Annotated in this window: 108 protein-coding genes, 3 pseudogenes and 1 riboswitch (2 of these 112 cut by a window edge); of the genes and pseudogenes, 41 read left to right on the top strand and 70 right to left on the bottom strand. The window is 70.6% G+C overall.

Annotated features, from left to right (window positions below; genetic code table 11):
* Positions 1–157, bottom strand: partial view of a gamma carbonic anhydrase family protein gene (locus tag OO67_RS17110; RefSeq protein WP_033301137.1) — the 5' end (the start) only. Its footprint begins 377 nt before the window's first position; 157 of the gene's 534 nt are visible here — the first part of the coding sequence; the start codon lies at positions 155–157; its stop codon lies off the left edge, out of view.
* 146 nt (positions 158–303) lie between these two features.
* On the opposite strand from OO67_RS17110, the gene OO67_RS17105 reads away from it, so the two are divergent.
* Positions 304–1056, top strand: a complete 753-nt coding sequence (locus OO67_RS17105) for an acyltransferase (protein ID WP_033301136.1) — start codon at positions 304–306, stop codon at positions 1054–1056.
* An 80-nt stretch (positions 1057–1136) separates the two neighbouring features.
* On the opposite strand, the gene OO67_RS17100 is transcribed toward OO67_RS17105, so the two are convergent.
* Positions 1137–2003 carry an EamA family transporter gene (locus OO67_RS17100; RefSeq protein ID WP_033301135.1) on the bottom strand — a complete coding sequence of 289 codons (867 nt, stop codon included), beginning with the start codon at positions 2001–2003 and terminating at the stop codon, positions 1137–1139.
* Between the two features lie 92 nt (positions 2004–2095).
* On the opposite strand from OO67_RS17100, the gene OO67_RS17095 reads away from it, so the two are divergent.
* Positions 2096–2683 (top strand): helix-turn-helix domain-containing protein, encoded by a 588-nt coding sequence (locus OO67_RS17095; protein WP_033301133.1) that lies wholly within the window; start codon positions 2096–2098, stop codon positions 2681–2683.
* 673 nt (positions 2684–3356) lie between these two features.
* On the opposite strand, the gene OO67_RS17090 is transcribed toward OO67_RS17095, so the two are convergent.
* A complete protein-coding gene (locus OO67_RS17090; protein WP_033301132.1) occupies positions 3357–4169 on the bottom strand; it encodes an AAC(3) family N-acetyltransferase in 813 nt (270 codons plus the stop codon).
* 116 nt (positions 4170–4285) lie between these two features.
* Entirely contained in the window at positions 4286–4702 is a 417-nt protein-coding gene (locus OO67_RS17085; RefSeq protein WP_033301130.1) for a CoA-binding protein, read from the bottom strand.
* A gap of 82 nt (positions 4703–4784) precedes the next feature.
* On the opposite strand from OO67_RS17085, the gene OO67_RS17080 reads away from it, so the two are divergent.
* The 3 genes from OO67_RS17080 (at position 4785) to OO67_RS17070 (ending at position 9767) form a co-directional block, all read left to right on the top strand.
* Positions 4785–5420 (top strand): YigZ family protein, encoded by a 636-nt coding sequence (locus tag OO67_RS17080; RefSeq protein ID WP_033301128.1) that lies wholly within the window; start codon positions 4785–4787, stop codon positions 5418–5420.
* A 133-nt stretch (positions 5421–5553) separates the two neighbouring features.
* The gene (locus tag OO67_RS17075) at positions 5554–6720 is read left to right on the top strand and encodes an exonuclease SbcCD subunit D (RefSeq protein WP_033301126.1); all 1167 of its coding nucleotides are present in this window, start codon (positions 5554–5556) and stop codon (positions 6718–6720) included.
* On the top strand, positions 6717–9767 hold the full coding sequence (locus OO67_RS17070) for an AAA family ATPase (protein WP_033301124.1): 3051 nt from the start codon (positions 6717–6719) through the stop codon (positions 9765–9767). Before OO67_RS17075 ends, OO67_RS17070 begins: the two co-directional genes overlap by 4 nt.
* On the opposite strand, the gene OO67_RS17065 is transcribed toward OO67_RS17070, so the two are convergent.
* A complete protein-coding gene (locus tag OO67_RS17065) occupies positions 9757–10203 on the bottom strand; it encodes an Lrp/AsnC family transcriptional regulator (RefSeq protein ID WP_033301122.1) in 447 nt (148 codons plus the stop codon). The genes OO67_RS17070 and OO67_RS17065 overlap by 11 nt on opposite strands.
* Positions 10204–10297: 94 nt before the next feature.
* Here OO67_RS17065 and OO67_RS17060 point away from each other — a divergent pair, with 94 nt between their 5' ends.
* The gene (locus OO67_RS17060; protein ID WP_033301119.1) at positions 10298–10783 is read left to right on the top strand and encodes a rhodanese-like domain-containing protein; all 486 of its coding nucleotides are present in this window, start codon (positions 10298–10300) and stop codon (positions 10781–10783) included.
* 54 nt (positions 10784–10837) lie between these two features.
* On the opposite strand, the gene OO67_RS17055 is transcribed toward OO67_RS17060, so the two are convergent.
* From OO67_RS17055 to OO67_RS17045, 3 genes are all read right to left on the bottom strand, one after another.
* Positions 10838–11707 carry an ATP-grasp domain-containing protein gene (locus OO67_RS17055; RefSeq protein ID WP_033301116.1) on the bottom strand — a complete coding sequence of 290 codons (870 nt, stop codon included), beginning with the start codon at positions 11705–11707 and terminating at the stop codon, positions 10838–10840.
* 104 nt (positions 11708–11811) lie between these two features.
* Entirely contained in the window at positions 11812–13497 is a 1686-nt protein-coding gene (locus OO67_RS17050) for a DUF885 domain-containing protein (RefSeq protein WP_033301115.1), read from the bottom strand.
* 68 nt (positions 13498–13565) lie between these two features.
* Entirely contained in the window at positions 13566–14093 is a 528-nt protein-coding gene (locus tag OO67_RS17045; RefSeq protein ID WP_033301114.1) for an Lrp/AsnC family transcriptional regulator, read from the bottom strand.
* A gap of 59 nt (positions 14094–14152) precedes the next feature.
* On the opposite strand from OO67_RS17045, the gene OO67_RS17040 reads away from it, so the two are divergent.
* Positions 14153–15433 (top strand): trans-sulfuration enzyme family protein, encoded by a 1281-nt coding sequence (locus OO67_RS17040; protein WP_051709491.1) that lies wholly within the window; start codon positions 14153–14155, stop codon positions 15431–15433.
* Here OO67_RS17040 and OO67_RS17035 read toward each other — a convergent pair.
* The 3 genes and pseudogenes from OO67_RS17035 to OO67_RS17025 all read right to left on the bottom strand — a co-directional run.
* Positions 15345–16754: pseudogene (locus OO67_RS17035) on the bottom strand (GNAT family N-acetyltransferase); the annotation flags it as partial. The gene OO67_RS17040 and the pseudogene OO67_RS17035 overlap by 89 nt on opposite strands.
* Before the next feature lie 169 nt (positions 16755–16923).
* Positions 16924–18504, bottom strand: coding sequence for an alkaline phosphatase D family protein (locus OO67_RS17030; RefSeq protein WP_033301113.1), 1581 nt, complete (start codon positions 18502–18504; stop codon positions 16924–16926).
* Positions 18505–18911: 407 nt separating this feature from the next.
* Positions 18912–19742 carry an alpha/beta fold hydrolase gene (locus tag OO67_RS17025; protein ID WP_033301108.1) on the bottom strand — a complete coding sequence of 277 codons (831 nt, stop codon included), beginning with the start codon at positions 19740–19742 and terminating at the stop codon, positions 18912–18914.
* Between the two features lie 135 nt (positions 19743–19877).
* Here OO67_RS17025 and OO67_RS17020 point away from each other — a divergent pair, with 135 nt between their 5' ends.
* Positions 19878–20762, top strand: a complete 885-nt coding sequence (locus tag OO67_RS17020; RefSeq protein WP_033301106.1) for an RNA polymerase sigma-70 factor — start codon at positions 19878–19880, stop codon at positions 20760–20762.
* Positions 20763–21068: 306 nt separating this feature from the next.
* On the top strand, positions 21069–21836 hold the full coding sequence (locus OO67_RS17015; protein ID WP_033301104.1) for a GntR family transcriptional regulator: 768 nt from the start codon (positions 21069–21071) through the stop codon (positions 21834–21836).
* A 121-nt stretch (positions 21837–21957) separates the two neighbouring features.
* Here the strand turns inward: OO67_RS17015 and OO67_RS17010 are convergent, their stop codons facing one another.
* The 3 genes from OO67_RS17010 to OO67_RS17000 form a co-directional block, all read right to left on the bottom strand.
* Positions 21958–23115: an ROK family protein gene (locus OO67_RS17010; RefSeq protein WP_033301102.1), complete on the bottom strand. Its 1158-nt coding sequence runs from the start codon at positions 23113–23115 to the stop codon at positions 21958–21960.
* A gap of 142 nt (positions 23116–23257) precedes the next feature.
* On the bottom strand, positions 23258–23908 hold the full coding sequence (locus OO67_RS17005) for a response regulator (protein ID WP_033301101.1): 651 nt from the start codon (positions 23906–23908) through the stop codon (positions 23258–23260).
* A 4-nt stretch (positions 23909–23912) separates the two neighbouring features.
* A complete protein-coding gene (locus OO67_RS17000; protein ID WP_033301099.1) occupies positions 23913–25085 on the bottom strand; it encodes a sensor histidine kinase in 1173 nt (390 codons plus the stop codon).
* Between the two features lie 107 nt (positions 25086–25192).
* Between OO67_RS17000 and OO67_RS16995 the strand changes: the two genes are divergently transcribed.
* From OO67_RS16995 to OO67_RS16975, 5 genes are all read left to right on the top strand, one after another.
* Entirely contained in the window at positions 25193–26128 is a 936-nt protein-coding gene (locus tag OO67_RS16995) for an ATP-binding cassette domain-containing protein (RefSeq protein ID WP_033301097.1), read from the top strand.
* A 5-nt stretch (positions 26129–26133) separates the two neighbouring features.
* Positions 26134–26877, top strand: coding sequence for an ABC transporter permease (locus OO67_RS16990; RefSeq protein WP_033301095.1), 744 nt, complete (start codon positions 26134–26136; stop codon positions 26875–26877).
* A gap of 125 nt (positions 26878–27002) precedes the next feature.
* A complete protein-coding gene (locus OO67_RS16985) occupies positions 27003–27440 on the top strand; it encodes a hypothetical protein (protein WP_033301092.1) in 438 nt (145 codons plus the stop codon).
* 253 nt (positions 27441–27693) lie between these two features.
* Positions 27694–28143, top strand: coding sequence for a universal stress protein (locus tag OO67_RS16980; RefSeq protein WP_033301089.1), 450 nt, complete (start codon positions 27694–27696; stop codon positions 28141–28143).
* Positions 28140–29276, top strand: coding sequence for an adenylate/guanylate cyclase domain-containing protein (locus OO67_RS16975; protein ID WP_033301085.1), 1137 nt, complete (start codon positions 28140–28142; stop codon positions 29274–29276). The genes OO67_RS16980 and OO67_RS16975 overlap by 4 nt, the downstream gene beginning before the upstream one ends.
* A gap of 31 nt (positions 29277–29307) precedes the next feature.
* Here the strand turns inward: OO67_RS16975 and mug are convergent, their stop codons facing one another.
* The 7 genes from mug to OO67_RS16935 all read right to left on the bottom strand — a co-directional run bounded on the left by mug (position 29308) and on the right by OO67_RS16935 (position 36509).
* Positions 29308–29850 carry a G/U mismatch-specific DNA glycosylase gene (gene mug / locus OO67_RS16970; RefSeq protein WP_033301083.1) on the bottom strand — a complete coding sequence of 181 codons (543 nt, stop codon included), beginning with the start codon at positions 29848–29850 and terminating at the stop codon, positions 29308–29310.
* A 25-nt stretch (positions 29851–29875) separates the two neighbouring features.
* Positions 29876–31318: an adenylosuccinate lyase gene (purB, locus tag OO67_RS16965; RefSeq protein WP_033301082.1), complete on the bottom strand. Its 1443-nt coding sequence runs from the start codon at positions 31316–31318 to the stop codon at positions 29876–29878.
* Positions 31319–31556: 238 nt separating this feature from the next.
* Complete coding sequence (locus OO67_RS16955) at positions 31557–32357, bottom strand: SAM-dependent methyltransferase (RefSeq protein WP_033301079.1); 801 nt, start codon at positions 32355–32357, stop codon at positions 31557–31559.
* 129 nt (positions 32358–32486) lie between these two features.
* On the bottom strand, positions 32487–33323 hold the full coding sequence (locus OO67_RS16950) for an SGNH/GDSL hydrolase family protein (protein ID WP_033301078.1): 837 nt from the start codon (positions 33321–33323) through the stop codon (positions 32487–32489).
* A gap of 205 nt (positions 33324–33528) precedes the next feature.
* Entirely contained in the window at positions 33529–34548 is a 1020-nt protein-coding gene (locus tag OO67_RS16945) for a hemolysin family protein (protein WP_033301077.1), read from the bottom strand.
* Positions 34545–35882, bottom strand: a complete 1338-nt coding sequence (locus tag OO67_RS16940) for a hemolysin family protein (RefSeq protein ID WP_033301076.1) — start codon at positions 35880–35882, stop codon at positions 34545–34547. Before OO67_RS16940 ends, OO67_RS16945 begins: the two co-directional genes overlap by 4 nt.
* A gap of 201 nt (positions 35883–36083) precedes the next feature.
* Positions 36084–36509, bottom strand: coding sequence for a GNAT family N-acetyltransferase (locus OO67_RS16935; protein WP_033301074.1), 426 nt, complete (start codon positions 36507–36509; stop codon positions 36084–36086).
* A gap of 304 nt (positions 36510–36813) precedes the next feature.
* Here OO67_RS16935 and OO67_RS16930 point away from each other — a divergent pair, with 304 nt between their 5' ends.
* Both OO67_RS16930 and OO67_RS16925 read left to right on the top strand, forming a co-directional pair.
* Positions 36814–37041: a hypothetical protein gene (locus OO67_RS16930; protein ID WP_030921856.1), complete on the top strand. Its 228-nt coding sequence runs from the start codon at positions 36814–36816 to the stop codon at positions 37039–37041.
* Complete coding sequence (locus tag OO67_RS16925) at positions 37038–37409, top strand: hypothetical protein (protein ID WP_031094113.1); 372 nt, start codon at positions 37038–37040, stop codon at positions 37407–37409. The genes OO67_RS16930 and OO67_RS16925 overlap by 4 nt, the downstream gene beginning before the upstream one ends.
* Positions 37410–37419: 10 nt before the next feature.
* Here the strand turns inward: OO67_RS16925 and OO67_RS16920 are convergent, their stop codons facing one another.
* From OO67_RS16920 to bioB, 4 genes are all read right to left on the bottom strand, one after another.
* Entirely contained in the window at positions 37420–38115 is a 696-nt protein-coding gene (locus OO67_RS16920) for a class I SAM-dependent methyltransferase (RefSeq protein WP_033301071.1), read from the bottom strand.
* A gap of 73 nt (positions 38116–38188) precedes the next feature.
* Positions 38189–38878, bottom strand: a complete 690-nt coding sequence (gene bioD, locus OO67_RS16915) for a dethiobiotin synthase (protein ID WP_033301069.1) — start codon at positions 38876–38878, stop codon at positions 38189–38191.
* Between the two features lie 2 nt (positions 38879–38880).
* Positions 38881–40185, bottom strand: a complete 1305-nt coding sequence (locus OO67_RS16910) for an adenosylmethionine--8-amino-7-oxononanoate transaminase (protein WP_033301062.1) — start codon at positions 40183–40185, stop codon at positions 38881–38883.
* Positions 40178–41335, bottom strand: a complete 1158-nt coding sequence (gene bioB / locus OO67_RS16905) for a biotin synthase BioB (protein ID WP_033301314.1) — start codon at positions 41333–41335, stop codon at positions 40178–40180. Before bioB ends, OO67_RS16910 begins: the two co-directional genes overlap by 8 nt.
* Before the next feature lie 142 nt (positions 41336–41477).
* Between bioB and OO67_RS16900 the strand changes: the two genes are divergently transcribed.
* A complete protein-coding gene (locus OO67_RS16900; protein ID WP_033301059.1) occupies positions 41478–42626 on the top strand; it encodes an 8-amino-7-oxononanoate synthase in 1149 nt (382 codons plus the stop codon).
* Here the strand turns inward: OO67_RS16900 and OO67_RS36810 are convergent.
* Both OO67_RS36810 and OO67_RS16895 read right to left on the bottom strand, forming a co-directional pair.
* Positions 42619–42843 (bottom strand): DUF397 domain-containing protein, encoded by a 225-nt coding sequence (locus OO67_RS36810; protein ID WP_078598025.1) that lies wholly within the window; start codon positions 42841–42843, stop codon positions 42619–42621. The two genes, OO67_RS16900 and OO67_RS36810, sit on opposite strands and share 8 nt — an antisense overlap.
* Complete coding sequence (locus tag OO67_RS16895; protein ID WP_078598023.1) at positions 42762–43733, bottom strand: helix-turn-helix domain-containing protein; 972 nt, start codon at positions 43731–43733, stop codon at positions 42762–42764. Before OO67_RS16895 ends, OO67_RS36810 begins: the two co-directional genes overlap by 82 nt.
* 229 nt (positions 43734–43962) lie before the next feature.
* Here OO67_RS16895 and OO67_RS16890 point away from each other — a divergent pair, with 229 nt between their 5' ends.
* On the top strand, positions 43963–44394 hold the full coding sequence (locus OO67_RS16890; protein WP_033301057.1) for an ATP-binding protein: 432 nt from the start codon (positions 43963–43965) through the stop codon (positions 44392–44394).
* 90 nt (positions 44395–44484) lie between these two features.
* On the opposite strand, the gene OO67_RS16885 is transcribed toward OO67_RS16890, so the two are convergent.
* On the bottom strand, positions 44485–45399 hold the full coding sequence (locus OO67_RS16885; protein WP_033301055.1) for a LysR family transcriptional regulator: 915 nt from the start codon (positions 45397–45399) through the stop codon (positions 44485–44487).
* 72 nt (positions 45400–45471) lie between these two features.
* Between OO67_RS16885 and OO67_RS16880 the strand changes: the two genes are divergently transcribed.
* Entirely contained in the window at positions 45472–46134 is a 663-nt protein-coding gene (locus OO67_RS16880; RefSeq protein WP_033301053.1) for a LysE family translocator, read from the top strand.
* An 18-nt stretch (positions 46135–46152) separates the two neighbouring features.
* Here the strand turns inward: OO67_RS16880 and OO67_RS16875 are convergent, their stop codons facing one another.
* The 3 genes from OO67_RS16875 to OO67_RS16865 form a co-directional block, all read right to left on the bottom strand.
* Positions 46153–46623 carry a C40 family peptidase gene (locus tag OO67_RS16875; RefSeq protein WP_033301050.1) on the bottom strand — a complete coding sequence of 157 codons (471 nt, stop codon included), beginning with the start codon at positions 46621–46623 and terminating at the stop codon, positions 46153–46155.
* Between the two features lie 3 nt (positions 46624–46626).
* Positions 46627–46799, bottom strand: a riboswitch (cyclic di-AMP (ydaO/yuaA leader).
* 365 nt (positions 46800–47164) lie between these two features.
* Positions 47165–47473, bottom strand: coding sequence for a hypothetical protein (locus OO67_RS16870; protein WP_033301048.1), 309 nt, complete (start codon positions 47471–47473; stop codon positions 47165–47167).
* A 7-nt stretch (positions 47474–47480) separates the two neighbouring features.
* Entirely contained in the window at positions 47481–48116 is a 636-nt protein-coding gene (locus OO67_RS16865) for an ATP-dependent Clp protease proteolytic subunit (RefSeq protein WP_033301042.1), read from the bottom strand.
* Positions 48117–48195: 79 nt separating this feature from the next.
* Between OO67_RS16865 and OO67_RS16860 the strand changes: the two genes are divergently transcribed.
* Positions 48196–48495, top strand: a complete 300-nt coding sequence (locus tag OO67_RS16860; RefSeq protein ID WP_033301041.1) for a type II toxin-antitoxin system Phd/YefM family antitoxin — start codon at positions 48196–48198, stop codon at positions 48493–48495.
* Between the two features lie 573 nt (positions 48496–49068).
* Here OO67_RS16860 and OO67_RS16855 read toward each other — a convergent pair.
* Positions 49069–50058 carry a membrane protein gene (locus tag OO67_RS16855; protein WP_033301038.1) on the bottom strand — a complete coding sequence of 330 codons (990 nt, stop codon included), beginning with the start codon at positions 50056–50058 and terminating at the stop codon, positions 49069–49071.
* Between the two features lie 107 nt (positions 50059–50165).
* Here OO67_RS16855 and OO67_RS16850 point away from each other — a divergent pair, with 107 nt between their 5' ends.
* The 8 genes from OO67_RS16850 to OO67_RS16815 all read left to right on the top strand — a co-directional run bounded on the left by OO67_RS16850 (position 50166) and on the right by OO67_RS16815 (position 57185).
* Complete coding sequence (locus tag OO67_RS16850) at positions 50166–50786, top strand: TetR/AcrR family transcriptional regulator (RefSeq protein WP_033301030.1); 621 nt, start codon at positions 50166–50168, stop codon at positions 50784–50786.
* Positions 50787–50925: 139 nt separating this feature from the next.
* Positions 50926–51228 carry an urease subunit gamma gene (locus OO67_RS16845; protein WP_033301027.1) on the top strand — a complete coding sequence of 101 codons (303 nt, stop codon included), beginning with the start codon at positions 50926–50928 and terminating at the stop codon, positions 51226–51228.
* Between the two features lie 14 nt (positions 51229–51242).
* A complete protein-coding gene (locus tag OO67_RS16840; protein ID WP_033301020.1) occupies positions 51243–51554 on the top strand; it encodes an urease subunit beta in 312 nt (103 codons plus the stop codon).
* The gene (locus OO67_RS16835) at positions 51547–53268 is read left to right on the top strand and encodes an urease subunit alpha (protein WP_033301017.1); all 1722 of its coding nucleotides are present in this window, start codon (positions 51547–51549) and stop codon (positions 53266–53268) included. The genes OO67_RS16840 and OO67_RS16835 overlap by 8 nt, the downstream gene beginning before the upstream one ends.
* Positions 53269–53284: 16 nt before the next feature.
* Complete coding sequence (locus OO67_RS16830; RefSeq protein WP_033301014.1) at positions 53285–53950, top strand: urease accessory protein UreF; 666 nt, start codon at positions 53285–53287, stop codon at positions 53948–53950.
* Between the two features lie 44 nt (positions 53951–53994).
* Positions 53995–54672, top strand: coding sequence for an urease accessory protein UreG (ureG, locus tag OO67_RS16825; RefSeq protein ID WP_033301012.1), 678 nt, complete (start codon positions 53995–53997; stop codon positions 54670–54672).
* Positions 54669–55454: an urease accessory protein UreD gene (locus OO67_RS16820; RefSeq protein WP_033301011.1), complete on the top strand. Its 786-nt coding sequence runs from the start codon at positions 54669–54671 to the stop codon at positions 55452–55454. The genes ureG and OO67_RS16820 overlap by 4 nt, the downstream gene beginning before the upstream one ends.
* Positions 55455–55622: 168 nt before the next feature.
* Positions 55623–57185: an alpha/beta hydrolase gene (locus tag OO67_RS16815; RefSeq protein ID WP_033301010.1), complete on the top strand. Its 1563-nt coding sequence runs from the start codon at positions 55623–55625 to the stop codon at positions 57183–57185.
* Positions 57186–57234: 49 nt separating this feature from the next.
* On the opposite strand, the gene OO67_RS16810 is transcribed toward OO67_RS16815, so the two are convergent.
* From OO67_RS16810 to OO67_RS16760, 11 genes are all read right to left on the bottom strand, one after another.
* Positions 57235–58287 (bottom strand): NAD-dependent epimerase/dehydratase family protein, encoded by a 1053-nt coding sequence (locus OO67_RS16810; protein ID WP_033301009.1) that lies wholly within the window; start codon positions 58285–58287, stop codon positions 57235–57237.
* Between the two features lie 85 nt (positions 58288–58372).
* Positions 58373–59083 (bottom strand): lysophospholipid acyltransferase family protein, encoded by a 711-nt coding sequence (locus OO67_RS16805; protein WP_033301006.1) that lies wholly within the window; start codon positions 59081–59083, stop codon positions 58373–58375.
* Between the two features lie 932 nt (positions 59084–60015).
* Positions 60016–60342, bottom strand: a complete 327-nt coding sequence (locus tag OO67_RS16800; RefSeq protein WP_033301005.1) for a hypothetical protein — start codon at positions 60340–60342, stop codon at positions 60016–60018.
* A gap of 234 nt (positions 60343–60576) precedes the next feature.
* Positions 60577–60804, bottom strand: coding sequence for a DUF5133 domain-containing protein (locus OO67_RS16795; protein ID WP_033301003.1), 228 nt, complete (start codon positions 60802–60804; stop codon positions 60577–60579).
* A 181-nt stretch (positions 60805–60985) separates the two neighbouring features.
* Positions 60986–61372 carry an SRPBCC family protein gene (locus OO67_RS16790; RefSeq protein ID WP_063746155.1) on the bottom strand — a complete coding sequence of 129 codons (387 nt, stop codon included), beginning with the start codon at positions 61370–61372 and terminating at the stop codon, positions 60986–60988.
* Positions 61373–61388: 16 nt separating this feature from the next.
* A complete protein-coding gene (locus OO67_RS16785; protein WP_033301002.1) occupies positions 61389–61643 on the bottom strand; it encodes an HU family DNA-binding protein in 255 nt (84 codons plus the stop codon).
* 188 nt (positions 61644–61831) lie between these two features.
* Positions 61832–61990, bottom strand: coding sequence for a hypothetical protein (locus OO67_RS39015; protein WP_033301001.1), 159 nt, complete (start codon positions 61988–61990; stop codon positions 61832–61834).
* A 67-nt stretch (positions 61991–62057) separates the two neighbouring features.
* Complete coding sequence (locus OO67_RS16775; protein ID WP_033300999.1) at positions 62058–63008, bottom strand: cytochrome c oxidase assembly protein; 951 nt, start codon at positions 63006–63008, stop codon at positions 62058–62060.
* Between the two features lie 111 nt (positions 63009–63119).
* Positions 63120–64145, bottom strand: coding sequence for a 6-phosphofructokinase (locus OO67_RS16770; RefSeq protein ID WP_033300997.1), 1026 nt, complete (start codon positions 64143–64145; stop codon positions 63120–63122).
* Positions 64146–64330: 185 nt separating this feature from the next.
* On the bottom strand, positions 64331–65059 hold the full coding sequence (locus OO67_RS16765) for a type 1 glutamine amidotransferase (protein ID WP_033300995.1): 729 nt from the start codon (positions 65057–65059) through the stop codon (positions 64331–64333).
* 34 nt (positions 65060–65093) lie between these two features.
* Positions 65094–66332 carry a MurT ligase domain-containing protein gene (locus OO67_RS16760; RefSeq protein ID WP_033300993.1) on the bottom strand — a complete coding sequence of 413 codons (1239 nt, stop codon included), beginning with the start codon at positions 66330–66332 and terminating at the stop codon, positions 65094–65096.
* 114 nt (positions 66333–66446) lie between these two features.
* Between OO67_RS16760 and def the strand changes: the two genes are divergently transcribed.
* The gene (def, locus tag OO67_RS16755; RefSeq protein WP_078598044.1) at positions 66447–67001 is read left to right on the top strand and encodes a peptide deformylase; all 555 of its coding nucleotides are present in this window, start codon (positions 66447–66449) and stop codon (positions 66999–67001) included.
* A gap of 36 nt (positions 67002–67037) precedes the next feature.
* Here def and OO67_RS16750 read toward each other — a convergent pair whose 3' ends face one another.
* Positions 67038–67688 (bottom strand): TetR/AcrR family transcriptional regulator, encoded by a 651-nt coding sequence (locus OO67_RS16750; RefSeq protein ID WP_033300991.1) that lies wholly within the window; start codon positions 67686–67688, stop codon positions 67038–67040.
* 174 nt (positions 67689–67862) lie between these two features.
* On the opposite strand from OO67_RS16750, the gene OO67_RS16745 reads away from it, so the two are divergent.
* Entirely contained in the window at positions 67863–69089 is a 1227-nt protein-coding gene (locus OO67_RS16745; RefSeq protein ID WP_033300990.1) for an acyl-CoA dehydrogenase family protein, read from the top strand.
* A gap of 58 nt (positions 69090–69147) precedes the next feature.
* On the opposite strand, the gene OO67_RS16740 is transcribed toward OO67_RS16745, so the two are convergent.
* From OO67_RS16740 to OO67_RS16730, 3 genes are read right to left on the bottom strand one after another with little or no spacing between them, the layout of a single operon-like run.
* The gene (locus OO67_RS16740) at positions 69148–69636 is read right to left on the bottom strand and encodes a glutathione peroxidase (protein WP_033300987.1); all 489 of its coding nucleotides are present in this window, start codon (positions 69634–69636) and stop codon (positions 69148–69150) included.
* Between the two features lie 31 nt (positions 69637–69667).
* A complete protein-coding gene (locus OO67_RS16735) occupies positions 69668–70219 on the bottom strand; it encodes a GNAT family N-acetyltransferase (RefSeq protein ID WP_033300985.1) in 552 nt (183 codons plus the stop codon).
* Positions 70220–70238: 19 nt separating this feature from the next.
* Positions 70239–70814 (bottom strand): helix-turn-helix domain-containing protein, encoded by a 576-nt coding sequence (locus tag OO67_RS16730; protein ID WP_033300982.1) that lies wholly within the window; start codon positions 70812–70814, stop codon positions 70239–70241.
* A gap of 136 nt (positions 70815–70950) precedes the next feature.
* Between OO67_RS16730 and OO67_RS16725 the strand changes: the two genes are divergently transcribed.
* Positions 70951–71382 (top strand): DUF7144 family membrane protein, encoded by a 432-nt coding sequence (locus OO67_RS16725; protein ID WP_033301309.1) that lies wholly within the window; start codon positions 70951–70953, stop codon positions 71380–71382.
* Here OO67_RS16725 and OO67_RS16720 read toward each other — a convergent pair.
* The 3 genes from OO67_RS16720 to OO67_RS16710 form a co-directional block, all read right to left on the bottom strand.
* Positions 71339–72670, bottom strand: a complete 1332-nt coding sequence (locus OO67_RS16720; RefSeq protein ID WP_033301307.1) for a chloride channel protein — start codon at positions 72668–72670, stop codon at positions 71339–71341. The two genes, OO67_RS16725 and OO67_RS16720, sit on opposite strands and share 44 nt — an antisense overlap.
* Positions 72671–72800: 130 nt before the next feature.
* Entirely contained in the window at positions 72801–74231 is a 1431-nt protein-coding gene (locus tag OO67_RS16715; RefSeq protein WP_033300980.1) for a DUF2252 domain-containing protein, read from the bottom strand.
* 113 nt (positions 74232–74344) lie between these two features.
* The gene (locus OO67_RS16710) at positions 74345–75301 is read right to left on the bottom strand and encodes a DUF389 domain-containing protein (RefSeq protein ID WP_033300978.1); all 957 of its coding nucleotides are present in this window, start codon (positions 75299–75301) and stop codon (positions 74345–74347) included.
* A gap of 255 nt (positions 75302–75556) precedes the next feature.
* Here OO67_RS16710 and OO67_RS40630 point away from each other — a divergent pair.
* A pseudogene (locus tag OO67_RS40630) lies at positions 75557–75718 on the top strand (glycoside hydrolase family 15 protein); the annotation flags it as partial.
* A gap of 3 nt (positions 75719–75721) precedes the next feature.
* On the opposite strand, the gene OO67_RS16705 reads toward OO67_RS40630, so the two are convergent.
* On the bottom strand, positions 75722–76420 hold the full coding sequence (locus OO67_RS16705) for a hypothetical protein (protein WP_244300242.1): 699 nt from the start codon (positions 76418–76420) through the stop codon (positions 75722–75724).
* A 48-nt stretch (positions 76421–76468) separates the two neighbouring features.
* On the opposite strand from OO67_RS16705, the gene OO67_RS16700 reads away from it, so the two are divergent.
* A complete protein-coding gene (locus OO67_RS16700; RefSeq protein WP_033300975.1) occupies positions 76469–76699 on the top strand; it encodes a DUF6011 domain-containing protein in 231 nt (76 codons plus the stop codon).
* Between the two features lie 16 nt (positions 76700–76715).
* On the opposite strand, the gene OO67_RS16695 is transcribed toward OO67_RS16700, so the two are convergent.
* Both OO67_RS16695 and OO67_RS16690 read right to left on the bottom strand, forming a co-directional pair.
* Positions 76716–77591, bottom strand: coding sequence for an acyl-CoA thioesterase (locus OO67_RS16695; protein ID WP_033300974.1), 876 nt, complete (start codon positions 77589–77591; stop codon positions 76716–76718).
* 34 nt (positions 77592–77625) lie between these two features.
* Entirely contained in the window at positions 77626–80139 is a 2514-nt protein-coding gene (locus tag OO67_RS16690) for a DEAD/DEAH box helicase (protein ID WP_033300973.1), read from the bottom strand.
* Between the two features lie 156 nt (positions 80140–80295).
* Here OO67_RS16690 and OO67_RS16685 point away from each other — a divergent pair, with 156 nt between their 5' ends.
* Together OO67_RS16685 and OO67_RS16680 are read left to right on the top strand one after the other, a co-directional pair.
* Entirely contained in the window at positions 80296–81087 is a 792-nt protein-coding gene (locus tag OO67_RS16685; RefSeq protein ID WP_033300972.1) for a metal-dependent hydrolase, read from the top strand.
* A 53-nt stretch (positions 81088–81140) separates the two neighbouring features.
* On the top strand, positions 81141–82676 hold the full coding sequence (locus tag OO67_RS16680; RefSeq protein WP_033300970.1) for an ATP-dependent DNA ligase: 1536 nt from the start codon (positions 81141–81143) through the stop codon (positions 82674–82676).
* A 54-nt stretch (positions 82677–82730) separates the two neighbouring features.
* Here the strand turns inward: OO67_RS16680 and OO67_RS16675 are convergent, their stop codons facing one another.
* The 5 genes from OO67_RS16675 to OO67_RS16655 all read right to left on the bottom strand — a co-directional run bounded on the left by OO67_RS16675 (position 82731) and on the right by OO67_RS16655 (position 91638).
* On the bottom strand, positions 82731–84092 hold the full coding sequence (locus OO67_RS16675) for an NAD(P)/FAD-dependent oxidoreductase (RefSeq protein WP_033300968.1): 1362 nt from the start codon (positions 84090–84092) through the stop codon (positions 82731–82733).
* A gap of 269 nt (positions 84093–84361) precedes the next feature.
* On the bottom strand, positions 84362–86143 hold the full coding sequence (locus OO67_RS16670; RefSeq protein WP_033300966.1) for an ABC transporter ATP-binding protein: 1782 nt from the start codon (positions 86141–86143) through the stop codon (positions 84362–84364).
* A complete protein-coding gene (locus OO67_RS16665; protein WP_033300964.1) occupies positions 86140–87972 on the bottom strand; it encodes an ABC transporter transmembrane domain-containing protein in 1833 nt (610 codons plus the stop codon). The genes OO67_RS16670 and OO67_RS16665 overlap by 4 nt, the downstream gene beginning before the upstream one ends.
* Before the next feature lie 230 nt (positions 87973–88202).
* The gene (locus OO67_RS16660; RefSeq protein WP_033300961.1) at positions 88203–91145 is read right to left on the bottom strand and encodes an FAD-binding and (Fe-S)-binding domain-containing protein; all 2943 of its coding nucleotides are present in this window, start codon (positions 91143–91145) and stop codon (positions 88203–88205) included.
* A gap of 46 nt (positions 91146–91191) precedes the next feature.
* Complete coding sequence (locus OO67_RS16655; protein ID WP_033300959.1) at positions 91192–91638, bottom strand: MarR family winged helix-turn-helix transcriptional regulator; 447 nt, start codon at positions 91636–91638, stop codon at positions 91192–91194.
* 150 nt (positions 91639–91788) lie between these two features.
* Here OO67_RS16655 and OO67_RS16650 point away from each other — a divergent pair, with 150 nt between their 5' ends.
* Positions 91789–93594 (top strand): ABC transporter ATP-binding protein, encoded by a 1806-nt coding sequence (locus OO67_RS16650; RefSeq protein WP_033300957.1) that lies wholly within the window; start codon positions 91789–91791, stop codon positions 93592–93594.
* Between the two features lie 170 nt (positions 93595–93764).
* Here the strand turns inward: OO67_RS16650 and OO67_RS16645 are convergent, their stop codons facing one another.
* From OO67_RS16645 to OO67_RS16610, 8 genes are all read right to left on the bottom strand, one after another.
* On the bottom strand, positions 93765–95426 hold the full coding sequence (locus tag OO67_RS16645) for a fused response regulator/phosphatase (protein WP_033300956.1): 1662 nt from the start codon (positions 95424–95426) through the stop codon (positions 93765–93767).
* Positions 95423–97213: an ATP-binding response regulator gene (locus tag OO67_RS16640; RefSeq protein ID WP_033300955.1), complete on the bottom strand. Its 1791-nt coding sequence runs from the start codon at positions 97211–97213 to the stop codon at positions 95423–95425. The genes OO67_RS16645 and OO67_RS16640 overlap by 4 nt, the downstream gene beginning before the upstream one ends.
* On the bottom strand, positions 97210–98436 hold the full coding sequence (locus OO67_RS16635; RefSeq protein ID WP_033300954.1) for an ATP-binding SpoIIE family protein phosphatase: 1227 nt from the start codon (positions 98434–98436) through the stop codon (positions 97210–97212). The genes OO67_RS16640 and OO67_RS16635 overlap by 4 nt, the downstream gene beginning before the upstream one ends.
* The gene (locus tag OO67_RS16630; RefSeq protein WP_033300953.1) at positions 98424–98849 is read right to left on the bottom strand and encodes an anti-sigma regulatory factor; all 426 of its coding nucleotides are present in this window, start codon (positions 98847–98849) and stop codon (positions 98424–98426) included. Before OO67_RS16630 ends, OO67_RS16635 begins: the two co-directional genes overlap by 13 nt.
* On the bottom strand, positions 98846–99223 hold the full coding sequence (locus OO67_RS16625; protein WP_033300951.1) for an STAS domain-containing protein: 378 nt from the start codon (positions 99221–99223) through the stop codon (positions 98846–98848). The genes OO67_RS16630 and OO67_RS16625 overlap by 4 nt, the downstream gene beginning before the upstream one ends.
* Entirely contained in the window at positions 99220–100065 is an 846-nt protein-coding gene (locus tag OO67_RS16620; RefSeq protein ID WP_033300949.1) for an STAS domain-containing protein, read from the bottom strand. The genes OO67_RS16625 and OO67_RS16620 overlap by 4 nt, the downstream gene beginning before the upstream one ends.
* Before the next feature lie 173 nt (positions 100066–100238).
* A complete protein-coding gene (locus tag OO67_RS16615; RefSeq protein WP_033300948.1) occupies positions 100239–100409 on the bottom strand; it encodes a hypothetical protein in 171 nt (56 codons plus the stop codon).
* A gap of 404 nt (positions 100410–100813) precedes the next feature.
* Positions 100814–101890 carry an NAD(P)-binding domain-containing protein gene (locus OO67_RS16610; RefSeq protein ID WP_033300947.1) on the bottom strand — a complete coding sequence of 359 codons (1077 nt, stop codon included), beginning with the start codon at positions 101888–101890 and terminating at the stop codon, positions 100814–100816.
* 76 nt (positions 101891–101966) lie between these two features.
* Here OO67_RS16610 and OO67_RS16605 point away from each other — a divergent pair, with 76 nt between their 5' ends.
* On the top strand, positions 101967–102389 hold the full coding sequence (locus tag OO67_RS16605) for a secondary thiamine-phosphate synthase enzyme YjbQ (RefSeq protein ID WP_033300945.1): 423 nt from the start codon (positions 101967–101969) through the stop codon (positions 102387–102389).
* A gap of 462 nt (positions 102390–102851) precedes the next feature.
* Here the strand turns inward: OO67_RS16605 and OO67_RS39885 are convergent.
* The 3 genes and pseudogenes from OO67_RS39885 to OO67_RS40845 form a co-directional block, all read right to left on the bottom strand.
* Positions 102852–103130 (bottom strand): annotated as a pseudogene (locus tag OO67_RS39885) (FUSC family protein); the annotation flags it as partial.
* A 909-nt stretch (positions 103131–104039) separates the two neighbouring features.
* Positions 104040–105869, bottom strand: a complete 1830-nt coding sequence (locus tag OO67_RS16600) for a DUF6924 domain-containing protein (protein WP_244300241.1) — start codon at positions 105867–105869, stop codon at positions 104040–104042.
* A 99-nt stretch (positions 105870–105968) separates the two neighbouring features.
* A complete protein-coding gene (locus OO67_RS40845; protein WP_157841699.1) occupies positions 105969–106526 on the bottom strand; it encodes a DDE-type integrase/transposase/recombinase in 558 nt (185 codons plus the stop codon).
* Between the two features lie 286 nt (positions 106527–106812).
* On the opposite strand from OO67_RS40845, the gene OO67_RS36790 reads away from it, so the two are divergent.
* Complete coding sequence (locus OO67_RS36790; protein ID WP_244300240.1) at positions 106813–107175, top strand: recombinase family protein; 363 nt, start codon at positions 106813–106815, stop codon at positions 107173–107175.
* 115 nt (positions 107176–107290) lie between these two features.
* Positions 107291–107710, top strand: a complete 420-nt coding sequence (locus OO67_RS16585; RefSeq protein ID WP_157841698.1) for an SsgA family sporulation/cell division regulator — start codon at positions 107291–107293, stop codon at positions 107708–107710.
* A gap of 557 nt (positions 107711–108267) precedes the next feature.
* On the opposite strand, the gene OO67_RS16580 is transcribed toward OO67_RS16585, so the two are convergent.
* Positions 108268–109410: a PucR family transcriptional regulator gene (locus OO67_RS16580; RefSeq protein WP_033300941.1), complete on the bottom strand. Its 1143-nt coding sequence runs from the start codon at positions 109408–109410 to the stop codon at positions 108268–108270.
* Positions 109411–109542: 132 nt separating this feature from the next.
* Here OO67_RS16580 and OO67_RS16575 point away from each other — a divergent pair, with 132 nt between their 5' ends.
* Both OO67_RS16575 and OO67_RS16570 read left to right on the top strand, forming a co-directional pair.
* Positions 109543–111222, top strand: coding sequence for an alpha-keto acid decarboxylase family protein (locus tag OO67_RS16575; RefSeq protein ID WP_033301303.1), 1680 nt, complete (start codon positions 109543–109545; stop codon positions 111220–111222).
* 94 nt (positions 111223–111316) lie between these two features.
* Positions 111317–112121, top strand: the 5' portion of a protein-coding gene (locus OO67_RS16570; protein ID WP_063746154.1) for a helix-turn-helix domain-containing protein. The gene runs 326 nt beyond the window's last position; the window shows 805 of its 1131 coding nt (coding positions 1–805); it begins with the start codon at positions 111317–111319; its stop codon lies beyond the right edge, outside the window.

The raw sequence follows: 112121 nt of genomic DNA, 5'->3' as shown, positions 1-112121 counted from the left end.
GGCCGCCGTCGCCCCGCAGTACGGCGTGGTACCAGACACTGGAGCCCGCGGCCATCGACACCTCGCCGATGACGACGGAGGTCGGTGCGAGGAAGGCGTCCGGATCGACGTCCGGCTCCTTCCCGCCGACGCCGGTGACCAAAGCCCGTTCTGTCATCGCCTGCTCCTCCGGTGGGGTGTGGCGCTCGGCGCCCCTTGCTCCGCACGAACCGTAATGGACGGCCCCGGTGACCTGGGCCGGTGGGGTGAACATCACAGCTGGTCGCGCGGATCGGCTCCCGCCGGGAGGACTACCTTGGGCGGGTGCCGAAGATCCGGAACTTGTTCTCCTCCCTGGCCCTCCGGCGGCGTGCCGTCACATCCCGCGCCGTTCACCGTGTCTGGGCATGGGCGCAGGAATCGGGAGCGGTCACCGCGCAGCACCCCGGACGGCTCCGCTTCGGCCGTATCGGAACGGGTACCCGCCTCGCCTTCCCGCAGGGCACGGTTTTCGGGGAGCCGTGGATCGAGCTGGGCGACCACTGCATCATCGGTGAACAGGTGACGCTCACGGCCGGTCTGATGCCCGATCTGGATCTCGGATCCGAACCCATCCTCTCCCTGGGGGACGGCGTGGTGCTGGGCCGGGGCAGCCATGTCATCGCCGACACCTCGGTGGCGATCGGCTCGGACACGTACTGCGGTCCGTACGTCTACATCACCTCCACCAACCACAGTTACGACGATCCGCACGAGCCGGTCGGCAAGCAGTGGCCGCGCATGGAGCCCGTCGTGATCGGGCCGGGGTGCTGGATCGGCACCGGAGCGGTGATCCTGCCGGGAGCCAGGCTCGGCCGCAACGTGGTGGTCGCGGCGGGAGCCGTCGTGCGGGGAGAGGTGCCGGACCACGCGGTGGTCGCGGGGGCGCCGGCCCGGGTGGTGCGGAGCTGGGATCCGGAGAAGGGCTGGCAGCCACCGCTGCGTACCCCCGCACCGGTGCCGATCCCCGAAGGGGTCACGCCCGAGCAGCTGGCCGCTGCGGCGCTGCTGGTGGAGGACCCGGACGACAGGGCCTGAGCTTCTGGCCGACGGGTCGGGCCGGGCCGTGGAGCGGCGCCCGCCTGTGCCGGACCGGGGTCCGTCCTGTACGTGCTGCTTCAGCCGGTCGCCAGCAGGACCGTTCCGAGCAGCGCCAGGCCCGCCCCCGCCGCCTGCACACCGCGCATCCGCTCACCCAGAACGCTCCGCGCCGCCAGCGCCGTCACCACCGGATACAGGGAGGCCAGGACGGCGGCCACGGTGACCGGGCCGTGCTGAGCGGCGATGGAGTACGTGCCGTTGGCCGCGACATCGGCGAGCCCGACGAAGGCCAGGGCCGGCAGAGCCGCCCGTACGACGCCGATTCCGCCTTCCTCCGGCAGCGCGCGGCCGCCGCGGCGCACGGAGACGTACAGGGCCGTTCCGCCGACCGCGATGTTCGTCATCCGCTGGACGAACAGGGCGAGGAAGAGTCCGGTCACGGTCGTGGACGCCTCCGCGATCAGTGCCATGACCGCTCCGAATCCGAACGCGGCCAGCAGGGTCAGCAGGACCGCCTGGCGTTGCACCGGTGCGCCACGCAGCTGAGGCCCCCCGGCCAGGACGACCCCCGCGACGGCGACGACCACTCCGGCGACCTGCAGCAGTCCTGGCCGCTCCCCGACGAGCAGGCCCACTGCCACCGGGACCGCCACCCCGAGGGAGCCGAGCGGGGAGACCACGCCCATCGGGCCGAGTGCCAGGGCCTTGTAGAAGCTCAGCATCGCCACAGGGCCGACGGCCCCCGCCGCGACCGCGAACCAGAGCCGGCCCCCGGCCTCGCTCCACGCGCCGGTCGCGATCACCACCACCCCCAGGACGACGGCGGCGATGCACTGCGACACGACCACCACGGTGAGCGCCGGGGCGCGCCGGGTGAGCAGTCCGCCGCCGAAATCGGCCAACCCCCACAGCAGGCTTGTGGCCAGGGCGAACAGTGCTGTCATCGGGCGCCTCGCAGTACAGTGCCGTGGTCGGTGGGTACGCCACACCGTAGTGCACTATTTTCAACTCTGTCATACAGAATATTGGACGGAATGTGTCTGACCTCGATCAGCTCACCCAGTCGCTCGCTCGCAATCTCAAGCGCTGGCGAGGCGAGCGCGGCTTCACCCTGGACGCTCTCGCGGCCCGAGCGGGGGTCAGCCGTGGCATGATCATCCAGATCGAGCAGGCACGCACGAACCCGAGCGTCGGCACCACCGTCAAGCTCGCCGACGCGCTCGGCGTCAGCATCACCACACTGCTCGACTACGAGCAGGGATCCCAGGTGCGGCTGGTGCCGGAGAGCCAGGCGGTGCGCATGTGGTCGACGGAGGCCGGCAGCTCGACCACGCTCCTGGTGGGCACCGAGGCCCGGGGGCCGATCGAGCTCTGGTCCTGGCATCTGATGCCCGGCGACGGCAGCGCTTCCGACCCCCATCCCGAGGGGACGGTGGAGCTCCTCCACGTCACGGCAGGTGAGCTGACCCTGATCGTCGACGGTGAGGTCCACGTGGTGCCCGCCGGCACCTCCGCCACGTTCGAGGCCCATGTGCCGCACAGTTACCGCAACGACGGCTCCGAGCCGGCCGATCTGACCATGGCGGTCTCCATTCCCCCGGTCGTCCGCCGTGAGAGCAAGTGAGCGGTTGGTGCGGGCTGTTGGCGTGAGCGGCATGCGCGCATCCCTGGGGGTGAGCGGCGATACCCCCCCTGGGTGAGTGGTGAGGCCTCACCGGCCGCCCCGACCGGCTGGACGGCCTGCTCGCCCCGCCCGTCGCGAACGCGGTGGCGGCCGATCGGGTGGCCTGCCGGCTGACCGTGCCGTGCGGGGCGCCGGGCCGCCCTGCCGGACGCGGGCGTACCGGAGGGCCTCGGTGCCGGAGGGCGCCCGGTGTCCGAAGTGGCCCCTCAGGGCGTCAGACCAGGGGAGGGTTCGGGTGCGGAGGCGCCCGGACGGCCCCCTTGAGCAGGTTGATGGTGCGTTCGTGGACGTCGCCCACCCGGTCCGTGACGCGCACCCTGACCAGTATCCCGCCGGCCTCTCGTCGCCGCTTCCGTCAGCCGGCCGATGAGGAGGTTCCGGCTGGGCAGAGGCAGGCCCGGCCCCATCCGGACGAGATCGAAATCCGTGCCGTCCGTGAGCCCGCGCGAGGTGATCAGCCGCACCGTCTCCTCCCGGCTCGCCCACCTCTCGGATCCCGCAGGCCGCCTCCCGGCGTCGGGCAGGGCGAACTCGACGCGGTAGCCGATGCGGTCCACGACGGCGACGTCCTGCGCCGCGTTGAGAGGGCCCGACACGTGCAAGGGAGGAACGGTCAACTCATCCGGCTGCGACGGCCCTTGAGCCATCCCGTGGCGAAGTCCACGGCTGTGCGGAGAGGGAACAGGTGGCTCCGGGCGGTGCCCACCCGGCCGGTGCCCACCCTCCCGGCCCGAGCGTGGACGAAGTCGTCACCCAGAGCGGCGAAGTCGCTGTCGTCCAGGACGATGTCCTCGTACTCCCACCACCCTCCTCCTCCGCCCTCCGACGCCACCACGCAGCGGTAGAGGCGCCGGGGCGGGGCGGGGCGGCGGTACTCCGCGAGGTGGAAGGCGGTGCAGCTGCCGAAGCCCGTGCCCAGCAGCAGGACCTGTGCGTCGGCCTCGTACAGCCGGGCCAGGGGGGACGCCTCGCCCAGGTGGCAGTCCTGGCGGTGCCCCGCGAGCAGCTGGGCCGCCGCAGGGCCGAGCGCGGCGAACGAGGTCTGCGGGTGGGTGCTGCGCAGCGCGCCGGGAGTCAGCCGCACCACTTCGGCGAGCGCCCCCATCGTGGGTGCGGGAGAGGCCGCCGGGTCGAACGCCGGCATCGAGGCACGCACCTCGGCGCGTGCCTCGTCACTCAGGCCGCGCACACGGTCCAGGAAGGAGCGCGAGGTGTCGGAATTCTCCGGAGTGAAGGCCGGGACGACCAGCGTGCCCTGCGGCCCCAGAGCCCGGCGCAGCGCGTCGGCCATGCTCCGGGCGTCCCCGCCCACGGAACGCATCGATGCGTGCACCAGCACCACACCACCCTGCCGTACGCCGAGCTCGTACAGCTGGGCGGCGGCGCGTTCACCGCCGAGGAGGGGAGGCTGTGTCACAGGCCGCATTCTCCCGCGCCGGGACTCTTCGCGACACCACGCCTGGGGCGCCGGGCCGGTGTTCCCGACGGAGCCGCGTCATCGCGCGGGCGGGGCCGTGGGGACGCCGGGCGCCGGAGCCCGGGTCAGCGGCGAAGGCCCAGGCGGGGTATCTCGATCGCCGGGCAGCGGTCCATCACCATGGCGAGGCCCGCCTCACGCGTGCGCTCGTACGCCTCCTCGTCGATCACACCGAGCTGGAACCAGACCGCCTTCGCGCCGGCCGCCACCGCCTCGTCGGCCACGCCGCCCGCCAGCTCGCTGTTGACGAAGACATCCACCACATCGACGGGGAAGGGTATGTCCGCCAGCGAGGCGTATCCCTGTTCGCCGTGGACCGGCTCCGCCTTGGGGTGGACGGGCACCACCCTCTTGCCGAAGCGCTTGAGGACCTCCGCGACCCCGTAGGCCGCGCGGGCGCGGTTGCCGGACAGGCCGACCACCGCCCAGGTGTCGCCCGTGTCCTGGAGGATCCTGCGAACCGTCTCATCGTCTGCGTACATGCCCGGACAACGGACGGTCACGCCGGACCATTCCCCACGGGAGGGTGAGGGTGCCGGGCGGACCGGCGCATAGGGTGGACCGATGCAGGAGCAGTACCGGACAGTCGCCCGCGCGGGCGTGCACGAGACCGAGGTCAGCCGATCGCGTTTCCTCTGCGCGCTCGCCCCCGCCGCCACCGAGCAGGAGGCGCAGGAGTTCGTCGCGCGCATCCGCAAGGAGCACCCCACCGCCAACCACAACTGCTTCGCCTACGTCATCGGTGCCGACGCCGCCGTGCAGAAGGCCGGTGACGACGGGGAGCCCGGCGGAACCGCCGGCGTCCCCATGCTGCAGATGCTCCTGCGCCGGGACGTGCGGTACGCCGTCGCCGTCGTCACCCGCTACTTCGGCGGCGTCAAGCTCGGCGCGGGCGGACTGATCCGGGCGTACGGAGGAGCGGTCGGTGAAGCCCTCGACGCGCTGGGCACGACCACCCGCCGACGGTTCCGTCTCGCCACCGTCACGGTGGACCACCAGCGGGCGGGCAAGCTGGAGAACGATCTGCGGGCCACCGGCGTGGCCGTGCGTGACGTCAGCTACGCGGAGGCGGTGACCATCGGCATCGGGCTGCCGGACGCCGACGTGGACGGGTTCACCGCGTGGCTGGCCGACGCCACGGCAGGCTCCGCGACCCTCGAACTGGGTGGCGAGGCGTACGGGGACGTCCGGACCGGATGAGGGATCCGGGGCCGCGCGGCATTAGCGTGGTCGGGCCTGACACGGATCTCCCGTGGCGGGCGGGTGCCGGACCGGTGCGGTCCCGGGGGCGGAGGAAGTGGAACATGCGTGTCGTAGCCGTCGGAGTGATGTCGTGAGGATCCTGCACACCTCGGACTGGCACCTGGGCAGGTCCTTCCACCGCGTTTCCATGCTCGACGCCCAGGCCGCCTACCTGGATCATCTCGTCGAGGCGGTGCGGGAACACTCGGTGGACGTGGTCGTCGTGGCGGGCGACGTCTACGACCGTGCCGTACCGCCTCTGTCGGCCGTCCAGCTGTTCGACGACGCGCTGCACCGGCTCGCCGCCGCCGGGGTGCCGACCGTCATGATCTCCGGGAACCACGACTCCGCCCGCAGGCTCGGTGTCGGCGCGGGTCTCATGGCACGTGCCGGGATCCACCTGCGTACCGACCCCGGCGACTGCTCCACCCCGGTCGTGCTGCGCGACACGCAGGGCGACGTGGCGTTCTACGGACTGCCCTATCTGGAACCCGCCCTCGTCAAGGACGGCCTGGGCGCCTCGAAAGCGGGGCACGAAGCCGTCCTCACGGCGGCCATGGACCGGGTGAGGGCCGACCTCGCGTCCCGGCCGGACGGCACCCGGTCCGTGGTGCTCGCCCACGCGTTCGTGGCGGGCGGTGAACCCAGCGACAGTGAACGCGACATCACGGTCGGCGGCGTCGCAGCCGTCCCCGCCGGGGTCTTCGACGGCGCCGACTACGTGGCGCTCGGCCACCTGCACGGCTGCCAGACGGTCACGGAACGCGTGCGCTACTCGGGGTCGCCGCTCGCGTACTCCTTCTCCGAGCACGCGCACCGCAAGACGATGTGGCTGATCGACCTCGGCGCCGGCGGAGACCTCGTCGCCGAACGCGTCGACTGCCCGGTCCCGCGCCCGCTCGCACGGCTGCGCGGCCCCCTCGGGACGCTGCTCGAGGACCCTGGCCTCGAACGGCACCGGGGTGCCTGGGTGGAAGCCACCCTCACCGACCCGGCGCGGCCCGCCGACCCGATGGCCCGCCTGCTCGAGCGCTTCCCGTACACCCTCAGCCTGGTCTTCGACCCCGAGCGTGCCCCCGAGGACCCCCTCGCGTCGTACGCCCAGCGGCTCCAGGGACGGGACGACCAGCAGGTGGCGGAGGACTTCGTGGCCCATGTACGCGGCGGGAGCGGCCCCAGTGCTCAGGAGCGGACGGTGCTGCGCGCCGTCTTCGACGACGTACGGGTCGGCGACGGGATCGACGAGGTGTCCCGATGAGGCTCCACAAGCTCACCCTCACCGCGTTCGGTCCCTTCGGGGCCACTCAGGAAGTCGACTTCGACGCGCTGTCCTCGGCCGGGATCTTCCTGCTGCACGGCCCGACCGGCGCGGGCAAGACCTCCGTACTCGACGCGGTCTGCTACGGCCTGTACGGCGCGGTGCCCGGCGCGCGGCAGAGCCCCGGTACCTCACTGCGCAGTGACCACGCCCCGGTGGACCGGCCGACCGAGGTGTGCCTGGAGCTGACCGTCGGCGGGCGGCGGCTGGAGGTCACCAGGCGCCCGGCCCAGCCCCGCCCCAAGAAGAGGGGTGGCGGCTTCACGACCGAGAAGGCGCAGAGCTGGCTCCGCGAGTACGACCCCGAGCAGGGCTGGAAGGCGCTCAGCCGCTCCCACCAGGAGATCGGCGAGGAGATCGGCGGGCTCATGGGGATGAGCCGGGACCAGTTCTGCCAGGTGGTGCTGCTGCCGCAGGGCGACTTCGCGCGGTTCCTGCGCGCCGACGCGGAGGCACGCGGCAAGCTGCTCGGCCGGCTGTTCGACACCCGCCGTTTCGCGGCCGTCGAGGAGCGCCTGGCCGAACTGCGCCGTGCGGCCGAGGCCCGGGTGAAAGCCGGGGACGAGCAGATCCTCGCCCTCGCGCAGCGGATCGCGCAGGCGGCCGGGCCCGCGGCCGAGGAGGCGGCGCTGCCCGAGGAGCGGCCCGGGCAGCCCGGTCTCGCCGAGGGGGTCCTGCAGTGGGCCGCCGTCGCGCGCAGCGGAGCCCGTGAGCGGCTCGACATCGCCGAGTGCGTCCTGGCCGAGGCCGAGGGCCGGAGCGCCGCCGCGCGCCACGCACTCGAGGCCGAGCGCGAACGTGCCCGGTTGCAGCAGCGGTACGCGGAGACCCGGCGCCGCGCCGCAGGGCTGGAGGACCGCCGCGCGGAACGCGACCGCTGCCACGAACAGCTGGCCCGCGCGCGCAAGGCGGACCTGGTCGCCCCGGCGCTCGATCTGCGCGACGAGGCCGAGCGGGCCCACCGTACGGCCGTCCGTGCACGCGAACGGACCCGTGCGGGGCTGCCTCCCGAGCTGGCGGAGGCGAGCCTGGAGCAGCTGGCCGGCAGGGAACGCGGGATCCGTGCGGAACTGGGCGCACTCGACGCCGCACGCCGCGCAGAACGGCGCAGCGCCGAGATCGAGGCGGAACGAGCCGGCCTGGACCGGCAGTCCCGCTCCGACGACGAACTGATCCAGGAGACGGCGGAGTGGCTGAGCGGGTGGGACGCCACCCACCGGGGTCTCAGGGAACGCATCGAGACGGCTCAGGATGCCGCGACCCGCGCGGAACAGCTGGCCGGCCGGCTCGAGCCCGCGCGCAGGAGGCTGGAGGCGGCGCGCCGGAGTGACGCTCTCGGCGTGCAGGAGGGCGCTGCGGCGGCGGCCCTGACCGCAGCCCGTGAGCAGGCGGTGGACGCCCACGAGAAGTGGCTGGCACTGCGGGAGCAGCGGCTGCGCGGCATCGCGGCGGAACTGGCCGGTCAGCTCGTCGACGGCGTGCCCTGCACGGTGTGCGGCTCGGCCGAGCACCCGGAGCCGGCCCGCGCGGAGGCCGGCCACGTGGACCGTGCCACCGAGGAGGCGGCTCTCGCCGCCCACCAGCGGGCCGACCGGGCCCGGGCGGAGGCGGAGAGCGAGCTGGGGGTCCTGCGCGAACGGCTCGCGGCGGCGCGGGCGGAGGCGGCGGGCCCGGAGGCCGGAACCGGCACCCCCGGACCGGACCGGACCCCCGCTTCCGTGGCCGGCCTCAGGGCCGCCGTCGACCGCCTGACCCGGGAGCACGCGGAGGCGCACCGGCTGGCCGCAGGAGCGCACGCGGCCAGAGAAGCCCTCGCGGCCGCCGAGCGTGAGCACCTCGGCCGGCTCGACGACCGGCAGCAGGCGGAGCGGCGTGCGGCTGCCCGTACCTCGCAGCGGGAAGCGCTCGACCGTGAACAGGCTGTCCTGGAAGCCGAGTTGGTGAAGGCTCGCGGGGACTGTGCCTCCGTCGCCGAGCACGCCGGACTGCTGGAGCGCCGTGCCGGGCTGCTGGCCGAGGCGGCCGAAACGCTCCGTGCCGAGCAGAACGCCGCCGAACGGCTCAAGGAGGCCGACGGCAGGCTTGCCGACGCCGCCTTCCGGGCCGGCTTCGACACCCCGCAGGCCGCCGCCGCGAAGCTCCTCGGCGACACCGCGCAGCGGGAGCTGCAGCACCGGATCGACGCCTGGCAGACGGAGGCCGCCACGGTCGCCGACCGGCTCGCCGAGGAGGACGCCCGGGCGGCAGCCGGCCGTCCGCCCGCGACACCTGACGCGGCGCAGGCGGCGTACGACCTGTCCGCGAAGTTGCTGCGCGCCGGTGCCGCCGCCCACGCTGCCGCGCAGGAGCGCGGTGCGGAGCTCGGCCGGCTCTCCCGCCTCGCCGAGGAGGAGGTGCGCGCTCTGGGGCCGCTGCGCCAGGAGCACGAGAGGGTGGCCCGTCTCGCCGGACTGGCCGCGGGCACCTCCGCGGACAACGAGCGCAAGATGCGGCTCGAGGCGTACGTGCTGGCGGCCCGCCTCGAGCAGGTGGCCGCCGCGGCGACGGCCCGCCTCCAGCGCATGTCGGCGGGCCGCTACACGCTGGTCCACTCCGACGAGCGCAGCGGGGGCCGCAGGGCGGGGCTCGGCCTGCACGTCGTCGACTCGTGGACGGGCCGGGAGCGCGATACCGCCACTCTGTCCGGCGGAGAGACGTTCTTCGCCTCGCTCGCCCTGGCCCTCGGCCTCGCCGATGTGGTGACGGACGAGGCGGGCGGAGTGCGTCTGGACACGCTCTTCATCGACGAGGGCTTCGGCAGCCTCGACGACCAGACGCTCGACGAGGTGCTCGACGTCCTGGACTCCCTGCGCGAACGCGACCGCAGTGTCGGCATCGTCAGCCACGTGGCCGACCTGCGCCGGCGCATCCCCGCCCAGCTCGAGGTGGTGAAGGAACGGCACGGATCGGCGGTGGTCCACCGGGCGGTCGGCACGCTCAGCGGCTGACCGCCCGGCGCGGGAGAGGCGAGGAGTACACGATGCTGGTGGTCACGGAGCCGAGGGCGCCGATCCTCCCCGTGACCTGCTCCAGATGCCTCATCGACCTGGCGGTCACCTTGAGCACGAAGCAGTCGTCCCCGGTCACATGATGGGCCTCGACGATCTCGGGCGTCGTGTCCGTCAGATCGTGGAACGGCTTGTAGTTGCCGTTCGGGTAGCGCAGTCGTACGAGGGCGAGGATCGGGAGGCCCAGCCGTTCCGGGTCGACCACTGCGGCGTACCCGCTGATCACCCCCAGTTCCTCGAGCCGGCGCACCCGCTCCGTGACGGCGCTCGGGGACATCGCCACGGCGCGGGCCAGTTCCGCGAACGTCACGCGTCCGTCGCGTTGCAGTACATCGAGGATGCGCCAGTCCGTGGCGTCCGGGGAATACTCGGTCATGGCCGCCAGACAACAGGGAAATCCCTTGTCCATCAAGCGATGTGCCGGGGATCACGCCTTCCGGAGAGGGCGAGGCGGCCGTAGATTTTTGGTCATGACCTCACAGAACGTCACCATCGCCAACTCCGTCCTCCGGGTACCACCCGCCTCCCCGGCGGCCGCCGTCGCGTACTTCGGCGCATCGCTCGCCTTCCACGCGGACGTGTCCGATGTGGCCGCCGCCCTGGAGGCCGGCGGCGACCCTGGATTCGTCGTGCTGGACTCCCGGTCCACCGCGTCCTGGGACCAGGGCCACGTCCCCGGCGCGGTGCACCTGCCGACCGCTCTCATCGCCGAGCAGGCCGCCGGACTTCTCGACCCGGCCGTCCCCGTGGTCACCTACTGCTGGGGGCCGGGCTGCAACGGTGCGACCCGGGCCGCTCTTGCGCTCGCCGAACTCGGCTACCGGGTGAAGGAGATGCTCGGCGGATTCGAGTACTGGGTGCGCGAGGGGTTCGCCTTCGAGACCTGGGAGGGACCGGAGCGGCGCGCCGCCGACGCGCTCACCGCGCCCGTGGGCGCCGAGGACTGCGGCTGCTGATCCGGCACGTCCCGCGGACCGTCCCGGTGCGGGCTCGGGGAACGCGGGAAACGGTCAGGGCCGGAGGAGGGCTTCGAACAGGCTGCCGCCGTCGTCGCCGGCGGGCAGGCCGCTTACCTGGCCGTCACCGACCTCCACCACCCGCCACGTCCCGTCCTCCCGCAGCGCCATGTCGGTGGTCACCCACCGGCAGCCGAGAGCGCGCACGGCCTCGCCGACGGCGTCGAGGCCGGGCGACGGCAGTCGGTCCGGCGTGTCCGGGTGAGCCGTCACCCGCACAGCCTCGCCGTCCACCCACCACACACGTGCCTCGCCGCCCGGCACGAACGGCTCGTACGCCCGCAGCACCACTCCGCCGGCCAGGAAGTCCCCCTGCAGTTCGAGGAATCGGCCGACGACGGAGGCGAGCCGGTCCGCATCCCCCAGTTCCGGAACGAAACACGCCTCGTGCCATTCGTGCTTACGGGACTTCACGAAGTCCTTGACGATGCCGGGGCCGGGAGCGAGAGCCCCGGCGAGGCGCGACCAGACGGAGCCGTCCGGCAGGGCCTCCCCGGCGGGCAGTGCCCGCCAGACGCTGCGCGGCGTGAGCTCGCTGAACGCCTCGTACCAACCAGGGAGTTCGTGAGCTGTGCGGTACGCGGAGGCGTCGGTGAGCAGAGAACAGCCACGGGCGGACAGGGCGCGCTCCAGCTCCGGGTACCGCGCGGGCGGAATCATCCAGCCTCGGTACCAGTACGGCCCCGAGTCCCGCCTCACCCCGCCGACGGCGCTCTCCGCGTCCCCGGCGAGCAGTGCGTCGTGATCCACGAGGGCGGTCTGCGCGCCGGCGCGCCGGGCCGCAGCCGCCTCCTGGGCGAACTGGGGGTCGGGGAGCCGCGGACGCAGCGGGTCGCAGCAGAACAGGAAACCGGGCGGAGTCATGCGGGTGGACCGTTCTTCGGACTGTCGGCGGCGAGCGAGCGAGCGAGCGGGAGGGGAGGGGCCGGGGGCCGGTGGTCGCGCACCGGCCCCCCGGCGCCGCGCGATCAGAGCTTGGACAGCTCGTCCACGAGGTCGTCCAGGCCGAGCGACCCCTGCGACAGGGCGGCCATGTGCCAGGCCTTGAGGTCGAACGCGTCGCCGTGTGCCTTCCGGGCGTTCTCCCTGCCCAGGAGCCAGGCACGTTCACCCAGCTTGTAGCCGATGGCCTGACCGGGCATCGACAGATAGCGGGTCAGCTCGCTCTCCACGAAGTCCGCGGGCCGGCCGCTGTGGCTGCCGAAGAACTCCTCGGCCAGGGCAGGAGTCCACCGCTCACCCGGATGGAACGGCGAGTCCGCAGGGATCTCCAGCTCCAGATGCATGCCGATGTCGACGATCACCCGGCATGCACGCATCATCTGCGCGTCCAGATAGCCGAGGCGGCGCTCCGCGTCGGGGAGGAACCCCAGCTCGTCCATGAGCCGCTCGGCGTACAGCGCCCAGCCCTCGGCGTTGGCGCTGACCTGCCCGACCGACGCCTGGTAACGCGAGAGGCTGTCGGCCACGTGCGTCCACTGCGCGATCTGAAGGTGGTGGCCCGGCACGCCCTCGTGGTACCAGGTGGAGACCAGGTCGTAGACGGGGAAGCGGGTCTCGCCCATGGTGGGGAGCCAGGTGCGGCCGGGCCGCGAGAAGTCCTCCGAGGGCCCGGTGTAGTACGGAGCCGCGGCGCCTCCCGCGGGAGCGATCCGTGACTCCACTTTCCGTACGCGCTCGGCGAGTTCGAAGTGCGTGCCGTCGAGTGCCTCGATGGCCTCGTCCATCAGGTTCTGGAGCCAGACGCGGACCTCCTCCACGCCCTCGATGTGCTTGCCGTGTACATCGAGGTGGGCGAGCGCCTCCCAAGGACCCGCGCCGGGCAGGATCTTGTCCGCCTCGGCCTTCATCTCGTCCAGCAGCCGGTGGTATTCGGACCAGCCGTACGCGTACGCCTCGTCGAGATCCAGGTCCGTGCCGTTGAACTGCCGTGACCAGCGGGCGTAGCGCTCCCGGCCGACCGTGTCGGGGGCGCCCTCGATCGCGGGGGCGTACACCTCCTTCATCCAGTCCCGCAGCGCGACGAGGCCCGCGGCGGCCTGCCCGGCCGCCTCGTCCAGCTCCGTGCGCAGGGACGCGGGCCCCCCGGCCACGAACTCCTGGAAGAAGCCCGGGCCCTCCTCGCCCGCCCAGGTGCCCAGCTGAGCGATGAACGTCGCGGTCGGCCGCGGGCCGCCGTACAGCTTGCGCTCCAGACCGAGTGCGAGCGAGGCGCGATAGCCCTCCAGGGCGGCCGGAACCGCGCGCAGGCGCTCCACGACCGCGTCCCAGTCCTCGTCCGTCGCCGTAGGCGTCGCCGAGAACACATCCCGGAGACTGTGCGCCGGGGAGTGGATGTTGGAAACGGCCCGCAACCCCTCCTCGGCCTCATGGACGGCGAGTTCGGCGGTCAGGCGCTCCCTGAGCAGCCGTGCGCAACGCCTTTCCTGGTCGGCGTCCGCCCCCGGCACCTGCTCCGCGGCGTCGAGCTCCCTGAGGGTGCTGCGGATGAGTTCGGCCATGGCGGCCTGCCCGGCGGGCGAGAAATCGGGCAGGAGGCGGGAGCTTTCCGCGACACCGAGATAGGTACCGGTGATCGGGTCGAGTTCGATGTAGGCGTCGACATAGGCGTCGGCGACCTGGCGCGGCAGTGCGCTGCTCGGTGTGTCTGACATGTGGACATCCTCGTACGCCGAAGGCCTTCGCGTCACGGGGAACAGGACTTCGGCCAGGTGAAGATCCCTTACGGCGTGGAGGAGCCGGGAAGCGCCTCCGAGGCCGCCGGACTGCGCGGTCCTCTCGTGGGCGGCATCAGCGGGCCGCACTCCCACTGCTGGAAGATCAGCCGGGTCTCCACACGTGCCACCTCCCTGCGTGAGGTGAACTCGTCCAGCACCAGGCGCTGGAGGTCGGTCGGGTCCGCGACGGCCACGTGCACGAGGTAGTCGTCGGGCCCGGTGAGATGGAAGAACGCCCGGGACTCCGGCAGCGCCCTGATCCGTTCGACGAACGGGCCGATGAGTTCCCTGCGGTGCGGCCGGACCTGAACCAGCAGCAGGGCCTCCAGGCCGCGGCCGAGCCGCGCCGGATCGAGCCGCAGCCGGTGCCCGAGGATCACACCGGACCGGCGCAGCCGTGCCACACGGTCCAGACAGGTGGACGGCGCCACGCCGACCTCGGCGGCGAGCTCTCGGTACGTCGTCCGCGCATCGTTCTGCAGAAGGCGCAGAATGTGCAGATCAACCGGATCCAGAACGACGGATTCAGACATCCGGCGAACGTAGCACGGCCGAACGGCCTCTTCTCCCGGTCACTGTTCAGTCTGGTGACATGGACACCGAAGCCTCCTCGCTGACACCCCAGCCCCCCTTCCGGTCCAGGGCGCTCGCCACCGAAGCCGTGCACGCCGGACGCGACGATCTCGCCTCTCTCGGTCTGCACGCCGCACCGATCGACCTGTCCACCACCTACCCCTCGTACGACTCCAGGGGTGAGGCCGCGCGCATCGACGCCTTCGCCACCACCGGAGCCAGGCCCGACGGGCCGCCCGTGTACGCACGACTGGACAACCCCACGACGGCTCGCTTCGAGACGGCACTGGCCCGGTTGGAAGGCGCCGGGAGCGCGGTCGCCTTCGCCAGCGGAATGGCGGCGCTCACCGCCGTGCTGCTGGCGCGCGCGAGTTCGGGGCTACGCCACGTGGTCGCGGTGCGTCCGCTCTACGGCTGCAGTGACCACCTGCTGGGCGCCGGACTGCTGGGCACCGAGGTGACCTGGACGGATCCTGCGGGCATCGCCGAGGCGATCCGCCCGGACACCGGCCTGGTGATGGTCGAGACGCCCGCCAACCCGACCCTCGCCGAGATCGACATCCGGGCTGTGGCGCACTCGTGCGGCTCCGTGCCGCTCCTCGTCGACAACACCTTCGCCACCCCCGTACTGCAGCGGCCGCTCGAACACGGAGCCCGCATCGTGCTGCACAGCGCCACCAAGTACCTCGGTGGGCACGGTGACGTGATGGGCGGTGTCGTCGCCTGCGACGAGGAGTTCGCGGCGGTCCTGCGGCAGGTGCGGTTCGCCACCGGAGGCGTTCTGCACCCGATGGCCGGCTATCTGCTGCTGCGCGGTCTCTCCACGTTGCCGGTACGGGTCCGGGCCGCGTCGGCCGCCGCGGCGGAACTGGCCCGGAGGCTTGCCGCCGACCCCCGTATCGCGCGGGTGCACTACCCGGAGACCGGCGGCGCGATGGTCTCCTTCGAGGTGTTCGGGGACCCCCACAGGATCATCGCGGGAGTCCGGCTGATCACGCCCGCCGTGAGCCTCGGCAGCGTGGACACCCTGATACAGCATCCGGCCTCCATCAGCCACCGCATCGTGGGTGAGGGAGACCGGAGGGCCGCGGGTGTCGGTGACCGCCTGCTGCGCATGTCGGTCGGTCTCGAGGACGTCGAGGACCTCTGGGCGGATCTGTGTCAGGCGCTCAGTGCCGGAAGCGCTGTTCCGCCTGCCCGTTCCGAGGCAGCGGTCCGGACGTCGCCCCTGACCGGCTCACAGGTTCCGTCGCCGGCTGGTCGGGCGCCTGGGCAGGAACCGCGGTCAACCGGGCGGTGATGACCAGGGTGCCCTCCTCGATCTGGTAGTCGAGAGGCAGCGAGAGCGCCCGCATCGCGGCGACCATGCCTGTGTTGTGGGCCTGTGTCACCGCGTACACGCTCTCGCAGCCCGCCTCGACGGCCAGGGCCACCAGTCGGCTGAGGAGCTCGGAACCGATACCGCGGCGCTGCCAGTCGTCCTCGACGAGGAGGGCGACCTCGGTCTCGTCCCCGTCCCAGAGCAGATGGCCCAGTGCGACCAGCCGGCCCGAGGCTGTCTGCACGGCGAGCGTGCGGCCGAAGCGCGGGCTCAGCAGGTGGTCCAGATACCGGTCGGCGTCACGGACCGGACCGTGGTAACGCAGGCCGAGGGTGTCCTCGGAGCAGCGGCCGTGCATGGCGAGGGCCGCGTCGAGGTCGCCGCGGTCCGCGCGGCGCACGGTGATCTCGTTGCCCTCGGGCAGGGTGAGGACGTCCTCGCTGCGCGGCACGCGAGGGCCGAGCCGTGCGTCGAGCTCGACCAGGGCCCGGGCACGGGCGAACTCGGTCGGGGTGAAGGGGAGATAGGGGCGCTCGACGGTGATGACCCCGCCGGACGGATCACGCAGGCGCATCACGGTGTCCTCCAGGACCCCTTCCACCGGCGCGCTCTCGCCGGTGGGGCGGCCGCCGACCGACAGTGCGGGCAGTGAGTGGATGGTGCACCGGCCCAGGAGCTGGCGCAGGGCCAGCGGGAGCTCGGCAGCGTCCAGCGCTGTGCGGGTGGCGAGCCCGAGGACCCGGGTGGGCGTGTCCACCAGGTCGTGGGCGTCCGCGCGCTCGATCCAGGTGGAGGACCCGCCGGCGGCGGAGATCTCCCGGGTGAGCTGCTGCGCCGGCAGCGTCGCGGGCGCACGCAGCAGGAACTCGTCGACGGTGCCCTCGGCCAGCGGGTGGGTCTGCAGGGTCAGGATGTCCACCCGGTGACGGGCCAGGGCGATGCAGAGCGCCGCCAGGGCGCCGGGGGAGTCCCGCACGGTCGTCCGCATCCGCCACAGCGCCGTCTCGGCCGCCTCACCGGCACCGGCGGAGGGGCGCTCCGCATCGACGCCGGCGCCGGTATCGGCCTCCGGGGGCGGTGCGTGGCTGTGCCGCCGTGCCCACCATGTGTGGAAGGCGGCCGTGGCCACGAGTGCCACGGCCGAGGCGATGAGCAGGTAGGGGCCGTCGGGCTGGTGCCCGATCAGATTGGCGATCGCGTCGGCCACGGCAACCGCCGTGAAGAGCGCGGCCAGTTCGATCAGGTCCCGCCGCCAGTGGTGCGGACGGCGGGCACTCTTCGCGGATGTCACATCAGTCATGCCCTCACTGTGACCGAACGGTGTTGCCTGATCACGAACGCATTGTGACTGATGGGTTACGTGTGGATCTGGTCGTCTTCAACACCTTTTCCAGGCCCTCGCCTCGCTCGCCTCCCGCCGGGCCCGGCCCCAGGGCATCGGCTCGGACCGAAGCCCGGTCCACTCCCCGTCACTGCCCGGTACGCCCTGGCTGCAACACCTTGCTGAACAGGACCGTGCCGCCCTGCGCCCGAAGCCGCACGGTCAGCTCCCCGCTCCCGCCGTCGATGTCGACCTCCCCGAAGAACTGCGGCGACTCCATGGGGGACACGTTCGCCCGGTCCGGTGCCCGGACGAAGACCCGCTCCGGGCCGAACGTCCCGTCCAGCGCGTTGGCCGGGAACCCGCCTGCGGCGAGCGGTCCGGAGACGAATTCCCAGAACGGTGCGAAGTCCTTGAAGGCCGCGCGCTCGGGGGCGTAGTGCTGAGCGGAGGTGTAATGCACGTCGGCCGTCAGCCAGACGGTTCCGGTGATACGCCGGTGCTTGATGTGGCGCAGCAACTCCGCGATCTGCAGCTCACGCCCCAGCGGTGCGCCCGGGTCTCCCTGTGCGACCGCCTCGAAGTCCGTGGCTCCGTCCGGGACCACCAGCCCCAGCGGCATGTCGGCGGCGATCACCTTCCACACGGCCCGCGACCTCGACAGTTCGCGCTTGAGCCAGCTCAGCTGCTCGGCGCCCAGGATGCCCGTGGTGTCGTCGGGCTGCCGGCCGGGGGAGTTGGCGTTGCGGAAGGACCGCATGTCCAGCACGAACACATCGAGCAGGGGGCCGTGCCTCACGACGCGGTGCATGCGGTGCTCGTGCGGGGATTCCCGCAGCGTCGGTGCCGGGAAGTACTCACGGAAGGCCCGCATCGAACGTGCCGCGAGGAGATCCACGTTCTTCTCGGTGTAGCGGACGTCGTCCAGGATCTGCCCCGGGTACCAGTTGTTGCGCACCTCGTGGTCGTCCCACTGGATGATGGAGGGAACCTGTGCGTTGAACGCCCGCAGGTTGTCGTCGAGCAGGTTGTACCGGAAATTCCCGCGGTACTCGTCAAGGGTCTCCGCGACCTTCGACTTCTCCGGCGTCGTGATGTTGCGCCAGGTCCGCCCGTCAGGCAGTTCCACGCTCGGTTCGAGCACCCCGTCCGCGTAGATGTTGTCTCCGCTGCACAGGAAGAAGTCCGGGTCCAGCCGGCGCATCTCGTCGTACACCCGGTAACCGCCGATGTCGGGGTTGATGCCCCAGCCCTGTCCCGCGATGTCGCCGGACCAGAGGAACCGCACCCCGTCCCGGCGGCGAGCCGGAGCCGTCCGGAAGGTTCCGTACACAGGTTTGCCGGTGCGGCGGGGGTCGTGAGGGTCCTCCAGCGTGACGCGGTAGTGCACCTGCTCGCCGGCCGGCAGCCCGTACACCGGGGTCGTCCCGGTGAAGTCCGTACGGGCGCCGATCAGCGGGCCGTGCCATGTGCGGGCCCGGCGGAAGGAATCGGTCGCCGACGTCTGCACCACCATCCGGGCGGGCCGGTCCGAACGCACCCACACCAGGGCGGAGGACGCCGTCACGTCACCGACCTGCACACCCCAGGACGCACTCGGCCGGCCCGAAAGTGCGAACGCGGGCGCGGCGGTGACCGCTGTGGGCACAGCCACCGCGGCCGAGGCCATGAGCGAGCCGCGCAAGACCGTGCGGCGGCGGGGGGCGGGGATGAGGGGACGGTGCGTCATCGATGCGCCTCCATGGGCGGGAGTGGCTGCCGGGACAGCGGGGGGCGTGCGGGACGGGTGCAGACCCATACCTAGTCCCCGGCAGCGGCGGGCACGCCAACCGCAGATGAACAACCGGTCGGAGCCTCCACGCCTCGACCTGCCCGGGGCCGGAGCGTCGGGCCTCCTCAGGACCGCCCCGGCCTGGAGACGGATGCCGCGCGTGCTTCCTCTCCGGGCCGAACCCCGTGTCAGCCGCACTCGACCGTGCCGCCGGCCGGCGTGGTCAAGGTCGTGGGAAGACCTCCTGCCGGGGCCGGGGCCGGGCCGGGGTCGCGCTGGGCTCGGCGTTCCGGGGCGGGTCGGGGCCGGGCCGGGGTCGCGCTGGGCTCGGCGTTCCGGGGCGGGCGGCGTCGCGGTCCAGGACGTCAGCGACTCGTGTCGAGAATGACTCGTGCCACGGCGGCGGGGTCGTCGTTCATCGGGACGTGCCCGCATCGCGGAAGGCGGACGAGCCGTGCGCCGGGGATCACGTGCTTGGCCCTGACGCCCTGCCGGCGCAGGAGCAACCGGTCCTTGCTGCCCCAGGCGATGCTGACGGGTACGTCGGGTACGTCGTCGGTGAACGTGACGGTCAGGCCTGCCTCGAGAGTCTGACGGAAGCCGGTCGCTTCACGCAGCGCGACCGTCTCCGACACGACCGAAGCGGGCGAACGGCGGCCGGGGCGCGCGTATATGGTGCTGGTCAGCGCGGTACGGCCGGTCGAGGTCTTCGCGAGCCGCTCGATCATCGGCATCGGCATGGAGAGAGCCGCCCCCCGCATCGCCCGCAACACTCCGAAGGCGTAGCGGCGCTCGCTCCGCGTCCAGAACCCGGCCGGGGACAGCGCCGTCACCGTACGCACCAGCTTCTCGCGGCCCAACTCCAGTGCCAGCAGGCCCCCGAGAGAGTTACCGACGACATGAGGGCGTACCACGCCGAGCGTGTCGAAGAACGAGCCGAGCACCGGGACCATGGTCCGCAGATCGTAGGCGAGCCCGTCGGGCAGGGCCGGTGAAGCACCGAATCCCGGCAGGTCGACGGCTATGACGTCGCGTTCGGCCGCCAGGATGCGCAGGACCGGATCCCACGCCTGACGATGATGGCCTATGCCGTGAAGCAGCACCAACGGCTCTCCGGTCCCCTTGCGTTCGTACGACACGCTGACGACGCGACGGCCGACGGGGAAGTCGACTGCGAAAGAGACCGTGGTGGCCATACTGCTCCTCGGGACGGACCTGCCTGGCTGAACGAGACTGTCCGTCAGCAATGATTACCGCCCGGTAGCTTGTAGTTCAAGGGGTGTGCGCGATTCCCGCTGGACACCCTCCGGCGCGTCGGCTGGGATGAGAAGGTGACTGCCGACACCGCGACCGACATCTTCGAAGAACACCGGCCCTTCCTCACCGGGGTCGCCTACCGCATGCTCGGCCGTGTCGCCGATGCCGAGGACGTGGTGCAGGAGGCGTGGCTGCGCTGGTCGTCGGCCGAGCGCGACGATGTGCGGGAGCCCCGGGCCTTCCTCGTGCGGATCACCACGCGTCTGGCCATCGACCGCCTGAGGCACCTGCGGTCCCGGCGCGAGGCGTACGTGGGTCACTGGCTGCCCGAACCCCTGGTCACCGAATTCGGCCCGGCCGTGCCCGATTCCGCGGAGCGCGCGGTGCTCGCCGACTCCGTGTCCTTCGCCGTGCTGGTCGTCCTCGAGACCCTCTCACCGCTGGAGCGAGCGGTCTTCGTCCTGCGCGAGGCCTTCGGTTTCCCGTACGCGGAGATCGGCGCCGCTCTCGACCGGTCCGAGGCGGCGGTGCGGCAACTCGCAGGCCGCGCCAAGCGTCACGTGGAGGAGCGCAAACCGCGGTACGACGTGGATCCGGCAGTGCGGCGTGATCTCACCGAGGGTATTCTCGCGGCCGCCTCGGGTGGCGATCTGGAGCAGATGCTCGCCCTGCTGGCACCCGATGTCCGCCTTGTCAGCGACAGCGGAGGCAAGGCGAAGGCGGCGCGGCGCGTCATCGAGACCGCGGACAAGGTCGGCCGCTTCCTCTTCGCCGTCGGGAACGACCTGCCGTCCGGTACGGAGGTGCGCACCGTGGAGCTCAACGGCGGCCCCGCTCTGGTGTTCAGCCTGGACGGTGTGGTGGACACGGTTCTCCAGGCGGACGTCAGCGGTGGGGTCATCCGGTGCGTCTACGTCATCCGCAATCCCGACAAGCTCGCCAGGGTGCCCGTGGGTTAGCGGCCCCACTTCCGGAAGCGCTGCAGCCCCCGCAGCCCCCGCGGCCGAGGGAGCCCCCGGCCGCGCGGTTACAGAGCCCCAGGAGCCCCACGGACGGAGTCGGCCGTGGGGCTCCGTGTCGCCTGGGCTCACAGCCGCGCGAACGTCCCGTGAACGCTCTGCGGCAGTGGACCGTTTCGCTGCGTTACGGGGCGAGGATTGGTCTTGACCAAGGTGGTTCGCCGTCCTAAGGTCTGAACGATAAGGCAGGAACCTTTAATAAATAACGTCGCGGAAACAAGCCACCGGGCGGATGCGGAGGACAGGGTGGGGACCACGCAGCTGGAATCGGTGCAGGAGCCGAAGTACTGGCACCTCAAGACCGTGCTCAGTGAGGCACTCGACTCGGACTTCTCCGTGGGCGAGGTACTCCCCAACGAGAGGGACCTCGCCCAGCGATTCGGTGTCGCCCGGGCGACGCTCCGTCAGGCACTGGAGCAGCTCGAGCTCGAAGGAAGGCTGCAGCGCCGCCGTGGGGTGGGCACGACCGTCGCCCCGCCCCGGGTCGGAGTGGCCGTCGCCACCGCACAGCACGGCTGGGCGGGGGAGGACACGGACGGGGCATGGCAGCCCGTCGAATGCACCACCGCGACCGCTCCTTCCGCAGTCGCCGCCATGCTCGACACGGACAGCGGGGAGCTCGTGCACGTGGTGCGCCGTATCCGGGTCGCCCACGGGCAGGCCGTGGCGGCGGAACTCCTGTACGTCCCCAGCTCCTCCGTGCCCGAGCTCTCCGCCATCGAAGCGCCGTCAGGGCCGGTCCGGGCCCGACGGGTCCTGAAGGAGCTGCACCGCCTCGACCTGGACGGGCAGGACCGCTCGGTCGAACTCGGGTCGGCGCGCGCGGACGATGCGAAGGAGCTCGACCGGCTCCCGGGCGCTCCCGTCCTCGTCGTCACCACCCGGTACCTCGCCGCCGCCGGCACGGCAGCTGTCTCCGTCGCCACGTACAGGGCGGACACCTGCCGGCTCACCTTCGGGGACTCCGGGGCGCTGGAGATCAGCCACGACGAGCAGGAGCGCAAGGCCTCCTGACGTCACCGGGAGGCCGAAGGCAAGGCCTCCTGGACCCGTCTCTGCCGGGAGGGTCCTGCCCTCTCCGGCGCGGAGGCCCGAACGCCAGGCCGATCGGCCCGCTTCACACGGCCCGTCGCATTCAGCGGCGGGCCGTCACCGTCCCCTCCACGGCGAAGAGCTGCTCCTCCACATGGTCGAGCGCCAGACGCAGTGCGCCGGTGGCGACGGCCGCCTCCCCGAGGAGCGAGAGGGTCACCCGGGGCGGACGGAGGCAGTAGCGGGCGAGCTCGTCGCGGAGGGGACCGAGGACCCCGTCCAGGCCGGCGGCCCACCCGCCGATCACCACCACCTCCGGATCCAGCGCCAGCACGAGAGCCGCGACGTCGTGCACCAGCCGTTGGATGAACCGTGCGACGGCGGCCTGCGCCCCGGCGTCGCCGTCCCTGGCCTTGGCGAAGACGGCGGCGACTGCGTGTTCGTCCAGAGGGTCCAGCGGGGTGTCCGTCGTGGAGAGCAGGTGTTCCGGTGTCACATCGCGGCCCAGGAGATGCAGTGCCCCGATCTCCCCGGCCGCACCGCCGAACCCGCGATGCAGCCGTCCGCCGATCAGTGAACCCGCGCCCGGGCTCAAGCCCGCCAGGACGAAGACGATGTCGTCGGACTCGGTCGCCGCACCCTTCCAGTGCTCCGCGACCGCTGCGGCGTTGGCGTCGTTCTCCACCAGGACGGGGCACCGGAAGGATCGCCGCAGTCTCTCGCCCAGCGCGAGTCCGGTCCAGCCCGGGAGAGCCGTGCCCAGCCGCACGGTGCCGTCGGCCTCGACGATGCCCGGACTGCCCACTCCGACCGCACGCAAGCTGTTCCGCTGCACGCCGGCACGTCGCAGCGCGTCGGCGATCATGCCTCTGACCTGGTCGAGTCTGTCGTCCGCGCACGCCGTCTCGGAGACGTCCCGTGAGCCTGCGCCGACGATCCGTCCGTCCAGTCCGGACAGAAGGGCGGAGACCCGGTGCGGGCCGATCTCGATGCCCAGCAGATAACCGGCTTCGGCACGGAACCTGAACCGCCTGGCAGGACGCCCTTGGCGCCTCGTTCCGCTCTCGTCGGGCAGCGCCTCCACCACCAGACCCGCGGAGAAGAGGCCTTCGACGACTCCCTCGACCGTCGGACGTGACAGACCTGTGATCCGGGTCAGATCCGTGAGCGTGGGCGAATCCGCCCCTCGCAGGGCGTGCAGCACCACTGCGGAGTTGATCCTCCGCAACAGGGACGGGTCCCCACCGGTCAGCCGGCCCACCGTGTGTCCTCCCAGGTCGCGCGCATGTCTGCCGGATCGTACTCGCTGGCCCCGACCGCGGCGACCAGCACCCGGAGCGAGGCAACCGCAGCCGTTCGTGGGTCCGGTCGCGGGCCCAGCCGTGGGGCCGGGCCACGCTCGGTCAGCTCGGAGCCACGAAGCCGGACTCGTAAGCGGCGATCACCGCCTGGGTGCGGTCCCTGGCTCCCAACTTCGCAAGAACCGCGCTGACATGTGTCTTGACCGTCTCCAGACCCACGATGAGCTCGGCGGCGATCTCGGCGTTGGACAGACCTCGTGCCATGAGGCGGAGTACTGCCCCTTCGCGGTCGGTGAGCGCCGCCCGGTCCATCGCTTCCCGCGCCTTGCTCGTGCCGTATTCCGCGGCGAGCTGCCGGACCGCAGCTGGGAACAGCAGTGACTCTCCCTCCGCCACCAGCCGAACCGCATGCACGATCTCGGAGGGCCGGGCCCGCTTGAGCAGGAATCCGTCGGCGCCCGCGCGCAGTGCGTCGTAGACGTACTCGTCGTTCTCGAAGGTGGTCACCACCAGGATCTTGGGTGGCTCGGCGATGGTGCGCAGGACCGCCCGGGTCGCTTCGATGCCGTCCATCAGAGGCATGCGCACATCCATCGCCACGACGTCCGGCCGCAGTCGGCTCACCAGAGGGATCACCGCCGCACCGTCGGCGGCCTCACCCACCACCTCGATGTCGGGCTGCGCTTCCAGGACCACGCGTAGCCCCGCGCGCACCAGAGGTTCGTCGTCGACCAGGAGAACGGTAACCGGCATCCGGTCAGCGTATGCCGTCCAGTGGAAGGCTCGCGTGCACCCTCCATTCGCCTCTGTCCGGGCCCGTCACGGCCCGGCCGCCCAGCAGGGCTGCCCGTTCCCGGACCCCTCTCAGCCCGCTGCCGCCGCCCGGGCCGCGCGGCGACGGGAGGAGTGGGTTGGCCACCTCCAGCTCGAGCCGTTCCTTCACCACGGCAATCCTCACCCGTACGGGAACGGCACCGGCGTGACGCAGCACGTTGGTGAGGGACTCCTGCAGAATCCGGTATCCCTCGCGGGACACCGGGCCGGGCACCAGCTCCAGCGGGCCGGTCATTTCGGCGTCGATGCTCGCCCCGGAGCCGCGGGCCGAGTCCAGCAGCCGTCCGGCTTCGACGAGGGTCGGGCGTCCGCTGACGGGAACATCGGACTCGCGCAGCACTCCAAGGACGCGCTCCAGATCGTCCAGGGCGTTGCGGCCCGTCTCCTCGATGGCGGCGAGTGCCCGCGCAGTGAAGTCCGGGTTCCCCGCAGTCCGGGCGGCCCCTGCCTGTACCACCGCGACGGTCAGCGCGTGTCCGATCGAATCATGGAGCTCGCGCGCTATCCGGTTGCGCTCCAGCAACTGTTCCGTGCGCTCCTCCAAGGCGGTCATCCGCTCGGTCGGCGACGGTCCCAGAAGAACGCGGGCTACCGCCGTGGCCATGTCGCCGCACAGGACGACCAGACCGAGAAGCAGCAGGATCGGCAGGGGTGCCAACAGGGCGCACCACCAACCCGGCTCGACACCCCGGGCCAGCCAGTCATCGCTCGGATCCGTCCCGAACGAGGCTCGCACGAGATCGACCGATGTCGCCGGCAGCCAGACCGTCGCGAAGCACGTCACTGCCGCGAGGACCAGCCGCACCTCCAGCCAGACAACAGTGCGCCAGCGGTCTGCCCATGTCGCGGCGGGCCCGGCGGAGATCGTGGCATCGGGGCGGCCCCGCTGCTCGGGAGTGAGGAGCAACTGCGCCTGCACCCCTTCGGCCAGACGCATCGCCGGAAACAGCCCGACAGGTATCACGAAGAGGAACGTCATCCACGGCTTGCTCGGGGAGATGAACAGCCACACACCGGCCATTGCGGCCGGAATGAGCAGATGCAGCCAGCGACTGTACGTCGTCGGTCTGGCCGGCGTTGCGAAGAAGCGGCGCATGCGGCAATCGTGCCAGGGCAGGCCGGGCGGCGACTCCCCCGGGAGAGGGAGACGATCCACCCGGGCGGGGGAGGCCAGGGGCCGGAGCCGAGGGCCAGTCTGGAGTCATGACCAGCATCGACGTGCATGACATCACCAAGGACTACGGCACCGCCCGTGCCGTGGACCATCTCACGTTCAGCGTACGACCGGGCCGGGTGACCGGCTTCCTCGGGCCCAACGGTGCGGGCAAGTCGACGACCATGCGCCTGGTCCTCGGTCTGGACCGGGCGACCGGCGGCTCCGCCACGATCGGTGGACAGCCCTACGCCTCGCTGGGCAATCCGCTGCGCCGGGTCGGCGCACTGCTCGACGCCCAGGCGGCACACGGCTCGCGCACCGCACGCAATCACCTGCTCGCCCTCGCCACCAGTAACGGTATAGCGGGCAGCAGGGTCGAAGAGGTGCTCATGGAGGTCGGTCTGGGCTCTGTCGGCCGGAGGCGGATCAAGACGTTCTCGCTCGGGATGCGGCAGCGGCTCGGTATCGCCGCGGCGCTTCTCGGTGATCCGGAGGTGGTGATGCTGGACGAGCCGTCGAACGGGCTGGATCCGGAAGGCATCGTCTGGATCCGAGAGCTCCTGCGGAAGCTGGCCTGTGAGGGGCGCACGGTGCTGGTCTCCAGCCACTTGATGAACGAGACCTCCTCGTTCGCCGACCACCTGATCGTCCTGGGCAAGGGGAGGCTCCTTGTCGACATGCCGATGCGAGAGTTCCTCGCTTCCCGGAGCCGGCCCGGCGTCCAGCTCCGGACGAGGGATGGCACACGGCTGCGCGACGCGCTGATCCGCAAGGGGCACGAGCCGGTGCGGGGTGACGACGGCCGCTGGACTGTCCACGGAGCCACGGCGGAGGAGATCGGTGCCCTGGCCGCCTCCGAAGGCGTCCCTCTGCTCGAACTCGTCGAAAAACAAGCCACGCTGGAAGAGGCCTACCTCGGTCTCACGGCGACCGAGACGGAATTCGCCGCCACGTCGTCCCCCACCGCCGGCCAGGAGGCCTGACCAGCATGACCATGTCGACCACCGCGGTACTGAACTCCGAATGGATCAAGATCAAATCGGTACGGTCTGTTGCCGGCTCCCTCATAGCCGTCTTTGCCGTCACCCTCTCCGTCACCGTGCTCGCCTTCTCCACCGTCGGGCAGGCAGAGGCGGACAACCCTGGTAACGACCTTCTCTTCCACGCCTTCTACGCGCTGAACTTCGGTCAGATCGCGGCCATCAGCTTCGGCGCGACCGCTCTCTCCTCCGAATTCCTGAACGGAGGCCTGCGGATATCACTCACGGCAGTCCCCAGCCGCAGCCTGTTCTACGTGGTGAAGATGGCAGTGGTCGGCGGGCTCGCCCTGATGGTAGGGCTGATCACCAGCTTCGCCACATTTCTGGTGGGGCAACTGTTCATGGGTGAGTATGCGGTCCGGCTTGGGGAACCAGGCACCCTGCGAGCCGCGTTCGGTGGCGGCGTCTACCTGGCATTGATGGCCCTGTTCGCAGCGGGACTGACGGCGGTATTGCGCAGCGCGGTGGCTGTGCTCAGCCTGCTCATCCCCTTCATTCTGATCGTCTCCTTCGTGGTGGGAGACATGGCGGGAGGTGTTGCGCAGTACTTTCCGGACCGGGCCGGTCAGTTGGTGCTCCACCAGAATCCCGAGGGGGGCCCAGGGCCGTGGACCGGGCTGGCCGTCACCGCGGGGTGGGCCGCTGTCGCCCTTCTCGCAGGCTGGTGGACGGTGCGGCGCAGAGACGCGTGAACAACCGCGGGTGATTGCCTCAGCTCCAGCGGACCTGACAGGACAAGGGTTTTGAAGCAGGCCGTCGACCACCGCTGGATGTCCCAGAGAGGTCGAGTGTCAGTGCGAAGCGCTTTACTGACGGTATGACCACCGCACATCACCTCCGCCTCATCGACGGGATGCGCACCAAGAGCTTCCCTCCGGAGCGCGTTCCCTCGGGCGCGGGAGTCAGCGGGCCTGGCTACCACACGGCGCTCCTCGTGGGCGAGGACGCCCACGAGGGGGGAGACGAGGCGGACCGGGTGGAACGCAGGGCGCAATGCCTGGCGGAACACGATGCCCTGGTCACTCTGCTCACACTGCGCTGGGGCGAACCACAGGTCGTCAGTCTGTGGAGCGCGCAGGAACGCATGATGGCAGGTGAGGTGATAGCCGAACCTTGGGTCGAACCCGTCGCGAGCTGTGAGTACCTCCAGTTGTGGCACGAGGAGGGCCGGTGGATAGCCGTGGTGCTCTACCAGCAGGATGACGGGCCGGGCTGCGAGTTGGGCGTTCTGGTCACCGTGGTCGACCCGCCCTGACGTCGAGGCTGTCGTGCCCCGGTCGAGGAGGCCCACGGCGCCGGCGACGCCTTCTGTGCCTGAGGCAGAGTGAAGTCCTCGAGGGCAGAGTCGCCTGCCCGATCGACGGCACCCCCGGCCCTACGGAACGGACCGGCCGCTGGCACCGTGGGCGTGGTGTGCCCGCCCCTGCGGGGCCACCCCCTCTTGCCCGGCGGGCTCGCCGCCCTTATCTTACTCCGGAGTAAGTTTACTCTCTGGTAAGGAGGTTGTCTTGGTCGCCTACCGGACTGTCATGGTCGGCACCGACGGCTCGGAGTCGTCGTTCGCAGCGGTCGAGGGCGCGGCCCGACTCGCCGCCGTCTGCGGGGCCGAACTCGTGATTGCCTGCGCGTACCTGCCGATGCGCGGGCCTGAGCTCGCCCTGGCGCAAGACCAGTTGGGGGTCGAGGCGTATCAGGTGGTGGGATCGGCACCCGCCGAGGACACCCTGCGTACCGCCAGGGACCGGGCCCGCGCGCAGGGTGCGGCGAACGTGCGGTCGGTCGCGGTGCAGGACGAACCGGTTGCCGCACTCGTACGCGTCGCGCGGGAGTGCTCGGCCGATCTCCTGGTAGTGGGGAACCGGGGGCTGCGCTCGCTCGCCGGGCGCATCCTCGGCTCCGTACCCGCGGACATCGCCAGAAAGGCAGACCTCGATGTGCTGATCGTGCACACCACATGAGTGCGGCAGAACCGGCGGAGGAACCAGCGGTCCCGTCCGGCGTCGACGACCTGCGCCGGGCCATCGAGGAGGTGCTGCTCGGGGGCGGCCGCATCTGGACGAGAGGGGACGTCGCCGAGCGGTCCGGAGTGGGGTCCGAGCGGACCGTGCAGATCTGGCGTGCGCTCGGGTTTCCGATGGTCGACGACGACGCAAGGGTCTTCACCGATGCCGACGTCGACGCGCTGCGCGCGGGGGAGCGGCTCATCGAGGCCGGGCTCATCACCGAGGAGAGCGAGACGATGATGGCCCGCGCTCTGGGGCACCATCTGTCCCGGCTCGCCGAATGGCAGGTGCACACCCTCTGGACCTGGATGAACCGTGACTCGGGTGCCCCCTCGGGCGGAGAGGAGTTGATGGACCACGCGGCGGCACTGCTGATGGAGATGGAGCTCTTACAGCGGCACGTGTGGCGTCGGCACCTGGCGGCATACACCGGACAGGTGCTCGGCAAGGCGGAGGAGGACGTGCTCGTCGGGCGGGGAGAAGGGCCTCCTGCGTCGGGGGGCGAGCCGACGGCCGCAGCGGCGGGCAGGCCCGTGCCACCCGGCGACGGTGCTGACGTCCGCGACCGCGCGGTGGGATTCACCGACATGGTCGGCTACACGAGGATGACCCGTGGACTCGACAGCGCCGAACTGGCCGGAGTGCTCGACCGGTTCGAGAGCCTGACCGGTGACGTGGTCGCCGAAGGCCGGGGCAGGGTGGTGAAGACCATCGGTGACGAGGTGCTCTTCGTGTGCGAGTCGGCGTCGGGGGCCGCTGACATCGCCTTGGAGCTCACCGCCCGCGTCGAGGCGGAACAGGCACTGCCGCAGGTGCGGACGGGACTCGCCCACGGTGCCGTCCTCGGCCGCTTCGGCGACGTCTACGGGGCGGCGGTGAACGTCGCGGCCAGGCTCACAGCGGTGGCCCGACCCGACACCGTTCTGGTCAACACGGCCTTCGCCGGCGAACTGGCGGGAATGGCGGCCTACGAACTCAAGGTGCTCCGCCCGGTGTCGGTGCGCGGGTACAGCAGGCTGCGTCCGGTGCTGCTGAGGCCGGTTCGGCGCGTCGGCCGGCCGCCTCGTAGAGGGGGGCGCAACGGGTGACGGTAACGCTCCGAGGCGGTGCCCCGGAGCGTTACCGGCCCGGGGTAACCGCCGCCAACAGGCGGGCGTACTCCTCGGCCATGGTGCTCACCGTCCAGTGGGCGTTGAGTCCGCTCGGGTTGGGCAGCGCCCAGACCCGCGCGCCGCCGATCGTCCGCTCCTGGGGGCCGATCCGCGCTCGGCGATCACCGAAAGCCGTGCGGTAGGCCGTGACACCGACGACGGCCAGCCATCGGGGACCCAACTCCTCCACCTTGGCCGACAGAATCCTTCCGCCCTCACGGAACTCCTCGGTGTCGAGCTCGTCCGCCCGCGCCGTGGCCCTCGCCACCACATTGGTGATGCCCAGGCCGTACCCCGGCAGCTGATCCTGTTCCGACGGTTTCAGCTGTCTGGGTGTGAAGCCGGACCGATGCAGCACGGGCCAGAACCGATTGCCCGGGTGGGCGAAGTGGTGCCCCGTAGCAGCAGTCATGAGACTCGGGTTGATTCCGCAGAACAGCACGCGGAGACCGCCCGCGACCACGTCGGGCACGACGCGATCGCGGGCCGCCAGGAGTTCCTCGGGGCTCATTCGTCAGAGGGCGCGGAGCCGGCCGTCAGAGGATGGAGCCGGGGGTGTACGCGGCTGCTGCCGGGTGCTGCTTGGCGATCTCCTCGATCCTCGACACCAGAGCCGTGACCTGGTCGCCCGCCGCACCCGTGAACGAGAGCTTGTCCGCCATCAGGGCATCGAGCTCCCCCCGCCCCAGCGGGATCCGCTCGTCGGCGGCCAGCTTGTCCAGCAGCTCGTTGCGCTCCGCACCCTGCTCCCGCATGGCGAGTGCAGAAGCGACCGCGTGCTCCTTGATGGCCTCGTGCGCGACCTCGCGGCCTACCCCGGCCCGCACCGATCCCATCAGCACCTTGGTCGTGGCCAGGAAGGGGAGGTAGCGGTCCAGCTCACGTGCGACGACCGCAGGGAACGCGCCGAACTCGTCGAGCACGGTGAGGAAGGTCTCCAGCAGGCCGTCGAAAGCGAAGAAGGCGTCCGGCAGTGCGACCCGGCGGACCACTGAGCAGGAGACATCGCCCTCGTTCCACTGGTCACCCGCCAGCTCCCCCGTCATCGACGCGTATCCGCGCAGGATGACCATCAGGCCGTTGACGCGCTCGCAGGAGCGGGTGTTCATCTTGTGCGGCATCGCCGACGAGCCGACCTGGCCCGGCTTGAAGCCCTCGGTCACCAGCTCGTGTCCGGCCATCAGCCGGATGGTCTTCGCGACCGACGAGGGCGCGGCGGCCAGCTGCACCAGCGCGGTCACGACGTCGTAGTCGAGGGAGCGGGGGTAGACCTGGCCGACCGAGGTGAAGGCGTGCGCGAAGCCGAGGTGTCCGGCGATGCGCTGCTCCAGGTCGGCGAGCTTGCCCGCGTCGCCGCCGAGCAGGTCGAGCATGTCCTGCGCCGTGCCGACGGGCCCCTTGATGCCGCGCAGCGGGTAACGGCCCAGCAGGTCCTCCAGCCGTCCGTACGCCACCAGCAGCTCGTCCGCGGCGGTCGCGAAGCGCTTGCCGAGCGTCGTCGCCTGCGCCGCGACGTTGTGTGAACGGCCGGCGATGACCAGCTCGCCGTACTCCGCCGAGAGCTTGCCCAGTCGCGCCAGCACCGCCACGGTGCGGTCGCGCATCAGTTCCAGGGAAAGCCGGATCTGCAGCTGCTCGACGTTCTCGGTGAGGTCCCGCGAGGTCATGCCCTTGTGGACCTGCTCATGGCCGGCGAGAGCGTTGAACTCCTCGATCCTGGCCTTCACGTCGTGTCGGGTGACCTTCTCGCGCTCGGCGATGGAGGCGAGGTCGACCTGGTCGATCACTCGCTCGTAGTCCGCCGGCGCGGCGTCGGGCACCTCGATCCCGAGGTCCTTCTGAGCGCGCAGCACCGCCAACCACAGCTGACGTTCCAGCTTCACCTTCTGCTCGGGGGACCAGAGGACGGCCAGCTCCGTGGAGGCATAGCGGCCGGCCAGGACATTGGGGATGCGAGGCTTCGCAGACACAGCAGTCACGTGTCCTGATTCTACTGGCGGTTTGTGCAGGTCCACGCCGCGGGCCGCTATGTGGCTTCCTACGAAGGCCCTGCCCGGCAGTCGCTCGTCCGGCAGTCCGCCGTCCGGCACTCGGCCGTCCGGCAGTCCACCGTCCGGCACTCGGCCGTCCGGCACTCGGCCGTCCGGCAGTCCGCCGTCCGGCACTCGGCCGCCTCGCAGTCGGTTGCCCTGTGACCGGTGGCCGGGCAGCCGACCCTCATGGCTTCACGGCCACGAAGCCCCACTGGTCCACCGGCTCACCGGCCGCAGGCTCCTCGGGCCGCCACAAGCTGATCGAACCGAACCCGGGCGCGACGAGATCGAGCCCGTCCGCGAAGGAACGCACGATCTCCTTGGGGCGCGAGATGTACGGCATGGCGCCACCATCGGCGTACTCGTCGGAGGCTGCCAGGGTCTCCTCCGTCTCGATGGTGTCGCAGAGCATCAGGAAGCTTCCGGAGGGGACGGCGTCGAGATAGCGGCGCAGGAGAGCGGCGGCCTCGACCGGGTCGGCGACATGCCCCAGGGTGGACAGCACCATCAGTGCCACTGGTTGCCGCAGGTCCAGTGTTCTGGCGGCCTCCCGCAACACGGTCCCGGTGTCCCGCAGATCGGCGTGCACATAGTCCGTGGCGCCTTCAGGGCTGCTGGTCAGCAGGGCGCGAGCGTGGGCGAGCACGATCGGGTCGTGGTCCACGTACACGACGCGTGCCTCGGGGGCGACGGCCTGGGCCACCTCGTGGGTCGCGTGCGCGGTCGGCAGGCCGGTGCCCAGATCGAGGAACTGCCGAACCCCGGCCTCCTCGGCCAGATAGCGCACCGCCCGTGCCTGAAAGCGCCGGGAGGCACGGGCGATATCGATGATCTGGGGGTAGAGCTGCTCCATCGTCGCGCCCAGCCGACGGTCCACCTCGTAGTTGTCCTTGCCGCCCAGCCAGTAGTTCCAGACCCGTGCCGAGTGGGGCGTGGTGGTGTCGATTCCGTCCGCCGGTACCTCGATGTCCGGTACGCCGCTCATGGGCACTCCCCGTTCCGGTGCCCAGGGTGCTCCTGTGCGGTGAGCACCCATGCTGTCCCACCAGCCACACGCCCAACAGGTACAACTGCGCCAACCCGGAAGGCCACCTCTACCGATCCGTCGGGGCGGTCAGCCGTCCAGTCGCCGCCAGCCGGTCACCGGCCCGGGAGACGCATCGTCCCTGGGAGTGATGTAGTACGCCTTCCCGAGCGCTGTGTCGAAGTGTGCGCCGGCGCGGCCGTCACCGGACGAGCGCCCGGTCAGGCGCCGCCCGATCCACGGAAGCAGATGCTGCCGGGCGAACCGGACGTCGTCGATCCGGCGCTGCGCCCACCGAGCGGGCGCGGACACGGGCATCGGGGTCTCCCAGGCGCTCTCCGCAGGGAGCCCCAGCGTCTGCCACACCGCCTCCGCGACCCTCCGATGCCCCTCGGCCGTCAGGTGCAGCCGGTCGACGTCCCACATCCGCGGATCGCCCAGCGACGGCGCGCCGTACAGGTCGGCCACCAGCGCACCATGGCGCTCGGCCAGATCGCCGACGAGTGAGAACAGCTCCTCCATACGAGGGCGGAAGCGTTCCATGACCGGCCCGTTCCGGCCGGGGCTGCGCATCAGTACCAGGGTCTTGCAGGAGGGCGCGAGGCGCTCCACCGCCTCCTCCAGCCGGCCGCGGACCATACCCATGTCGCACTTCGGCCGCAGGGTGTCGTTGAGCCCGCCGACGAGCGTGATCACATCCGGCTGCAGCGCCGCCGCGACCGGGACCTGCTCGTCCACGATCTGGCCGATGAGCTTCCCCCGTACGGCGAGGTTGGCATAGCGGAATCCCGGCGCGCGGGCCGCGAGACGGGCGGCGAGGACGTCGGCCCAGCCGCGGTACGAACCGTCGGGCAGCAGATCCGACATGCCCTCGGTGAACGAGTCGCCGACCGCGACAAGACTGGTGTAGGAGGCATTCAATTCCATGGCGCTGCCGATCGTACCGCGACGGCGGCCCGCTGCCCGTGGGCCGCCGGAGCGGCGGCCGCCGGGACCCAGGAGGCGTGGGGAGCCAGGAGGCCGTCAGGACGCGGCAGACCGGCCAGGACGCGGCAGACCCGCCGGGAGACGGAAAAGGGACGCGACAGCTGCCGCGTCCCCCTTCGTGCCGTTCCGTCACCGGTTGCCGGCGTCAGCGTGCCTGGGGTCTGCCCACCAGCTCACGCAGTACGTCCTCCATCGTGATCATGCCAGCCAGCCGGCCGTCCTCGTCGAGTACGGCGGCCAGATGCGTTCGGCTCCGCCGCAACGCCGTCAGCACGTCGTCCAGCGGTGTCGACGCGCGCACCCGGGCGATCGGCCGCAGTGCCGACACCGGGAACGGCACGTCCCGTGGCGCGGCGTCCAGGGCGTCCTTCACGTGGAGGTACCCGATGATGCGCTGCTCGCTGTCCATCACGGGGAACCGGGAGAAGCCGGACTCGTGGGAGAGGCGCTCCAGCTCCTCCGGAGTCGTGCCGACCCTCGTGTACAGCACCCGGTCGACCGGGAGGAGTACGTCCTGGACGGGGCGGCGGCCCAGTTCCAGCGCGTGGCGCAGACGGTCCGCCGACCGGTCGTCGACGAGCCCGGAGTCCTCGGCGTCCTTGACGAGGCGCGCCAGCTCGTCGTCGGAGAAGGTCGCGGAGACCTCGTCCTTGGTCTCCACCCGCAACAGCTTGAGCAGGGTGTTCGCGAACGCGTTGATCGTGAAGATCACCGGCTTCAGCGCCCTGGCGAGAGTCACCAGGGGCGGTCCGAGCAGCAGCGCGGTACGGGCGGGCTCGGCCAGCGCGATGTTCTTCGGCACCATCTCGCCCAGCAGCATGTGCAGATACGTCGCCACGGTCAGGGCGATGACGAACGAGATCGGGTGCACCAGCCCGTGCGGCACCCCTACCGAGTCGAAGACGGGCTCCAGAAGATGGGCGATGGCGGGCTCGGCGACGATACCGAGCACCAGGGTGCAGAGCGTGATGCCCAGCTGTGCCGCCGCGAGGAGCGCCGACACGTGCTCGAGCCCCCAGATGACGCTCCGGGCCCGCCGGTTCCCGGCTTCGGCTTCGGGCTCGATCTGACTGCGGCGTACGGAGATCAGCGCGAACTCCGCGCCGACGAAGAAGGCGTTGACGACCAGGGTCAGCAGGCCGATGAAGAGCTGGACTGCGGTCATCGTTCGTCCTCCGCCGGCTCGTCGCTGCCGGGCAGCGGCGCGTGCAGCAGCGCACGCGCGGCACGGTGCCCCGAGGCGTCCACCACGTCGATCCGCCAGCCCGCGAGCTCCACGGTGTCGCCGACCACCGGAATGCGGCCGACCTCCGTGGCGATCAGCCCGGCCAGTGTTTCGTACGGCCCGTCCGGGACCCGCAGTCCGATCGTGCGGAGCTGGTCCGTGCGGGCCGCTCCGTCGGCGGACCACAGGGTGCGCCCGTCCGCGTCCTCGCCCGCTGCCGCCAGGTCGGGGGTCTCGTGCGGGTCGTGTTCGTCCCGCACCTCGCCGACGACTTCCTCCACGATGTCCTCCAGCGTCACGACTCCCGCCGTACCGCCGTACTCGTCGATGACGACGGCCATGGCCAGCTTCCCGGAGAGCCGGTCCAGCAGGCGGTCGACGGTGAGCGTCTCCGGCACCAGCAGCGGTTCACGCAGCATGTCCGACACCCGCTTACGAGGCCTCTGGTCCGCGGGAATGGCCAGCACGTCCTTGATGTGCGCGACGCCGACGACCGTGTCCAGACTGCCCCGGTACACGGGGAACCGGGAGAGGCCGGTCGCCCGGGTGGCGTTCGCGACGTCCTCGGCGGTCGCCTGTACCTCGAGGGCGGTGACCTGGACGCGGGGGGTCATCACGTTCTCCGCGGTCAGTTCGGACAGGTTGAGTGTGCGGACGAAGAGTTCGGCGGTGTCCGCCTCCAGCGCCCCCTCCTTCGCGGAATGGCGCGCCAGGGCGACCAGCTCCTGCGGGCTGCGAGCCGAGGCCAGCTCTTCGGCCGGCTCGAGGCCGAAGCGCCGCACGATCCGGTTGGCGGTGTTGTTGAGGTGGCTGATGAAGGGCCGGAAGATCGCGGTGAACGCACGCTGTGGCGCGGCGACCGTCCTGGCGACGGCGAGCGGGGAGGAGATCGCCCAGTTCTTCGGTACGAGTTCACCGACCACCATCAGGACCACGGTGGACATCGCGGTGCCGATCACGAGTGCCAGCGAGGAGGACACACCGGGCGACAGCCCCGTCGCTTCCACCGGTCCCCGGATCAGCTTGGAGATGGAGGGCTCGGAGAGCATGCCCACGATCAGATTGGTGACGGTGATACCGAGCTGCGCGCCGGAGAGCTGGAAGGTGAGGCTGCGCACGGCCTTGAGCGCTCCCGCCGCTCCACGGTCCCCCCGCTCGACGGCCCGTTCGAGCTCGCCGCGCTCCACGGTGGTCAGAGAGAACTCGGCCGCCACGAACGCACCGCAGGCGAGGGAGAGCAGCAGCGCCACGAGGAGCAGGAGCACTTCGGTCATCGGTTCACCTCCGTCCCATGATCGGGCAGGGGCAGGAGGTTTGCGCGATGTCGGCGGTATCTACTACTGGGGGGCTCGCCCATGGGCGGACGCTCACACCTTTCAAGAGGTCGGACGGTCGGGGATCCATAGTAAAGGATCGGCAAAATACCCTGTCCGACAGACGGTTTTCGGCTGGGCACAGGCTTTCGGTGGTGCCGGTCAGGGTCGCACGGACTTCACCCAGCGCCGCCAGTGGCCCTCGCGATGGTAGCCAGCCGAGCCCCATGTCCGGTGTGCCCGCTCGTTCGACTCCAGGACCATGGCGTCGATGCGTCGCCCGCCCAGGGCGAGGAACCGCCGTTCCGCGGCGTCCATCAGGGCGGTGGCGATGCCTTGCCGACGCCGGTCGGGGTGCACGGCGAGCCGGTACGCGGAGCACCGCCATCCGTCGTAGCCGGCTATGACGGTCCCGGTGATCCGGCCGTCCTGTTCCGCGAGAAGCAGGGCCTCGGGGTCCCGCGAGATCAGCCGCGCCACTCCTTCGTGGTCGTCGGTGATGCTCGTTCCTTCCGCGGCCTCGCGCCAGAACCGCAGCACGGCGGCGATGTCCGAGGGTGCGGCGCAGCGGATGTCGAGATCATTCATGGTCCGAGCCAATCAGAACGTCCGAGGCGGGAGCGAGCGCTTTCCGGCGCCGCGTCCCCGACGGTCCGGCCCCGTGCCCGGCTGTACCCGGTCCACGCGACTCGGTGCGGCCGGACACCCGTGCCGGATGAACCCGCCCGCGCGTGCCCCGCCCACGGTCGCGTCCTCGCCGTGCGGCCGGAGGGCCGCGCCTGCCCCGGAGTGCTCGGCAGTCGCACGACGAACCGCAGCGCGCCCCCGGTCGCTGCCGCTGCCTCGCCCGCTCCCCTTGCGAGTGCTAGCGCACACGCGCTAGCGTGATTCCGTGCCCAAGACTCAGCTGAACGTTCGAGTGGACGAGGCCACCGCCGAGGCAGCGCGGCAGCGCGCCCTGCAGCGGGGGATGAGCGTGAACCGCTACATAGAGGAGCTCGTCAAACAGGATGCGGGCGAGGTGGGACACACCTTCGTCGAGGCCGCGGCCGACTTCATGAAGCAGTACGAGTCGGTGTTCGCCGAAGAGTTCGGCCCGGAGCGCAAAGGCACCCGTTGAACCTGCAGATCGACCTTTCCTGGCTGCTCATGGTCGCCGAGCACAAGACGCCCGGTGACCCACAGGTCGTCGACTGGGGCGCGCTCGTCGCCGCTGTCAGCCGGCACGAAGCGGAGATCTTCGGCAGCCCCGTCTACAGCGATCCGCATTCCCGGGCGGCCGCCATGCTGCAGCTGCTCCTCCACGTGCCCGCCCTCGAGCACTCCAACGCGATGTTCGCCTCCGCCGTCGCCTACGGCTACCTCGTCGCTTCAGGGCTGAAAGTCATCACTTCTCCCGAGCAGGTGCGCGATCTGGCCAGGCTGGTGAAGGAGGGCAAGGCCGACGTCAGGGCCATCGCCGACGAGCTGCGCCGTTGGAGCCTGTGACCCGGGCTCCTCAGTCCTGCTCCGCCGATCGGTCGACCACGGCGGACCGGCGGGCCACGCCGAGCACGCACGGTGAGGTCGGCAGTTGTGCACCCTTGTCCGGAATGCGGAAACTGCGGTACACACCCAGCTCGAAGCCGGCGTCCTCGACGGCCGCGACCGTGTCCCGCGCCGTGTGACAGCCCCCGAAGAGCAGCGGCCAGAACGTGCGGTCCACCGCCCGCTGGGCCGTCGCCAGCGCTCGGCCGGGGGCCAGGGTGTGTTCGAAGAAACGCAGCTCCCCGCCCGGCCTCAGCACCCGCTTGATCTCTGCCAGCGCCCGCGGGAGGTCCCGCACGGTGCACAGGACCAGCGAGGCCACAGCGGCGTCGAACGCCTCGCTCTTGACCGGCAGCGCCTCGGCCGTGCCGGGCACCACGTCGACCGGCACCTCCGCGCGCAGCGCCGCACGGGCCGCAAGCTGCCGCAGGGCGCGCTCCGGTTCGATCGCCACCACTTCGGACACGGCCCCCGGGTAATGCGCGAAGTTGAGGCCGTTTCCCGCGCCGATCTCGATGACGCGGCCGGAAAGGCCGGTGAGGAGCTCGTCGCGATGGGCCGCCACGCCCCCTTTGAGGTCGGCGGCCACGCTCATCCGGGCGTAGAAGCGGGCGAATACCGGGTGGTGCACGGCGTCCCGGGGGACAGGTGTGCTGCGCCGACGCATGATCGGGCCTCCTCGGAGGGCACGTGGATACGGCTCTCCTCAGATTCTCCCCCGTACGGCCCCGCTCAGCCGCTCATCCGGCGGTGCGATTCCCGCCGAGTTCCGGTGCCAGCCAACTCGCCGCCCGCACCTGGAAGTCGGCCGGTTCCAACGTTCCCGAACCGGCCGGCACCGCGCCGAGCAGCGGGACACCCGCCGCGACCGGAAGGTCGTCGATGTTGCACCGCGACGCCAGGTCGGGCTCAGCCGGCATGCTCCCCACCACCACGCCGCGGCACGCGAGTCCTCGCGTCCGCAGCGCCTCCGTCGTCAGCGCGGTGGCGTTGAGCGTTCCCAGGCCCGCGGGCGCCACCACGAGCACCGGCGCAGCCAGCAGCCGTGCGGCGTCCGCGAGCGTGGCCCCCCGCTCGTCGTAGCGGACGAGCAGTCCGCCCGCGCCCTCGACGAGCACCAGATCGTGCTCCGTCTCCAGCTTCTGGGCGGCCTCGGCGATCTCGTACGGACGTACGGGTGGGAGACCGGCTCGCCGAGCCGCTGTCTCGGGCGCCAACGGCTCCGGGTAACGAGCCAGTTCCACCGCTGTGACGTGGGCGCCGGCCAACCGCGCCACCTCTGCGGCGTCCCCGGGTTCACCCGGGGCGAGACCCGTCTGGGCGGGCTTGAGGACCGCGACGCGGAGGTCCCGGAAGGCGGCCGCCACCGCCGCGGTCACGATCGTCTTACCGATCTCGGTGCCGGTCCCGGTCACCACGAGGATCGTCATCTTCAGCTCTCCTTCGCCGCGGCGCAGACAGCCCGGCAGATCCGTGCCACGTCGTCGTCGCCGGTCACATAGGGCGGCATCGTGTACACGAGATCGCGGAACGGCCGCAGCCACACACCTTCGCGGACCGCGGCCCGCGTCGCGGCGGCCATGTCCACCTCGTGATCGAGCTGCACGACTCCGATCGCGCCCAGCACCCGGACGTCACGCACGCCCGGGATACCGGAGGCCTCGGCCAGGCCCTGTCGTAGCGCGGTGCCGATCCGCTTCACCTCCCGCTCCCAGTCCTGGGCCAGCAGGAGATCCACCGACGCGCAGGCCACCGCCGAGGCGAGCGGATTACCCATGAACGTCGGCCCGTGCGCCAGCACCGGGACGTCTCCGCTCGAGATGCCCTCGGCCACCCGCGATGTGCACAGTGTCGCCGCCAATGTCATATAGCCGCCGGTCAGCGCCTTCCCGACGCACATGACATCCGGTGACACCCCTGCGTGCCCGGCCGCGAACAACCGGCCGGTCCGGCCGAACCCCGTCGCGATCTCGTCGAACACCAACAGCACGTCGTTCGCGTCGCAGGCCTCGCGGAGCACCCGCAGATACGCGGGGGAGTGGAAGCGCATCCCGCCCGCACCCTGCACCACGGGCTCCACGATCACCGCTGCCAGGTCCTCGGCATGGGCGGCTATCAGCTCGCGCAGGTGCCTCGCGTACGCCTCGTCCGGTTCGGCGTCGAAGCCGTCCGGAGGAGCGTCCGCGAAGATCTGCCGGGGGAGGGAACCCGACCACAGTTCGTGCATCCCGCCCTCGGGATCACACACCGACATGGGCTGCCAGGTGTCCCCGTGGTAGCCGCCGCGCCAGGTGAGCAGGCGGTGTTTCCCGGGGCGTCCCGCCGATCGCCAGTACTGGAGGCACATCTTCACCGCGACCTCGACGGAGACCGACCCCGAATCGGCGAGGAAGACGTGCCGCAGCGGCTCAGGAGTGATCTCCACCAGCCGGGTCGCCAGACGGACGGCGGGCTCGTGCGTGAGCCCGCCGAACATCACATGGCTCATCCGGTCCAGCTGGCCGCGTGCGGCCTCGTTGAGGACCGGATGGTTGTAGCCGTGCACCGCCGACCACCAGGACGACATGCCGTCCACCAACTCGCGATGCCCGTGGGCGGGTTCGGCGAGCCGGAGACGCACCCCGGACGCTGACTCGACGACCAGTGGCTCCTGCCTGCCCGGCATCGGGCCGTAGGGGTGCCAGACGTGGGCCCGGTCCAGGGCGAGGAGGTCTGCGGGGCGGAGCGGATCAGGCATTGGGCGCGAGGTCCGTCCCGGCGCCCCGGCGGCGGACCGCCACCAGATCCGTACGCGCCGCCAGGACCTCGGAAGGCTCCGGGGCGGCCTCGCCGCCGCACGGAGCGCAGCCGCCCTCGTGCGAACCGCAGCCGCCGGCTTCCGGCGCCCGGTGCTCGGGCAGCGTCTTCGTCGTCGCTCCCTCGACCTCGAAACCGGCGTCCGCGATCATGTCGAGGTCGGTCCGGCCGGACTGGCCCTCACTGGTCAGGTAATCCCCCAGGAAGATCGAGTTGACCAGGTGCAGGGCGAGCGGCTGCATCGAACGCAGATGGACCTCACGGCCGCCCGCGAGCCGCACCTCGACGTCCGGGCACACGAACCTGACCATCGCCAGGATGCGCAGGCACCGCTGCGGCGTGAGGTGCCACTCCTTCGCGAGCGGGGTCCCCTCCATGGGAATCAGGAAATTGACCGGCACCGAGTCGGGATCCAGCTCGCGCAGCGAGAAGACGACGTCGACCAGGTCGGCGTCCGTCTCACCCATGCCCGCGATCAGCCCGGAGCACGCCGAAAGCCCGGCGGCCTGTGCCTGCTGCACGGTGTCCACCCGGTCGGCGTACGTGTGCGTGGTCGTGATGTCGCCGTACGTCCCCTCCGAGGTGTTGAGGTTGTGGTTGTACGCGTCGGCGCCCGCGGACCTCAGACGGTCGGCCTGGCCCTCCGACAGCAGGCCGAGGCAGGCGCACACCTCGACGTCCTCGTGCTGCTCCTTGATGGCCTCGATCGTCTGCGACACCCGGTCGACGTCGCGGTCCGTCGGGCCCCGGCCGCTGGCCACCAGGCACACCCGCTTGGCGCCGCCGGCCACCCCGGCGGCGGCGGCCTTCTTCGCCTCGTCCGGTTTGAGCCAGGTGTACTTGAGGATCTCGGCCTTGGAACCGAGCCGCTGCGAGCAGTACGAGCAGTCCTCGGGACACAGCCCGGACTTCAGGTTCACCAGATAGTTGAGCTTGACGCGCCGGCCGAACCACTGACGGCGCACCTTTCCGGCCGCGGCCACCACGTCGAGCAGTTCGTCGTCGGAGGTCGCCAGCACGGCGAGCGCTTCGTCACGGGTCGGCAGTTCGCGCCGCAGCCCCTTTTCCACCAGCGTGTTCAGCAGGTCCATGGCGTTGATCCTGACGTACGGCACCGTCATAGGCCAAGGAGGAACCGGACAGCAGAGCCGGCCGATGCTGTGTGTATTGCCACACCCTGGCCCGTTGCGCACCCGGTTAGGGTCTGTGAGCTGCCTACAAAAGGACCTGCTCATGTCCTACGCACCGTTCGACTGGCTCGACGACGAGGCCCGGCGCCGTGCCGACGCCGGACTCGTCCGTTCGCTGCGCCCCCGGCCCGCCGAGACGGAACTCCTGGACCTGGCGAGCAACGACTACCTGGGTCTGAGCCGGCACCCCGAGGTCACCGCCGCAGCAGCCGAAGCGGTCCGGACGTGGGGCGCGGGCGCCACCGGTTCGCGCCTCGTCACCGGATCCACCGCTTTGCACGCCGAACTCGAGCAAGAACTCGCCGACTTCTGCGGTTTCGAATCCGCTCTGGTGTTCTCCTCCGGGTACGCGGCCAACCTCGCCGCCCTCACGGCGCTGACCGGACGTGATTCGCTGATCGTGTCCGACGCGGGCAACCATGCCTCGATCGTCGACGGCTGCCGTCTCTCCCGTGCCGCCACCGCCGTCGTTCCGCACGCGGATCCCGAGGCTGTGCGAAAAGCGCTCCACTCGCACGGCGGACGGGCGCTGGCCGTCACCGACTCCGTCTTCTCGGTGGACGGCGACGCCGCTCCACTGGCCGGACTCGCCGAGGTCTGCCGCGGCGCGGACGCGGCCCTCCTTGTGGACGACGCCCACGGACTGGGCGTCCTGGGCCGGGGCGGGCGCGGCGCGCTCGAGGCCGCCGGACTCGCGGGCGGTGAGGGCGTCGTCGCCACCCTCACCCTCTCCAAGTCGCTCGGCAGCCAGGGCGGAGCGGTACTCGGCCCCGACCGGGTCATCCGTCACCTGGTCAACGCGGCCCGTACGTTCATCTTCGACACCGGACTCGCGCCGGCGTCCGCCGGTGCGGCTCTGGGGGCTCTGCGTCTGCTGCGGCGCGAGCCCGAACGCGCGGCGAGGGCGGGGGCCGTCGCCGTCGAGCTGTACGCCAGGCTGACGGAGGCAGGACTGACCGCGGTACGCCCGGACGCCGCCGTCGTGTCGGTCCGGGCCCCATCGGCGGAATCGGCGGTGCGCTGGGCCGCCGACTGCCGAACCGCAGGCCTCGCAGTGGGGTGCTTCCGGCCCCCGTCGGTGCCGGACGGAATCTCGCGGCTCAGGCTGACCGCCCGAGCGGATCTGACGCGGAAGCAGATCTCCGCCGCTGTGGGCACGGTCCTCGCGACGGCGCCTCTGCCCGTCAGCTGACCGGACCGCCGTCCAGTCCGGCGACGAAGGACGACCACGCCCGGGCCGAGAAGCGCAGCGGCGGCAGGCCCGTGTCCTTGGAATCGCGCACGGCGAGACGGCCGTCGCCGAGCGCGGCGGTTTCCACGCAGTTGTTCATCCCGGTGCTGCGGCTGCTGCGCCGCCACCTGGATGCGGGCTGTGTGGGCTGTGCGGGCTGTGCGAGACGGTCGGACATCGTGCCCCCCTCGGGCAGTCTGCAGGTTCCGCCTGACCGCCGCGGCCTATTGCGGCGATGAGGTCCAGCGAACGCTCAGGCGACAGCGCGTGGGCCTGCATCGTGCGGAAGGCCGAGCTGTACGCCTCAAGGTCTTCTCTCCGCTCCAGATAGAGGCTACTCGTCAAGTGGTCAAGAACGACCACATCCAGATCAGAAATGTTCGGAAATGAGAAAATTACGAAAGGCCCTGTGAGCCCGATGTAGCTCCCGGCCTCGAACGGAAGCAACTGGAGGGTCACGTGAGGAAGTTGAGCGGCCTGCGTCAGATGGCGCAGCTGTTCCTCCATGACGCGTGGGCCGCCGACCCCCCGGCGTAGCACCGCCTCGTCGAGCACGACGCTGAGCCGCAGCGGCCGGGGGGCGTGCAGCACGCTCTGCCGGGCGAGCCGGACCTCCACCAGGGAGTCGAGCTGGGCCGGCGGCAGCCCGTCCAGCGAGGACCGGGTCACCGCTCGCGCGTAGTCGGCGGTCTGCAGCAGCCCCGGCACCACCGAGGTCTCGAGCGTGCGGGCGGCGTCGGCCTGGGACTCCAGGCTGATGAAGTCGCGGTACTGGGGCGGAATGAGCCCGCGGTAGGCGTGCCACCACCCGTTTCCCCCACCGCCGGCCGAGCCGGCGAGCGTCTGGAGCAGAGAACGCAGCTGCCGGTCGTCGACGCCGTAGGCATCCAGCAGCCGGGACACGTCACGGGCGGTCACCCCGCTCGCCCCGGTCTCGATCCGGCTCACCTTCGACTGGTGCCAGCCCAGCAGCCCGGCGGCGTCCCGGCTCGTGAGGCCCGAGGTGTGACGCAGGCTGCGCAGCTCCTCCCCGAGCTTGCGGCGGCGAACCGCAGGGCCGTTCCGCATGGTGGACTCCTCCCGTGGTGCGGCAGCCGCCCCCGCAGGTCCGGCTCGGAAAGGGGCCAGTTTCGCGCCCGTTCGGGGCTCAGGGGGAAGAATTCACCGTAATGAGCGATAGATATATGCATATCTTGGTGGATGGCCGTCATGGGCGGCCGCATCGGTGGCAGTCTGGCGCGAAGCACAGTCCAGGCCGGCCGCGGGTCGGCCGGGGTGGGAAAGGGACGGCGTCGCCATGGCAGACCATCAGGAAGCAACCGTCACCCTGCCGAGCGATCCGGCATCGGTTTCCGCGGCCCGCAGACACGTGGCCCGGGTGCTCGCGGAATGGGGCCTGGCCGAGGACGGCGACACGGCCGACACCATCCTGCTGATCGCCTCGGAACTCGCCACCAACGCCGTGCAGCACACCTTCGGACAGTCACCCACGTTCACCGTGGACCTGCGACTGGACAGGGACGTCGAGTTCTGTCTGGGTGTGACGGACAGCCACCCCCGCCGGCCCCAGCGGCTGCCCGCCGCGGTCCGGCAGGACAACGGCCGCGGCATGGTGATCATCCGAGCTCTGCTGAAGGAGCACGGCGGCCGGCTCGGTGTCATCCCCACCCCGGACGGTGGTAAGACCGTGGCGATCGCTCTCCCCTGGCCGGATCCCGCGCGGGCCTGACACGACGGCCGTCCGCGCTTCGCGGGCCGTCGGTGTCGGGCGGGTGGTGGACCGTACGGGGCGGGTGGGCCCTCGCGCGGGCAGCTGCCGTTACGCGGCGGAGGCCCGGCCGAAGCCGCTGCGCAGCAGCGCCATCAGCGTCGTCGCAGCAGCTGTGTTCCGGTCCCCTCGGTGCACCACGGAGATCGTCCGCCGGAAAGCGGCGGGCTCCAGGCGCCGGACGGCGAGGGGCGCCGGCGACATCTCGGCCACCATCTCCGGCACCACAGCCACGCCGAGGCCCGCACTGACCAGGGCACACACCAGGGCGTAGCCGGGGGACTCGCACACCACGGCGGGGGTGGCCCCCGCCTCGGCCAGCGCACGCTCCACCCCGCGCCTCGGCGGATGCTCCGGAGCGCTGCTGATCAACGGTCGCCCCGCGAGCTCGGCCACGGGAAGCGGCCCGCTGCCCTCGGAGAGCATCTGCCCGAGCGCGGTGACCAGCACCAGCTCCTCGACGAGCAGCGTCTCGGAGAACAGCCCGGACGGCATCGGATCGGCGGCGGCCGGTTCGTACGCGTGGGTCAGTGCCAGGTCCACGTCGCCCGCCGCCACCGCGGTCACCCCTGCGGGCGGCTCGTAGTCCGTGACCGTCAGCTCCACGTCGGGATGGGCGCGCCGGAACGCGGTGAGCACCGGCGGCAGCAGATGGATTCCGGCCGTCACGAACGTGCCGACCCGCAGCCGGCCGCCCGACAGCCCGGCGAGCCGGGCCAGCTCGTGCCGTGCCTGGTCCATCTCGTCCAGCACGCGTCTGGCCCGTCCCGCCAGCAGCTCGCCTGCGGCAGTCAGCCGAGTCCCGCGGTGATGACGCACGAGGAGGGCGGCACCCGCTTCCCGCTCGAGCTTGGCGAGCTGCTGCGAGAGCGCGGGCGCGGTGTAGCCCAGCCGCGAGGCCGCCCGTGTGATCGAGCCGGCCTCGGCCACCGCCACCAGGGCGGCCAGCCGTGTCGGGTCGTACATTAAGTGTTCCTTTTGGCAGACCCAGAAGATTGCAAGTACACGCTAAAGGCCCGATCGGGTCAGGGTGTACCCATGGACGCACAACTGCTCGCCTTTGTCGCCGTGGCCGCCGGGATGGTGGCGCTTCCCGGCGCCGACTTCACCGTGGTCGTACGCAACGCGCTCGCTTCCCGGCGGGACGGACTGGCCACCGCGGTGGGGGTCGCCGGTGGACTGGTGGTGCACACCGCGCTGGCCGTCGCCGGGCTCGCCGCCGTGCTCGTGACGATGCCCGTCCTGTTCCGCGGCGTCCAGCTGCTCGGCGGCGCCTATGTGCTCTACCTCGGGCTCAGTGGCCTGTACGCCATGCGGCGTCGGGCCGCCGCCGCCGGTGCCGGTGCCGGTTCCGGTTCCGGTTCCGAGGAGGAGGTCACGGGCGGGACCCCGGCGGCGCCGGGACGTGCGCTGCGCCAGGGGTTCCTGACGAACGCCCTCAACCCGAAGGCGCCCGTGCTCTTCCTCAGCCTGCTGCCTCAGTTCGTCCCCGACGGCGCGGCGCCTCTCCCCAGGACCCTGCTGCTGGCCTCGGTGGTCGTACTGCTCGCGCTCGTCTGGTTCCCGGCCGTGGCACTGCTGGTGGACCGCCTGGGCCGGTGGCTGCGCCGGCCGCGTGCCGCTCGTGTGATCGAGGGCGGCAGCGGCTCGGCGCTCACCGCCTTGGGGCTCGTGCTGGTGGCGGGGCCCCTGCTGCACTGAAAGAGGTGGAAGGGCGTATCAGCGGACCCTCCCGTACCAGACGCTGCCGGACCAGATCTTCTCCAGCCGGACCACGGCGCCGGCCTTCGGCGAGTGCCAGATCTTCCCGCTGCCGGCGTAGATGCCGACGTGGTACACACTGCGGCCCGCATGAAAGAAGACCAGGTCGCCGCGTTTCCGCTGCGACCTGGAGATATGGCGGGTCTTGTTGTACTGCTGCTGCGCCGTTCGGGGAAGTTTCTTGCCGGCCTTCTTGAACGAGTAGAGCGTGAGCCCGGAGCAGTCGAACCGGTGAGGGCCCGTGGCGCCCCATCTGTAGGGCGCACCCTTCTTCGAGGCGGCGACATCGAGCGCCCTCGTCGAATGGGCGGCGGCCTCGGCTTCGTTCACGAAGCCGGGTGCCAGCATGGTGGTGCCTACGGCGAATGTCAGGACCGAGGTCGTACCGACCCGGGCGAACAGAGACGGGACATGAACCTGCGCAGTCATGCGCAACCCTTCGTCAGCCGCCTGTGAAGGATGACCTGTCGGGTTCGGGCTGGCGAAGTTGCCCGGCCGCACACAGCGGCTTCACCCCGAGGGCCGCCCGGAATTCCGGTCGGCCCGTTGTGCTCGGGTCCTCCACTCCTGCCGATCCACTCCTGTCGACCAGGCATCCGGACGGCGGCAGGACTCGGCGTCCGCCCGGACCGCCCCGCCGCGGTGGCGGGGGCTTGTCGTCCCAGGGATCTTTACGCACGCACCGCGGGATTTCCTCGTTGAAGTGGCGATATGTGAGAGTCGTCACCACTGATCCGATCGGGTGGACGCGGTGCGCCCGGAGCCGCGGTGGCCGCACCGGACCAGCTGTGTACCAGCGGCGGAACGATGTCTGTCGTTCAGCTCCCGCGCTTGTCGCGCAAGTTGGACCGCCCCTCAGGAGGGGGAGCTTCTACGCCGATCGAGCGAGGAAAACTCATCAGCCTGCCGGGCGTGTCGTGAAAGGGCGTCGAAAAGCGGCTGGGGCCCCCGAGTCGGGCGGCGGAAGCGGTCAACTCGGTGACGCGGGGGGCACGGCGATCCGTCCGGCGCGGCGCTCTCCGTCCAGCGTTCGCAGTGCTCTGGCGAGGGTGCCCGCGTGGATCTGAGACTCGCCCCGCTCGTGCATCGACGCGAGGGCGTCGCGGAGGGCGATGGCCCGGGACGCGAGAGCCTGAGCTGCCCGGAGGGCTCCGTACGTGTCGCTGCCGCGCGCGGGGTTGATGCGGCCGAGCTGGTCGAGCACCTCCAGGTAGCAGTCGATGAACTCGGCCTCGGCGCGGGTCAGGGCGGGAAGCGGTGGGAACTGGGGCTGGAGCATGGGGCGTTCACCTCGCGTCATGCGGCGGCTGGGACGGCGTGCGGTTCTCCACGACGTGGTCCACCAGCCCGAACGCCAGGGCAGCCCTGGCATCGAGGATGGTGTCCCGTTCGATGTCGGCACTGATCTCCGGCGCGGAGCGCCCCGTGTGACGGGCCAGCATGGCCGTGAGCAGCTCGCGCTCGCGCAGCAACTCTGCCGCCTGGATCTCGAGATCGGAGGGCTGGCCCCGCACCGGTTCGCCCAGGGCGGGTTGCCGGATGACTACCCGGGCGCCCGGCAGGGCATGTCGGCGCCCGGGCGCGCCGGCCGCGAGCAGTACCGCCGCGCCGGCACCCGCCTGACCGAGACAGAAGGTCTCCACCTCGCAGGCGAGGAAGTGCATGGTGTCGTAGACCGCCGTCATGGCGTTGAAAGAGCCGCCCGGCGAGTTGATGTAGAGGGAGAGGGGCCGGTCGGGATCCGCGTGCTCCAGGTGCATGAACTGCGCGATCAGGTCGGAAGCCGCGGTGTCGTCCACGGGTGTGCCGAGGAAGACGATCCGCTCGGACAGCAGCTTCGAGTAGGGATCCATGCTCCGGGATCCGTATGCGGTGCGCTCGGTGAACTCAGGCAGGACGTAGCGGGCGGCGGGACGGAACACGGCGATACCTCTCCTCGGACCACAGTGCATCGGAGTACGTAAAAAATGTACAGGACGTACAGGAGGTTAGGATGGAGGCATGGCCTACGAGATTCCGGTGACGCAAGCCCGGGCGGAGCTCGCCGAACTGATCAACCGCGTCGTCTACGGGGGTGAGCGCGTGGTGGTGACCCGGCACGGAAAGCCTCTGGTCGCCCTGGTGTCTGCTGCCGACCTGCAGCGACTCGAGAACGAGGAGGCCGCGGCGCAGGAGGAGGCGGCCGAGGAGCAGGTGATCAGCTCGGTTTCCTCGATCCGCTCGGTGTCGTCCGCTCCGGGCGAACGGCACCGCTTCGGTATCGCCGCGGAACACCGCGGGCACGGGGACCGGGACCACTGACGCCGTTCCCAGGGGCCGGGGTCGTCGCCACCGTCCCGAAGCGTGTTGCGCAACCTGTCGGCCCCGCGCTTCGCCCCCCGCCCTCTACGTCGGAGGCCTCGGCAGGTCCTGTGTGGTGACGTGACGGAGCGGTGCGGCGTCGGCAGCTGTCGACGCGAGGTCGACCAGTCCCGCAGGCGGGCCCTCGCCGGGCCGCCGACGCGCACATCACCCCTGCGAGTCCTGGAACGTGCCCGCAGGGGCGCCCACCGTGCTCGACAGCGACGTCCCGGCACTGCCCGTCGCCGTCACCGGGGACCCCGTGCCCTCCACGCCGGCGCCGGAGCCCTGCGCGCGTAGTGGCCGAATCCCCGGCTGCTCACAGGGCGGCTCCCCGCGCGCGACGTGACCCGTGAGGCGTCGCCGCCGGCAGAGGCAGGCGGCGACGCGGCCGGGGGGCCGGCGTCGCCGGGGCGCACCAACGAGGTCGACTCGGGGAACGCCGGGTGCACCGGTCCCGGCGGCGAACGGGCCCTTCCCGGCCGCGGAAGCGCTTCGCCGAGGGCGCCGTGCTCATCCTGCTGGACCGCCGGCTCAGCTCGTGAGGGCCGGTTCGCGACGGTGGTGGCCGGCTGTCTCGGCCGCGTCCGGTTTCCGGCGGCCGCCGATCAGCACGGCGCCCAGACCCAGTGCGGCCCACGCCGTCAGGGTCAGGACGGCCGGGCCGGCGGCGGCACCGTCGAAGAAGGCGACCGACCTCAGCAGCGATCCCCCCGCGCCCGGCGGGAGCCACTGGCCGATGACACCGACCGGTTCGGGGAGCAGTTCGGGTGCGCTCGTGACGCCCGAGAACGAATTGCCGAGCAGCACCATCAGCAGCGCGCCCACGCCGATGCCCTTGGTGCCGAGCAGCGCAGCGAGTCCTCCCACGGCCGAGGCGATGGCCAGCACGGTGAGGCCGATGGCGCCCGCTTCCGTCCACCAGTCACCCGTGATCACTCCCAGCCAGCTGTGGGTGACCGCCGTGGCGGCCACGCCCACGAGGACGGAGGCGCCGCCAAGGGCCAGGGCCGCCCGGGCGCCCCGCAGCTTCAGCAGGGTCACCATCGCTCCGGCGGCGACGCCGGCGAGGGCCAGCGGCAGGATGCTCGCACCGAGCGCGGCGCTACGCGGGTCCGCCGCGGGTGCCGCGACGACATCGGTGACCGGTAGGGCGGCCCCCGCGGGTGCCGCCCCCCTGGCCGCCTCGGTCAGCAGCTGGGAGACGACGGGGCCGGCCGCCGAAGCGGTGAGCAGCTGCGTTCCCTTCCCGGTGATCACGAAGGCGCCGTATACGACCCGGTCCTCGACCGCGTCGCGGGCCGCGGCGGCGTCGTCGTAACGGTGGACCTCGAAGGCACCTCCGCGCTGTTCGAACCTGTGCTGAAGCTGATCGGCCGCGGGCGCGGTACCGGCTATCCCCACAGGCACGTCACGCGGGGCGATCCGGGCGGCCGGCCACGAGAAGGCCCAGAGGCTGAGGGTCACGACCAGAGGGACGAGGAGGATGACCGCGACCGCGCGGCGGTTGTGCGCAGCAGGCATGACGACTGCCTCGATTCAAAGAGAAGGATCGTTCGTTTTACGATGGCCACTGTCGCGTCGGGACCGCGCCCTTGTCAAGAAGGAACGTTCGTTTTAGATTGTTCGCCATGGCACGTGTATCGCAGGAGCACCTCGATGCCCGCCGTCGGCAGATCCTCGTCGGCGCCGCGCACTGCTTCGCCCGCAACGGCTTCCACGGCACATCCATGCAGGACGTACTGAAGGAGGTCGGGCTGTCCGCCGGGGCCGTCTACCGCTACTTCGCGGGCAAGGAGGAGTTGATCGCGGCCATCGCCGACGAGGCGTTCAGCAGCATCCGGCGGGCGTTCGAGGAGGCGGCGGAGCTCATCCCGCCACCCACTCCCGACGTGCTGCTGGGCAGGGTGCTGCGCGGTGTCTTCGAGGGGCAGGTGTACGGGATGGAGCGCCGTACGTGCGCCGCGCTCATCGTCCAGGTATGGGCCGAGACCATGCGTAACGACCGGCTGGCGAAGACGCTCGACGACGGCTTCATCGGCATGCGGGAGGCCTGGGCGACGCTGGTGGAGGCCTACCGGGCGGCAGGGCTCATGCATTCCGACGTGCCGGCCGACGACGTCGCCCGCACCTTGATCGCCACCGCGCAGGGATTCCTCGCGCAGGAGGCGCTGTTCGGCGGGGCCGAGCCGCACGTCCTGGAGAACGGGTTGCGCGGGCTGATGTCCATGGGTCCGCAAAAGATCAGTTAACGCGCCGGAAAAACTTCCGCCCTAACGTGCAATACCTGGTCGCGGAATCCTCTTCATCGTTCAACAGAGTGTTGAAGGCGGGATAGGGTCCCGCTGCGCCCGGGGCAGGTACCGGGCGGAAGACGAAGAGGGTGGAAGCGTGCAACTGACTCCGCACGAACAGGAACGCCTGCTCATCCATGTGGCCGCCGACGTCGCGGAGAAGCGCAGGGCGCGCGGACTGCGGCTGAACCATCCCGAGGCGATCGCGCTGATCACTTCGCACCTTCTGGAAGGCGCCCGTGACGGCCGGACCGTTGCCGAGCTGATGGCGTCCGGCAGGAAGGTCCTCACCCGCGACGACGTCATGGACGGCATCCCGGAGATGGTCCACGACGTCCAGGTCGAGGCCACCTTCCCGGACGGCACCAAGCTCGTCACCGTCCACGATCCGATCGTGTGACGGGGGAGCAGTCGATGATCCCCGGAGAGATCCTGTACGCGCAGGACCCGGTGCCGCTCAACGAGGGGCGCCCCGTCACCCGTCTCACCGTCCTCAACGCCGCGGACCGACCGGTCCAGGTCGGCTCGCACTACCACTTCGCCGAGGCCAATCCCGGTCTGGACTTCGACCGCCGTGCCGCTCACGGGCTCAGGCTGAACATCGCCGCCGGAACCGCCGTGCGCTTCGAGCCCGGTATCCCCGTCGACGTCGAACTCGTCCCGCTCGCAGGTCTGCGCATCGTCCCCGGACTGCGCGGCGACACCGGAGGTTCCCTCGATGCCTGAACTCAGCCGCCCCGTGTACGCCGACCTGTTCGGCCCCACCACCGGCGACCGCATCAGGCTCGCCGACACCGACCTCGTCGTCGAGATCGAGGAGGACCGGTCCGGTGGTCCCGGACGGGCCGGTGACGAAGCCGTGTTCGGCGGCGGCAAGGTGATCCGTGAATCGATGGGCCAGGCGCGGACCACCCGCGCCGAAGGTGCCCCCGACACGGTCGTCACCGGCGCCGTGATCATCGACCACTGGGGCGTCGTCAAGGCCGACATCGGCATCCGCGGCGGCCGGATCACCGGGATCGGGAAGGCCGGTAACCCGGACACGATGGACGGTGTCCACCCGGACCTGGTCATCGGCCCCGAGACCGAGATCATCGCGGGGAACGGCAAGTTCATCACCGCCGGGGCCATCGACGCGCACGTCCACTTCATCTCGCCGACCCTCGTCGACCAGGCGCTCTCGTCCGGCATCACGACTCTCGTCGGGGGAGGTACGGGCCCCGCCGAGGGCACCAAGGCCACGACGATCACCCCGGGCCCCTGGCACCTTGCCCGGATGTTCGAGGCGCTCGAGGGTTACCCGGTCAACATCGGTCTGCTCGGCAAGGGCAACACGATGTCCCACGAGGCCATGCGTTCCCAGCTGTGCGCGGGGGCCCTGGGGTTCAAGATCCATGAGGACTGGGGCGCGACCCCCGCCGTGATCGACGCCTGCCTGAGTGTGTGCGAGGAGACGGGCGCCCAGCTCGCCATCCACACGGACACGCTCAACGAGGCCGGATTCGTCGCCGACACCCTTGCCGCCATCGCGGGGCGCACCATCCACGCGTACCACACCGAAGGCGCCGGCGGCGGTCACGCCCCCGACATCATCAGCGTGGTCTCGGAACCGTATGTCCTGCCCAGCTCCACCAATCCGACCCGGCCGCACACCGTCAACACGATCGACGAGCACCTCGACATGCTGATGGTCTGTCACCACCTCAACCCCACGGTGCCGGAGGACCTCGCCTTCGCCGAGTCCCGCATCCGGCCCTCCACCATCGCGGCCGAGGACATCCTCCATGACCTCGGAGCGATCTCGATCATCTCCTCGGACTCCCAGGCGATGGGCCGCATCGGTGAGGTGATCCTGCGGACCTGGCAGACGGCCCACGTGATGAAGCGCCGACGCGGGGCACTTCCGGGGGACGGACGCGCCGACAACCACCGGGCACGTCGCTATGTCGCCAAATACACCATCAACCCGGCTGTGGCCCAGGGCCTGGACCGGGAGATCGGTTCCGTCGAGACCGGCAAGCTCGCCGACCTCGTGCTGTGGGATCCGGCGTTCTTCGGCGTCAAGCCGCAGACCGTGATCAAGGGCGGCCAGATCGCCTACGCGCAGATGGGCGATGCCAACGCCTCGATCCCCACCCCGCAGCCGGTCATGCCCCGGCCCATGTTCGGGGCCATGGGAAGGGCCCCCGCAGCCAACTCCCTCAACTTCGTATCCGCGGCCGCCATCGAGGCCGGACTGCCCGAGCAGCTGGGCCTCGGCAAGCGGTTCGTGCCGATCACCAGCACCCGGGGGGTCACCAAGGCGCACATGCGGGAGAACGACGCCCTGCCCGACGTCCAGGTCGACCCCGACAGCTTCGCCGTCACCATCGACGGTGATCCGGTCGAACCAGCCCCAGCCGCTGAACTTCCCATGGCTCAGCGCTACTTCCTCTTCTGAGGCAGGACGGCACCACATGACCACGCGCGCAGCCCTGCTCGTTCTCGCCGACGGCCGGTTCCCCGCCGGTGGCCACGCCCACTCCGGCGGCGCCGAGCCGGCCGTCAAGGCGGGACGCATCCGCGACGCCCAGGACCTGGCGGATTTCTGCCTGGGACGGCTGCACACCACCGGGCTCACATCGGCAGCCCTGGCCGCCGCGGCTGCCCTCGGCCTCGACCCCCTCGCCCTCGACGAGGCCGCCGACGCCCGGACGCCCTCGCCCGCCCTCAGAGGCGTCGCACGCAAGCTCGGCCGACAGTTGATGAGGGCGGCGCGGGCCACCTGGCCCAGCCCTGAACTGGCCGCGCTCGCCGAAGCCCGGCCGCGTGGCGCCCACCAGCCCGTCGTACTCGGGCTCACGGCGCGTGCCGCCGGGCTGGGGCCCGCCGACGCCGCACACTGCGTCGCCTACGAAGCGGTAAGCGGCCCGGCCACCGCTGTGGTCCGCCTGCTGTCCCTGGACCCGTTCGAGGCCACCGCGGTCCTGGCCCGGCTCGCACCCGCCCTCGACCAGGTCGCCGAACAGGCCGCCGAGGCCGCACGGCACGGCATCGACGCGCTGCCCGCCGCCTCCGCCCCGTTGCTCGACATCTCGGCGGAGGCCCACTCGGCCTGGCCCGTCCGCCTGTTCGCGTCCTGAATCCCCGAACGTCACCCCGCCCGCCGGAACCAGGAGTCAGACCCATGCATCTCGACCACGCACACAACGCCCCCACGGCCGTCAGCGCAGACGCCGCACGCCCCGACGGCACACGTCGCGCCCTGCGCATCGGACTCGGAGGGCCGGTCGGCTCGGGGAAGACGGCCACCGTCGCAGCCCTCTGCCGCGCCCTGCGCGACCGGTTCTCCATCGCCGTCGTCACCAACGACATCTACACCCGCGAGGACGCCGCCTTCCTGCTCCGCAACGCGGTGCTGCCACCCGAGCGCATCCAGGCCGTCGAGACCGGCGCATGCCCGCACACGGCGATCCGTGACGACATCTCCGCCAACCTGGAAGCGGTCGAGGACCTGGAGGACTCGGTGGGGCCGCTCGATCTGATCCTCGTCGAATCGGGCGGCGACAATCTCACCGCCACCTTCTCCAAGGGGCTCGTCGACGCCCAGGTCTTCGTGATCGACGTCGCGGGCGGCGACGACATCCCGCGCAAGGGCGGCCCCGGTGTCACCACCGCCGACCTGCTCGTCATCAACAAGACCGACCTCGCCCCCTACGTCGGATCCGACCTGGACCGGATGGCCCGCGACGCCGCCGGACAACGTGGTGAGCTCCCCGTGGTGTTCACCTCCCTGACCGGTGCGGACGGCGTCGCGCCGGTCGCCGACTGGGTACGCGCGCGGCTCGCGGACTGGGCCGCGTGAGCGTCACAGCCACCGCCCGGATCAGGGCGGTAGCCGACGGACGGGGTGCCACGTCGCTTCCGGTGCTCGAGAGCGGCGGTCCGCTCGCCCTGCGCCGGACCAGGTCTCCGGACGCCGCGTTCGCGCGTGTCACCGTGGTTGGCGCGATGAGCGCGCCCCTCGGCGGCGACCGGCTCGCCGTCGAGGCCCGGGCGGAGGACGGCGCCCGGGTGAGCGTCGACTCCGCCGCCGCCACCGTGGCGCTGCCGGGGGCGGGCCCGGATGCCGGCCCGGCTTCGTACGACGTGCGGCTCAGCGTGGGGGAGGGGGCGGAACTCCACTGGCTCCCCGAACAGCTCGTCTCCGCGTACGGAAGCGAACTCGACATGACCACCCGGGCCGAACTCGCGTCAACCGCACGCCTGGTGCTCCGTGAGGAACAGGTTCTGGGCCGGCAGGGGGAGAGCACCGGCAGGCTCTCGACCCGCCTGACGGTGCGCAGAGCCGGAAGGCCCCTGCTCGACCAGCAGACGGCGTACGGGCCGGGAGCGCCCGGAGGCTGGGACGGCTCGGCCGTCCTGGGCGGCCACCGGGCCGTCGGGCAACTGCTGCTCGTCGACCCGGCGTTCGAGGGCGGCGTCCCCGCGCCGCGACTGCTCGGTCCCACCGCCGCGCTCACTCCGCTGGCCGGACCCGCCGTGCTGGTGACGGCGCTCGCCGCCGACGCGCGGCTGCTGCGCGCGGTACTGGACGAAGCGCTGAAGGTGCTGCTGAAGGAGTCGAAAGCCCTGCGGAACGCGTGAGTTCGCTCAGCGGGACAGCGCGCACCGGTTATTGGTTCGGTAAAGAAACACGCGTACGCCCTGTTCTCAGCAACCTCACAGACGAAAGGATCCGCCTGGACACATGAACCGAAGCGCCGCCACCGCGGCGCATCACGCAGGGGGAGGTTCCACTTGAGGCGCACAGCGATGCTCGGTTCGGCCGGCACTCTGATCGCGGGCACGCTCATAGCGGGGGCGATGGCCGCACCGGCCGCCGGTGCCGACAGCAGGCACCACGGCGACCAGGAGGCGCGCGGAGTCCAGATCGCCGCGGCCCGGGCCGCGAAGGCGGGTATCGACTGGACGGACTGTCCGGCCGACTGGGCGATCGCCGCACCCATCCAGTGCGGATGGGTGAGCGTACCGCTCGACTACGCCGAGCCGAACGGCAAGAAGATCAAGCTCGCGGTCGACCGGCACGTCAGCACAGGCACGAAGGACGAACGCCAAGGCGCCCTCGTCTACAACCCCGGAGGCCCCGGCGGCTCGGGTATGGCGTTCCCGAGGCGCATCGTCACCAAGAACCCGCTCTGGACGAAGACCGCGAAGGCCTACGACTTCGTCGGTTTCGACCCGCGCGGGGTCGGCCACTCGGCGCCGATCTCCTGTATCGACCCGCAGGAGTTCGTGAAGGCTCCGAAGGCGGACCCGGTTCCGGACAGCGAGGCCGACAAGCGGGCCCAGCGCAAGCTCGCGGCCGAGTACGCCGACGGCTGCGCCGAGCGCAGCGGCGACATGCTGCCGCACATGACCACGCCGAACACCGCGCGTGACCTGGACGTCATCCGCGCCGCGCTCGGTGAGAAGAAGCTCAACTTCCTCGGCGTCTCCTACGGCACCTACCTGGGCGCGGTCTACGGCACGCTCTTCCCGACGCACGTACGCCGTATGGTCGTCGACAGCGTGGTCAACCCGGCGAAGGACAACATCTGGTACGAGGCCAACCTCAACCAGGACATCGCCTTCCAGACACGCTGGAACGACTGGAAGGCGTGGGTCGCCGAGAACGACGCGGCCTACCACATCGGTGACACGCCGGAGAAGGTCGAGCAGGCGTGGCTGACGCTCCGCGCGGCGGCCAAGAAGAACCCGATCGGCGGCGTCGTGGGCCCCGCCGAGCTCATCGGCTTCTTCCAGGGCGCTCCGTACTACGACTCCGCCTGGGCACCCACCGCCCGGATCTGGAGTGACTACCTGGGCGGCGACACCCAGGCGCTGATCGACGCCGCGGCACCCGACCTGTCGGACACCGCGGGCAACATCAGCGCGGAGAACGGCAACGCGGTGTACACGGCCGTCGAGTGCGCGGACGCCAAGTGGCCCACCAGCTGGAAGAAGTGGGACCGCGACAACACCAGGCTGCACCGGGACCACCCCTTCATGACCTGGGCGAACGCCTGGATGAACCTGCCCTGTGCGACCTGGTCGTCCGAGCAGCAGACCCCGCTGGACGTCCGCACCGGCAAGGGCCTGCCCCCGGTGCTGATCGTGCAGGCCACGCGTGACGCCGCCACTCCGTACGAGGGCGCCGTCGAGCTGCACAAGCGTTTCAAGGGCTCCCGGCTGATCACCGAGGAGGGCGCCGGCTCGCACGGTGTCACCGGCCTGGTCAACCCCTGCGTCAACGAGCGGGTGGACACCTACCTGCTCACGGGGAAGACCGACCGGCGCGATGTGACGTGCACCCCGCACGCCACCCCGAAGCCGTGATCACCACCTGACGTGAGCGGGCGGCCGATGTCTTCCGGCGGCCGCCCGCTCACCCCCGGCCGGTGCGGTGGTCGCGCGACTGCCGGCCGTGCCGCTCCAGCCAGGCGTCCTCAGCCGCGTAGTCGAAGAGGGACTCGCCGTAGTTGCGGACCATCTTCGGGAACGCCTGCCTCCAGTCGCGGCCGTCGAGTTGCGCGGCGAGCCATGCGACGGTCTGCGGCAGCGACTCGGCATACCCCGTGACGGGGCGGTAGCCCAGCTCCCGTTCGGCGGCCGACATGTCGTAGACGACGGGATGCGTACCGCTCCAAGGCGTTTCCCCGACACCCCCTTGAGGCGGCGCACCGGCCACCAGCACCGTCTCGGTCTCCAGCCCGAGGACGTCGTCGACGGCCGCGCCGATCTCGGCGACGGTCGGTGCCTGCGGGTCGCCCGCGTTGAGCACGCGGGAGGCCGGCCGCAGAGCGGCCAGCCGTATCAGTTCGGCCAGGTTGGACACATGAACCGGGTGGAAACGGCTCTCCCCGTCGTACGCGAGGACCCGTCGCCGGCGTCCGTCCAGCAGACGTTTGACGAAGTACAGCTCTCGTGGCGTGCGGCAGTACTCCCCGTGCACCGCGCCCGCCCGCAGCAGCGTCACCGGCAACGCGTCGCCGCACGCGAGCAGCTGCCGCTCCAGCGCGACCTTCCGCGTCCCGTACGTCGCTTCCCCGGGGGCGACCGTGCGCTGCGCCTCCGTGACGGGCACCGGGTACTCCGGGAAGCCGTCCGGCCGGTCCTGTGTGTCGAAGCTGCGGCCCTGCCCGTCCTCGTACACCGCACCGCTGGAGATGACGACCGCGGACCCGACACGGCCCGCCAGCCCCTCGAGCTGCGCGGCGTGTTCCCTGCCGAAGGCGACCACGTCGACCAGGACGTCGCAGCCGTCGCCGACCGCGGCTGCCAGCGCCCCCTCCTCCTCGCGGTCGAGGGCGACCGCGAGGACGTCGTCGCCCCAGGAGCCGTCCCGGCCGCCACCGCGGGACGCCGCCGTCACCTCCCAGCCGTCCTCGGCCAGGGTCCGCACCGCGGCCCGGCCGATCTGTCCCGTGGCACCCAGCACACATGCTCGTCCTCTGCTCATGCGGGCAACGCTACGGTCGCCCCAGCAGCCGGAACAGGGATATCGGCCGACAGCAGACTGTGCCTCAGCGAGGCCGTCGTGGGAACTTCTTGGACTCCTCGGCCTGCGCCGCCTTCGCCTTGACCGCGTACTCGTCGACGTACTCCTGGCCGGAGAGACCGAGGATGGCGTACATGATCTCGTCCGTGACCGCCCGGATCGCCGCCTTCTGGTCCTCCAGGCCGGCGTACCGGGAGAAGTCCAGCGGCTCCCCGAACCGGATCGTGACCCGCTTGACCTTCGGCACCTTCTGCCCGGGCGGCTGGATCTCGAACGTGCCGACCATCGCGCAGGGGATGACCGGGACCCCTGCCCTGATCGCCATCACGGCGACCCCGACCTTGCCCTTGTACAGCCGTCCGTCGTGCGAGCGGGTGCCCTCCGGATAGATGCCCAGGAGCTCGTCCTTGCTCAGCACTCCCAGTCCTTCCCGGATGGCCGCCTGCCCCGCTTCCTTGCCGGAACGGTCGACGGGAATCTGTCCGATGCTGTGGAAGAACGCCGCGGTCAGTTTGCCCTTGATACCGGGGCCGGTGAAGTACTCGGCCTTCGCGAGGAACGTGATGCGGCGTTTGAGGATCGCGGGCATCAGGAAGTGGTCGGAGAAGGAGAGATGGTTGCCCGCGACGATCGCCGCGCCCTCCTCCGGAATGTGTTCGAGCCCCTCGATGCGAGGCCGGAACACCAGCCGGAGCAGGGGACCCAGCACGACGTACTTCAGGACGTAATAGAACACAGCTTCTCTCCTAGCCTTCCGGACCGGGCTGGTTGCCGCGTTCTGGCAGGTCACACACAGTGTTGTCGCCTCAGGCCGACTCGACGGCACGATCGACCGCAGCCCGGCCTGTTCGGACTGGTACCCACTCCTCGTCACCTCACCTGACATGACATCAGTCGATGGTCCGTACGAACGCGTTGCTTCTCCCGGCGATCGATCGTAGCCCTGTTCCGGGCGCATCCGGGAGGAGGGCGGAAGGCGCATGATCAGGGTCCGCGGCCACCGCCTCCGGATCGGTGCCCCGAGGTGGTCCGCTCGCGGTGAGGCCGGGGTGCGGCCCCGGCCCGGCGACGACCCGGGGACGGTGACGGCATCCGAACGGTTCGGGGCGCCGGCGGGCGTACGGAGGACCGTGAAGTACTTCGTCGACACCCAACCACGAGCCGGGGCACCCGGGTCCGGGTCATGGGCTGCACCGCCTGAGGCGGTGATGCCGTCCGCGAGAGCCGTCCGCGAGAGCCGGAAGGCGACCGCGCGGCCGGAACCGCGCCTGGCGCGCCACGCGCACAGACGCGAGGACGGGGAACGGCAATCCGTCTCCTCGTCGCGAGCCCGGCGTCGAGGCCCGCTTCCGTGGCGGCCTCGGTCTCGGCTTCGAACGCGGCCCGACCCACCCCGACGACCGGTGGCGCAGCGGGGTCGACGACCGCTCGCGCCCGGCGCCGGGCTCCGCGGCCACGGATACGACCCGCTCGACCGCTGCCTGTCGGGAAGGGGCCTGCCGGCGTGCGCCCTACGTCCTGCCCCGATCACGGCGACACCCGCTGTCGTGCCGGTTGCCGGGGACGGCAACCGGCGTCAGGTGCTGTGGCCGTCGGGCAGGACGCCGCTTCGCCCGGGGCTCCTTGCTTCCGGCGGTCCCGGCGGTGTGCCACGCCCAACGGGGGGCCTCATCGGCCGAGGGCCTTGGCCAGCTCCTCCTTGTTCATCGACGAGCGGCCGTCGATACCGCGCTTACGCGCCTCCGCGTACAGCTGGTCCTTCGTCGGCCCCTGAGCACCACTGTGCGACCGCTCGCCGCCGCGCTCCGAGGCGGACTTCCTGTCCTGGGTGGACGTCTTGCTGGCGGTCCTGGACTCGCCCGCGCGGGCGCGCTCCTTGTTCACGGTGCGGGCCGCGATCTCCTTCGCCCGGCCCTCGGAGGTGCCGCGCTTCTCGGCACTGTCCTTGATGTGTTCGTACTGACGCTCACGCTTCGCATTGGAACCCTGCGGCATGCCGCTCTCCTTCCGGACCCGGTGGGGCCTGCCTTGCGCCAGGCCCCACCCGCTTTCCGATTGTCCTGCGCGTACCCGCCTTCCGCCCTTCCGCACGCGGAACCCGGTCGCGTTGATCCCATCCGATGTGTGGCGAGACGGGGTGTGCGACCGGACAGCCACCGAACGGATGAAGAGGTGCGGTGGAAGGGGGCGACCGGTGGAAGGGGGCGACCGGTGGCGGTGCCCGCCTCCTCAGGTGGTGAGGAGGGAGTCGTCCTGGGTGCGTGCGCCGGGCAGCCGGTGGCGTGCGGCGATCAGGGCGGCGTCGACGTCCCGGGTGCCGGTCGATATGCAGAGGGTGTAGGCGATGTCGTCCATCCTCTGCTGCACCTCTGCGTCGCCGTTCTCCGCCTGCAGGATGCGCAGGGTGTCGTACTGCTCGACAAGGTTGCGCAGCACCGCGGGGTGGGCCATCAGCACCGGAGTCTCCTTCACGCCTCGGTCGCGAGCAGTTCGCCGCTCGCCCGTCATTCGCTCACCCGTCTACCCCGGCCCTTCGCCGCCATGCACCCGCGTTGGAGCACCGGCACAGACCGCCGGGCGCGCGAGCGCCCGGCGGCGAAACGCCCGGCCGGCAGCGGCGGGAAGCTGTCCACCCCCGTCACTCCCGCACCAGGCGCGCGAGCGCCCATCGCGCAGGACCGGCATAGGCGGCGACAACGAGGGGGGAGCCCTCGATCCGGAGGGTGGTCTCCGATCCGTCCGGCCGGCGCAGCACCTCGTGACGCAGCCGCAGGCGTACCGGACCGAGCCGGACTCTCCACGCCCACTGCCGGCGTTCGTCGTCCACCGACTCGACGGCGAAGGCGGCCGTGACTCCGAACAGCGAGACGATCTCACCCCGTGTCCCCGGCGTGAGCCGGTCCCTGTCCACACGCACAGCTCTGATCTGCGGCGACCAGGACGGCCAGCAGGCAGGCGTGACGTAGCGCAGCCAGACGTCCTCCGCCGACGCGGGACCTTCGGCCCGCAGCGTCATGACGGCCATCGGTCCGCTGCCCGGGTCATCCGGCCTGGTCGTGGATGAACTCGTTGAGGGCCTTGCCCGGCCGCAGGGCGGCGTCGCCGCCCACCTGGTGGAAACTGCCGAAGCCCACCAGCGTGACGGTCCTGCCCGCTCGGAGCGCCTCGGCGATCGCACCGGCCTCCCCGACCGTGCCGAACACGGCGTCGACGACCCGGCCGATCTGATCCGCAGGCAGCTCGCCGCCGCCCGCCGTCTTACGTCCGATCGCCTCGATCAACCCGGACCTGTCCATGCGAAGCACCCTTTTCCATGAGGACGCGCGGCGGACAGGGCCCGCCCACCGAACCGGCCGGCCGCCCGCCACGCAGTGTCATCAGGGTGGCACTGTCGGAGGACCCTCGCACGCCGGCCGTGCGCGGAGGCGGGCTGCCGCGTGGCCGGCGGCGGAGGCGGCCGCGGGTGAGACCGGCCTCCCGGGCCTCAGGTGTCGCGGGTGGCGACCATTCCCAGAGTGGCGAGTCCGAGGACCACCCAGCCGAACCAGAGCCAGCCGTTGCTCCCCAGCGCCACCGTGTACGCCGTCACCGCGACCAGCGTGCCGACGGTGAGCACTCCCATGGTCTTCGTGGAACCAGGCATGAGCGCACGCTCCTCACACGGCCGCACGGCCGTTGCAGCCATGGTCGCCCCTAGGGCGGGCCCTGCGCTACTGTCCGCGTGCCTGCAATGACGCGAGATAGGCGTTGTACGCCTTCAGCTCCTGGTCGCCGTCCCGGTCGGCGGCGCGGTCGGAGCGCTTGGCCGTCCGCTGCTCGGAGCGGTACCACTGGAAGACCAGCGCGATCAGCACCAGCACGGACGGGATCTCGCTGAACGCCCAGGCGATACCGCCGGCCGCGGACTGGTCGCTCAGGGCGTCGATACCGAGTGAGGCCGGGGGATTCTCGTACGCCTTCACCATCGGCTGGCTCGCCATCATCAGCGCGATCCCGAAGAACGCGTGGAACGGCATGCCGGCGAAGAGCTCCAGCATCCGCATCACGTAACCGGGCCTGTGCGGGCCGGGGTCGACTCCCATGATCGGCCAGAAGAAGACCAGGCCGACCGCCAGGAAGTGCAGCATCATCGCGATGTGTCCCGTCTTCGACCCCATCAGGAAGTCGAACAGGGGGGTGAAGTAGAGCCCGTACAGGCTCGCGATGAAGAGCGGGATCGTGAAGACCGGATGCGTGATGATCTTCATGTAACGACTGTGGAGGAGCTTGAGCAACAGCTCGCGCGGACCTGTGCGGTCCCGGCCCGCCACCGGCAGGGCGCGGAGCGCCAGTGTCACCGGCGCGCCCAGCAGCAACAGGATCGGCGACACCATGCTGATGACCATGTGCTGCACCATGTGCACGCTGAACATGACCATGCCGTAGTCGTTGAGTCCCGTGCACATCACCAGGGCGATGGAGAGCACGCCGAGGACGAAGAACACGATCCGATTCACGGGCCAGCCGTCGCCCCGGCCGCGCAGCCGCGTGACGCCGTAGCCGTACAGGGCGAGTGCCGCGACGCAGCCGATCAGGAAGAACGGGTCCGCGGAGAACTCGAGCCCACGTCCCAGCGTGAACGGCGGCAGATCCATGTTCATGCCGTGCCCGCTGTGATCCATCTGTTCACTCCCGCTGGGGACGTCCCCGTTTCGTGCCGGTTGTCCGGTCCAGACTAGAACCGCCCCCGGCCGCGGGTGCGGCCGGGGGCGGTTCAGGGAGCGTCGTGACGGTCAGAGCACGACCTGCGCCTCGGCGTAGCGCTCCGCCGGGACCGTCTTCAGGGTCTCCACGGCCGCAGCCAGCGGCACCATCGTGATGTCCGTGCCGCGCAGCGCCGTCATCATGCCGAACTCGCCGCGGTGGGCGGCCTCCACGGCGTGCCAGCCGAAGCGGGTGGCCAGGACCCGGTCGTACGCCGTCGGCGTCCCGCCGCGCTGTACATGGCCGAGAATCACCGGGCGGGCCTCCTTGCCGAGGCGCTGCTCCAGCTCACCGGAGAGCTGCGTCGCCACCCCGGCGAAGCGCTCGTGGCCGTAGATGTCCTTCTTGCCCTGGTTGAACTCCATGGAGCCCTCCCGGGGCTTGGCGCCCTCCGCCACGACGACGATCGCGAACTTCTTGCCGTCCGAGAAGCGCTTGCCGACGAGCGAGGTCAGCTCGTCGATGTCGAACGGCCGCTCGGGTACGACGATGGCGTGTGCACCGGCCGCCATGCCCGAGTGCAGCGCGATCCAGCCGGTGTGCCGCCCCATGACCTCGACGATGAGCACCCGCTGGTGCGACTCGGCCGTGGTCTTCAGTCGGTCCAGCGCCTCGGTGGCGACCCCGACGGCCGTGTCGAAACCGAAGGTCACGTCGGTGGAGGCGATGTCGTTGTCGATGGTCTTGGGCACACCGACGATGGGAAGGCCCGCTTCGGAGAGCAGGTTGGCGGCCTTCAGCGTGCCTTCGCCGCCGATCGGGATGATCGCGTCGAGGCCGAGATCGGCGACGTGGCCCTTCGCGCGCTCCACGCCGTCACGCAGATGCGCGGGCTGCACGCGGGAGGAGCCGAGGATCGTGCCGCCACGGGCCAGGATGCCGCCCACCGCGTCGAGGTCGAGCTTGCGGTAGTCGCACTCGAGGAGGCCCTTCCAGCCGTCGTGGAAGCCGATGACCTCGTCGTCGTGGTCCACCACCGCGCGGTGCACGACAGAACGGATGACGGCATTGAGGCCGGGGCAGTCGCCGCCGGAGGTGAGCACACCAATTCGCATTGCCCGGGAAACCTTTGCAACGTGGGCCGACGCCGGACCACGTCGTCCGGTTTAATCCCCGCCACCCTACCGGCGAGAGGTGGCCGGACCGAACCCACTGTCCGACTGCTGGACGTCCACCCGATGTACACCGGCCACACACAGGCGGACCGGCCCGACAGGCGGACCGGTCCGTACGGGATGTGTCAGGCGGGCTGGGTCGCCGCGGCGATCCGCTCGGCGCGCAGCGCCTCGTACCACCGGTCGTCGCTCGGCGGCAGCGCGTTCACGTCCAGGGCCAGCTTCAGCAGCAGGTCCGCGATCAGCGGGTTGCGCGCCAGGACCGGCCCGTGCATGTAGGTGCCGAAGACGGTGTCGTTGTACGCACCCTCCGTGCCGTCACCCGTGCCGTTGCCCCGGCCGAGCCGGACCCGGGCGAACGGGCGCGCCGCCGGGCCGAGGTGGGTGACGCCCTGGTGGTTCTCGAAGCCGGTGAGCGGCGGCAGGCCCAGGTTCGGGTCGATGTCCCCGAGCACGTCGCCGACGCACCGCGCACCCTCACCCCGGGTCGAGACGACGTCGAGCAGCCCGAGGCCGGGCTCGCGCTCGCCGAGGTCGTTGATGAACTCGTGGCCGAGGATCTGGTAGCCCGCGCAGACCGAGAAGATGATCGCGCCGTTCGAAGCCGCCCGGCTCAGCCCGCCGTCACGGCGCAGCCGCTCCGCGGCCAGACGCTGCGGCCGGTCCTCACCGCCACCGATCAGATAGATGTCGCCCGACGTCGGGATGGGCTGGTCGCTGCGCACGTCCACGCGCGACACGTCGAGACCGCGCTGGCGTGCCCGGCGCTCCACCACCAGGGCGTTGCCCTGGTCGCCGTAGGTGCTGAGGAGGTCGGGGTAGACCCACACCAGCCGCAGGCTGTTGTTGCTCATGCTTCGTCCTCTCCGGGGGGTGCCCGCGCGGGGGTCAGTTGCCGACACGACGGCGCAGATCCTGGAAGGCGGTGTAGTTGGCGATGACCTCGATGCGCCCGGGCGGAGCCATCTGGACGGCCTCGTCCAGGGTCTCGCACACACGGAAGTCGAGACCGGCCACCTCGAGCCGGACCGCGAGGTCCAGCTTGCGGTCACCGAGCACGAAGATCGGGTGACCGTAGAGCTGGGTGTAGTCGACGTCCCACAGCCACGAGGTGTCCGTGCCGTCGGCGCCGCGCGCGTTCACCGAGAGGATCACCGGAGTGGGCGGCGGGTCGATCAGGGAGAACGTCTCGAGCCAGCCCGCCGGGTTCTTCGCCAGCAGCAGCCGCAGCTCTCGGCCGAGGAAGGTGACGACGTCGTAGCGGCCCGCCACGGCCTGCACCTGGTACATGCGCTCCAGAGCGACCTGCGGCGGCACGCCGAAGACGGCGGCCACGGCGGCCGAGCTCGTCGCGTTGGCCTTGTTGGCCCGGCCCGGCAGCTGGAGATGGATCGGCCACGCGGAACCGTGCGGGTCCAGGACGTAGTCGCCGTTCAGGGCCCAGCTGGGGGCGGGGCGGCGGAAACCGCACTCGCCGCAGAACCAGTCGTCACCGGGGCGCTGCATCACACCGCCGCAGGACGGGCAGGACCAGGCGTCGTCCTTCCACGCCTGTCCCGCTGCCACCCACACCACGTTGGGGGAGGAGGAAGCGGCCCATACGATCAGCGGGTCGTCGGCGTTGGCCACGATCACGGCCTTGGAACCCGACAGGCCCTCGCGCCACTGCTCCGCCATCATTCGTGTCTCCGCGGCGCGGTCCAGCTGGTCGCGGGAGAGGTTGAGCAGCGCGATCACCTTCGGCGTCGTGTCGCGTGCCACGCCGGCGAGGTACTTCTCGTCGACCTCGATCACGCCGTACCTCGCGTCCGAGCCCCCCGCCAGCGCGGAGGTGATCCCCGCCGGCATGTTGGCTCCGAGGGCGTTCGACACGACGGGCCCGGCGGCCCGGAGTGCCTCTGCGATCAGCCGGGTGGTGGTCGTCTTGCCGTTCGTCGCGGACACGAGGATCACGTCCAGGTGCTGCGCCAGCCGCCCGAGCAGGTCGGGGTCGAGCTTGAGCGCCACCCGGCCGCCGATCACCGATCCGCTGCCGCGCCCCGCAGCGCGCGACACCGCCGCCGCGGCCTTGCCCGCCGTCACGGCGAGCTTGGCCCGCGGCGACAACGGCTCCGTGTTGCCTGCCATCGTCCTAGATCCTCCTTGCGTAAGTCCGCGCCCAGCCTATCGATGTCCGGCGCGGCGACCGCACCTCGGCACCACGGGGAACGTGGAGGTCACGTGGAACGTACGCTTCTCCCCATGCGAAACCGCCCGATCCCCGGCAGTTCCGGACGCGTTCGTCCCATGAGCCTGTTCGGGGCCCCGGTGCTGCACAGCCCTTGTGACGACGTCACCGACTTCGGCCCGTCGCTCGCCCGGCTCGTGGAGGACATGTTCGCCACCATGTACGCCGCGAACGGTGTCGGGCTCGCCGCGAACCAGATCGGTGTGCCGCTCAAGGTGTTCGTCTACGACTGCCCGGATGACGACGAGGTCCGGCACCTGGGCCATCTCGTCAATCCCGTACTCGTCGAGGCGGACGGGATCACCGTACGCGGACCGGAGGGCTGCCTGTCACTTCCCGGCATCGAGGCCGGCACCCCGCGTTTCGACCACGCGGTGGTGGAAGGCCGGAACGCGGCGGGGGAGCCGGTGCGGGTCACCGGCACCGGCTGGTTCGCCCGCTGCCTGCAGCACGAGTGCGACCATCTCGAGGGCCGGATCTATCCGGACCGTCTGACGGGTCTGCGCCGGGCCAGGGCGCTGCGTGCCGCGCGGCGGGCACCGTGGGGGCGTACGGCCGCCGGGGGCTGATCCGGACCTGGCGGTGTACGGGGTTCGGGCGGCCGCTCAGAACCCCTGGCCGCCGGGCAGGTCGCCGGCCTCGGCCAGCCTGCCCCACAGCAGGTCGGCGAGACTGCGTACCAGCTGCTCGCGCGAGCACGGCCGGTCACCGAGCCACCAGTCCCCGGCCGCGTGCATCATCCCGACGATTCCGTGACCCCAGATGCGGGCCATCTGCTGGCTGTCCGGTCCGAGATCGACCCGCTCCGCGATCACCTTGCCCAGCTCCTCGCCGAGGCGGCGCAGGAGCGGGGCGGAGTGCCGGCCCACGTCGAAGCCCTGCTCGGGTGAGGGGGCCGCGTCGTCGGAGGGGTGCATCAGGAAGCGGTAGACCTGCGGGCGTGCCTCGATCGCCGCGAGGTAGGTGTCCAGGGTCGCCTCCACCCGCTCGCGCCTCTCGGAGGGTGCGTCGAGGGCCGCCCGCAGGGCGCTCAGCAGGGCGTCGGTGTGGCGCTTGGCGAGCGCGCGGTAGAGGCCGCCCTTGTCGCCGAAGTGCCGGTAGAGGATGGGCTTGGTGATCCCGGCCTCCGCGGCGATCGCGTTCATCGACGCCTGGGGGCCGTCCCTGAGCACCACCCGGTCCGCGGCTTCGAGCAGCTCCCGACGGCGGCGTTCGGCCGCTGTCCGCTGCCGTTCGGCCCCTCGTGTGGTCTCCATGTCGTCTCTCCCGCCCCACCCGGCTGTCCTGCGATCTCGTCACGCCCGGGCAACGTAACACCCTGCTCAGCCGCGTGCGGATCGACGGCTGACCGGTTGACAGAAGCTACTTGCTGGTAACAGACTGTTGTTACCGCTAGTAACGGGTTTATTCGGAAGTGCATGGAGGGAACCATGGCCGAGTTCACGCTCGAGCTCAACGACGACCAGAAGCAGGTCCGTGACTGGCTGCACGGATTCGCCGCCGAGGTGATCCGGCCGGCCGCTTCGGAGTGGGACGAGCGTGAGGAAACGCCCTGGCCCGTCATCCAGGAGGCGGCCAAGGTAGGCATCTACTCCCTCGACTTCTACGCCCAGCAGTTCTTCGACCCCACTGGCCTCGGTATCCCCATGGCCATGGAGGAACTCTTCTGGGGTGACGCGGGGATCGCCCTGTCGATCGTCGGCACGGGCCTGGCGGCCGTCGGCGTGCTCGCCAACGGCACCGAGGAGCAGATCGGTACCTGGATCCCCCAGATGTACGGGGACGCGGACGACGTGAAGGTCGCCGCCTTCTGTTCCTCGGAGCCGGACGCCGGCTCGGACGTGGCTTCGATGCGCACCCGCGCGGTGTACGACGAGGCGAAGGACGAGTGGGTGCTCAACGGCACCAAGACCTGGGCGACCAACGGCGGTATCGCCAACGTCCACGTCGTCGTCGCCGTCGTCGACCCCGAGCTGGGCTCGAAGGGGCACGCCTCCTTCATCGTCCCGCCGGCCACCCCCGGGCTCTCGCAGGGACAGAAGTTCAAGAAGCACGGCATCCGCGCCTCGCACACGGCCGAGGTCGTCCTCGAGGACGTCCGTGTCCCGGGCCACTGCCTGCTCGGCGGCAAGGAGAAGCTCGACGAGCGCCTCGCCCGGGCCCGTGAGCGCGCCAAGTCCGGTGGCGAGCGCGTGAAGAACGCCGCGATGGCGACCTTCGAGGCGTCCCGCCCGGCCGTCGGAGCCATGGCGGTCGGCACCGCCCGCGCCGCCTACGAGGTCGCGCTCGACTACGCGAAGACGCGGACCCAGTTCGGCCGCCCGATCATCGACAACCAGGGCATCGCCTTCCAGCTCGCCGACATGCGTACCCAGATCGATGCCGCGCGGCTGCTCGTCTGGCGCGCCTCCTGGATGGCGAGCGCCGGCAAGCCCTTCACGGCGGCCGAGGGCTCGATGTCGAAGCTCTACGCGAGCGAGACGGCGAAGACGGTCACCGCCCAGGCCGTACAGATTCTCGGCGGCAACGGCTTCACCCGTGAGTACCCCGTCGAGCGCATGCACCGGGACGCCGCGATCTACACCATCTTCGAGGGCACGAGCGAGATCCAGCGCCTGGTGATCGCCCGCACCCTGTCGGGGATGCCGATCCGCTAGTCGCGCCGCGGGGCCGGCCCGTACACCGGCCCGGCCCCGCGTGCTGTTCCCTCTCCCGCTACCGCGGCAGCTGCGCCTCGATGGCCGCCACGACCTCGGGCGCATCGGGCTCGGTGCGCGGGCGGATCCGGGCGACCGGCTCGCCGGCCGGGGAGATCAGGAACTTCTCGAAGTTCCACTGGACGTCGCCGGCCGCGCCCTCGGCGTCGTCGAGCTTCGTCAGCTCCGTGTAGAGCGGGTGCCTGTTCTCGCCGTTGACGTCGATCTTCTCCAGCAGCGGGAAGCTGACCCCGTACGTCGTCGAGCAGAACGTCCGGATCTCCTCGGCGGTGCCCGGTTCCTGGCCCGCGAACTGGTTGCAGGGAACCCCGAGAACGGTGAAACCGCGCTCCCCGTACTCCTTCTGGAGCCTTTCCAGGCCGGCGTACTGCGGAGTGAGCCCGCACTTGGAGGCGACGTTCACCAGAAGGACGGCCGAGCCCTCGTAGGCTCCCAGTGTGGTCGGTTCGCCGGTGAGGGTGCGGAGCGGGATGTCGTGCAGCGTCATGGGATATCTCCTCGGTAGCGTGGCGTCGCTCTCATTGTGACGGCACCTGAGGGGAGGCCTCCTGTGGGCCGAGGGTCCGGTAGTAGAACGTGGTCGCCCTGAGCGTGCCGTGAGGATCCGCCGCGTAGTCCGGGACGGATCCGCACGGCGTCCAGCCCGCCGAACGGTAGAGCCTCTCGGCGTCGCTTCCCGTCTCGGTGTCCAGGACCAGCAGTGTCAGCCCTTCATCGGTGGCGGACCCTTCGGCCGCCGCGAGCAGAGCCCGGCCGACACCCCGGCCGCGGGCCGAGGGCCTGACCATGAGCTTCGAGACCTCTGCGCGGTGCCGGGCGTTCGGCAAGGGTGCCTTGACCAGGCCGATCGTGCCCACCGCCCGCTCGGCGTCGCGGGCGATCCAGACCTGGTGGCTCCCATCCTCCACGGCGGCCGCCCGCTGCCGCCACCAGGCGGCGGCGGTCGCCCGGTCCAGCGGGGCGAGGAAGCCGACCGAGGCCCCGCCCTCCACGGCTTCGATCAGCAGGGTGGCGAGCTCATCGGCATAGGTGACCAGTGCCGGGCCGGACACGGGGACGATCTCGGTCATGAAGCGGGTCCTTTCACGTTCAGGGCAGGACGATCATCAGGGCGTAGCGGACCCGCCGCGGGCCCGGACAGTGGAAGTGCGAGGGGCCGCGCAGCCGGAAGCGCAGGCAGTCGCCCGCGCGCACGGTGTGCACGGTCCGGTCGACGGTTACCTCGACCGTGCCGTCGAGCACCCAGATGTGCTGCTCCACGCCGGGCACGGGCGCGTTCTCGTAGGAGATGTCGGCGCCCGCGTCGAGCGTGCCCTCGACGATCTCGGCACGCAGCCCGGCGTGCGGCGGTGAGACGGAGCGGCGGACGAACCCGGACCGCTCGTCGCGCCACACGGGCTGCCGCGCGGCCGGAACCAGCTGGGGCGGCTCCGCCTCCACCTCCATCAGCAGCCGTGACATCGTGCGCCCGTACACCGTGCACAGCTGTCCGAGCATCGTGGTGGTGGGGCTGAGCTCGCCACGCTCCAGCCGCGAGAGGGTCGAGCGGCTCACGCCCGCGCGACGGGACAGCTCGTCCAGTGACCAGCCGTGTTCGGTGCGGAGTGTGGCCAGCCGCACCGCGAGCCGGGCGTCGACGGTGTTCGGCGAACCCTCGTCTCTCATGTCAGAGATGTTATCCCAGACTGGAGACGTCACGGCGTCGTTCCGGGTGATGGTGTGTCAGCCTGATAAGGGGAGCATAAGCCGTATTGCGGACACATCGGTGTCGCGCACCGGCCGGCAGACCAAGGAGGCCGACATGGCTGGAAGCGTGAGCGGGACGAGGACGGGTCACGACGCCCCCGGAGGGCGCAAAGCCGCCGCGTCCGGCTGGACCGTCTTCGCGGCGGTGATGATGATCTTCGGTGGGGCCATGGCCGTGCTCGAGGGCATCGCCGCCATCGCCAAGGACGACCTGTTCGTCACCACACGCAACTACGTGTTCCAGTTCAGCCTGACGGGCTGGGGCTGGGTGCACCTCATCCTGGGGATCGTCGTCGTTCTCGCCGGCTGCGCACTCTTCACCGGGGCCCTCTGGGCGCGCGCCGTCGGTGTACTGCTCGCGGGACTGCTGGCCGTGGCCAACTTCCTGTGGCTCCCGTACTACCCGTTCTGGTCCATCGTCCTCATCGCGATCAACGTCTTCATCATCTGGGCGCTGTGCTCGCCGCAGAAGGACGCTCGAGCCTGAGTACGAGGACGTAGGAGACCACCACGGAGACGATCACGAGCGGCATCACCGTGATGCCCTCGGATCCCAGCAGCAGCGTGGCCAGCAGGACGGAGGTCATCGGCAGCTTGAGCATCGCCACGCACATGGCCCCGATGCCCATCGCGAAGCCTGCCGTGGCGTTGAGGCCCGGCAGGTGTGACAGCGCCAGTCCGCCCGCCGCTCCCAGGAACATCGACGGGAAGATCGGGCCGCCCCGGAAGGCGCTCAGGGAAGCGGAGTACGCGAGTGCCTTGCAGACGATGAGCACGACGAGTGTTCCCGCCGTGTACGTGGCGCCCTCGGCGAGCAGGCCGCCGAGGGCGTCCTGGCCGGAGTACAGCACCTCGGACGCGCTCCTGCCCGTCCTCTCGGCGTAGAGCAGTGCGAGTACGCCGACGGTGAGACCCATCATGACGGTCGTGATCACCTGTCTCCGGCCGACCCGCCCCTGCAAGGACAGGGAAAGCCTCCTGATGCCCGTCCCGGCGACGGCTGCCGCGGCTCCGAGGGCGATGGCCCAGCCGAACTCGGCGAGCGTGGGCTGGGGTGCGTGCGGCACGTGGGGGAGGGTCAGGGAGTAGGTTCCCAGACCTGTCCACGATCCGAGGCCGACGAAGATGAGCGATCCGATGCCCGAGGCGAGCAGCCCGGGCACGAGCACGAGGCCGAGCATCATCCCGGCGAGGCCGGACGCCTCCATCAGCAGGAACGCGCCGAGGAGCGGCGATCCCAGCAGGGCGCTGACGGCGGCGAAGCTCCCCGCCGCGGCGACCATGGCGCTCGCGCTCGGCGCGATGCCGGGCTTGAGGAGGCGTACCGCGTACACGGCCAGCCCGCCACCGAGGGCGATGAGGGGGGCCTCGGGGCCGAGGACCGCACCGAGTCCGAGGGACGCGAGGGCGGCGAGCGCGATCCCCGGCAGCTCCGCGGCCGCCGGCGCCCCCGTGTTCACGAACCCCTCGGCCGGCCTGTGTCCGCCCGTGCCCGGGAGGTGCCGGACGGCCAGCCCGGTCAGCAGGCCCGCGACGGCCAGCAGCGGCACCGGCCACCAGGAGGGTGTTCCGTCGAATCCCAGCGCGTGGGGCAGGTCCTCGTATGTCAGGGACTGCAGCTCGTGGACGAGCGCCAGGAAGCCGAACGCCGCCGCGGAGATGGGGACTCCGAGGGCCGCCACCATGATCAGCAGCACTGCGTAGGCCCGCGTGCGGACCACCGCGAGCGGATCGGGGGACTCCGTGCCGGGTGTTCCGACCGGTTCGGCCGACATGGTCATGGTCTCCTCGGGTGTCGGGTCCCGGCCGGGTCGTACTGCCCCGCCGGGGTCCACACGGTGATACCACGATGTCCGGACATGTCCACGAAATACCCGCTGTCGACGTGCGGTGAGTCCGGGCGCGCTACGTCCGGCCCTCCCCGGCCGCCGGAAGGCGGCCCGCGGCCACCGCGTCGACGAGCGACCGGTGGTCCCTCTCGTTCTGGTCGGCGTACCGCTCGGCGAACGTCGCCAGAGCCCGGTCGAACACGTCGCCGTGGCCGAGGTAGGCCGCGATGGCGATGCGGTCGCCGGACCGTGCGTGCGCACGTGCGAGCGTCGTCCCGCACAGCTCACCGAAGGCGCCCATGCCGCGCGGCACCATCAGTTCCGGTTCGGCGATGCCCTTCCAGTCGCGCAGTTGGCGTACGTAGAAGTCCCGGCGCCGTCCGTCGAATCCGTCCACCCGCTCCCAGCCCAGGAAGATGTCACCGGCGGCCTGCATCAGGCGCTGGCCGGCCACCACCCGCTCACCCTGGTTCCGGTAGGCACTCGCCCCGGCGTACGGCGCCAGTACCGAGGAATCCGCCTCCTTGGCCTGGAGGAAGAGCGGGTCCCCGCCGTCCCTGCCGAGCAGGAGGAAGATCCAGCAGCGGGTCCCCACGCTTCCCACGCCCACGACCTTGCGGGCCATGTCCACCGGCTGGAAGTCGGCCAGCAGGGAGCGCCGGTCCGAGGCGAGGCTGCGGCCGTAGCGCCCGAGAAGGCGGCGGAACTGCCCCTCCGTCGCCCGGCGTTCCGCGTCGGGCAGCAGGTCCGCGACCGGTACGACCAGAGGTGGGTCCGCGGCGATGCGAAGCCGTCCGCCGGTCACCTCGGTGAGTTTGCCGAACGCCTGGAGGCTGTCCCGGGTGCGGGCCTTCGCCGTCGCACTGGCGACGCGCTCGCGGCCCCGGGAGGCCAGCTTGCCGGCGGCCATGGCATGGAGGCGGTCCTCGTCGATCTTCGTGTACCAGACATCGAGATTGCGCATGTCCGCGAACCGGATCATCGACTCCCGGTACGACCGCGCGGTGGCCCGCACGATGCGGGCCCGCTCCTTGTCCGTGAAGCCGTTGGCGCGCCCCGCGATCACGAGGCTGGCCGCCAGCCGCTTCACGTCCCACTCCCACGGCCCCGGCAGCGTCTCGTCGAAGTCGTTGATGTCGAACAGCAGATTGCGCTCGGGGGAGGCGAGCAGCCTGAAGTTCAGGAGATGGGCGTCGCCGCACAACTGGGCCCTGATCCCGGAGACCGGTGTCCCCGCCAGGTCGGATGCCATGATCGCCGCGGCGCCCCGGTAGAAGCGGAACGGCGATTCCGTCATCCGCCCGTACCGGATCGGCACGAGCTCCTGCACCCTGGCCGCCGACTGGGCCTCCAGGAGGGCCAGCGGATCAGGCCGGTCGGCCGCAGGCTCGTACGCCTGATGGCTTGACCGGGGGGCCCGTTTGCGGGCCGCTCGGCCGAGCGCGGCCCGTTCCTCCGGTGTCGCGCCCGGCACGGCTCGGAGCGGAGAGGTGCGTTCCCGGGGCATGGCGGCCCTCCTGACTGCGTGCGAGGCCTTGGGGCGGCCCTGCCTCCCATCTTCCCGGGCATGCCCGGATCCGGCCGCTCGGCCTGGTCGGCGCAGGGCGTGGCCGTGCGGCCTCAGGCCTGTTCGCCGTTCCTCGTCCGGGCCGGCCCCACGCGCTGCCAGATCGCCCGCTGGCACCTGAGCGCGACCGCTCCCACCACGATCAGCACGGCGATGTTGACCAGGAGCTGGATGAGGGAGCCCCGGGCCTCGGACCAGCTGCCGAAGGCCGTGGAGACGCTGATGGCCGCGGCGGCCGGGATGGTCGTGACGGAGATGAACACCCCGAGCAGAGCGCTCGTCCGGGCCTCGGTGAGCGAGACGATGCCGACGACGCCGGCCAGGGCCGCGACGGCGAAGGAGAAGAAGTTGGGCGTGTTGATCAGGTCGGAGACCGGCCGCAGGCCGCGGTCGAACGCCTCCGACTGGAGACCGGATCCGCGGATGAGCAGGCTGAAGAGGAACGTCACCGCGATGGTCAGCAACAGCCCCGTGCACAGTGCGGAGAGCCCCTTGCGCACCATGGTCCGGTCACCCCTGTCGAAGCCCAGGGCCACGGCCACGATCGCCCCGTACTCGGGGCCGACGACCATCGCCCCGACGATCAGGATCTGGGAGTTGGTGACGATGCCGACCGAGCCGATGAGGCCCGCGATGACCAGGTACAGATAGAAGCTCGGCGGGTACCTGCCCTCGGACCGGATACGTGCCTCCACCTGCGCCCAGACCGGTGCGTCGCCCCGCGCACCCAGTCTGCGGGCCGCCCGCTCCGAGGCCTGCCCCGGGAACGTCATGTCGACCGGCTCGATGACGACGGACCCGCGCAGGTCGACCTGGAGGTCCCGCAAGCCGCGCAGGACCTCGTCGGCGGCTCCCGTCAGCACGTCACACGCCACGGAGTCACCGTCGGGTTTGCGCGCGGCACCCCGCTGCACGATCAGGTTCAGGACGTACGGGTCGGCGGCCAGGAGCTCCTCGACCCGCTCCGTCAGGTCCGGCGGGCTGACGGCGCGGACATGGATCATGTCCACGCGCCACCCCCGTGTGGCTGAGGGAGCGGGCGGGAGGCGCTTGTCGGACAGTGGCTTTCGAGGGGGTATGCCGGAGATTGGGCGGTCATGGACCGATACCCTCCCACAGCGGCGCACGGTCTCGTGGGCGACCTGCAGACGGGTGCGCCGGTTCAGGCAGACGGCGCCGTCGACTGGTTCACGGCTGCTCGACCCGGGCTTCGTGGAGGAGACGACGGCATTCACCCACTGGCTCGGCTCCCGCCTCGCGGTGACCTCGAGAAGATGCTCACCTACGCCAACCACGTCGGCCTCCTCGCCGAGGAGATCGGCCCCGGCGGCGAGCAACTGGGCAACTTCCCGCAGGCGTTCACCCACTTTTCGCTGATCACGGCCGCGCGGACCCCCGACGAGGCACTCGACCGGCAGCGGGACTGACCGTCACTCCTTCTTGTCGTCCCACTCGTTGCCCAGCAGCCAGCTGTCGAAGGTACGCAGCACGGCCACGAGCGCCGCGCCCAGCCGCCAGTCGTATCCGGGCGCGTGCAGGTGCACCGTGTCGTCCTTCGACCTGAACTCCAGCGGAACCTGCCCGCCCGCACGCCACACGATGCGCCGGGGCCCGCGCGCCGCGTCACCGTCGCCGCTGAGCAGGCTCAGCACGATGATCAGCGTCTGTACCGGGGAGAGCAGCCACCACACGCACCACCAGAAGACACGGCCCTTGAAGCCCACCGCCTCCTGACCGCCCGCCGGGGCAACCGTCCAGCGGGTGCGCAGGCCCCTGCCGCGGAGCGCCTTCTCACGGACGAGCGTACCGATGAGCTCGCCGTGCGCTCCGAGCACCTGGTAGGTCGCGACACCACTCCCGGCCGACACGGTCACCAGAGTGGCCAGTCGCTCCCGGCGGTGCTCGTCCGCCCACAGCACGAGGGAACGCGCACCGCTGCTCCGTGCCGACCGATAGGCGGGTATCCCACCCGGAGGCAGATCGCGCTCCACGTACGCCACCACGCGCTCGGGCGCCGAGCCCTCCGCGCACAGCACCTGGTGCCCCACCGGGACGGCAACGCCGCTCCCGGCCGCAGCCCGGTCGTTCCGTGGCGCGGGCCCCATCCTCAGTACGCGTACGCTGCTCACCGCTGTGTCCCTCCGTGGTGTGTCATACCTGCTTGAGAGGATCCACACGTGGAATCCCCCGAGCCCCATCCCGAACTCTTTCCCGGACCGCAGCCGCGAGAAGGCGGTCGCGAGGCCCGCCGCCCGGTGCGGTGCGCCCTCTGCGGACGGCCCCTCACCGGCGCGGAATCGCGCCGCAGCGGACTCGGCCCCGCCTGCGACGCCAAGCTGCATCCGGCGGGCCCGGACATCCGGACCCGCCGTCACGAGGTGGAGCAGGACCCGCTGCCCGGCACCTGAAGCCGCCGGAACGGGCCTACGCGCCGTCGAGCCGGCGGAACAGCCCTTCCTGCACCACGGACACCAGCAACTGCCCCTGGCGGTCGTAGATCCGCCCCCTGGCCAGCCCGCGGCCTCCCGTGGCGATCGGTGACTCCTGGTCGTACAGGAACCACTCGTCCGCCCGGAACGGCCGGTGGAACCACATGGCGTGATCCAGCGAGGCCATGTCGAAGCCGCGCGGACCCCACAGCGGCTCGACCGGGATCCGTACCGCGTCCAGCAGGGTCATGTCGCTGGCGTACGTCAGCGCGCAGGTGTGCACGAGCGGATCGTCGCCCAGAGGGCCGACCGCACGCATCCAGACCGCGCTGCGCGGATCGGCGTCCTTGATCTCCTCACGTGTCCAGCGCAGCCGGTCGACGTAGCGGATGTCGAAGGGCTGGCGCCGGGCCATCCGCTCCAGCGCCTCCGGCAGACCGCCCAGGTGCTCGCGCACCTCGTCGGCCACCGTCGGCAGCCCGTCCGGATCGGGTACGACACGGGCCGGCGGCAGCTGGTGCTCGAAACCGGCCTCCTCGGGGCGGTGGAAGGACGCCGTCAGGTTGAAGATCGTCCGGCCCTGCTGCACGGCCGTGACCCGGCGCGTGGTGAAGGAACGGCCGTCCCTCACCCGCTCCACGTCGTACACGATCGGTACGCCCGGGCGCCCGGGCCGCAGGAAGTAGGCGTGCAGCGAGTGCACCGGACGGTCCCCGTCCGTGGTGCGGCCGGCCGCGACCAGAGCCTGTCCCGCGACCTGCCCGCCGAAGACCCGTTGCAGGGACTCCTCGGGACTGCGGCCACGGAAGATGTTGACCTCGATCCGCTCCAGGTCGAGCAGGTCGACCAGGCTGTCGGCGGGGTTCGTCATGCGGTTCTTCTCCACTCTCCTGGCCGGTGCGCCGTCACAGCTGGCCCACGGCCGTGACCCGGACGACGGCCCGGCCCTCCTCGTCGGAGGCCGCGAGATCGACCTCCGCACGAATTCCCCAGTCGTGGTCCCCGGCGGGGTCGGCGAACGCCTGCCACACCCGCCACAGCCCGTGCCCGGGGTCCTCGTCGATCTTCAGCAGCTTCGGGCCGCGCGCGTCCGGGCCCGTACCCAGGTCCTCGTGCGCGTCCCAGTAGTCGTCCATCGCACCGCCCCAGGCGTCCTCGTCCCAGCCGGAGTCGCCGTCCAGTTCGCCCAGGTCACGGACCCGGTCCAGGGCGGCCAGCTCCACCCGGCGGAACATCGCGTTGCGCACCAGGACCCGGAAGGCACGGGTGTTGGCCGTCACCGGCTTGACCTCGTCGGCCCGCTCCTGCGCCTGCTCGGCGGTCTCCACCTCCGGGTTGGCCAGCTGCTCCCACTCGTCCAGCAGACTGGAGTCCACCTGACGCACCATCTCGCCCAGCCAGGCGATCAGGTCCTCCAGGTCCTCGGACTTCAGGTCGTCGGGGATGGTGTGCTCGAGGGCCTTGTAGGCGCTCGCCAGATACCGCAGGACGATGCCCTCGGTGCGGGCCAGTTCGTAGTTGGAGGTGAACTCCGTGAAGGTCATGGCCCGCTCGAACATGTCCCGGATCACCGACTTCGGCGACACGGGGTGGTCGCCGACCCACGGGTGGCTGGTGCGGTACACGTCGTAGGCGTGCCAGAGCAGCTCGCTCAGCGGCTTCGGATACGTGACCTCCTGGAGCCGCTCCATCCGCTCCTCGTACTCGACGCCGTCCGCCTTCATCTGCCCGACGGCCTCGCCCCGTGCCTTGTTCTGCTGGGCGGCGAGGATCTGCCGAGGGTCGTCCAGCGTCGACTCGACGACGGAGACCATGTCCAGGGCGTACGAAGGGGATTCGGCGTCCAGCAGGTCGAACGCGGCCAGCGCGAACGTGGACAGCGGCTGGTTGAGCGCGAAGTCCTGCTGGAGGTCGACGGTCAGCCGTACGATCCTGCCCTCGGCATCGGGCGTCTCGAGCTGCTCCACGACCCCGCCGTCGAGCAGCGAGCGGTAGATCGCGATGGCCCGGCGGATGTGCCGGAGCTGGGCCCGCCGCGGTTCGTGGTTGTCCTCGAGCAGGTGCCGCATCGCCTGGAAGGCGTTGCCCGGCCGGGCGATCACCGAGAGCAGCATGGTGTGCGTGACCCGGAAACGAGAGGTCAGCGGCTCGGGTTCGGACTGGATCAGCTTGTCGAACGTGGTCTCGGACCAGGCGACGAAGCCCTCGGGGGCCTTCTTACGGACCACCTTGCGCTTCTTCTTGGGGTCGTCCCCCGCCTTCTTGACGGCCTTCTCGTTCTCGATGACGTGCTCCGGGGCCTGCGCGACGACGAAGCCCGCCGTGTCGAACCCGGCCCGGCCGGCCCGGCCCGCGATCTGGTGGAACTCCCGGGCGCGCAGCGTCCGCACGCGGGTGCCGTCGTACTTGGTGAGGGCCGTGAACAGCACCGTGCGAATGGGCACGTTGACCCCCACACCCAGGGTGTCCGTCCCGCAGATCACCTTCAGCAGGCCCGCCTGCGCGAGTTTCTCCACGAGGCGGCGGTACTTGGGGAGCATGCCCGCGTGGTGCACCCCGATCCCGTGCCGGACGTAGCGGGAGAGGTTCTGGCCGAACTTGGTGGTGAAGCGGAAGTTGCCGATCAGATCGGCGATCTTCTCCTTCTCCTCCTTCGTGCACATGTTGATGCTCATCAGCGACTGCGCCCGCTCGACCGCGGCGGCCTGTGTGAAGTGCACGATGTAGACGGGCGACTGCCGGGTGTCCAGGAGCTCGGTGAGCGTCTCCGTGATCGGGGTCAGCCGGTACTCGTAGCTCAGCGGAACCGGCCGGGTCGCGGAACGCACCACGGACGTCGGGCGGCCGGTACGGCGGGTCAGGTCCTTCTCGAACATCGATACGTCGCCGAGCGTCGCCGACATCAGCACGAACTGTGCCTGAGGCAGCTCCAGGATCGGGATCTGCCAGGCCCAGCCGCGGTCCTGCTCCGCGTAGAAGTGGAACTCGTCCATCACGACCTGGCCGATGTCGGCGTACTTGCCGTCACGCAGCGCGATCGAGGCGAGCACCTCGGCGGTGCAGCAGATGACCGGGGCGTCGGCGTTGACCGAGGCGTCACCGGTCAGCATGCCGACGTTCTCGGTACCGAAGAGCTTGCACAGGTCGAAGAACTTCTCCGAGACCAGTGCCTTGATCGGCGCTGTGTAGAACGTGACCTTGTCCTGGGCGAGCGCGGTGAAGTGCGCACCCGCCGCGACCAGGCTCTTCCCGGAGCCCGTAGGGGTGGAAAGGATCACGTTCGCCCCGGAGACCACCTCGATCAGCGCCTCCTCCTGAGCCGGATAGAGGGTGATGCCCTGCGATTCGGTCCATGACGAGAAGGCCTCGAAGAGGGCGTCCGGGTCGGCGGTCGGGGGCAGCTGATCGATAAGGGTCACGCCCCCATCTTGCCTGTCTCCTGCCCGGATGAGGGAACCGGAGGATCCCGCGAAGATCACGGACGATACGCTGCCCACTCAACTCGGCTGTCGCGCACAGGCCATGGCGGCCCGGCCCGGGTACACGCCGAATCACGATGGGGGCGGGAAACAGCCATGATGGGACCGGCACACTCTCTGTCAGGGGCAGCGGCCTGGCTGGGGGTGGGTGCCGCGGCCGCGGCCGCGGGTCACACGATGCCCTGGCCCGTCCTGGTCGTGGGCGCCCTGATCACCGCGGGCGCCGCGCTCGCCCCGGACCTCGACCACAAGTCGGCCACCATCTCGCGCGCCTTCGGCCCGGTGTCCAAGGCCCTCTGCGAGATCGTCGACAAGCTGTCGTACGCGGTCTACAAAGCGACGAAGGGACCCGGTGACCCGCGCAGGACCGGCGGCCACCGCACCCTCACGCACACCTGGCTCTGGGCCGTGCTGACCGGCGGGGCCGCCTCCGTCGCGGCGGTCACCGGCGGCCGGTGGGCGGTCCTGGCGATCCTCTTCGTCCACCTCGTCCTCGCGGTCGAGGGCCTTCTGTGGCGGGCGGCAAGGGTGTCCAGCGACGTCCTCGTCTGGCTGCTCGGCGCGACCAGCGCATGGATCCTGGCAGGAGTCCTGGACCAGCCCGGCAATGGTTCGGGCTGGTTGTTCGACGCACCCGGCCAGGAGTACCTCTGGCTCGGACTCCCGATCGTGCTCGGCGCCCTCGTCCACGACATCGGGGACGCCCTGACGGTCTCGGGCTGCCCGATCCTGTGGCCGATCCCGCTGGGCCGCAAGCGCTGGTACCCGATCGGGCCGCCCAAGGCCATGCGCTTCCGGGCCGGCAGCTGGGTGGAGCTCAAGGTGCTGATGCCCGCCTTCATGATTCTCGGGGGACTGGGCGGCGCGGCGGCGCTCAACGTCATATGACGCCCGGGCGCTCTCCGGGGGCGGTGAGCCCGCCGCCGTAGCACCATGGCGGCATGCTGCTCGCCCGGCTCGCCCACGTGTCCCTGGAAGTCGCCGCGACGACGGCCCGGACCCGGAAGACCGCCCTGCTGGCCGGACTCTTCCGGGAGGCGGGGCCGGACGACGTCCCGGTCGTCATCCCCTATCTCGCCGGCCGCCTCCCGCAGGGGCGGCTCGGAATCGGATGGAGCGCACTGCGCGTTCCGGTGACGCCCGCCGGTGAACCCACGCTGACCGTCACCGAGACCGACGCGGAGCTCACGGCGATCGGCGCCCTGACCGGCCCCGGATCGCAGGCCGCCCGCAAGGAGCGCCTGGTGGGGCTGCTCGGCGCGGCCACCGCGGACGAACAGTTCTTCCTGCGCGGGCTGCTCACCGGAGAGGTGCGCCAGGGAGCGCTGGACGCCGTCGCCGTCGACGCCCTGGCCGACGCCGCCGGAGCCCCGCGCGCCGAAGCACGCCGCGCCGTCATGCTCGCCGGTTCGCTCGGGCCCGTCGCGCGCGCGCTTCTCGCCGAGGGCCCGGGGGCGCTCGCCTCCTTCCGGCTCACCGTCGGCCGTCCGGTCCAGCCCATGCTGGCCCACACCGCCCGCACGGTGGCCGAGGCGATCGACCGGCTGGGGCCCTGCGTCGTCGAGGAGAAGCTGGACGGCATCCGCGTGCAGGTGCACCGCGACGGGGAGCGGGTGCGCGCCTACACCCGGGCGCTCGACGACATCACCGACCGCCTTCCCGAACTCACCACGGCGGTGACGGGCCTGCGCGCCGAACGGTTCATCCTCGACGGCGAGGTGATCGCGCTCGGGGACGACGGAAGGCCCCGGCCGTTCCAGGAAACCGCCGGCCGGGTGGGGTCCCGGCGCGACGTCGCCACCGCGGCGGGCGCCGTCCCGGTGGTCCCCGTCTTCTTCGACGCGCTGTCCGTCGACGGACGTGAACTCCTCGACCTCCCCTTCACCGAGCGCCACCAGGAACTGGCCGCACTGGTCCCCGAAGACATGCGCGTACGGCGCTTCGTCGTGGACGATCCCGCGGACGAGTCGCAGCGGGAGGCCGCGACGGAGTTCTCCGAGGCCACACTGGCCCGCGGGCACGAGGGCGTCGTGGTGAAGGGCGGCACGGCGGCGTACAGCGCCGGCCGCCGGGGTGCCTCCTGGCTGAAGGTGAAACCCGTGCACACCCTGGACCTCGTGGTGCTGGCCGCCGAATGGGGGCACGGCAGACGCACCGGGAGGCTCTCCAACCTGCATCTGGGGGCACGCCGGGAGGACGGCACCTTCGCGATGCTGGGCAAGACCTTCAAAGGGCTCACGGACGCCATGCTCAGCTGGCAGACCGAACGGCTGCGGCAACTGGCCACGGCCGACGACGGACACGTGGTGACGGTGCGCCCGGAACTCGTCGTGGAGATCGCCTACGACGGACTCCAGAGCTCCACCCGCTATCCGGCAGGAGTCACGCTGCGGTTCGCCCGGGTCCTGCGCTACCGCGAGGACAAGGGCCCTCAGGAGGCGGACACGGTCGACACCGTCCTCTCCTGCCGGACGTGACGCCGGCCCCCGCCCGCGCGGCGGAGGCCGGGGGAGGGGGCCGGAACGGAACGTTCAGCCGCGGGCGTCCGCGCCGGCGGTGTGCGCGCGGATCTCCTCCGGCGTGAGGTAGGCGTCGGTGTACTCGAAGTCGCGCAGGGTGGCCTGCTTACGGGCCTGGAAGCCGGTGCGCACGAAGTCGTCACCGGCGATCGCGTTGAGCAGCCAGTTGGTCATGACCCGGGTCTTGGCCACATTCGTCCGCAGCGCCGCCCAGTGGTAGCCGCGCGCCGCGGCCTGCGCCGGCATGCCCCTCAGCTCGATGCCCAGGGGTTTCGACACCGCGTCGCGTCCACCGAGGTCCACGACCAGACCGAGGTCCTTGTGGACGTAAGGCTGCAGCGGGCGGCCCCGCAGCGACGCGATGATGTTGTCCGCCAGCTTGCGGCCCTGTCGCATGGCGTGCTGAGCGGTGGGCGGGCAGATCGCTCCGTCTCCCTTGGCCAGGTCCGGGACCGCCGCCGCGTCGCCGAGCGCGAACACACCGTCGGCACCGGGCAGCTTCATCTCCGGTGTCACCGCCAGCCGCCCGCGTACCGTCTCGGCGTCGAGGGTGGCGACGAGCGGACTCGCCGCGACTCCGGCCGTCCAGATCAGTGTGCGGCAGGGCAGAACCCGGCCGTCCGTGAAAGTCACCTTGTCCGGCCCCGCCTCGGCCACAGAGACGCCGAGCGAGACCTCGATGCCGCGCCTGCGCAGGATCTCGAGCGCGCTGAGGCCGAGCTTGTCGCCGAGTTCCGGCATCAGCCTGGGCGCGATGTCGATCAGATGCCACTTGATCAGCTTGGGATCGAGCCTGGGATAGTGCCTGACGGCGTTGCTGGTGAGCAGCTGCAGGCACGCGGCCGTCTCCGTACCGGCGTACCCGCCGCCCACCACCACGAACTGCAGCCGGGACGCCCGCTCCTCCTCGTCGTGACTGGCGTCGGCCAGATCGAGCTGGGAGATGACGTGGTCCCGGATGTAGGCGGCCTCGGCCAGGGTCTTCATGCCCCGGGCGTTGTCCACCAGGCCCGGGATGTCGAAGGTCCTGGTGACACTGCCGGCGGCCATCACGATGTAGTCGTACGGCTCGTTCACGATCTCGTCCGTGATCTTGCGGACCACGCAGACCTTCGCCTTCGTATCCACTCCGATGGCCCCGCCCGGCACGATCCGGGTGCGGTGGCGCCGGCTCCGGCGCAGGGAGATCGCGACCGACTGGGGGGTGAGCACCCCGGAGGCGACCTGGGGGAGCAACGGCAGGTAGAGCTGGTACGAGAACGGGGTGACGAGCGCGATGTCCGCCTCACCGGGGGCGAGGCTGCGCTCCAGCCGGCGCACGCACTCGACCCCGGCAAAGCCGGCGCCGACAACGAGGATCCTGGGTCGTGCCACGGTGTGCGTCCCTTCTCGGGCTTACGCGGTCATCGCTCGCCTGCCCCGTATCCGGGGCCAGTCACCCTTCATCCTCACCGGCGGGCGCTGAGTTCGCCTCTTGTGCGGCGCGTGCGGCGTGTGCGGGAACGGGACGGCGGCATGCGTGCAGGGCCCGTACATGACGGGAGACCGGCGGGCGCAGGGGCGCACCCGCCGTCCGGCGGGTGCGCCCCTGCGCCCGGGGAAGGGCGGGCCGGGAGCGCGTCCGCCCCCGGCCCCGCACCGGCTCAGCCGTGCCAGGAGCGCCACAGCGACGCGTACGCGCCGTCCGCGGCCACCAGATCGTCGTGGCTGCCCAGTTCGCTGATCCTGCCGTCCTCGACCACCGCGATCACATCCGCGTCGTGCGCGGTGTGCAGCCGGTGCGCGATCGCCACGACCGTACGACCGTCCAGCACCCGTGCCAGCGAGCGCTCCAGATGACGGGCGGCCCGTGGGTCGAGCAGAGACGTCGCCTCGTCCAGCACCAGCGTGTGCGGGTCCGCCAGGACGAGGCGGGCCAGCGCGATCTGCTGCGCCTGCGCCGGAGTGAGGGCCAGGCCGCCCGAGCCGACCTCCGTGTCCAGCCCTTCGTCGAGGGCCTTCGCCCAGGCGTCCGCGTCCACCGCGGCGAGCGAAGCCCACAGCTCCGCGTCCGCGGCACCCGTACGGGCGAGCAGGAGATTGTCCCGGAGCGACCCCACGAACACGTGGTGCTCCTGGTTGACGAGAGCCACATGGGTCCGTACCCGCTCCGCCGTCATCCGGGACAACTCGGCGCCGCCCAGCGAGACCGAACCCGCCCGGGGAGCGTAGATCCCCGCCAGCAGCCTTCCCAGCGTGGACTTGCCCGCCCCGGAAGGACCCACCAGAGCCAGCCGCGTGCCGGGGGCGACGTCCAGCGACACCTTGTGCAGGACGTCGACGCCCGCGCGGTAGCCGAAGCGGACCTCCTCGGCCCTCACCTCCCGGCCGTCGGGACCGACGAGGTCGTCGCCCGCGTCGGGCTCGATCTCCCGTACGCCGACGAGCCTGGCCAGTGACACCTGCGCGACCTGCAACTCGTCGTACCAGCGCAGGATCAGACCGATCGGGTCCACCATCATCTGAGCCAGGAGCGCCCCCGTCGTCAGCTGCCCGACGGTGATCCAGCCCTCCATCACGAACCAGCCGCCGAGCAGCAGGACCGCGCCGAGGATCGTCACGTACGTGGTGTTGATGACCGGGAAGAGAACCGAGCGCAGGAACAGGGTGTACTGCTCCCAGGCCGTCCACTCCTTGACCCGCCGGTCCGACAGCGCCACCCTGCGGGCCCCCAGCCGGTGGGACTCCACGGTCCGCCCGGCGTCCACGGTCTCGGCGAGCACGGCCGCGACCGCCGCGTAACCGGCCGCCTCCGAGCGGTACGCCGCAGGCGCCCGCCGGAAGTACCAGCGGCAGCCGACGACCAGCACCGGAAGCGCGATCAGTACGGCCAGTGCCAGCGGCGGTGCGGTGACGGTCAGGGCGCCGAGCAGCAGTCCGGCCCAGACCACACCGATCGCCAGCTGCGGAACGGCCTCACGCATCGCGTTGGCCAGCCGGTCGATGTCCGTCGTGATCCTGGAGAGCAGATCCCCGGTGCCGGCACGCTCCAGGACGCCCGGCGGCAGTCCGACCGACCGCACGAGGAAGTCCTCGCGCAGATCGGCGAGCATCTCCTCCCCGAGCACGGCTCCGCGGATCCGCATCGTCCGCGTGAACACGGTCTGTACGACCAGCGCCAGCGCGAACACCGCGGCGGTGCGCTCCAGATGGAGGTCGGTGACTCCGTTCGAGAGGTCCTCGACCAGTCCGCCCAGCAGGTACGGGCCGGTGATCGACGCCATCACCGCGACCGCGTTGACCGCGATGAGCAACGCGAAGGGGGTGCGGTGACGCCGCAGCAGAGCGCGTACGTACGCCCGTACGGTCGTCGGCGTACCGACCGGCAGGGTGGTGGCCGACTCCGGCGCGGCGGGGTCGTACTGCGGTGGTGCCAGGCCGATCATGCTGTCTCCTCGATTTCCTCGACCGACCTGGCCCGGCGGAGGCCGTCGATCGCGGTGAGTCCGTCCTGTGCGGCCGTGGCCTCGTCCTCGGTCTCGCGGGTCACGACCGCCCGGTACAGGGGTTCGTCCCGCAGCAGTTCGCGGTGCGTGCCCGCCGCCACGACCGTGCCCCCGTGAAGGAGCACGACGCGGTCGGCGAGGTCCAGCAACAGCGGGGAGGAGGCGAACGCCACTGTCGTACGGCCCCGGCGCAGCTGCTCGATACCGGCGGCGACCCTGGCCTCCGTGTGCGAGTCCACGGCGGACGTCGGTTCGTCGAGTACGAGCGTCTCCGGGGCGGTGACCAGTGAACGGGCCAGGGCGAGCCGCTGCCGCTGCCCGCCGGACAGCGACCTGCCGCGCTCGGTGATCCGGGTGTTCATCGGGTCGCCGTCCGCGTCGACGGACGCCTGGGCCAGCGCGTCCAGCACGTCACCGCACCGGGCGGCGGCGAGCGCCTCCCCGGCCGTCACGCCGCCCGAGGACGGGACGTCCAGCAGCTCCCGCAGCGTGCCGGAGAGCAGCACCGGGTCCTTGTCCTGCACCAGCACCGCGGTCCGTGCCGCGTCGATCGGCAGCTCGTCCAGCGGCACACCGCCGAGCAGTACCGAGGGGACCGGTTCGGCTCCCTCGTCCGGCTCGGCGTGCCCGCCGAGCCGTTCCGCCAACCGCCCCGCCTCGTCGGGATCCCCGCAGACCACGGCGGTGAACAGGCCCTGCGGCGCCATGAGTCCGGTCACCGGGTCGTACAGATCCCCCCGGGCAGCGGTGGCATCCGCCGCCGGGGCTCGCGTGGTGCGGCGCAGCGACAGCACGCGGACCGCGCGCTGGGCGGACGGCCGGGAGAAGGAGTACGCCATGGCGATCTCCTCCACGTTGCGCAGGGGGAAGAGCATCAGGGTCGCCGCGCTGTACACGGTGACCAGCTGTCCGACGTCGATCCGGCCGTCACGGGCCAGGGCCGCGCCGTACCAGACCAGCGAGATCAGCAGCACTCCAGGCAGGAACACCTGGATCGCGGAGATGAGCGCCCACATCCGCGCACTGCGCACGGCGGCCTTGCGGACCTCCTGGGAAGCACGCCGGTAGCGGTCGAGGAACAGCTCCTCGCCACCGATGCCGCGCAGCACCCGCAGCCCGGCGACCGTGTCGGAGGCCAGCTCGGTGGCCCGGCCCGCCTTCTCACGCTGCTGATCCGCCCGGCGGGTGGCCCGGGGGAGCAGCGGCAGCACGGCCAGCGCCAGGACAGGGGTGGCGATGGCGACCAGGACACCGAGTGAGGGCAGGTAGAAGACCAGCCCGACGCAGATCAGTACGAGTGCGGTGGCGGCGGCGACGAAGCGCGACAGCGCCTCGACGAACCAGCCGATCTTCTCGACGTCACCGGTGGAGACGGCCACCACCTCACCGGCCGCCACCCTCCGGGTCAGTGCGGAGCCCAGCTCTGCCGTCCTGCGGGCCAGCAGCTGCTGCACCCGGGCCGCGGCGGTGATCCAGTTGGTGACCGCCGTCCGGTGAAGCATGGTGTCGCCCACGGCGATCAGGATGCCGAGGACGACGAGGAGCACGCCGGCCGTCGCGAGGCCCCGGCCGGAACGGTCGATGACGGCCTGCACCGCCAGGCCGACGGCGAGCGGGAGGCCCGCGATCGCGCAGTGGTGGAGCAGCCCCCAGGCAAGGGACTTGAGCTGGCCGGTGAGCTGACTGCGCCCCAGCCAGAACAGAAAACGGGGGCCTGACCGTACATCGGGATCGCCGGGATCCGAGTACGGAAGATCGCGAATCTGCATGACGTCCCAAGAATCGGAAGCGGAGACCCGTGGCGGATCTCGAGGAACAGTGGGGGGACCAAACCGTGCAAGGTTCGCTTCCCGGCCTCGTCCGGGGCAACCGATTATTCCGCGGACCGTCGTCGACGAGTCCGGGGCCTCGGGCTCGTCGACGACTTCGGGGCTTCGGGGATCGTCGACGACCTCGGGGTCCTCGGGTCCTCGGGCCCTCGAATCCTCCGGTCCTCCGGTCAGAGGGCGGGCCGGGTCGCCCTCTCGAGCTCGATGAGCGCAGAGTGGTAGCGGTGGCCGGTAGCCCGGTCCATCCCGATCTCGCACATCCGGTTCGCCGACAGGTAGGCGTCGTACGCCCGGGTGTCGACCTCCGCCGCCTCCTTGGCGGTCGCCGAGTCGGTGAGCTCCTTGTGCAGCATGCCGCGGTCGCCGGCGAAGCCGCAGCAGCCCGCGTCGTCCGGCACGACGACCTCGTCGGCGCACGCCTCGGCAAGCGCCCGCAGATGGGCCACGTCGCCCAGATGCTCCATCGAGCAGGTGGGATGCAGGACGGCGGAACCGGTCCTGCGGAACACGGTCAGCGAGGGGAGCAGCTCGTCGGCGGCCCAGACGAGCGAGTCGACGACGGTCAGCTCTCCGTGCAGCGCCCGGTTCTCCTCGGTGAGATAGGGCACCACCTCGTGCGCCAGGCCCAGGGTGCACGACGACGCGTCGACCACCAGGGGGAGTGAACCGCCGGCGGTCCAGCCCCAGGCGGCCTCCACGATGCGGTTGGCCATGACCGCGTTGGCGACGTCGTACCCCTTGGAGTGCCAGATCGTCGCGCAGCAGGTCCCCGCGACGTCCTCGGGGATCCACACGGGCCTGGCCGCCCGCGCGGACAGGGAGACGACGGACTCGGCGAGGGACAGCGCCCCCGCGTCCCGCGGGCCGGCGAAGATGCGGTTCACGCAGGCCGGGTAGTAGACGGCGCTCGCTCCCGTGCGGGAGGTGGGCGGCAGGACGCGGTCGGCGGCGCCGGGGATCTCGGGCAGCCACTCCGGCATCAGATCCGGGTGGACCGCCTTCCGGGCGAGCCGGGTGACGGCTCCGAGCAGCCGGTCGCCGGTGCGGCGGGTGAGGGCGTCGGCCAGGCCGACGGCGATCCGCGCCGAGGCCTCGACGACCTTGAAGTGCTGCGCGGTCAGGGCCGCGACCCGCTCCTCTCGCGGGGAGTGCCGGTGATGGCGGAAGTCCTTCATCATCGCCCCGGTGTCGATGCCGACCGGACACGCCAGCTTGCACGTGGAGTCGCCCGCACAGGTCTCCACCGCGTCGTAGCCGTAGGCGTCCAGGAGCCCCGCCTCCACCGGTGAGCCACCCGGCTGCCGCATCATCTCCCGGCGCAGCACGATCCTCTGACGCGGCGTGGTGGTGAGGTCCTCACTGGGGCAGGTCGGTTCGCAGAACCCGCATTCGATGCACGGGTCGGCGACCGGCTCGACCCTGGGAATGGTCTTGAGCCCGCGCAGATGTGCCGCAGGGTCCCGGTCCAGGACGATCCGGGGCGCCAGGACTCCGTCGGGGTCGATCGCCTGCTTCGTACGCCACATGAGCTCGGTCGCGGAGGTGCCCCACTCCCTTTCCAGGAAGGGTGCGATGTTGCGGCCGGTGGCGTGCTCGGCCTTCAGCGAACCGTCGAACCGGTCGACGACGAGCGTGCAGAACTCCTCCATGAACGCGGCGTACCGGTCGACGTCGGCCGGCTTCGCGGCGTCGAAGGCGAGCAGGAAGTGCAGATTGCCGTGTGCCGCGTGACCGGCGACAGCGGCGTCGAACCCATGGACGGCCTGGAGGGTGAGCAGGGCCTCGCACGCCTCCGAGAGCCGCGACGGTGGCACGGCGAAGTCCTCGGTGATCAGCGTCGTCCCCGAGGGGCGGGAGCCGCCGACCGCGGTCACGAACGCCTTGCGCGCCTTCCAGTACCCGGAGACGGTGGCGGCGTCCCGGGTGAACTCATTGGTGACGGAGACGGCCGGAGCCACCAGGTCGAGGTCCGCGACGACCGAGGCCGCGGCCTGCTCGCAGGCCGCCAGCGATCCTTCGTCCGGGGCACGGAACTCCACCAGGAGCGCAGTCGTCCCCTGCGGGAGGGCCGCCCAGTCGGAGGGGACGCCTTCGACCCGGACCGAGGCGCGCAGGGTGTTGCCGTCCATCAGTTCCACGGCGATCGCTCCCGCCTCGTTGAACCGGGGCACCGCCGCCGCTGCCGCCGTGAGCGAGGGGAAGAACAGCAGCGCGGAGGAGACATGGCGGTCCAGGGGCAGGGTGTCGAAGACGACCTCGGAGATGAAGCCGAACGTGCCCTCGGAGCCGACCATCAGGCCCCGCAGGATCTCCACGGGGGTCGACCCGTCGAGGAACGCGTCGAGACGGTAGCCGTTGGTGTTCTTGATCTCGTACTTGGCGCGGATCCGGGCGGTGAGCGGCCCATCGGCCTCGATCTCCGCCTTGATGGCCAGCAGTTCGTCGCACAGACGGGGTTCCGCGTGACGCAGCTGCTCGTCGGCGTCCGCCTCCCCGGTGTCGACCACCGTGCCGCTCGGCAGGACGAAGGTCAGCGAGGAGACCGTGCGGTACGAGTTCCTGGTGATCCCCGCGGTCATACCGGAGGCGTTGTTCGCCACGACACCACCGATCGTGCAGGCGATGGCGCTCGCAGGATCGGGGCCCAGGATCCGGCCGTGCCGGGCGAGGGCGGCATTGGCCCGCATCACGGTGGTACCGGGCCGGACGCGGGCCCGCGCGCCGTCGTCCAGGACCTCGATCCCCGTCCAGTGCCGGCGTACGTCGACGAGGATGTCCTCGCCCTGCGCCTGGCCGTTGAGGCTGGTCCCGGCGGCGCGGAAGACCACGCCGCGGCCGTTGCCGTGGGCGTAGGAGAGGATCGCCGAGACGTCGTCGAGGTCCTCGGGTACCAGCACGACCTGCGGCAGGAAGCGGTACGGGCTGGCATCGGAGGCGTACCGCACGAGGTCGGAGACCTTCCACAGCACCTTCTCCGGACCGAGCAGAGCGGTCAGGGCGGCGCGCAGCTCCGCCGGGGTCCCCGACGCCTTCCAGCCGGGCACCCGATCGGGGGACGGCGCTCGTGCCGTGAGGGGGCGCAGGGCTTCCGGCTTCGGCTCCAGCAGCGGCATGTCAGGATCCCCTCGACGGTGCGGTGCGGTGGCCGCACCGATTGCCTCAGCAGCGGCGGCGCTCCGGCATCCCGTCGACCAGAGCGGTGAGCAGCCCGCCGAGCACCTCACGCTGTTCGGCGGTCAGTGGAGCCAGGATCTCCTCCGCGGCCGCCTTCCGCGCGTCGCGCATCGAACGGAGCACCGCCCGGCCCTCCTCGGTGATCTCGATACGGATCACCCGGCGGCTGGCCGGATCCGGCACACGCCGCACCCGCCCGCTCGCCTCCAGGCCGTCGACCAGGGTGGTCACCGCCCGGGGGACCACGTCGAGGCGCTCGGCGAGATCGGCCATCCGGGGCGGGCCGTCGTAGTGCGCGGTCGTGCGGAGCAGGCGGAACTGGGCGGGGGTGATACCGATCGGCTCCAGCTGCCGGCTCTGGATGCGCTGGAGACGGCGCGTGAGCCGCAGCAGCTGCTCGGCGAGCATGCCGTCGGAGTCGGGGGAGTCCATGAGGGAACAATATCAGGACCTCGTTCATTGTGAGTAGAGGTAACAATGAGCTAGGCTCTCAGACATCGGATCGCCCTCCGGCTCCTGAAGCTCCACGACAGCGGCCGGACGCCCGAGTGCCCCTCCCGTCGCACACTCCCGAAGGAGCCCATGAAACCCGACGAACCCGCCTGGACACCTCCAGCCGCGGACGCCGGACAGCCGCCCGCCGAGCTGCGCCGCATCTTCCGTCTGTTCCGTCCCTACCGAGGCAGACTCGCCGTCGTCGGACTGCTGGTCGGCGCCTCCTCCCTGGTCTCGGTCGCCTCCCCGTTCCTGCTCCGCGAGATCCTGGACACCGCGATCCCGCAGGGCCGCACGGGACTGCTGGCGCTGCTCGCGCTCGGCATGATCCTCACCGCCGTGACGAACAGTGTCTTCGGCGTCGTCCAGACCCTGATCTCGACGACGGTCGGCCAGCGCGTCATGCACGACCTGCGCACCGCCGTCTACACCCAGCTGCAGCGGATGCCGCTCGCCTTCTTCACCCGGACCCGCACGGGCGAGGTCCAGTCCCGCATCGCCAACGACATCGGCGGGATGCAGGCGACGGTCACCTCGACCGCGACCTCCCTGGTCTCCAACCTCACGTCCGTCATCGCCACCGTGGTCGCCATGCTCGCGCTGGACTGGCGGCTGACCGTCGTCTCGCTGCTCCTGCTCCCCGTCTTCGTCTGGATCAGCCGTCGCGTCGGCCGGGAGCGCAAGAAGATCACCACCCAGCGCCAGAAGCAGATGGCCGCGATGGCGGCCACGGTCACGGAATCGCTCTCGGTCAGCGGCATCCTGCTCGGCCGGACCATGGGCCGCTCCGAATCCCTCACCAAGGCCTTCTCCGAGGAGTCCGAGCGCCTGGTCGACCTCGAGGTGCGCTCCAGCATGGCGGGGCGCTGGCGGATGTCGACCATCGGGATCGTGATGGCCGCCATGCCCGCCGTCATCTACTGGGCAGCGGGCCTCACCCTCCAGTCGGGTGCCACAGCCGTCTCCATCGGCACCCTGGTCGCCTTCGTGTCGCTCCAGCAGGGTCTGTTCCGCCCGGCCGTGAGCCTGCTCTCCACCGGGGTGCAGATGCAGACGTCCCTCGCCCTGTTCGCGCGCATCTTCGAGTACCTCGATCTCGAGGTGGACATCACCGAGCCCGAGCACCCCGTACGACCGGGGAGGATCCGCGGCGAGATCGCCTTCGAGGACGTCACCTTCAGCTACGACGCGAAGAGCGGGCCGACCCTGAGCGGCATCGACGTGACCGTGCCGGCCGGGAGCAGCCTCGCCGTCGTCGGTCCCACCGGGTCGGGCAAGTCCACGCTCAGCTACCTGGTCCCGCGCCTGTACGACGTCACGGCGGGCAGGGTCACGATCGACGGGATCGATGTGCGCGACCTGGACTTCGACACCCTGGCCCGGGCCGTCGGCGTGGTCTCCCAGGAGACCTACCTCTTCCACGCCTCGGTCGCCGACAACCTGCGCTTCGCCAAACCGGACGCCACCGACGAGGAGATCGAGGCGGCGGCCCGCACCGCGCAGATCCACGACCACATCGCCGGACTGCCCGACGGCTACGACACCCTCGTCGGCGAACGCGGGTACCGGTTCTCGGGCGGCGAGAAGCAGCGGCTGGCGATAGCCCGCACGATCCTCCGGGACCCGCCCGTGCTGATCCTCGACGAGGCGACCAGTGCCCTCGACACCCGTACGGAGCACGCCGTGCAGCAAGCCATCGACGCCCTGTCGAAGGGCCGCACGACGCTCACGATCGCGCACCGGCTCTCCACCGTCCGGGACGCGGACCAGATCGTCGTACTGGACGAAGGCCGTGCGGCCGAGCGCGGCACGCACGAGGAACTGCTCGCACAGGACGGGCGCTACGCCGCTCTGATCCGCCGCGACAGTCACCCGGCACCGGCCGCCACCTGAGACGCGGACCCGGCTGCGGAGCCTGAGGTACAGGCCCGGCTGCGGATGTGACCCTCGGGAGAGGCGGCGTGGGGCCGCAAGCCCCCCCGATGCCGCCCCCTGGACCACCATGGTCATGCCCGGGCGCACCCGCAAGGACTCCGACGGCGCTCCCGGGGCCTGCGCCTTCCTCAGTGGAAGCGTGCGGCGAGCAGAGCGATGTCGTCCGTCTTCCCCTTGCCGAAGGTGTCCAGCAGCACGTCGCAGAGGTCCTCCACCTCCCCGGGGGCCCGGGACAGGCTGCTGCCCAGTTCGTTCAGGCTGTCGTCGAGGTCGTCCCCCGGCACCTCGATGAGGCCGTCGGTCAGGAGCAGGAGGGTGGAGTCCGCAGGTACGTCGTGACCCACAGCGGGGGGATGCGGCAGGTTCAGCCCCAACAGGGGTCCGTGCTCGGTCAGGTAGCGGGTGGAGCCGTCGGGATACCGCAGTACGGGAGGAATGTGGCCCGCGTTCGCGACCTGGATCCGGCGTGCGCCTGGCTCCACCAGCACGAGGCAGACGGTCACGGTCATTGCGGGCCGAAGCCGCACCAGGAGAGCGTCCAGACGCTCCAGAAGCGCGCGAGGATCGTGGCCCTCGATGGCGTACGCCCGCAGCGCGTGGCGGACTTCCCCCATGATCATCGCCGCTTTGAGGGAGTGCCCCGCCACATCGCCGATGGCCAGCAGCAGGCCGTCCGGAGTTTCGAGCGCCTCGTAGAAGTCGCCGCCGATCTCCGCGTCGTCCGCGGCCGGCTGGTAGCGCACCGCCAGCTCCGCACCGGGCACTTCAGGAAGTCTGTCGGGCAGGAAGCTGCGCTGCAGAGTGAGCACGAGCGCGTGTTCCTCGCTGCGTGAGCGCAGTGCTTCGAGAGCCAGGGCACAGGCTTGTGCCAACTGCGAGAGCAGCTCGCGGTCGTCCACCTCGGCGAGCGCCGTAGCGTCGATCGCGAGGGCGACGGGCGGACGGCCCCTCTTCGTGCGGGCCAGGATCAGGGCGACCTCGTGGGGAAAGACATCGGCCCGGCTGCTTTCCTCGTCACCTACGAGGGCCCGCCAGTTCGCGCCGGACAGGACCGCGGTGTGGGTGCCCGTACCGTCGCCCAGGACCTGGTCGGTCAGCAGGTCGAGCAGCCGTGGTTCCTCGGGGGAGACGGTGACGTCCGAATCCGCGGTCCTGGGAGGGCGGCCGGCCTGTCCACGGCCGTTCGTCGAGGCGAGGAACAGAGTGCGGTTGTCCGGACTGAGTGCGACCGCGATGGCCGGTGACTCCATCAGTGTGGCCGCCCCGGCCGCAGCGGCTTCCGCGAACGCCCTGCCGTCCTTCGCGGCGTAGACGGCCAGGGTGCTGCTGTTCAGCGCGGCCACCCGCGCCGCGAGCCGCTCCGCCCGACGCCGGGCCCGGGCGTAGCGCAGTGCTGCGGTGACGGTGGCCAGCAGTTCGTCCGGGGCGATCGGGTCGGTGAGGTAGGCGTCGGCGCCACGGTGCAGGCCTTGGGTGCGGTCGCTGAGCTCGACGGCCGTGGCCGAGACATGGATGACCGGGAGCGAGGCGGTCCGCGGGTCGGCCTTGATCTGTTCGCACACTTCGAAGCCGCTCATGTCGGGCAGCTTCACATCCACCACGGCCAGCTCCGGCAGCTCGGTGTCGGCAGCCGCCGAGAGCAGCGCCAGGCCGTCCGCACCGTCGACGGCCTCCACCACGGTGTGACCGGCTCTGCGCAGCCAGCTGCCGATGATGTAGCGCTTCGTCTCGTCGTCGTCGAGCACCAGCACCTTCGCGACGGCGCTGTCCTGACGCAGGTGCGAGCTCATGGGGTGATGTCCTTCCTGCCCGCCGAGCCCTGCGTGTGCGGCGTGAACGCGGAGAACGCCGATTCGAGCTGTGAGAGCGTCAGCGTCGCCTTGCCGAGCACCGCCCGCGCATGTGTGAGCCGGTCATGGTCCAGGCTCGCCCGTGGCGCCGACGTGAGGACGACGACGGGAATCTCTCGCAGGTCGGGGTCCCCGGCGAACTCGGCGAGCACGGCGTACCCGTCGAGGTCGGGCATGTGCAGATCGAGGAGGACGGCTTCCGGCCGCTCCCGGCGCACGACCGAACCCGCACGACTGCCCTGGTCCACCTCGACCACCCGTTGTGCGAGCTGATCCAGAACGGGCCGGACCGTCGCGCGAAAGGCGTCGTCGTCGTCCACGGTCACCAGCACGGTGACGAGCGGTGGTCCCGGCTCGCCGCCCCCCGCCGCGGCGGGCACCGGGCGGCCCACGGGCAGCCGTACGGTGACCCGGGTTCCGGACCCCGGGCTGCTGGTCAGGGTGAGAGTGCCACCGAGCAGTCCGGTCAGCCGGCGGGCGTACGGCAGGCCGAGTCCGGTGCCGGGTCGGCCTCGCTGGTGCGGGCCGCGCACCTGGTAGAACTCCTCGAAGATCTGCTGCTGTTCCTCGGCCGGGATGCCTATGCCGGTGTCGGTGACGGTGAAGAGGACATGGTCTCCGTCGGCTGTGCTCTCGGTGACGACATCGAGGCGTACCGTCCCCGCCTCGGTGAACTTCAGGGCGTTGGACAGCAGGTTGCGCAGGATCCGGGTGAGCATGACGTCGTCGCTCACCATGTGCAGATCCCGGTCGGCGACCATCAGCTCCACGTCCCTGCCGTGACCGTATCCGCGCAGAGTGCCCCGCAGCTGGCCGAGTACCACGCGCAGGTCGACGGGTGCCCAGTTGGGCTCCAGCCGCCCGGATTCGGCCTTTGCGACATCGAGGAGCTCGTCGACGAGGGCGAGCAGGGTGGCCCCCGAGGCGGAGATCAGAGAGACCTGCCGACGCTGTTCCTCGTTGAGCCGTTCCACGTCGAACTCGAGCAGCAGCCGCGCCAGGCCCACGACGGAGTTGACCGGCGTGCGCAGCTCGTGGCTGACGTTGGCCCAGAACCTCGTCTTGGCTTCGCTGGCCTCGCGCAGCTGGCGGGACTTCTCGTCCAGCTCGGCATAGAGAGCGACGACACCCCGGTTGGTCTCCTCGAGCTCCTCGGAGAGTTCCGAGTAGAGGGCCACCACGCCCCGGTTGGTCTCCTCGAGCTCCTCGTTCAGCCGGCGCAGTTCTTCTCGCTGCGCCCGGGACTCCTCCAGCGCGGCGATCAGGTCGCTGGTCTGCGCGCGTGCGTCCTCGGACACGCTGGACCCGGAGTGGGCCATCAGCAGTTCGCGCGTGTGCTGGAGTGATTCAGGCGTCTGTGCGTCCACGGTGAGTTGCTGTTCGATCACCAGGGTCCGCTGTGACGGCGTGTGGTGAATCTGCACGAGCCGGGCCGCCGCCAGCATCGACTCCTGACCAGGGCCGTGGCCGTCCTTCCAGAACATGGAGACGCGCAGCACAGGATCCGGCCCCTGGACGAGCCCGAAGGTGACTGCCGGTTCGGAGGATGCCAGCAGATCCCGGCCCAGTTCACTCAACGCGGTGGCGAGACGGATCTGGTCCTGTTTCTCCACTCCGAGCGCCTCGGCGGCGGCCTTTCCGCTGCGTCGAAGGACGAAGATGTCGTGCTCCGTGGTGAGGGAGAGCGACACGAGAGGAACGGCATCCTGGGCCGTCGGAATGTTCACCAGGCCCCCTTCGCCACCACGACGCCCGCGTCGTCCCGGCGCACGCCGGCCTCACGCAGAAGCTGGGCTGCGGCCACCAGCGGGGAGTGATCGAGGAACCCGGGCATCGCCGTCGCCTTCCAGCGCTCGGAGAGACCGTCGGAGTGCATGATCAAGGCGGCGCCCCTAGGCAGATCCTGACGTACCGTCCGCAGGGTCGGCATGTGATGCCCGACGATGCCGGGCGCCGACAGGAGTGAGCGGCGGGTGCCGGAGACCGGGTCGACGACGAAGGTGCTGACGTTGCCCACGCCGCAGAAGTACACGCTGCCCGTCCGTGGTTCGATGCGTACGACAGAGACGGCACCACCGCGGCCGCCACGCAGCGCCTTGTGGATGGCGGTGAGAATCGCTTCCGGCTGCTCCGCCGTCGAGCTCCGGAAAGCGGCCACCGCGGCCTGCGCGGCACGGCCGGCCAGGGGCCCGTGACCCAGGCCGTCGCAGAACATCACCAGGAGCGCCTCCTCGTCCGAGACCGCCGGATCCACGAGCCGCCCGGTGTTCTGCTGCCGGGGGCCGGCGGCGTCCGGCCGGAAACCCGTCAGCTGGGCCCAGCTGAGCGGGTCGGCCGAGGCGGACCGCAGCTCCGGAACGGTCCTTCGCTGCACGTCCGAGCCGTCGGGCCGGGCCGTCTCGTCCCACCGCACGCCCCCCGGACGGGCCGCCCATGCGTCACCGCACACGTCCTCCCCGGCGATCGTCCTCGTCAGACCCTCCACCACGGGATTCCCGAGTTCGGAGGTGCGCCTCGCTGCCGCCTTCATCCAGAAACGAGCCGCCAGCACCGTGCCCCGGCCCGGCAGCGAGTGCAGGTCGAAGGTGTCGGCGAGACGGGAGATGGCACCGAGGCCGATGCCGAGGGTCCCCGCGGTGGACGTGCCGTCGGTCAGGGACTTCGCCACGTCCGTCATACCCGGACCCTCGTCCGTCGTGACGAACTCGAGTCCGGCGTCCTGCGGTGTGCGAACGACGCGCAGCAGGAGCGCACCGTCGACGGCGTGCCTGCCCAGGTTCGTCGCTGCTTCGCTCACTGCCAGGGCGACCTCGGCACAACGGTGTTCGTCGAAGCCGATCCGCCTGGCCAGTGACACCGCGGCGATACGGGCCGAGGCGGGGAACGACTCCTGGTCACGGAGCCATACGACGTCCTCGGCGGTCACGACCGCGGAGTTCAGCGAGCCCATTTCGTCACCGCGATCTGGGTGCCGCTGCCGACCTCGGTCTCCAGGGTGAAGTCGTCGACCAGACGACGTGCCCCGCTGAGCCCCAGCCCGAGGCCGCCGCCGCTGGTCCACCCGTCGGTCATCGCCTGGTCGATATCGGGAATGCCGGGACCCGAATCCTCGAAGACGGCGGTCACCCCGGTCCGGCCGTCCCGCTGGACCAGGCCGAGGCGCATGACGCCTCCGCCGCCGTAGACCAGAGTGTTACGTGCCAGTTCGCTCGCCGCGGTGACGAGTTTGGTCTGGTCGACCAGGGAGAGCTTGCAACGCTGGGCGAGGCCGCGCACCAGCTGACGGGCCCTTACCACGTCGTCGTTGGATTCGATGGTGATGGTCTGGTGCTCTGTGCCGGGGACGGGCGGGAGCCCGCTCATCGCTGTGCCGGGCGGTCGTTGCCCGGCCGGGCCAGGAGGTTCAGCCCTTTCTCCAGCGTGAGAGCGGTGCGCACGCCACCCAGCGACAATCCGAGCTCCACCAGCGTGATGGCGACCGCCGGCCTCATGCCGACGACGACGGTTTCGGCGTCGAGCATGCGCGAGATCGCTGCGGTGGTTGCCAGCATGCGGCCCACGAACGAGTCGACGATCTCCACGGCGGTGATATCGATGACCACGCCCCTGGCTCCGGACTCGACGATCCGGGAAGCCAGGTCCTCCTGGAGATCCAGGACGATCTGGTCCTCCAGGTCCACCTGGATGGAGACCAGCAGGACGTCTCCGATCTTCAGGACCGGTACGCGTTCGGTCACGCCTGGCCGCCGTTGATCGAGAGGTCTGTGCTGCTGTTGCGCAGCGCGTGCTTGAGGGCGTCGGCGAGCGACGCCTTCGTGACGATGTCACCGAACTGGATGCCCAGTGCGACGATCGTCTGGGCGATCTGGGGGCGGATGCCGGAGATGATGCACTCCGCGCCCATCAGCCGGGCGGCCACCACGGTCTTGAGCAGGTGCTGGGCCACCTCCGTGTCCACTGCGGGCACACCGGTGATGTCGATGATCGCCTGGTCCGCGTTGATGTCGACAAGGGCCTGGAGGAGCTTCTCCATGACCACCTGTGTGCGGGCCGAGTCGAGGGTGCCGACCAGCGGGACGGCGACCACGCCGTCCCACAGCTTCACGACGGGCGTGGAGAGCTCCATGAGCTGCTCTGCCTGAGCGCTGATGATCTCTTCACGCGTCTTCGCGTAGACCTCGAGGGTGAACAGTGCGAGGGAGTCCACCAGCTTGCTCAGCTGCAGGTAGGCGTGGATGTCCTCCGCCGGAGTGTCCGCAGTCGGCGCGAGGATGTCCTTGCAGGCCAGCACACTGGTCGCGGTCTCCGTGGGAGTGAAGCCCTGACGGGCACGGCCGCGGGAGAGCTCGCTCAGCAGCGCGCGTACCTCGGCGTATGCCTCTCCCTGCCAGTCGGAACCGCCTTCACGGATCCCTGCCACCAGTGCGGTGTACAAGTCGTGAAGCTCGCGGTCGAGCTCCGCCAGGGAGATGCGTCCGCGCAGCGTGCGGGAAACGGCCTCCACCCAGGCCGAGGCGAGCAGCTCGCCCCGCGCTGTCAGCAGTTCGACGAGGCGGGCCGATATGTCTTGTTCTGCCACCGCTGGTGACTCCTCTGTTCCGTGCCGTGATGACGTTTCAGTGCAGCGTATGCCATGGGCCGCAGCTCCCGGCCTCGTGTGCGTGCGACCGTCGCCGCCACCCCTGCCGGAATGGCGAAACCTGTGGTGGGAAGCTCTTCGAGTCCCAAGTGGAGGGGTGACGCCCCGCACTGTTACCAGCGGTAGCGGTGGCCTGACCGGCCGCCTCGTCCGGCCGGCCGGACGAGGAATCCGAGGAGCCGTACGGCGAGCACGATGAGCGCGATCCACCAGAGGGTCTCGAGGGCGATGCCGGCGCCGGAGAGTGCGAGGGCAAGCAGGAGGACCAGGACGACGGGGAGCATGTCTACCCGGGTGCCCCTCCATCCGCTCTTCACACTATGTTTTTTTCGCGAAGCTCGCGTCGCGGTGGCCACCGGCCCGCGCGAGGCTCGTCGCCCCTGGTTCGTGTGCGCCCGTAGCCGTAGCCCTCCGCCCGCGTCACCGAAGTACCGCCGCGTGGAGACGGTTGCATGTGCTCCTGCATGTGCTGCCGCAGGTGCCTGCCCTCGTAGTGTGCTCGGCCGTGACCGTGTTCCGTGCGGCAGGGGTGGCCGACGGAACCGGCAGGGCTGCGTGTCCGAGCGGGCGTAGGGAGTGTCCGGCCTCATGTTCGCCTGTCGTGAGGCGGCACCGGTCGTTGTCCGTGGTCCCTCCGACCGGTGTCCGTGGTCGTCCTGCCGGTGTCCGTCCGATCGTGGCTCCCCGGTCAAGCCCGCACGCCTGCCAGGAGCCGGGTGACCGAACGCACCGCCGCCCGGCCGGCCCGGTTGGCGCCGATCGTGCTGGCGGACGGACCGTAACCGACGAGATGGACGCGAGGGTCCCGCACCGCCCGGGTGTCCTCGACGCGGATGCCGCCGCCCGGTTCGCGGAGCCTCAGCGGCGCCAGATGATCGACGGCGGCCCGGAAGCCGGTCGCCCACAGGATCACGTCGGCCTCGACCGCGTGGCCATCGGGCCAGACCACCCCGTCCGGCGTGATCCGCTCGAACATCGGCAGCCGGTCGAGGACCCCCTGCTCGCGCGCGTGCCGGACGGCGTCGTTCAGCGGCAGCCCGGTCACGCTCACCACGCTCTGCGGCGGGAGCCCGCGGCGTACGCGCTCCTCCACCATGGCCACCGCCGCCCGCCCCTGTTCTTCGCCGAACGGGCCCTCCCGGAAAACCGGGGGGCGCCGCGTCACCCAGTAGGTCTCCGTGGCCACCTCGGAGATCTCCATCAGGTGCTGGGTGCCCGACGCGCCACCGCCGACCACGACCACCCGCAGGCCGGCGAACTCCTCCGGCCCCGGATAGTTCGCGGTGTGCAACTGCCGCCCGCGAAAGGTCTCCTGGCCCGGATAGCGCGGCCAGAACGGCCGGTCCCAGGTCCCGGTGGCGTTGATCAGCGCGCGCGTGGCGTAGGTACCCTCGGAGGTCTCGACGATCAGTCGGCCGCTCTCACCCTCGCGTACGGTGCTCACCTCGACCGGGCGGTGCACCCGCAGGCCGAAGCGGCGCTCGTACGCCTCGAAGTAGGCACCGATCACCTCGGACGACGGCCGGCTGTCGTCGGCGCCCGTAAGCTCCATGCCGGGCAGGGAGTGCATGCCGTGCACCTTGCCGTAGGTCAGCGAGGGCCAGCGGAACTGCCAGGCGCCGCCGGGCCGGGGCGCGTGATCAAGCACGACGAAGTCCCGGTCGGGCTCGAGGCCGGCGTGCCGCAGGTGGTACGCGGCGGACAGGCCCGCCTGCCCGGCGCCGATGACGGCCACGTCCAGCTCACCGATCCCGAAGTTGTTCACGTTTCTACCAACCGTGTCCGACTCCTGGATCTTCCCGGGCGCGCGAGACCCTTCCCGCCGACGACAGAATGGGCCCATGTCCTCCTTCACCACGCATCTGCTGAGCGTCACCACCGGACGGACCGAGACGGTCACGGACCTGACAGCGGACTGTGAACAGTTCCTCACCCGCGCCGCCCGCGGCGGCGACGGCCTGCTCAACGTCTTCGTGCCCCACGCGACCGCCGGCATCGCGATCCTGGAGACCGGCGCCGGCAGCGACGACGACCTGCTCACCGCTCTGCAGACCCTGCTCCCCGCCGACGACCGCTGGCGACACCGTCATGGGAGCCCCGGCCACGGCCGCGACCACGTACTTCCGGCCCTCGTACCGCCACACGCCACCTTGCCGGTGATCGGGGGGCGGCTGGAGCTGGGGACGTGGCAGTCCGTCTGTCTGGTCGATACAAACACGAGTAACACCAACCGCAGCGTCCGTCTGAGCTTCCTCGGCCAGTGAGCTGCTCTGATGTGACTGTAGAGGGACACTCCGGCCGTACCAACTGGGTAGCCCCTGTGGGCGCCAGGTGAGCGTGTCACATCTGATAGCAGATTCTGCGTCTGCTGGTGGTACACCACTCGCGTGGATACTGACGAGCGGAAACGGTCGTGATTCGACCGCACTGCAGGCGGCTGGTCCGAGTATGGCCCGGATCCTGGGCAGAGGGCAGTGGGCCACTGGCCGACAGCCCGTGACGGTGGCGAGCCGGCACACAGGGGGGAGGGGGAGGGGCCGACAGGTCTCCCCAAAGGCGACCTCGGTCCAAAGGGTTACGAGAGAGGAAGTCATGAGGACTTGGACCGCGGAGCGGGTAACCCACCGACTGATCGCTGCGTCCTAAGCGTGAAGCTCCCTCATCTTGGCCATCTGTCGGACCAGGCGGACCTCGGAAGCGGGGCGCACGCCTGCTGTGGCAGGTGGTCATCCACCCCGGTGCACGGGTTCCGAACCATCGCCTTGAGCCTCCACCGCTTCCCGCACTCGCTGGTCCTCGCGCAGGGAGCCGACGTCGCGCTCCAAGGGGGTGCGGCTCACGGCTGTCGCAAGGCCTTCCAAGGCGTGCTTCTGCAGGGCTGCCTCTCTCCGTAGCGCTGGGCTCCGGCCACCAGCTCTTTCCCATGTCTGAAGGGCCTTCTCCACGCGTGCCCAGTCCGGGTCCCTGCGCTCGCGCCTAGCGGCTGCCGCCTGCTCCGTGTCCGAGAAGCCGTACCAGGACCGCTTTGCTGACCTGCAAAGCCATCTGGGGTCTCCTTAACTTCCACTTGCCCGGTTCGCGTACTCGCAACGTTTGAGCCACCGGCGCCGGCTCGGGAGCCGTTCGCACTGACGCTATTGCCGTGTCGGTCATGGCTGGCCCCCTCCCCTCCGGGACCCTTACCGAGATGTTGGATTGCACCCCAAGGAATTCCTGGACCCCTCAACCCTCCGGTGTCCTCCCACCTGCAAACGCAGCCCACGGGCGAAACATCTGATTCATGGACCAACTGCGATTTGTGGTGGAAATACGCTGCTCCAATGACCTCTCCGACTCAGAAAGGAAGACGCCCCGGCGTGACGCCGACGAACCGCCCGCGTGGGACGGCACGCTCACCACGTGCCGTCCCATGGCATGAATGGCCTGACTGACATGAGGAGGTCGGCCGACCGCGTGCCGCTGCTTCGTCGCGGGACTGAGGCGTCCGGATGACTGGAGGAAACTCAACGGGTCCGAATCGTAGGGAAGTTCCGTCCCCGGGCAGCCCTCTGGGATGTGAACGACGGCATCGCCGCTCTTCACAGCGGCGTTCTGGCATGGCGCCCCCACATGAGTAGGCTTCCTGATGGAATTCTCGACTCGGGCAACAGGCAGCCCGCCATCGGTCAAGCGCTCGACCGCCCCTGACAGGTGAAGTTTTCCGATCCGCACCCCCACGAAGCTGCGCACCGGTACGCTCACGCAGAACCGGTGCACCGGTTTGCCTCCGACAGGGTCAGGCCCGCGCCGGGCGCACGGGCCTCGCAGCCCCGGAAACGGCCCCGTGCGGATCGATGGCCCGCACCTCGGCAGCCTGACGGAGGATGTTCGACTCATCTGACGCGTTTCGGGCCGCCCCTTCGATCCTGCCGAGGTCAGAAGCCCCGGAAGACACCGTTGTCGGCGGCTTTCTCGAAGTCCTCCCAATCCATGTTGGCGAGGGAGATGTTGTTCTCGACCGACCACAGTGCTGTGGCTACGACTCGGAGTCGGCCGTGCCCCTGCCTTGCCTCACCCTCCTCACATTCGTCGTCCTCGTCGAAGAGCAGGAGGGCCACCAGCGGCATTTCCGGCGCCGTGAGGGCGGTCTTGTCGGCCACGATGAGAAGATCGGTGTCCAGCTCGCGTGCCGCCGAGAGGATCTGTTTGGTCGTCAGGTCGCGATAGGCGAGATCATCCACTGGGTGGACGTTCGCGAGGAAGCCGTCCTGGTTCGGTGTCATGACGGTCGTGAGCAGGGCTTGCCAAGCGGTCGGGTCGGCGAAGTCGGTGCGGATCAGCAGGGTCTCGTCCGTGTCCGGCAGGCTCTTCACGAGTCCTCCCTGTGCGTGCGGGTTCGGGGTGGCGGCGGGCTCGGCCACCGGCTCGCCGTCGCGCCAGACGACGGTGCCGTCGGCACGGCACAGGGCCACTCCGCCCTCCTCGACACGCAGTTCGTCGGCCGGTCCGCCCAGCGGTGGGCGTTCGTCGCCGAGAACGCGCAGCATGCCGTCCTCGTCGAGTCGCAGTCCGGGCTCGGCCGCTTCGCCGAGGTGCACGTACCAGAGCCAGGTCTGGTCGGCCCCGAACAGAACAAGGCGGCGTTCGTCCCAGTGTCCGAGCACGGTGCTTCCGTCGGGGGAGGTGAGGGAGTGCCGTCCGAGCGTCTGTCCCCGGCGCAGCACGGCACCCCTCGGGGCGTCGGCCGTGGGGCCGTGGCACGCCGTGTGTGTGCCTGTGGACCACACCGACCGGCCGTCCACATCCCGCAGTTCGGCACAGCCGTCATCACCGACCACGAGCCGGCGGGCCCCCGAACCGGACGGGCCGGAACTCCACACCGGGACACCATGGGTGTTGCGGACCAAGAGGACACCGTCCTCGGAGAGCTCGGCCCATCCTCCGTCCACCCACCCCGTGCCGGTCGACCACACGGCACGGCGCTCGGTGTGGCAGTACAGAGTCAGGTCCCCGTTGCCCTGGTGAGCCAGTGTGTGCGTACCGGCGGGAGACGACAGGGACTGGTTGCGCAGGCGCCCTCCCACCTCCAACGCGGGCCCACCGTACGCGTAGGGCTCTCCCGGGGGGACCGGTCCATGCGGGCGTTGGGTGCCCTCGTGCCACAGGACGGTCCCGGCGGAGTCGACCAGGCACAGCATCAGGCCTTTGGATTTCGAACCACCCGCCAGGTGCCGGCGCCAGGTGAGCACGGCGCCCTCCTGTTCGAACCAGTCGACCAGTGGACGGGTCAGCGCGTAGCTCATTCCCCCGCCCTTCCCGTACTCGCAGACCCGCAGCCATCCGTCCTGCTCGCGGGCCACTGTCCGCCGCATCTTCCCCTCCCTGACCAGATAGGCATCCCGGGTGATGGCAGCCGCGGGCGCCGCGTCTCCGAGCGGCACCGGGTGGGTAAGTCCGGTGCGTATGTTGCCCAGGCGGACGTGTGTGCGGTCCAGGAGTTCCAGCTCTCCGGCGTCTGTGAGGATGAGGTATTGCGCCCCGGGCGCGGCGAAACCGGAGCGCCAGACCGTGTCGTCGTCCTCCCCGCCCTCGACTACGACCTCGTACCCGTGTCCGAGCAACAGCTGTCCAGCCGCGCCCGCCCGCCAGACGACCTGACCGCTATCGGTGTCCGTGACTACGGCGATACCCTCCGAGTCGCACCGCAGCACGAATCTCTCCGAGGGGGACGTCAGCTGGACATCGGGGTAAAGACGTTCGAACATGGGCAGTTCACGCACAGGAACCCTCTTCTCCTACCGGGCGACTCCAGGTCATGGTGGCGTCGGTGAAGCGGATTCTGCCGGACGCTACTGACAACGGGCCTATGTGGCCCGTCGGCTCCCGCCCTCATACTGAGCTGCCCCGAGTTTCGTAGAGTCCGGTGGCCTTGGTGGACTGCGGGGTCTGCTCCTTGCTTCGCCAGAAGGATCCCTCGTACTCGGCGGGCGGAACGTAGTCGAGCGCGGAGTGAAGACATTCTTCGTTGTACCAGGTGATCCATTGGGGAGATCGCCCGTTCGACCTGGTCGACGTCGTTCCAGGGGCCCTGCATCTCCACGAGTTCGGCCTCGAAGGCCGTTCAGCGCCTCGGCCATCGCGTTGTCATACGAGTCCGCGACCGACCCGACGGAGGCGGAGGCGCCGATGTCTGCGAGCCGGTCGATATACCGAATTGACACGTATCGCGACCCGCGGTCGCTGTGATGGATGAGGCCGTAGTCCCTCTTGATCCTCGGCCTCCACAATGCCATCTCCAGTGCGTCCAGCAGCAGTTCCGTTCGCATGTGGTTCGCGACCTGCCAGCCGACGCTCATCCGCGAGTACACGTCCAGGACGAACGCCACATATGCCCAGCCGGACCAGGTGCGGACATATGTCATGCCCGCCATGCGAAGCCCTTCGACGGCTGATTCGTGGGGGCGTGACCAGATAACGTGACGGTTGCCTTAACGGAGGTTGGTGGACACGAACGTCGATAATCCGGGCCGTCAGGTGCGGCTGAGCTTCCTGGGCTGACCAAGATCGCTCCCAGGGGTCGTGCCGCCGATTCTCCGTACCATGCGTGCGCGAACGGAGAGAATCTTGCACGGTACGACCCCACATGCGATCGAACGTCCCTACGACGGATGCGGTAAATGCCTGCTCGGCGTGCGGCGCCTGTCGCGCGTGAAGTTGGCGACGTCGTCCCCTGAGCGTCAGCGGGAGGACGTCCTCACAGCCGCAGCGTCCGTTGGCGCGCACATCATCGGCTGGGCCGACGACTGGGAGGTCTCGGGCGCCACCGACCCCGTGTCCCGCCCGAAGCTGGGCCCCTGGCTCCGCGACGAGAAGGGCCCCTGTGACGGTCTCGTCGCGGCCGCCGTGGACCGGCTGGGCCGCAACGTCGTCGACTGCCCGAACACCGGATACAAGATGCGGGACGAGAAGAAGACGCTCGTCACGTACGGACACGACGGTCCGTGGGAACTGGACGACCCGGCCGACGAGAACTGCTTCAGCGCGGCGCATCGATCGAATGTAGGGGCATGAGCGACGGGTACCCGCATGGACATCGTTGCGTGCACTACACGTCAAGATGCATCGAACAAGTACTTCTAGGGTCATGGGCAGAAGACAAAGCCCGGTATCCCCCTTAGGAGGACTCGTGAGCAATCGAGTCGACACAGTCGTCAGCACGCTGTCAGCACACGTCAACGTCCCTACAGGCATGCCCGTTCCGTTGGCCGCTGGTCTGCATTACGTGGTCACGGACCCCTTCGCAGTGCGCCTCACTCTCGGCGCCCCTTTGAGTACCCCGATCCACTGGGTGTTCGCGCGCGATCTGCTTGCCGCCGGTCTGTGGCAGCCCACGGGAACCGGAGATGTCCTGGTGAGGGCCGACGATCTCTCGCACACTGTACGCATCACCTTGAGAAACGGCGGGGGAGCCGCAGTCATCGAGGCGCCCCTCTCGGAAGTTGCTGACTTTCTTGACCAGACGTTCGCACTGGTTTCGTGGGGGACGGAGAGCCTGTACATGAATGTCGATCGAGCCATTGCCGAACTCACTGAACAGATCGGATGAGGGCTGATGAAAACCGTCGCACGACTCGGTATCTCACAGTAATAGCGAGACATCTCCATTCGTGTGCAGTGAGGTAATAGACTGATCCTTCGCCGTGGGCCGGACTACATCGGCATCGGAGCCCTGACTGTGACGGCTACCGCGAGGAGAGTCTCCTACCCAGGACGCATGCTATGCAGCGCCTTGTCCAGGCCGGGAAGTTCGAAGCAGCGCAGCGCGAGCCAGCCTGGCCCGCCTGTCATGCCACTCGCCTGCCGTGCATGCGCGCTCGGCCTCCTGCCCGCACCCACCCTTCTGCAACAACCTTCAGCCGCGGTGCTGCCCTCGCCCAGGGCGAGCTGCGAGCTGCCCCGACGCCTCGAAGCCGTAACACCGCGCGCGCCCGTGGTAGTTCGGCAGCCAGCCCACCCTTTTGCGAATACCGCATACCGCGGTGACCTGTAGTAACGGTCAGACGCCACCCACTACGGCAGCACGAGTTCAACCACAGTACTGATCGTTTCGCCAGGGGCTGGGAGGCGTCGGAAAGCAGGCATCGGACGGCAAGGTGGAGCGCTTCAGCTGCTCGTGTGCGTCATCGGAAGATCGAGCGCGACCATGCCGACGCTCAGCCCTGCCCAGGTACGTGCGTCCCGGCCCGTCAATTCCTGCCATCTCTCCAGTCGGTAGCGGACCGTGTTGGGGTGGATGTGCAGAGCCCGGCCGGTACTCGTGAGCGAGAAGCCGTGTTCGGCGAAGGCGCGCACCGTCTCGGCGATGTCGGGGTGAGCCTGGGCCGTGCGGCGGCACGGGTCGAGCAGAGCAGTGAGCCGGTCGGCCCGTGGCCGGACGGTCGCGATCAGCCAGTCCCGCTCGAAGGTGGCAACCTCGCCCGTGCCGCCGGCCGGGAGTACCTCAAGAGCGTCGACGATGCTTATGGACGCCCCCGCCAACCCTTCCCGGGCCAGGCCCACGCCGACAGCGGCGCGGGAACCGTGACTACGCATCGCCTCGACGAACGCCGTGGCTGGGATGGACTGCAGGACCGCGATCAGCAGGTCGTCGCGAACGGCGCACATGAGGGTGCCTCGGTGTGAGCGCACTTGGTCCCGCAGGGCCGTCGTGTCCTCGTCGCGCCAGGCGTCCGCCGGCGAGCAGACGGCCTGGAAGTCACCGGTCGGATCAAAACCGAAGGCCTCCGCCATCCGTGTGTGCTCCGCCGTCACCGGTCCGCCCGCCGTCAGCGTGCCCAGGAAACGGTGTGCGAGGGCGTCCTCGGCGCGGACGGTCTCTCCGTAGGCGTCGGCGGCCGCGCTGCTTGCCTGCTCGATCCACATCCACACCGTGCCGACAACACTCGCGAGATCCGACCGCATCGCCTGGTCCTCGGGGCCCACCCTGCTCAGCAGCGTGTTCCACATTTCGCGGTAGCCGACGTGGTAAGCGCCGATGATCGACTCGATGGCTAGCCCTTGCCGGGCGCGCCGTCGGCCGAGTTCGCGCGCCCGCTCGCTCTCTTCGGCCGATGGTGGACGCCGGGTGATCAGACCGGTGAGCAGTCCCTCGTACTGCAGGGTCACCGCGTGCTCGTGTTCCGTGCGGTCCACCGCCTGATAGCCGGGGACCTCGCGGCGGATGCGGTCGACGATAGCCGGGACCACGTCCCCGAGATCGCCCGCCACCGTCTGACACAGTTCCACGATCGCCGGCTGGACAGCCATGGGTGACCCGCCTTCCGCTACCTCATGTCGGGACCAGGCTAACGCTCGCCCTGTGGATTCCACAGTTTCGGCGCTGCGGTTTCTCCGATACACCCGTGGAGTCGGCAGCCGTTCGTGACGATGCTGGTGAGCATGAGCGTGAACGAACCGCCCCCGACCGTCACAGTTGCGGAGTACCTCTTGCAACGTCTCGCCGCACTCGGCGTGCGTCATCTGTTCGGTGTTCCCGGGGACTACAATCTTGCCCTTCTGGACACTGTTCTGGCCTTTCCGAACATCGAGTGGGTCGGCACGGCGAACGAGCTCGGCGCCTCATATGCCGCGGACGGATACGCCCGGGTGCGAGGGTTCGGAGCTCTGCTCACGACCTTCGGTGTGGGGGAACTCAGCGCCGCCAACGGCGTCGCCGGCAGTTATGCCGAACGAGTGTCCCTCGTGCATCTCACAGTCGGTCCGTCCAGCAGCACAGAGCGGGCGGGTGCCGTCGTGCACCACACGGCCGGCGACGGGGACTACGATCGCTTCGCCCGCGCCCATGCGCCATTGGTCTGCGCGGCCGCCGTGCTCCGGCCGGAGACGGCGCCGGCCGAGATCGACAGGGTGCTGGCCACTGCGCTGCACATGAGCCGTCCCGGGTATCTCCGTCTTCCTTCGGACGTTGCCACCGCACAGGTCCCAGCACCTCTTGGTCCGCTGCGTGTGGAGACCACGGTGGACGAGACGAGCCGAGCTTCCTTCCGAGACTCTGCCCGCGCGCGCATCGCCGAGGCTCGGCACATCACCGTCCTCGCCGACTTTCTCGCCGACCGCCACCACGCCCGGGCCCCGCTCGCCCGTCTGATCGCTGTAGGACGGCTGCCCTGGTCCACCCTGTCAATGGGTAAGTCGTTGCTGGGCGAGGAGACCCCCGGGTTCACCGGCGTCTACTCCGGTGCGCTCGTAGAACCGGCGGCGCGCCAGGCCGTGGACGAGGCCGATCTGCTGATCCAGGTGGGTGTCCTGCTCGCGGACACCACGACCGGCGGCTTCACCCACGGCTTCGACCCCGAAGCGGGAATCGACATCGGCCCGTACGAAGCGCGGGTGGAGGGCAAGGTCTTCGAGGGACTGCCGATGGAAGCCGCCCTCGATGTGCTCACGGAGCTCATCGGGCAACGACCCGGCGGGGCGAGCCCGGACAGCCGACCCGCCGCATCATCCACAGCCGTGGACGGGACGGAGCCACTGACTCAGGAACACCTGTGGGACGCGCTCGCCACCTGGGTCACACCGGACACGACCGTGCTCGCCGAACAAGGCACCTCGTTCTTCGGCATGTGCACACGCCGCCTGCCGAGCGGTGCGAAGTTCATCGCACAGCCCCTGTGGGGATCCATCGGCTACACCCTGCCGGCGCTTCTCGGCGCCCAGCTCGCCGACCCTGCGCGGCGCGGACTGCTACTTATCGGCGACGGCTCCGCACAGATGACGATCCAGGAACTCGGCACCATAGCCCGCCAGGGGCTGACTCCGGTGATCGTCCTTGTCAACAACGACGGATACACCGTCGAACGAGCCATCCACGGCCCCCGCGCTCCCTACAACGACATTGCCACCTGGGACTGGTCGGCCGTCCCCGCCGCGCTCGGTGCACCGGACGCGCTCGTGCTGCAAGCGGCTACCCCCGCCGGCCTTGCCCACGCCCTGGAGCGAGCCGAAGAGGCGACCGACCGGCTCGTCTTCCTCGAAGTCCGCACCGGTATGGACGACGTACCCGAACTGCTGCACCGGCTCTCGGAGAGCGTGCGCACACGGAACGGAGGAGAAGCGTGACCATCCCGTACAACAACGCCCTCCTGCTTCCCTGTTCTCCGTACGGAGCCCGACGGCAGGAAAAGAGATCGGGGTGTGGAGCCGGATGAGTACGATGACGACCACATCCACGGTCGCCGACGGGCACCGAACCGCCCACCGGCGCCAGCTGGTGAACCACTCGCTGGTTCCCGCGGCCGCCCTACCGCACGCGGACGGTCCCTTCACCGGGCAGATCATCACCGCACACGTAGGTGCCCTGCGGGTGGTCACCGTCGAGGCCGACGCACAACGCGTAAAGCGGACAGCGTCACACATAGCACAGTCGCCGGAGCCACTGGTGGCACTGAGCGTTCAGACGACGGGCCGGACGGAGCTGATCCAGGACGGCCGGCTGGCCACTGTGAACGAGGGCGACCTCTTCGTCCACCAAACATCACGCCCGTACGTCCTCGATCACCCGGAGCGCTATTCCACCCGCACGGTATACATCCCTCGCGACATGCTTGCCCTCTCGGAGACGGAGCTCAGTAGCGTCAGCGGCCGTGCGATCGCGACGAACCAAGGGTGCGCCGCAATCCTGAAACCCCTTCTCACCACGGTGGTCTCCTCCGCTCACCTCTACTCGCCCCCTGCGGCCAGCGGGCTGGCCAACGGCCTCATCGATCTCTTCTCCACCCTGGTAACCGAGCAGATCGAGGAATCAGCGGCGGGCACAGGGCCCACCCGGAACCATCTCGTGCAGCGCGTACGTGAGTACATCGACGTACACCTGGCCGATCCCGCCCTGTCACCGGAGTCCGTGGCGCGCGCCCATCACATCTCGGTGCGCTACCTCCACCGACTCTTCGAGACCGAGGGCATCACCATCGGTCGACTGATCCGGCAACGTCGGCTCGAGGAGTGTGCGCGTGACCTGG

Origin of the sequence: Streptomyces atroolivaceus, from assembly GCF_000717025.1 — a bacterium.
GTDB lineage: Bacteria > Actinomycetota > Actinomycetes > Streptomycetales > Streptomycetaceae > Streptomyces > Streptomyces atroolivaceus.
Note: the sequence above shows the minus strand (reverse complement) of the source record. Positions and strands in the feature narration are given on the sequence as shown.

Excerpts from the sequence above, each read along its gene's own strand:
- OO67_RS17090 (WP_033301132.1), bottom strand. The coding sequence starts at position 4,169 with ATGCGGCCTGTGACACAGCCTCCCCTCCTCGGCGGTGAACGCGCCGCC.
- OO67_RS16680 (WP_033300970.1), top strand. The coding sequence starts at position 81,141 with ATGCTGCTCGCCCGGCTCGCCCACGTGTCCCTGGAAGTCGCCGCGACG.
- OO67_RS16745 (WP_033300990.1), top strand. The coding sequence starts at position 67,863 with ATGGCCGAGTTCACGCTCGAGCTCAACGACGACCAGAAGCAGGTCCGT.
- OO67_RS16900 (WP_033301059.1), top strand. The coding sequence starts at position 41,478 with ATGTCCTACGCACCGTTCGACTGGCTCGACGACGAGGCCCGGCGCCGT.
- bioD (WP_033301069.1), bottom strand. The coding sequence starts at position 38,878 with ATGACGATCCTCGTGGTGACCGGGACCGGCACCGAGATCGGTAAGACG.
- OO67_RS16830 (WP_033301014.1), top strand. The coding sequence starts at position 53,285 with ATGACCACGCGCGCAGCCCTGCTCGTTCTCGCCGACGGCCGGTTCCCC.
- OO67_RS17085 (WP_033301130.1), bottom strand. The coding sequence starts at position 4,702 with ATGTACGCAGACGATGAGACGGTTCGCAGGATCCTCCAGGACACGGGC.
- OO67_RS16885 (WP_033301055.1), bottom strand. The coding sequence starts at position 45,399 with ATGTACGACCCGACACGGCTGGCCGCCCTGGTGGCGGTGGCCGAGGCC.
- OO67_RS40845 (WP_157841699.1), bottom strand. The coding sequence starts at position 106,526 with ATGACATATGTCCGCACCTGGTCCGGCTGGGCATATGTGGCGTTCGTC.
- OO67_RS16600 (WP_244300241.1), bottom strand. The coding sequence starts at position 105,869 with ATGTTCGAACGTCTTTACCCCGATGTCCAGCTGACGTCCCCCTCGGAG.
- OO67_RS16650 (WP_033300957.1), top strand. The coding sequence starts at position 91,789 with ATGAAACCCGACGAACCCGCCTGGACACCTCCAGCCGCGGACGCCGGA.
- OO67_RS17070 (WP_033301124.1), top strand. The coding sequence starts at position 6,717 with ATGAGGCTCCACAAGCTCACCCTCACCGCGTTCGGTCCCTTCGGGGCC.
- OO67_RS16740 (WP_033300987.1), bottom strand. The coding sequence starts at position 69,636 with ATGACGCTGCACGACATCCCGCTCCGCACCCTCACCGGCGAACCGACC.
- OO67_RS17040 (WP_051709491.1), top strand. The coding sequence starts at position 14,153 with ATGGACACCGAAGCCTCCTCGCTGACACCCCAGCCCCCCTTCCGGTCC.
- OO67_RS16735 (WP_033300985.1), bottom strand. The coding sequence starts at position 70,219 with ATGACCGAGATCGTCCCCGTGTCCGGCCCGGCACTGGTCACCTATGCC.
- OO67_RS39015 (WP_033301001.1), bottom strand. The coding sequence starts at position 61,990 with ATGCCTGGTTCCACGAAGACCATGGGAGTGCTCACCGTCGGCACGCTG.
- OO67_RS16895 (WP_078598023.1), bottom strand. The coding sequence starts at position 43,733 with ATGCGGAACGGCCCTGCGGTTCGCCGCCGCAAGCTCGGGGAGGAGCTG.
- OO67_RS16800 (WP_033301005.1), bottom strand. The coding sequence starts at position 60,342 with ATGCCGCAGGGTTCCAATGCGAAGCGTGAGCGTCAGTACGAACACATC.
- OO67_RS16775 (WP_033300999.1), bottom strand. The coding sequence starts at position 63,008 with ATGGATCACAGCGGGCACGGCATGAACATGGATCTGCCGCCGTTCACG.
- OO67_RS16695 (WP_033300974.1), bottom strand. The coding sequence starts at position 77,591 with ATGACGAACCCCGCCGACAGCCTGGTCGACCTGCTCGACCTGGAGCGG.
- OO67_RS16835 (WP_033301017.1), top strand. The coding sequence starts at position 51,547 with ATGCCTGAACTCAGCCGCCCCGTGTACGCCGACCTGTTCGGCCCCACC.
- OO67_RS16870 (WP_033301048.1), bottom strand. The coding sequence starts at position 47,473 with ATGCTCCAGCCCCAGTTCCCACCGCTTCCCGCCCTGACCCGCGCCGAG.
- OO67_RS16815 (WP_033301010.1), top strand. The coding sequence starts at position 55,623 with ATGCTCGGTTCGGCCGGCACTCTGATCGCGGGCACGCTCATAGCGGGG.
- OO67_RS16715 (WP_033300980.1), bottom strand. The coding sequence starts at position 74,231 with ATGCCCCGGGAACGCACCTCTCCGCTCCGAGCCGTGCCGGGCGCGACA.
- OO67_RS17060 (WP_033301119.1), top strand. The coding sequence starts at position 10,298 with ATGACCTCACAGAACGTCACCATCGCCAACTCCGTCCTCCGGGTACCA.
- OO67_RS17030 (WP_033301113.1), bottom strand. The coding sequence starts at position 18,504 with ATGACGCACCGTCCCCTCATCCCCGCCCCCCGCCGCCGCACGGTCTTG.
- OO67_RS16665 (WP_033300964.1), bottom strand. The coding sequence starts at position 87,972 with ATGCAGATTCGCGATCTTCCGTACTCGGATCCCGGCGATCCCGATGTA.
- bioB (WP_033301314.1), bottom strand. The coding sequence starts at position 41,335 with ATGGACCTGCTGAACACGCTGGTGGAAAAGGGGCTGCGGCGCGAACTG.
- OO67_RS16720 (WP_033301307.1), bottom strand. The coding sequence starts at position 72,670 with ATGTCGGCCGAACCGGTCGGAACACCCGGCACGGAGTCCCCCGATCCG.
- OO67_RS16850 (WP_033301030.1), top strand. The coding sequence starts at position 50,166 with ATGGCACGTGTATCGCAGGAGCACCTCGATGCCCGCCGTCGGCAGATC.
- OO67_RS16685 (WP_033300972.1), top strand. The coding sequence starts at position 80,296 with ATGATGGGACCGGCACACTCTCTGTCAGGGGCAGCGGCCTGGCTGGGG.
- OO67_RS17065 (WP_033301122.1), bottom strand. The coding sequence starts at position 10,203 with ATGACCGAGTATTCCCCGGACGCCACGGACTGGCGCATCCTCGATGTA.
- OO67_RS36810 (WP_078598025.1), bottom strand. The coding sequence starts at position 42,843 with ATGTCCGACCGTCTCGCACAGCCCGCACAGCCCACACAGCCCGCATCC.
- OO67_RS16995 (WP_033301097.1), top strand. The coding sequence starts at position 25,193 with ATGACCAGCATCGACGTGCATGACATCACCAAGGACTACGGCACCGCC.
- OO67_RS17080 (WP_033301128.1), top strand. The coding sequence starts at position 4,785 with ATGCAGGAGCAGTACCGGACAGTCGCCCGCGCGGGCGTGCACGAGACC.
- OO67_RS16615 (WP_033300948.1), bottom strand. The coding sequence starts at position 100,409 with ATGCTCCCCGTCGTCCTGGTCCTCCTGCTTGCCCTCGCACTCTCCGGC.
- OO67_RS17050 (WP_033301115.1), bottom strand. The coding sequence starts at position 13,497 with ATGTCAGACACACCGAGCAGCGCACTGCCGCGCCAGGTCGCCGACGCC.
- OO67_RS16935 (WP_033301074.1), bottom strand. The coding sequence starts at position 36,509 with ATGAATGATCTCGACATCCGCTGCGCCGCACCCTCGGACATCGCCGCC.
- OO67_RS16645 (WP_033300956.1), bottom strand. The coding sequence starts at position 95,426 with ATGAGCTCGCACCTGCGTCAGGACAGCGCCGTCGCGAAGGTGCTGGTG.
- OO67_RS16605 (WP_033300945.1), top strand. The coding sequence starts at position 101,967 with ATGTCCTCCTTCACCACGCATCTGCTGAGCGTCACCACCGGACGGACC.
- OO67_RS16975 (WP_033301085.1), top strand. The coding sequence starts at position 28,140 with ATGAGTGCGGCAGAACCGGCGGAGGAACCAGCGGTCCCGTCCGGCGTC.
- OO67_RS16860 (WP_033301041.1), top strand. The coding sequence starts at position 48,196 with ATGGCCTACGAGATTCCGGTGACGCAAGCCCGGGCGGAGCTCGCCGAA.
- OO67_RS16580 (WP_033300941.1), bottom strand. The coding sequence starts at position 109,410 with ATGGCTGTCCAGCCGGCGATCGTGGAACTGTGTCAGACGGTGGCGGGC.
- OO67_RS16910 (WP_033301062.1), bottom strand. The coding sequence starts at position 40,185 with ATGCCTGATCCGCTCCGCCCCGCAGACCTCCTCGCCCTGGACCGGGCC.
- OO67_RS16920 (WP_033301071.1), bottom strand. The coding sequence starts at position 38,115 with ATGCGTCGGCGCAGCACACCTGTCCCCCGGGACGCCGTGCACCACCCG.
- OO67_RS16750 (WP_033300991.1), bottom strand. The coding sequence starts at position 67,688 with ATGGAGACCACACGAGGGGCCGAACGGCAGCGGACAGCGGCCGAACGC.
- OO67_RS16760 (WP_033300993.1), bottom strand. The coding sequence starts at position 66,332 with ATGGCAGGCAACACGGAGCCGTTGTCGCCGCGGGCCAAGCTCGCCGTG.
- OO67_RS16890 (WP_033301057.1), top strand. The coding sequence starts at position 43,963 with ATGGCAGACCATCAGGAAGCAACCGTCACCCTGCCGAGCGATCCGGCA.
- OO67_RS16985 (WP_033301092.1), top strand. The coding sequence starts at position 27,003 with ATGACCACCGCACATCACCTCCGCCTCATCGACGGGATGCGCACCAAG.
- OO67_RS16945 (WP_033301077.1), bottom strand. The coding sequence starts at position 34,548 with ATGACCGCAGTCCAGCTCTTCATCGGCCTGCTGACCCTGGTCGTCAAC.
- OO67_RS16880 (WP_033301053.1), top strand. The coding sequence starts at position 45,472 with ATGGACGCACAACTGCTCGCCTTTGTCGCCGTGGCCGCCGGGATGGTG.
- OO67_RS17045 (WP_033301114.1), bottom strand. The coding sequence starts at position 14,093 with ATGTCTGAATCCGTCGTTCTGGATCCGGTTGATCTGCACATTCTGCGC.
- OO67_RS16990 (WP_033301095.1), top strand. The coding sequence starts at position 26,134 with ATGACCATGTCGACCACCGCGGTACTGAACTCCGAATGGATCAAGATC.
- OO67_RS17025 (WP_033301108.1), bottom strand. The coding sequence starts at position 19,742 with ATGGCCACCACGGTCTCTTTCGCAGTCGACTTCCCCGTCGGCCGTCGC.
- OO67_RS16790 (WP_063746155.1), bottom strand. The coding sequence starts at position 61,372 with ATGGCCGTCATGACGCTGCGGGCCGAAGGTCCCGCGTCGGCGGAGGAC.
- OO67_RS16950 (WP_033301078.1), bottom strand. The coding sequence starts at position 33,323 with ATGGAATTGAATGCCTCCTACACCAGTCTTGTCGCGGTCGGCGACTCG.
- OO67_RS17100 (WP_033301135.1), bottom strand. The coding sequence starts at position 2,003 with ATGACAGCACTGTTCGCCCTGGCCACAAGCCTGCTGTGGGGGTTGGCC.
- OO67_RS16940 (WP_033301076.1), bottom strand. The coding sequence starts at position 35,882 with ATGACCGAAGTGCTCCTGCTCCTCGTGGCGCTGCTGCTCTCCCTCGCC.
- OO67_RS17055 (WP_033301116.1), bottom strand. The coding sequence starts at position 11,707 with ATGACTCCGCCCGGTTTCCTGTTCTGCTGCGACCCGCTGCGTCCGCGG.
- OO67_RS16855 (WP_033301038.1), bottom strand. The coding sequence starts at position 50,058 with ATGCCTGCTGCGCACAACCGCCGCGCGGTCGCGGTCATCCTCCTCGTC.
- OO67_RS17000 (WP_033301099.1), bottom strand. The coding sequence starts at position 25,085 with ATGCGCCGCTTCTTCGCAACGCCGGCCAGACCGACGACGTACAGTCGC.
- mug (WP_033301083.1), bottom strand. The coding sequence starts at position 29,850 with ATGAGCCCCGAGGAACTCCTGGCGGCCCGCGATCGCGTCGTGCCCGAC.
- OO67_RS16630 (WP_033300953.1), bottom strand. The coding sequence starts at position 98,849 with ATGAGCGGGCTCCCGCCCGTCCCCGGCACAGAGCACCAGACCATCACC.
- OO67_RS17005 (WP_033301101.1), bottom strand. The coding sequence starts at position 23,908 with ATGCCGGTTACCGTTCTCCTGGTCGACGACGAACCTCTGGTGCGCGCG.
- OO67_RS16655 (WP_033300959.1), bottom strand. The coding sequence starts at position 91,638 with ATGGACTCCCCCGACTCCGACGGCATGCTCGCCGAGCAGCTGCTGCGG.
- OO67_RS16575 (WP_033301303.1), top strand. The coding sequence starts at position 109,543 with ATGAGCGTGAACGAACCGCCCCCGACCGTCACAGTTGCGGAGTACCTC.
- OO67_RS16660 (WP_033300961.1), bottom strand. The coding sequence starts at position 91,145 with ATGCCGCTGCTGGAGCCGAAGCCGGAAGCCCTGCGCCCCCTCACGGCA.
- OO67_RS16670 (WP_033300966.1), bottom strand. The coding sequence starts at position 86,143 with ATGATCGGCCTGGCACCACCGCAGTACGACCCCGCCGCGCCGGAGTCG.
- OO67_RS16785 (WP_033301002.1), bottom strand. The coding sequence starts at position 61,643 with ATGGACAGGTCCGGGTTGATCGAGGCGATCGGACGTAAGACGGCGGGC.
- OO67_RS16840 (WP_033301020.1), top strand. The coding sequence starts at position 51,243 with ATGATCCCCGGAGAGATCCTGTACGCGCAGGACCCGGTGCCGCTCAAC.
- OO67_RS16725 (WP_033301309.1), top strand. The coding sequence starts at position 70,951 with ATGGCTGGAAGCGTGAGCGGGACGAGGACGGGTCACGACGCCCCCGGA.
- OO67_RS16730 (WP_033300982.1), bottom strand. The coding sequence starts at position 70,814 with ATGAGAGACGAGGGTTCGCCGAACACCGTCGACGCCCGGCTCGCGGTG.
- OO67_RS16875 (WP_033301050.1), bottom strand. The coding sequence starts at position 46,623 with ATGACTGCGCAGGTTCATGTCCCGTCTCTGTTCGCCCGGGTCGGTACG.
- OO67_RS16765 (WP_033300995.1), bottom strand. The coding sequence starts at position 65,059 with ATGAGCAACAACAGCCTGCGGCTGGTGTGGGTCTACCCCGACCTCCTC.
- OO67_RS16770 (WP_033300997.1), bottom strand. The coding sequence starts at position 64,145 with ATGCGAATTGGTGTGCTCACCTCCGGCGGCGACTGCCCCGGCCTCAAT.
- def (WP_078598044.1), top strand. The coding sequence starts at position 66,447 with ATGCGAAACCGCCCGATCCCCGGCAGTTCCGGACGCGTTCGTCCCATG.
- ureG (WP_033301012.1), top strand. The coding sequence starts at position 53,995 with ATGCATCTCGACCACGCACACAACGCCCCCACGGCCGTCAGCGCAGAC.
- OO67_RS16955 (WP_033301079.1), bottom strand. The coding sequence starts at position 32,357 with ATGAGCGGCGTACCGGACATCGAGGTACCGGCGGACGGAATCGACACC.
- OO67_RS16635 (WP_033300954.1), bottom strand. The coding sequence starts at position 98,436 with ATGGGCTCGCTGAACTCCGCGGTCGTGACCGCCGAGGACGTCGTATGG.